Origin of the sequence: Candidatus Pantoea floridensis (assembly GCF_900215435.1) — a bacterium.
Lineage (GTDB): Bacteria > Pseudomonadota > Gammaproteobacteria > Enterobacterales > Enterobacteriaceae > Pantoea > Pantoea floridensis.
In genome coordinates this window covers 518,493-631,706 of record NZ_OCMY01000002.1, presented here as the reverse complement: position 1 = coordinate 631,706, position 113,214 = coordinate 518,493, and the positions used below count along the sequence as shown (strand labels likewise).

111 protein-coding genes and 2 pseudogenes (2 of these 113 running past the window's edge) are annotated in these 113,214 nt (G+C 53.6%); 55 read left to right on the top strand and 58 right to left on the bottom strand.

Features of this window, described 5'->3' with window-relative positions:
• Together CRO19_RS23555 and CRO19_RS23550 are read right to left on the bottom strand one after the other, a co-directional pair.
• On the bottom strand, window positions 1-600 hold the 5' end (the start) of the coding sequence (locus tag CRO19_RS23555; RefSeq protein ID WP_097098249.1) for a methyl-accepting chemotaxis protein. 1,236 nt of this gene lie to the left of the window's left edge; 600 of the gene's 1,836 nt are visible here — the first part of the coding sequence; the start codon lies at window positions 598-600; its stop codon lies off the left edge, out of view.
• A gap of 34 nt (window positions 601-634) precedes the next feature.
• Window positions 635-985 carry a type 2 periplasmic-binding domain-containing protein gene (locus CRO19_RS23550; RefSeq protein ID WP_176519225.1) on the bottom strand — a complete coding sequence of 117 codons (351 nt, stop codon included), beginning with the start codon at window positions 983-985 and terminating at the stop codon, window positions 635-637.
• On the opposite strand from CRO19_RS23550, the gene CRO19_RS23545 reads away from it, so the two are divergent.
• A complete protein-coding gene (locus CRO19_RS23545; RefSeq protein ID WP_320204531.1) occupies window positions 914-1,084 on the top strand; it encodes an ester cyclase in 171 nt (56 codons plus the stop codon). The two genes, CRO19_RS23550 and CRO19_RS23545, sit on opposite strands and share 72 nt — an antisense overlap.
• Window positions 1,085-1,291: 207 nt before the next feature.
• Here CRO19_RS23545 and CRO19_RS23540 read toward each other — a convergent pair whose 3' ends face one another.
• The gene (locus CRO19_RS23540; protein WP_097098247.1) at window positions 1,292-2,341 is read right to left on the bottom strand and encodes an NAD(P)-dependent alcohol dehydrogenase; all 1,050 of its coding nucleotides are present in this window, start codon (window positions 2,339-2,341) and stop codon (window positions 1,292-1,294) included.
• Window positions 2,342-2,452: 111 nt separating this feature from the next.
• On the opposite strand from CRO19_RS23540, the gene CRO19_RS23535 reads away from it, so the two are divergent.
• The gene (locus tag CRO19_RS23535; protein WP_097098246.1) at window positions 2,453-2,884 is read left to right on the top strand and encodes a winged helix-turn-helix transcriptional regulator; all 432 of its coding nucleotides are present in this window, start codon (window positions 2,453-2,455) and stop codon (window positions 2,882-2,884) included.
• Here the strand turns inward: CRO19_RS23535 and CRO19_RS23530 are convergent.
• Window positions 2,826-3,650: pseudogene (locus tag CRO19_RS23530) on the bottom strand (helix-turn-helix transcriptional regulator). The gene CRO19_RS23535 and the pseudogene CRO19_RS23530 sit on opposite strands and share 59 nt — an antisense overlap.
• Before the next feature lie 103 nt (window positions 3,651-3,753).
• On the opposite strand from CRO19_RS23530, the gene CRO19_RS23525 reads away from it, so the two are divergent.
• Entirely contained in the window at window positions 3,754-4,641 is an 888-nt protein-coding gene (locus CRO19_RS23525; RefSeq protein ID WP_097098245.1) for an SDR family oxidoreductase, read from the top strand.
• Between the two features lie 238 nt (window positions 4,642-4,879).
• Here the strand turns inward: CRO19_RS23525 and CRO19_RS23520 are convergent, their stop codons facing one another.
• A complete protein-coding gene (locus CRO19_RS23520; protein ID WP_097098244.1) occupies window positions 4,880-5,701 on the bottom strand; it encodes a Cof-type HAD-IIB family hydrolase in 822 nt (273 codons plus the stop codon).
• Between the two features lie 130 nt (window positions 5,702-5,831).
• Window positions 5,832-6,470 (bottom strand): TetR/AcrR family transcriptional regulator, encoded by a 639-nt coding sequence (locus tag CRO19_RS23515; RefSeq protein WP_097098243.1) that lies wholly within the window; start codon window positions 6,468-6,470, stop codon window positions 5,832-5,834.
• A gap of 91 nt (window positions 6,471-6,561) precedes the next feature.
• Here CRO19_RS23515 and CRO19_RS23510 point away from each other — a divergent pair, with 91 nt between their 5' ends.
• Window positions 6,562-7,230, top strand: a complete 669-nt coding sequence (locus CRO19_RS23510) for an O-methyltransferase (RefSeq protein ID WP_097098242.1) — start codon at window positions 6,562-6,564, stop codon at window positions 7,228-7,230.
• A gap of 33 nt (window positions 7,231-7,263) precedes the next feature.
• On the opposite strand, the gene zigA is transcribed toward CRO19_RS23510, so the two are convergent.
• From zigA to CRO19_RS23495, 3 genes are all read right to left on the bottom strand, one after another.
• Window positions 7,264-8,484, bottom strand: coding sequence for a zinc metallochaperone GTPase ZigA (gene zigA / locus CRO19_RS23505; protein WP_097098241.1), 1,221 nt, complete (start codon window positions 8,482-8,484; stop codon window positions 7,264-7,266).
• 349 nt (window positions 8,485-8,833) lie between these two features.
• Window positions 8,834-9,940, bottom strand: coding sequence for an ABC transporter substrate-binding protein (locus CRO19_RS23500; RefSeq protein ID WP_097098240.1), 1,107 nt, complete (start codon window positions 9,938-9,940; stop codon window positions 8,834-8,836).
• Window positions 9,941-10,054: 114 nt separating this feature from the next.
• Window positions 10,055-10,807, bottom strand: a complete 753-nt coding sequence (locus CRO19_RS23495) for an IclR family transcriptional regulator (protein ID WP_097098239.1) — start codon at window positions 10,805-10,807, stop codon at window positions 10,055-10,057.
• Between the two features lie 392 nt (window positions 10,808-11,199).
• On the opposite strand from CRO19_RS23495, the gene CRO19_RS23490 reads away from it, so the two are divergent.
• The 6 genes from CRO19_RS23490 (at window position 11,200) to CRO19_RS23465 (ending at window position 16,015) form a co-directional block, all read left to right on the top strand.
• On the top strand, window positions 11,200-11,592 hold the full coding sequence (locus CRO19_RS23490; protein WP_097098238.1) for a RidA family protein: 393 nt from the start codon (window positions 11,200-11,202) through the stop codon (window positions 11,590-11,592).
• Window positions 11,593-11,733: 141 nt separating this feature from the next.
• Complete coding sequence (locus tag CRO19_RS23485) at window positions 11,734-12,570, top strand: ABC transporter substrate-binding protein (RefSeq protein ID WP_097098237.1); 837 nt, start codon at window positions 11,734-11,736, stop codon at window positions 12,568-12,570.
• Between the two features lie 49 nt (window positions 12,571-12,619).
• Window positions 12,620-13,357 (top strand): amino acid ABC transporter permease, encoded by a 738-nt coding sequence (locus CRO19_RS23480; RefSeq protein ID WP_097098236.1) that lies wholly within the window; start codon window positions 12,620-12,622, stop codon window positions 13,355-13,357.
• The gene (locus tag CRO19_RS23475; protein WP_097098235.1) at window positions 13,354-13,998 is read left to right on the top strand and encodes an amino acid ABC transporter permease; all 645 of its coding nucleotides are present in this window, start codon (window positions 13,354-13,356) and stop codon (window positions 13,996-13,998) included. The genes CRO19_RS23480 and CRO19_RS23475 overlap by 4 nt, the downstream gene beginning before the upstream one ends.
• Window positions 13,995-14,732, top strand: a complete 738-nt coding sequence (locus tag CRO19_RS23470) for an amino acid ABC transporter ATP-binding protein (protein WP_097098234.1) — start codon at window positions 13,995-13,997, stop codon at window positions 14,730-14,732. The genes CRO19_RS23475 and CRO19_RS23470 overlap by 4 nt, the downstream gene beginning before the upstream one ends.
• An 11-nt stretch (window positions 14,733-14,743) precedes the next feature.
• Window positions 14,744-16,015: an alanine racemase gene (locus CRO19_RS23465; protein ID WP_097098233.1), complete on the top strand. Its 1,272-nt coding sequence runs from the start codon at window positions 14,744-14,746 to the stop codon at window positions 16,013-16,015.
• A gap of 241 nt (window positions 16,016-16,256) precedes the next feature.
• Here CRO19_RS23465 and CRO19_RS23460 read toward each other — a convergent pair whose 3' ends face one another.
• On the bottom strand, window positions 16,257-16,946 hold the full coding sequence (locus CRO19_RS23460) for an aspartate/glutamate racemase family protein (protein ID WP_097098232.1): 690 nt from the start codon (window positions 16,944-16,946) through the stop codon (window positions 16,257-16,259).
• Between the two features lie 15 nt (window positions 16,947-16,961).
• The gene (locus CRO19_RS23455) at window positions 16,962-19,019 is read right to left on the bottom strand and encodes an FUSC family protein (RefSeq protein ID WP_097098231.1); all 2,058 of its coding nucleotides are present in this window, start codon (window positions 19,017-19,019) and stop codon (window positions 16,962-16,964) included.
• Between the two features lie 265 nt (window positions 19,020-19,284).
• Here CRO19_RS23455 and CRO19_RS23450 point away from each other — a divergent pair, with 265 nt between their 5' ends.
• On the top strand, window positions 19,285-20,232 hold the full coding sequence (locus CRO19_RS23450) for a sulfonate ABC transporter substrate-binding protein (RefSeq protein ID WP_097098230.1): 948 nt from the start codon (window positions 19,285-19,287) through the stop codon (window positions 20,230-20,232).
• A gap of 237 nt (window positions 20,233-20,469) precedes the next feature.
• Here the strand turns inward: CRO19_RS23450 and CRO19_RS23445 are convergent, their stop codons facing one another.
• The 8 genes from CRO19_RS23445 to ssuD all read right to left on the bottom strand — a co-directional run bounded on the left by CRO19_RS23445 (window position 20,470) and on the right by ssuD (window position 29,943).
• Window positions 20,470-21,684 carry an acyl-CoA dehydrogenase family protein gene (locus CRO19_RS23445; RefSeq protein WP_097098229.1) on the bottom strand — a complete coding sequence of 405 codons (1,215 nt, stop codon included), beginning with the start codon at window positions 21,682-21,684 and terminating at the stop codon, window positions 20,470-20,472.
• Between the two features lie 3 nt (window positions 21,685-21,687).
• Window positions 21,688-23,121: an MFS transporter gene (locus CRO19_RS23440; RefSeq protein ID WP_097098228.1), complete on the bottom strand. Its 1,434-nt coding sequence runs from the start codon at window positions 23,119-23,121 to the stop codon at window positions 21,688-21,690.
• Window positions 23,122-23,297: 176 nt separating this feature from the next.
• Window positions 23,298-24,173 (bottom strand): MetQ/NlpA family ABC transporter substrate-binding protein, encoded by an 876-nt coding sequence (locus tag CRO19_RS23435; RefSeq protein WP_097098227.1) that lies wholly within the window; start codon window positions 24,171-24,173, stop codon window positions 23,298-23,300.
• The gene (locus CRO19_RS23430; RefSeq protein WP_097098226.1) at window positions 24,170-24,868 is read right to left on the bottom strand and encodes a methionine ABC transporter permease; all 699 of its coding nucleotides are present in this window, start codon (window positions 24,866-24,868) and stop codon (window positions 24,170-24,172) included. The genes CRO19_RS23435 and CRO19_RS23430 overlap by 4 nt, the downstream gene beginning before the upstream one ends.
• Window positions 24,865-25,884, bottom strand: coding sequence for a methionine ABC transporter ATP-binding protein (locus tag CRO19_RS23425; protein WP_097098225.1), 1,020 nt, complete (start codon window positions 25,882-25,884; stop codon window positions 24,865-24,867). The genes CRO19_RS23430 and CRO19_RS23425 overlap by 4 nt, the downstream gene beginning before the upstream one ends.
• Window positions 25,881-27,275, bottom strand: coding sequence for an LLM class flavin-dependent oxidoreductase (locus CRO19_RS23420; RefSeq protein WP_097098224.1), 1,395 nt, complete (start codon window positions 27,273-27,275; stop codon window positions 25,881-25,883). Before CRO19_RS23420 ends, CRO19_RS23425 begins: the two co-directional genes overlap by 4 nt.
• A gap of 74 nt (window positions 27,276-27,349) precedes the next feature.
• On the bottom strand, window positions 27,350-28,756 hold the full coding sequence (locus tag CRO19_RS23415) for an FAD/NAD(P)-binding protein (RefSeq protein WP_097098223.1): 1,407 nt from the start codon (window positions 28,754-28,756) through the stop codon (window positions 27,350-27,352).
• Window positions 28,757-28,770: 14 nt separating this feature from the next.
• Complete coding sequence (gene ssuD / locus CRO19_RS23410; protein ID WP_097098222.1) at window positions 28,771-29,943, bottom strand: FMNH2-dependent alkanesulfonate monooxygenase; 1,173 nt, start codon at window positions 29,941-29,943, stop codon at window positions 28,771-28,773.
• Between the two features lie 272 nt (window positions 29,944-30,215).
• On the opposite strand from ssuD, the gene CRO19_RS23405 reads away from it, so the two are divergent.
• On the top strand, window positions 30,216-32,147 hold the full coding sequence (locus CRO19_RS23405) for a sigma-54-dependent Fis family transcriptional regulator (RefSeq protein ID WP_097098221.1): 1,932 nt from the start codon (window positions 30,216-30,218) through the stop codon (window positions 32,145-32,147).
• A gap of 446 nt (window positions 32,148-32,593) precedes the next feature.
• On the opposite strand, the gene CRO19_RS23400 is transcribed toward CRO19_RS23405, so the two are convergent.
• The 3 genes from CRO19_RS23400 to CRO19_RS23390 form a co-directional block, all read right to left on the bottom strand.
• Window positions 32,594-33,565 carry a ParB family protein gene (locus CRO19_RS23400; protein WP_097098220.1) on the bottom strand — a complete coding sequence of 324 codons (972 nt, stop codon included), beginning with the start codon at window positions 33,563-33,565 and terminating at the stop codon, window positions 32,594-32,596.
• A 7-nt stretch (window positions 33,566-33,572) separates the two neighbouring features.
• A complete protein-coding gene (locus CRO19_RS23395; protein ID WP_097098219.1) occupies window positions 33,573-34,772 on the bottom strand; it encodes an AAA family ATPase in 1,200 nt (399 codons plus the stop codon).
• A 1,616-nt stretch (window positions 34,773-36,388) separates the two neighbouring features.
• Window positions 36,389-37,318 carry a RepB family plasmid replication initiator protein gene (locus tag CRO19_RS23390; protein WP_007886110.1) on the bottom strand — a complete coding sequence of 310 codons (930 nt, stop codon included), beginning with the start codon at window positions 37,316-37,318 and terminating at the stop codon, window positions 36,389-36,391.
• Between the two features lie 480 nt (window positions 37,319-37,798).
• Between CRO19_RS23390 and CRO19_RS23385 the strand changes: the two genes are divergently transcribed.
• The 4 genes from CRO19_RS23385 to CRO19_RS23370 all read left to right on the top strand — a co-directional run bounded on the left by CRO19_RS23385 (window position 37,799) and on the right by CRO19_RS23370 (window position 42,649).
• Window positions 37,799-39,175: an aldehyde dehydrogenase family protein gene (locus CRO19_RS23385; protein ID WP_097098218.1), complete on the top strand. Its 1,377-nt coding sequence runs from the start codon at window positions 37,799-37,801 to the stop codon at window positions 39,173-39,175.
• A gap of 192 nt (window positions 39,176-39,367) precedes the next feature.
• Window positions 39,368-40,642 (top strand): nucleoside permease, encoded by a 1,275-nt coding sequence (locus CRO19_RS23380; protein WP_097098217.1) that lies wholly within the window; start codon window positions 39,368-39,370, stop codon window positions 40,640-40,642.
• A gap of 23 nt (window positions 40,643-40,665) precedes the next feature.
• Complete coding sequence (locus CRO19_RS23375; protein WP_320204540.1) at window positions 40,666-41,682, top strand: ADP-ribosylglycohydrolase family protein; 1,017 nt, start codon at window positions 40,666-40,668, stop codon at window positions 41,680-41,682.
• Window positions 41,669-42,649 (top strand): PfkB family carbohydrate kinase, encoded by a 981-nt coding sequence (locus tag CRO19_RS23370; RefSeq protein ID WP_097098215.1) that lies wholly within the window; start codon window positions 41,669-41,671, stop codon window positions 42,647-42,649. The genes CRO19_RS23375 and CRO19_RS23370 overlap by 14 nt, the downstream gene beginning before the upstream one ends.
• On the opposite strand, the gene CRO19_RS23365 is transcribed toward CRO19_RS23370, so the two are convergent.
• The 4 genes from CRO19_RS23365 to CRO19_RS23350 all read right to left on the bottom strand — a co-directional run bounded on the left by CRO19_RS23365 (window position 42,636) and on the right by CRO19_RS23350 (window position 44,992).
• Window positions 42,636-43,376, bottom strand: a complete 741-nt coding sequence (locus CRO19_RS23365) for a GntR family transcriptional regulator (protein WP_097098214.1) — start codon at window positions 43,374-43,376, stop codon at window positions 42,636-42,638. The genes CRO19_RS23370 and CRO19_RS23365 overlap by 14 nt on opposite strands.
• 151 nt (window positions 43,377-43,527) lie before the next feature.
• Window positions 43,528-43,713: a tautomerase family protein gene (locus CRO19_RS23360; RefSeq protein WP_007886101.1), complete on the bottom strand. Its 186-nt coding sequence runs from the start codon at window positions 43,711-43,713 to the stop codon at window positions 43,528-43,530.
• 69 nt (window positions 43,714-43,782) lie between these two features.
• The gene (locus CRO19_RS23355) at window positions 43,783-44,304 is read right to left on the bottom strand and encodes a GNAT family N-acetyltransferase (protein ID WP_097098213.1); all 522 of its coding nucleotides are present in this window, start codon (window positions 44,302-44,304) and stop codon (window positions 43,783-43,785) included.
• 139 nt (window positions 44,305-44,443) lie between these two features.
• Window positions 44,444-44,992, bottom strand: coding sequence for a helix-turn-helix domain-containing protein (locus CRO19_RS23350; protein ID WP_097098212.1), 549 nt, complete (start codon window positions 44,990-44,992; stop codon window positions 44,444-44,446).
• Between the two features lie 102 nt (window positions 44,993-45,094).
• Here CRO19_RS23350 and CRO19_RS23345 point away from each other — a divergent pair, with 102 nt between their 5' ends.
• The 13 genes from CRO19_RS23345 to CRO19_RS26180 all read left to right on the top strand — a co-directional run bounded on the left by CRO19_RS23345 (window position 45,095) and on the right by CRO19_RS26180 (window position 56,218).
• Window positions 45,095-45,769 (top strand): AzlC family ABC transporter permease, encoded by a 675-nt coding sequence (locus tag CRO19_RS23345; RefSeq protein ID WP_097098211.1) that lies wholly within the window; start codon window positions 45,095-45,097, stop codon window positions 45,767-45,769.
• Window positions 45,759-46,079 carry an AzlD domain-containing protein gene (locus CRO19_RS23340; RefSeq protein ID WP_097098210.1) on the top strand — a complete coding sequence of 107 codons (321 nt, stop codon included), beginning with the start codon at window positions 45,759-45,761 and terminating at the stop codon, window positions 46,077-46,079. Before CRO19_RS23345 ends, CRO19_RS23340 begins: the two co-directional genes overlap by 11 nt.
• Before the next feature lie 50 nt (window positions 46,080-46,129).
• Window positions 46,130-46,600 (top strand): GNAT family N-acetyltransferase, encoded by a 471-nt coding sequence (locus tag CRO19_RS23335; protein WP_097098209.1) that lies wholly within the window; start codon window positions 46,130-46,132, stop codon window positions 46,598-46,600.
• Window positions 46,601-46,643: 43 nt separating this feature from the next.
• Entirely contained in the window at window positions 46,644-47,612 is a 969-nt protein-coding gene (gene corA, locus CRO19_RS23330; RefSeq protein WP_097098208.1) for a magnesium/cobalt transporter CorA, read from the top strand.
• Between the two features lie 328 nt (window positions 47,613-47,940).
• Window positions 47,941-49,365: an amidase gene (locus tag CRO19_RS23325; protein ID WP_097098207.1), complete on the top strand. Its 1,425-nt coding sequence runs from the start codon at window positions 47,941-47,943 to the stop codon at window positions 49,363-49,365.
• A 90-nt stretch (window positions 49,366-49,455) separates the two neighbouring features.
• Window positions 49,456-50,253 carry a DeoR/GlpR family DNA-binding transcription regulator gene (locus tag CRO19_RS23320; protein ID WP_097098206.1) on the top strand — a complete coding sequence of 266 codons (798 nt, stop codon included), beginning with the start codon at window positions 49,456-49,458 and terminating at the stop codon, window positions 50,251-50,253.
• A complete protein-coding gene (locus CRO19_RS23315) occupies window positions 50,192-51,463 on the top strand; it encodes a Zn-dependent hydrolase (RefSeq protein WP_097098205.1) in 1,272 nt (423 codons plus the stop codon). The genes CRO19_RS23320 and CRO19_RS23315 overlap by 62 nt, the downstream gene beginning before the upstream one ends.
• Window positions 51,460-52,392: a phosphotransferase gene (locus CRO19_RS23310; protein WP_097098204.1), complete on the top strand. Its 933-nt coding sequence runs from the start codon at window positions 51,460-51,462 to the stop codon at window positions 52,390-52,392. The genes CRO19_RS23315 and CRO19_RS23310 overlap by 4 nt, the downstream gene beginning before the upstream one ends.
• The gene (locus CRO19_RS23305) at window positions 52,389-53,330 is read left to right on the top strand and encodes a choline kinase family protein (RefSeq protein ID WP_320204530.1); all 942 of its coding nucleotides are present in this window, start codon (window positions 52,389-52,391) and stop codon (window positions 53,328-53,330) included. Before CRO19_RS23310 ends, CRO19_RS23305 begins: the two co-directional genes overlap by 4 nt.
• A 147-nt stretch (window positions 53,331-53,477) precedes the next feature.
• Window positions 53,478-53,747: a hypothetical protein gene (locus CRO19_RS23300; RefSeq protein ID WP_097098203.1), complete on the top strand. Its 270-nt coding sequence runs from the start codon at window positions 53,478-53,480 to the stop codon at window positions 53,745-53,747.
• Window positions 53,744-55,270 carry a sodium:solute symporter family protein gene (locus CRO19_RS23295; protein ID WP_097098202.1) on the top strand — a complete coding sequence of 509 codons (1,527 nt, stop codon included), beginning with the start codon at window positions 53,744-53,746 and terminating at the stop codon, window positions 55,268-55,270. The genes CRO19_RS23300 and CRO19_RS23295 overlap by 4 nt, the downstream gene beginning before the upstream one ends.
• A 62-nt stretch (window positions 55,271-55,332) precedes the next feature.
• A complete protein-coding gene (locus tag CRO19_RS23290) occupies window positions 55,333-56,028 on the top strand; it encodes a DJ-1/PfpI family protein (protein ID WP_097098201.1) in 696 nt (231 codons plus the stop codon).
• 40 nt (window positions 56,029-56,068) lie between these two features.
• Window positions 56,069-56,218 (top strand): hypothetical protein, encoded by a 150-nt coding sequence (locus CRO19_RS26180; protein ID WP_176519242.1) that lies wholly within the window; start codon window positions 56,069-56,071, stop codon window positions 56,216-56,218.
• Window positions 56,219-56,238: 20 nt separating this feature from the next.
• Here CRO19_RS26180 and CRO19_RS23285 read toward each other — a convergent pair whose 3' ends face one another.
• Entirely contained in the window at window positions 56,239-56,973 is a 735-nt protein-coding gene (locus tag CRO19_RS23285; protein WP_097098200.1) for an SDR family oxidoreductase, read from the bottom strand.
• A gap of 160 nt (window positions 56,974-57,133) precedes the next feature.
• Between CRO19_RS23285 and CRO19_RS23280 the strand changes: the two genes are divergently transcribed.
• A complete protein-coding gene (locus tag CRO19_RS23280) occupies window positions 57,134-58,066 on the top strand; it encodes an AraC family transcriptional regulator (RefSeq protein WP_097098199.1) in 933 nt (310 codons plus the stop codon).
• A gap of 1 nt (window position 58,067) precedes the next feature.
• On the opposite strand, the gene CRO19_RS26310 is transcribed toward CRO19_RS23280, so the two are convergent.
• Together CRO19_RS26310 and CRO19_RS23275 are read right to left on the bottom strand one after the other, a co-directional pair.
• Window positions 58,068-58,199 (bottom strand): hypothetical protein, encoded by a 132-nt coding sequence (locus tag CRO19_RS26310; RefSeq protein ID WP_320204529.1) that lies wholly within the window; start codon window positions 58,197-58,199, stop codon window positions 58,068-58,070.
• 190 nt (window positions 58,200-58,389) lie between these two features.
• Complete coding sequence (locus tag CRO19_RS23275) at window positions 58,390-59,094, bottom strand: SDR family oxidoreductase (protein ID WP_097098198.1); 705 nt, start codon at window positions 59,092-59,094, stop codon at window positions 58,390-58,392.
• Between the two features lie 105 nt (window positions 59,095-59,199).
• On the opposite strand from CRO19_RS23275, the gene CRO19_RS23270 reads away from it, so the two are divergent.
• The 9 genes from CRO19_RS23270 (at window position 59,200) to CRO19_RS23230 (ending at window position 67,201) form a co-directional block, all read left to right on the top strand.
• Window positions 59,200-60,090: a LysR substrate-binding domain-containing protein gene (locus CRO19_RS23270; RefSeq protein ID WP_097098197.1), complete on the top strand. Its 891-nt coding sequence runs from the start codon at window positions 59,200-59,202 to the stop codon at window positions 60,088-60,090.
• Between the two features lie 251 nt (window positions 60,091-60,341).
• Window positions 60,342-61,529 carry a M20 metallopeptidase family protein gene (locus CRO19_RS23265; protein WP_097098196.1) on the top strand — a complete coding sequence of 396 codons (1,188 nt, stop codon included), beginning with the start codon at window positions 60,342-60,344 and terminating at the stop codon, window positions 61,527-61,529.
• Between the two features lie 21 nt (window positions 61,530-61,550).
• Window positions 61,551-62,399, top strand: a complete 849-nt coding sequence (locus tag CRO19_RS23260) for a transporter substrate-binding domain-containing protein (protein WP_176519240.1) — start codon at window positions 61,551-61,553, stop codon at window positions 62,397-62,399.
• Window positions 62,400-62,411: 12 nt separating this feature from the next.
• Window positions 62,412-63,131: an ABC transporter permease gene (locus CRO19_RS23255; RefSeq protein ID WP_097098194.1), complete on the top strand. Its 720-nt coding sequence runs from the start codon at window positions 62,412-62,414 to the stop codon at window positions 63,129-63,131.
• A gap of 9 nt (window positions 63,132-63,140) precedes the next feature.
• Window positions 63,141-63,827, top strand: a complete 687-nt coding sequence (locus CRO19_RS23250) for an ABC transporter permease (protein ID WP_097098193.1) — start codon at window positions 63,141-63,143, stop codon at window positions 63,825-63,827.
• Entirely contained in the window at window positions 63,824-64,600 is a 777-nt protein-coding gene (locus CRO19_RS23245; protein ID WP_097098192.1) for an ABC transporter ATP-binding protein, read from the top strand. The genes CRO19_RS23250 and CRO19_RS23245 overlap by 4 nt, the downstream gene beginning before the upstream one ends.
• A 93-nt stretch (window positions 64,601-64,693) precedes the next feature.
• A complete protein-coding gene (locus CRO19_RS23240; protein WP_097098191.1) occupies window positions 64,694-66,025 on the top strand; it encodes a sensor histidine kinase in 1,332 nt (443 codons plus the stop codon).
• Between the two features lie 4 nt (window positions 66,026-66,029).
• Window positions 66,030-66,641 carry a response regulator transcription factor gene (locus CRO19_RS23235; RefSeq protein WP_097098190.1) on the top strand — a complete coding sequence of 204 codons (612 nt, stop codon included), beginning with the start codon at window positions 66,030-66,032 and terminating at the stop codon, window positions 66,639-66,641.
• 86 nt (window positions 66,642-66,727) lie between these two features.
• Window positions 66,728-67,201, top strand: a complete 474-nt coding sequence (locus tag CRO19_RS23230) for a GlcG/HbpS family heme-binding protein (protein WP_097098189.1) — start codon at window positions 66,728-66,730, stop codon at window positions 67,199-67,201.
• Between the two features lie 444 nt (window positions 67,202-67,645).
• On the opposite strand, the gene CRO19_RS23225 is transcribed toward CRO19_RS23230, so the two are convergent.
• From CRO19_RS23225 to CRO19_RS23215, 3 genes are all read right to left on the bottom strand, one after another.
• On the bottom strand, window positions 67,646-68,401 hold the full coding sequence (locus CRO19_RS23225; protein WP_097098188.1) for a molybdate ABC transporter permease subunit: 756 nt from the start codon (window positions 68,399-68,401) through the stop codon (window positions 67,646-67,648).
• Window positions 68,401-69,324, bottom strand: a complete 924-nt coding sequence (locus CRO19_RS23220) for an extracellular solute-binding protein (RefSeq protein ID WP_097098187.1) — start codon at window positions 69,322-69,324, stop codon at window positions 68,401-68,403. Before CRO19_RS23220 ends, CRO19_RS23225 begins: the two co-directional genes overlap by 1 nt.
• 115 nt (window positions 69,325-69,439) lie before the next feature.
• Window positions 69,440-70,000, bottom strand: a complete 561-nt coding sequence (locus tag CRO19_RS23215; protein ID WP_097098186.1) for a thioredoxin — start codon at window positions 69,998-70,000, stop codon at window positions 69,440-69,442.
• Window positions 70,001-70,278: 278 nt separating this feature from the next.
• Between CRO19_RS23215 and CRO19_RS23210 the strand changes: the two genes are divergently transcribed.
• On the top strand, window positions 70,279-70,548 hold the full coding sequence (locus tag CRO19_RS23210) for a hypothetical protein (RefSeq protein ID WP_097098185.1): 270 nt from the start codon (window positions 70,279-70,281) through the stop codon (window positions 70,546-70,548).
• A gap of 122 nt (window positions 70,549-70,670) precedes the next feature.
• A complete protein-coding gene (gene ahr, locus CRO19_RS23205) occupies window positions 70,671-71,687 on the top strand; it encodes an NADPH-dependent aldehyde reductase Ahr (RefSeq protein WP_097098184.1) in 1,017 nt (338 codons plus the stop codon).
• Window positions 71,688-71,767: 80 nt separating this feature from the next.
• Here ahr and CRO19_RS23200 read toward each other — a convergent pair whose 3' ends face one another.
• The 3 genes from CRO19_RS23200 to glsB all read right to left on the bottom strand — a co-directional run bounded on the left by CRO19_RS23200 (window position 71,768) and on the right by glsB (window position 75,164).
• A complete protein-coding gene (locus CRO19_RS23200; RefSeq protein WP_097098183.1) occupies window positions 71,768-73,513 on the bottom strand; it encodes a DUF2534 family protein in 1,746 nt (581 codons plus the stop codon).
• A 66-nt stretch (window positions 73,514-73,579) separates the two neighbouring features.
• The gene (locus tag CRO19_RS23195) at window positions 73,580-73,993 is read right to left on the bottom strand and encodes a DUF2946 domain-containing protein (RefSeq protein WP_097098182.1); all 414 of its coding nucleotides are present in this window, start codon (window positions 73,991-73,993) and stop codon (window positions 73,580-73,582) included.
• A gap of 247 nt (window positions 73,994-74,240) precedes the next feature.
• Window positions 74,241-75,164, bottom strand: a complete 924-nt coding sequence (glsB, locus tag CRO19_RS23190; RefSeq protein ID WP_097098181.1) for a glutaminase B — start codon at window positions 75,162-75,164, stop codon at window positions 74,241-74,243.
• Window positions 75,165-75,409: 245 nt separating this feature from the next.
• On the opposite strand from glsB, the gene CRO19_RS23185 reads away from it, so the two are divergent.
• Complete coding sequence (locus tag CRO19_RS23185; protein ID WP_097098180.1) at window positions 75,410-75,874, top strand: heme-degrading domain-containing protein; 465 nt, start codon at window positions 75,410-75,412, stop codon at window positions 75,872-75,874.
• Window positions 75,875-76,086: 212 nt separating this feature from the next.
• Here the strand turns inward: CRO19_RS23185 and CRO19_RS23180 are convergent, their stop codons facing one another.
• From CRO19_RS23180 to CRO19_RS23160, 5 genes are all read right to left on the bottom strand, one after another.
• Window positions 76,087-77,400: a c-type cytochrome gene (locus tag CRO19_RS23180; protein WP_097098179.1), complete on the bottom strand. Its 1,314-nt coding sequence runs from the start codon at window positions 77,398-77,400 to the stop codon at window positions 76,087-76,089.
• A gap of 2 nt (window positions 77,401-77,402) precedes the next feature.
• Window positions 77,403-79,172 carry a GMC family oxidoreductase gene (locus tag CRO19_RS23175; protein ID WP_097098178.1) on the bottom strand — a complete coding sequence of 590 codons (1,770 nt, stop codon included), beginning with the start codon at window positions 79,170-79,172 and terminating at the stop codon, window positions 77,403-77,405.
• Window positions 79,173-79,190: 18 nt separating this feature from the next.
• A complete protein-coding gene (locus CRO19_RS23170) occupies window positions 79,191-79,919 on the bottom strand; it encodes a gluconate 2-dehydrogenase subunit 3 family protein (protein ID WP_097098177.1) in 729 nt (242 codons plus the stop codon).
• Between the two features lie 234 nt (window positions 79,920-80,153).
• Complete coding sequence (locus CRO19_RS23165; protein ID WP_097098176.1) at window positions 80,154-80,978, bottom strand: sugar phosphate isomerase/epimerase family protein; 825 nt, start codon at window positions 80,976-80,978, stop codon at window positions 80,154-80,156.
• A 17-nt stretch (window positions 80,979-80,995) separates the two neighbouring features.
• Complete coding sequence (locus CRO19_RS23160) at window positions 80,996-82,009, bottom strand: LacI family DNA-binding transcriptional regulator (protein WP_097098175.1); 1,014 nt, start codon at window positions 82,007-82,009, stop codon at window positions 80,996-80,998.
• A 400-nt stretch (window positions 82,010-82,409) separates the two neighbouring features.
• Here CRO19_RS23160 and CRO19_RS23155 point away from each other — a divergent pair, with 400 nt between their 5' ends.
• From CRO19_RS23155 to CRO19_RS23145, 3 genes are all read left to right on the top strand, one after another.
• Complete coding sequence (locus tag CRO19_RS23155; RefSeq protein WP_097098174.1) at window positions 82,410-83,588, top strand: Gfo/Idh/MocA family protein; 1,179 nt, start codon at window positions 82,410-82,412, stop codon at window positions 83,586-83,588.
• An 8-nt stretch (window positions 83,589-83,596) separates the two neighbouring features.
• A complete protein-coding gene (locus tag CRO19_RS23150) occupies window positions 83,597-84,538 on the top strand; it encodes a sugar phosphate isomerase/epimerase family protein (protein WP_097098173.1) in 942 nt (313 codons plus the stop codon).
• A gap of 95 nt (window positions 84,539-84,633) precedes the next feature.
• Complete coding sequence (locus CRO19_RS23145) at window positions 84,634-84,978, top strand: ArsR/SmtB family transcription factor (RefSeq protein ID WP_097098172.1); 345 nt, start codon at window positions 84,634-84,636, stop codon at window positions 84,976-84,978.
• On the opposite strand, the gene CRO19_RS23140 is transcribed toward CRO19_RS23145, so the two are convergent.
• The 3 genes and pseudogenes from CRO19_RS23140 to CRO19_RS23130 all read right to left on the bottom strand — a co-directional run bounded on the left by CRO19_RS23140 (window position 84,971) and on the right by CRO19_RS23130 (window position 86,842).
• The gene (locus CRO19_RS23140) at window positions 84,971-86,161 is read right to left on the bottom strand and encodes an MFS transporter (protein ID WP_097098171.1); all 1,191 of its coding nucleotides are present in this window, start codon (window positions 86,159-86,161) and stop codon (window positions 84,971-84,973) included. The two genes, CRO19_RS23145 and CRO19_RS23140, sit on opposite strands and share 8 nt — an antisense overlap.
• Window positions 86,162-86,292: 131 nt before the next feature.
• A complete protein-coding gene (locus CRO19_RS23135; protein WP_097098170.1) occupies window positions 86,293-86,601 on the bottom strand; it encodes a CcdB family protein in 309 nt (102 codons plus the stop codon).
• Window positions 86,602-86,603: 2 nt separating this feature from the next.
• A pseudogene (locus tag CRO19_RS23130) lies at window positions 86,604-86,842 on the bottom strand (type II toxin-antitoxin system CcdA family antitoxin).
• Window positions 86,843-87,017: 175 nt separating this feature from the next.
• Between CRO19_RS23130 and CRO19_RS23125 the strand changes: the two are divergent.
• On the top strand, window positions 87,018-87,551 hold the full coding sequence (locus tag CRO19_RS23125; RefSeq protein ID WP_097098168.1) for a sterol desaturase family protein: 534 nt from the start codon (window positions 87,018-87,020) through the stop codon (window positions 87,549-87,551).
• A 557-nt stretch (window positions 87,552-88,108) separates the two neighbouring features.
• Here CRO19_RS23125 and crtB read toward each other — a convergent pair.
• The 5 genes from crtB to CRO19_RS23100 are packed head-to-tail and all read right to left on the bottom strand — an operon-like array spanning window position 88,109 to window position 93,879.
• Window positions 88,109-89,038 carry a 15-cis-phytoene synthase CrtB gene (crtB, locus tag CRO19_RS23120; RefSeq protein WP_097098167.1) on the bottom strand — a complete coding sequence of 310 codons (930 nt, stop codon included), beginning with the start codon at window positions 89,036-89,038 and terminating at the stop codon, window positions 88,109-88,111.
• Complete coding sequence (locus tag CRO19_RS23115) at window positions 89,035-90,516, bottom strand: phytoene desaturase (protein WP_097098166.1); 1,482 nt, start codon at window positions 90,514-90,516, stop codon at window positions 89,035-89,037. The genes crtB and CRO19_RS23115 overlap by 4 nt, the downstream gene beginning before the upstream one ends.
• Complete coding sequence (gene crtY, locus CRO19_RS23110; RefSeq protein WP_097098165.1) at window positions 90,516-91,682, bottom strand: lycopene beta-cyclase CrtY; 1,167 nt, start codon at window positions 91,680-91,682, stop codon at window positions 90,516-90,518. Before crtY ends, CRO19_RS23115 begins: the two co-directional genes overlap by 1 nt.
• On the bottom strand, window positions 91,682-92,959 hold the full coding sequence (locus tag CRO19_RS23105; RefSeq protein WP_097098164.1) for a glycosyltransferase: 1,278 nt from the start codon (window positions 92,957-92,959) through the stop codon (window positions 91,682-91,684). The genes crtY and CRO19_RS23105 overlap by 1 nt, the downstream gene beginning before the upstream one ends.
• A 14-nt stretch (window positions 92,960-92,973) precedes the next feature.
• A complete protein-coding gene (locus tag CRO19_RS23100; RefSeq protein WP_097098163.1) occupies window positions 92,974-93,879 on the bottom strand; it encodes a polyprenyl synthetase family protein in 906 nt (301 codons plus the stop codon).
• Window positions 93,880-94,111: 232 nt separating this feature from the next.
• On the opposite strand from CRO19_RS23100, the gene CRO19_RS23095 reads away from it, so the two are divergent.
• The 3 genes from CRO19_RS23095 (at window position 94,112) to CRO19_RS23085 (ending at window position 96,861) form a co-directional block, all read left to right on the top strand.
• Window positions 94,112-95,053, top strand: coding sequence for a 2-hydroxyacid dehydrogenase (locus CRO19_RS23095; protein ID WP_097098162.1), 942 nt, complete (start codon window positions 94,112-94,114; stop codon window positions 95,051-95,053).
• 160 nt (window positions 95,054-95,213) lie between these two features.
• Entirely contained in the window at window positions 95,214-96,239 is a 1,026-nt protein-coding gene (locus CRO19_RS23090) for a Gfo/Idh/MocA family oxidoreductase (protein WP_097098161.1), read from the top strand.
• 130 nt (window positions 96,240-96,369) lie between these two features.
• Window positions 96,370-96,861, top strand: coding sequence for a GNAT family N-acetyltransferase (locus CRO19_RS23085; RefSeq protein ID WP_097098160.1), 492 nt, complete (start codon window positions 96,370-96,372; stop codon window positions 96,859-96,861).
• A 39-nt stretch (window positions 96,862-96,900) separates the two neighbouring features.
• On the opposite strand, the gene CRO19_RS23080 is transcribed toward CRO19_RS23085, so the two are convergent.
• The gene (locus CRO19_RS23080) at window positions 96,901-97,608 is read right to left on the bottom strand and encodes a phage antirepressor KilAC domain-containing protein (protein ID WP_176519238.1); all 708 of its coding nucleotides are present in this window, start codon (window positions 97,606-97,608) and stop codon (window positions 96,901-96,903) included.
• A 339-nt stretch (window positions 97,609-97,947) separates the two neighbouring features.
• Here CRO19_RS23080 and CRO19_RS23075 point away from each other — a divergent pair, with 339 nt between their 5' ends.
• The gene (locus CRO19_RS23075; protein WP_097098159.1) at window positions 97,948-98,940 is read left to right on the top strand and encodes a glycosyltransferase family 32 protein; all 993 of its coding nucleotides are present in this window, start codon (window positions 97,948-97,950) and stop codon (window positions 98,938-98,940) included.
• A 4-nt stretch (window positions 98,941-98,944) separates the two neighbouring features.
• Here the strand turns inward: CRO19_RS23075 and CRO19_RS23070 are convergent, their stop codons facing one another.
• Window positions 98,945-99,799, bottom strand: a complete 855-nt coding sequence (locus tag CRO19_RS23070) for a helix-turn-helix transcriptional regulator (RefSeq protein WP_097098158.1) — start codon at window positions 99,797-99,799, stop codon at window positions 98,945-98,947.
• Between the two features lie 116 nt (window positions 99,800-99,915).
• Here CRO19_RS23070 and CRO19_RS23065 point away from each other — a divergent pair, with 116 nt between their 5' ends.
• A complete protein-coding gene (locus tag CRO19_RS23065) occupies window positions 99,916-101,325 on the top strand; it encodes an MFS transporter (RefSeq protein ID WP_097098157.1) in 1,410 nt (469 codons plus the stop codon).
• Window positions 101,326-101,539: 214 nt separating this feature from the next.
• Window positions 101,540-103,972, top strand: a complete 2,433-nt coding sequence (gene bamA / locus CRO19_RS23060) for an outer membrane protein assembly factor BamA (protein ID WP_097098156.1) — start codon at window positions 101,540-101,542, stop codon at window positions 103,970-103,972.
• Window positions 103,973-104,235: 263 nt separating this feature from the next.
• On the opposite strand, the gene CRO19_RS23055 is transcribed toward bamA, so the two are convergent.
• From CRO19_RS23055 to CRO19_RS23030, 6 genes are all read right to left on the bottom strand, one after another.
• Complete coding sequence (locus CRO19_RS23055; RefSeq protein ID WP_097098155.1) at window positions 104,236-105,318, bottom strand: ABC transporter ATP-binding protein; 1,083 nt, start codon at window positions 105,316-105,318, stop codon at window positions 104,236-104,238.
• Between the two features lie 3 nt (window positions 105,319-105,321).
• Entirely contained in the window at window positions 105,322-106,266 is a 945-nt protein-coding gene (locus CRO19_RS23050; RefSeq protein WP_097098351.1) for a carbohydrate kinase family protein, read from the bottom strand.
• Entirely contained in the window at window positions 106,266-107,105 is an 840-nt protein-coding gene (locus tag CRO19_RS23045) for a carbohydrate ABC transporter permease (protein WP_097098154.1), read from the bottom strand. The genes CRO19_RS23050 and CRO19_RS23045 overlap by 1 nt, the downstream gene beginning before the upstream one ends.
• Window positions 107,095-108,003 carry a carbohydrate ABC transporter permease gene (locus CRO19_RS23040; RefSeq protein ID WP_064739811.1) on the bottom strand — a complete coding sequence of 303 codons (909 nt, stop codon included), beginning with the start codon at window positions 108,001-108,003 and terminating at the stop codon, window positions 107,095-107,097. Before CRO19_RS23040 ends, CRO19_RS23045 begins: the two co-directional genes overlap by 11 nt.
• Before the next feature lie 9 nt (window positions 108,004-108,012).
• The gene (locus tag CRO19_RS23035; RefSeq protein WP_097098153.1) at window positions 108,013-109,260 is read right to left on the bottom strand and encodes an extracellular solute-binding protein; all 1,248 of its coding nucleotides are present in this window, start codon (window positions 109,258-109,260) and stop codon (window positions 108,013-108,015) included.
• 449 nt (window positions 109,261-109,709) lie between these two features.
• A complete protein-coding gene (locus CRO19_RS23030; protein WP_097098152.1) occupies window positions 109,710-110,621 on the bottom strand; it encodes a LysR family transcriptional regulator in 912 nt (303 codons plus the stop codon).
• A 128-nt stretch (window positions 110,622-110,749) separates the two neighbouring features.
• Between CRO19_RS23030 and CRO19_RS23025 the strand changes: the two genes are divergently transcribed.
• The gene (locus CRO19_RS23025) at window positions 110,750-111,013 is read left to right on the top strand and encodes a DUF2798 domain-containing protein (RefSeq protein ID WP_097098151.1); all 264 of its coding nucleotides are present in this window, start codon (window positions 110,750-110,752) and stop codon (window positions 111,011-111,013) included.
• A 191-nt stretch (window positions 111,014-111,204) separates the two neighbouring features.
• On the opposite strand, the gene CRO19_RS23020 is transcribed toward CRO19_RS23025, so the two are convergent.
• Window positions 111,205-111,741 carry a P-loop NTPase family protein gene (locus tag CRO19_RS23020; protein WP_097098150.1) on the bottom strand — a complete coding sequence of 179 codons (537 nt, stop codon included), beginning with the start codon at window positions 111,739-111,741 and terminating at the stop codon, window positions 111,205-111,207.
• A gap of 283 nt (window positions 111,742-112,024) precedes the next feature.
• Here CRO19_RS23020 and CRO19_RS23015 point away from each other — a divergent pair, with 283 nt between their 5' ends.
• Both CRO19_RS23015 and arsH read left to right on the top strand, forming a co-directional pair.
• Window positions 112,025-112,360: an ArsR/SmtB family transcription factor gene (locus CRO19_RS23015; protein WP_097098149.1), complete on the top strand. Its 336-nt coding sequence runs from the start codon at window positions 112,025-112,027 to the stop codon at window positions 112,358-112,360.
• On the top strand, window positions 112,357-113,079 hold the full coding sequence (arsH, locus tag CRO19_RS23010; protein WP_097098148.1) for an arsenical resistance protein ArsH: 723 nt from the start codon (window positions 112,357-112,359) through the stop codon (window positions 113,077-113,079). The genes CRO19_RS23015 and arsH overlap by 4 nt, the downstream gene beginning before the upstream one ends.
• Window positions 113,080-113,118: 39 nt before the next feature.
• On the opposite strand, the gene arsC is transcribed toward arsH, so the two are convergent.
• A protein-coding gene (gene arsC, locus CRO19_RS23005) for a glutaredoxin-dependent arsenate reductase (RefSeq protein WP_097098147.1) crosses the window boundary here: on the bottom strand, window positions 113,119-113,214 show its final stretch. 333 nt of this gene lie beyond the right edge of the window; only the last 96 of its 429 coding nucleotides appear in the window; its start codon lies beyond the right edge, outside the window; it ends in the stop codon at window positions 113,119-113,121.

The window sequence follows — 113,214 nt, the reverse complement described above, 5'->3', positions numbered from 1 at the left end:
CTGAACATGGTTCTCCAGCGTTTCACGTAGCGTCGCGCTCACGTTAAAACGTAATGCCCAGGCTTCTTCACGTACGTTGCTGATGGCAAACAGTTGCTCGTAGATCTGCTGCGTCAGTTCGGGATTGATGACGGGGGTGCGGATGAGCTGGGTGTAACGAGAGGTCATGTCCTGCTGGCTCAGCGCATCAAGCTGGGAACGCAGGCTATTGAGCTGCTGCGTGGCCTGCGTCATTGCGCCGATGCTGTTTTGAAAGCTGGCGAGATGCGTGGCGAGTTCATCAACCCGTTCCCGCGCCCCTTGCGTCCATGAAAGCTGTTTGGCTTCGCGGGTGAGCTGCTGCGCGTGGCTAACGTAGTTCGCCATCACCTGACCGGATTTGTCATCGCCATAAAGATATTTGAGGCGGTTAATTTTGGCCTGGAACACGTCGATGTTGATGTCATAAATCAGGTTCATTTTCTGATAGATGTCATGAATGGCGTTAAAGCGCTGCACGCTCAAGCCGGTCGCCAGCGCCACTAACAGTAGCACGATGCCAAATCCTGCCGACAATTTGCGGGTAATGCGCACGTTACGTAATCGGGATACCAGCCCCATGTTCCCTACTCCTGCGTATTTTTTTATAAAGTTCTTAAGCAGTTATCGGAGCACGCGAGGAAATGTTTATTGCGGATTGAGCAAAAAGTGATTGCAGAATGTGACGCGTTACGGCAAGTACGCCAGCATGTTTGTATCCTGGCAGCAGTGCGGGAACGGCAAACATATTCGGTAATGTCAGGCCAATGTCGCGCGCCAATCCTTGCTCGCGCAGCTGTGCATCCACCAAACCGTAATGATTGCCCTCGGGCGAGACCAGAATGTGCTTCATGCTGAGAAACTGCACTAAATCCATCCCCTCGCGAGCGGCCGGATGATCGAGCCCCACCAGGGTGAGTTCATGGGTATTGCGACTACTGGCCGTCGTATTAGCGTGCGACTGCATGAATTTCACCTGCTAGACGGTGAACGTGTGACCACTACGTGGCATATGGAAGACTGGATGACGATGTTCCAGCAGCTGGGCCACTTTCCGCCTGCCTAACCGAAAATAAGGTTATGCAGACAAGGCTTCGCGCCGAGACAACGATAACTACAGTATGTTGTAACTAGAAACGCTAATAAATCGTTTTGGCGAAAGTTATTGTTATTATTCTGTTGATATTCAATAGCATCAGTCGGTTGCAGCGCGTAATCGCGGGCGATTTCAGCCTGAAATCGCCCGCAGCATCTCGCCTAACGGCGAACGTTTTTACCAATGCGTGGCTTGCATGTCGATGACGAAACGGTATTTCACATCACCTTTCAACATTCTTGCAAATGCCGTTTCAATCTCTTCACCCGCAATCAATTCGATATCTGCGGTGATGTTATGTTCACCGCAGAAATCCAACATCTCCTGCGTTTCCTGAATACTGCCAATCGACGATCCGCTGATGCTCAGGCGGCGATTCACTAGCGGCGTTACGTTTGGTGACTGATGCGGCTGTTCTGGAATTCCCACCAGCACCAAACGGCCGTTGGTTTTCAGTGTGGCCAGATAGGGATCAAGATCGTGCGGCGCTGACACGCAGTCTACGATAAAGTCCAGCGAGGTCTGAGCAGAAGCCATTTGCTGCGCATCACGTGAAACGACCACGCGCTTCGCACCCAACCGCAGCGCATCTTCCCCTTTAGCCGGAGAGGTAGTGAACAGCGTGACTTCCGCGCCCATCGCACTCGCCAGTTTAACCGCCATATGTCCCAGGCCGCCCAAACCCACTACACCCACTTTATCACCGGCTTTCACACCAAAATGACGCAGCGGTGACCACACGGTTACTCCCGCGCACAGCAGCGGAGCGACACCCGCTAACGGTAATGCCTGCGGAACAGAGACGACAAAATGCTGATCGACCACAACATTTTGCGCATAGCCGCCCCAGGTACTGTCGCCGGTGTATTTATCGATGCCGTTATAAGTGGCAACAAAACCGGATTCGCAATACTGCTCCTCTTTTTGCTGGCAGAAATGGCATTGGCGACAGGAATCCACCATCACGCCCACGCCCACCACATCACCCGGTTTGAAATTCATGACGTCTGCGCCCGTTTCCACTACGCGACCCACGATTTCATGGCCGGGCACCAGCGGATAGCGGCTCACCGCCCACTCATTGCGTGCCATATGTAAATCTGAGTGGCATACGCCGCAATAAAGGATCTCAATTTTAACGTCCTGCTGCTGCAAAGGGCGCAGCGTAATCGCGCTGGAAGAGAGCGGTTTTGCCGCGTCGTGCGCAACTAATGCATTGATTTTCATCGTGCCTCCGAATTGGGCTGGCTTTGGCTAACTGAAGGCGGCAGACTATAGTGAACATGGTGCATAATTGATAGTAGTTACCGTTTGGTGACCTTAAGAGAGGCGCAAGCAATGCCCGCGATTGTTGACGGAAAACTGTTCTTTTACGCGGATTCCCCGCCGCGACGTTTAATGGATTTGTTTTCAGTGAAATGGAGCAGCATGGTGCTGCATGCGTTGTACCACTGGCCGAATCATCGCGCACGAACTGGCGAGTTGCAGCGCAGCCTGCAGGGCATTTCGAAAAAGATGCTTTTTCAAACGCTGAAAGAACTTGAGCAGCGCGGACTGATCGCCCGCCACGTTTATGATGTCATTCCGCCGAAAGTCGATTACCGGCTCACGCCACTGGGCAAGACCTTTGCCGCGCCGATTGAGCAGATGTATCAGTGGGGACTGGAAAATCAGGCAGCGCTGGATGAAATGGAAGCGAGTTATCGCACGGCTACGGACGCGCCATCAGACGTGCCACACAATCGCGATCGTGCTGCTGACGCGGATTGAACACCACCAGACTTAAACCCGGTTTACCTTCTACCGCGAAAGTACTGTATTCCAGCTCCAGCACCCCTTCATCGGGCAACCACAGCTGTTTTAGGCCTTCGCCATGCTGGCTGACCTCCTGCGACAGCCACAGCTGGCGGAAGGTTTCACTCATCTCACTGAGTTCCTCCACCAGCGCACGCACGTGCTCAGTCGCCCCTGTTCGTGCCACGTCCGCACGGAAGTTTGCCACCATGCCACGCGTCACCCGATGCCAATCCGGCAGGCGCTTTTTCATCTCTTCATTGCGGAACATCATCAGCAAAATATTGCGCTGTTCCGGCGGCAGTTCGGCGTAATCAACAAACACTTTGGTCGCGGCACGATTCCACGCAACGACTTGCCACTCGGCGGTTTTAATCAGCGCGGGCGTATTGTCCATGCTATCAAGCACACGCTGCAGCGACGGTGAAACGTCCACGCCCGCTTGCCATGTCACTCCCGGCAAGCGATTTTGCGCCAGCAAAAACAGATGGTCGCGCTCGGCGGCGCTCAACTCTAACGCTTTGGCTAAGCGTTCAAGCACCTCTTCCGATGGCGCACCGCCTCTGCCCTGCTCCAGCCATGTGTACCAGGTCGTGCTGACTCAGGCGCGCACGGCCACCTCTTCGCGACGCAAGCCCGGCGTGCGACGCCGTAGCAGCGGGTAACCCAGTTTGGCGGCATCCAGCCGCTGGCGGCGTTCGCGCAAATAGTTACCGAGCACGTTGTCATCTTGCATGGTCATGGCGTTATCCTGTTAGTCCTTATACCTGTATAAGCTCACGGCTGTTCGTCGTGGCGTAGGGTTTTATCATAGTGCTTCAACTTTGATGAAGTGGAGCACGATTATGCGAATTTTTGTGACCGGGGCGAGCGGATTTATTGGCTCGGCCATTGTGAAAAAACTGCAGACACGCGGTTATGAAGTGCTAGGTTTAGCACGCAGCGATGCTTCAGCTGAAAAACTACAGCAGCAGGGTGTTCAGGTGGTCCGCGGCGAACTGGAAGATGTGGCCAGTTTACGTAACGCCGTTGAGCAAAGCGATGGCGTGATTCATGCCGGTTATATTCACGACTTCAGCCGCATGGATCATGCCGCCGAGGTCGATCAGCGCGCCATTCTGGCAATGGGTGAGGTACTGGCCGGTTCTAATCGCCCGCTGATAGTCACCACCGGCACAGCGTTAGTCTCGCCAGGACAACTCGCCACGGAACACATTCGCCCCGTGGCCGGCGCACATCCTCGTTCAAATTCCAACGTTGCCGCCCTGGCCATGGCCGATCGCGGTGTGCGCGTGGCGCTGGTCCGTTTGCCACCGACGGTACATGGCGCTGGCGATCACGGTTTTATTCCGATGATCATCAATATGGCGAAAGAAAAAGGCGCGGCGGTGTATGTTGGCGAGGGCGAAAATCGCTGGCCGGCGGTGCATCGTAACGATGCCGCTGAGCTGTTTTGCCTTGCGGCCGAAAAGGCCGAAGCAGGTGCAATTCTGCATGCCGTACAGGAAGAAGGCATTCCATTCCGTCAGATTGCCGAAACTATCGGAGCAGGATTAGCGCTGCCGGTTAAAAGCCTGACGCTGGAGGAGGCAAAAGCCTGGCTCGGTTGGATGGCCTTTTTCGCTTCAACGGATAATCCTTCGTCAAGTGCATGGACGCGCCAAACGTTCGGCTGGCAACCCACCGAACCGGGATTATTACAGGATATGCGTGAGGCGGGTTATTTCAGCTAAAGGCAGATTGGTTGCCAAAAATGGCGTAATGTTCGTAAGTTAGGCGCCGTTTCAAATCACCGCACCTTCCGTAGCGGCGCGATTTATCGCGCAATAAATTGCGCCGCTACAAGGTGTGCGCTCGGTAATAAAGTTTTTTTCATCTCTTAATTGATAACCATTACATCATGAATGGCGACCCAACGTTTTTAGCGGGATTTTTGTAGGGTGCGCATTCATGCGCACCTGGCACTCTCATTTAACCAAATGGCTCTTCTCGCGCCAGCAGACGAGCAATAACGTTGAGTGCGCCTTCATCATTGTTACTTTCAGTTTTATAACGCGACACCGCACTCACCGGTGCTGCCGCATTCGCCATAGCGAAGCTATAGCAGGCCTGGCGCAGCATTTCGATGTCATTCGCGCTATCACCAATCGCGACCACTTCACAATCATCAATGCCCCATTTTTCCTGCAGCAGTGCGATGCCGTGCGCTTTATGGCAGCCGGGGATGATCAAATCGACAAAGCCAAAGCCGCTGGAGACCGGATGCATGATGTTTTCAATCGCGTTTAGTTCTGCGTGCAAGCGCTCCATCAACGCATCCACGCCTTCATGCGCCAGATTCAGCGAGAATTTGAAGATGGTGTCATCGATATCGTACAGATTGTCGCGCTTTTCCAGGCGATGGTAGTGATTCGCCAGCATAGCGATCACCTCGTCGGACATTGACGTATGCACATATGCGCCATTGCGGCCGCATACTACGGTGCTGATATCCGGCTCTTTTGCCAGAATATCGAGGATTTGATGCACGCGCTCCGGCGCCAATTCGCCGCAGAAGATCTCTTCATTACTATCAGAAACCCAGGCGCCATTTTCCGCTACAAAAGCAATTTCATCTTTAATCTCAGGGAAATAGCGCAGTAACTGATAATACTGATTGCCACTGGCGACCACGAAACGGATCCCCTTCTCTTTCAGCAATGCGTACTGGCGAGCAAAACGCTGCGCATTGTACTGCTTGTTGTCATCGAGAAAAGTCCCATCCATATCCACCGCAATCATTTTTACTGCCATTTTGCTCTCCCGTATTTGTTCGCTTGCTGCATCCAGCTAAAAGGTTTTCTTAAGCTTACTCGCGGTGTGGATTATTGAGAATGTGAATAATGAGTTTGTTAACCGCTTTCAGAGATTTCCAGTCCATCTTTTACTGTAAATCAGCGCCTTTTTCCCTGATCCAGGCACAAAACATCTGCGCCATTTCCTGCGCATACGCCTGGATCTCTGCAGGCGTACGCGGTGATTCGGAGAAGTGTTTGCCCACATTGCCCAGCGTGCTATTGATTAAATCCGCGGCGCGCGCACGATCGTCCTCATTGGATTGCGGCAGCAGTTCCAACAAAAAATCACTGATGACATTATCACCCGCCGCCCGCGCTTCCTGTACTTCAGGTGCATCACGATATAACGGTGCGGCGTCATTAAGCGCCGTGCGCATTGCTGCTTCTTCGCACTCCGATTGCAAAAATGCCAGCGTGAGATCGTGCAAACGCTGGCGCGGCGACACGGTGTTATTGCTCAAGATTGCAGCTAATAAATTGCCGGTGCGTTGCCACTCTTCGCTTTGCAATCTGAAAAGAATAGCCGCCTTATTGGGAAAATACTGGTAAAGCGATCCAATACTGACGCCGGCTCGCTCCGCCACGCGCGCGGTGGTGAAACGCGTGGCCCCTTCCTGCTCTAAAACCTGAGTAGCCGCTTGCAAAATGGCCGAAACCAGCTCGCTCGAACGCAACTGCTGCGGCCTTTTTCGCTCTGAAATCTTAGTGTTACGACGCTCAGCCATAGGCTCTCCTGAACACGAATAGTGAAATGCGATTAATTCATCGTATTCTGTTCGCACAGCATAATCCATTTTTTCATGTCCGGAGAAAACCATGAACACCTTAACATCAGCGCCGTTAGCACCGCTGTTGAACTACCTGTTTGAGCTGGCCGATAATATGGCGCATCCCACCAATGAAGCGTTCCGTAAGATGTCCGATGCCGAACAACATCGCCTGCTGCAAAGTAAAACTGATTACCTGGAGCTGTATGGTCATCTGAAAGATGTACCGCTGGCGATATCCCGTGAAACCGGCAAACTGCTGTATATGCTGGCGCGCAGCAGCAATGTGCAATCAGTGATTGAGTTTGGCACCTCATTCGGGATTTCCACCCTGCATCTGGCCGCAGCAGTGCGCGATAATGGCGGTGGCAACATCATCACCTGTGAATTTGAGCCAGGTAAAGTAGCGCTGGCGCGGAACCACTTTGCCGATGCGGGCGTCAGCGATCTGATTGAGATACGCGTGGGGGATGCCTTACACACGTTGAGCCGCGATTTACCTGCATCCATTGATATGTTGATACTGGATGGCGCAAAAGCGATCTATCCAGAGATTTTGACGCTGGTAGAGCCTTATTTACGTGCGGGCGCACTGATCGTTGCGGATGATGCCGATTTCAGCCCAGCCTATCTTGAACGCGTGCGCAGCAGTCGCGAATTCATGTCGCTGCCGTTCAACGATGGCGTGGAAGTCTCCATGTGGTTGGGGAAAATGTAGGGAGGCCTGCCCGCCTCCCGTAAATACGGTGGATCAGTTAAACCACGGCTGGAAAGGATCGGGGAGCGCGATCCAGTTATCTGCGCCAGACGCCATTTCCTCATCAGTGAGTAGCGCCTCCTCAAGCTTTTCACGCAGCGCGGCTTCGTCCATGTCAATGCCAATGAAGACCAGCTCCTGACGAGCGTCCCCCGTTCCGTCCACCCAGTTATCGAGGATGTACTGCAGGTTTTCTTCATCCTCAGGCCAGCGATCTTTCGGCACGCTGGCCCACCACATTCCTGCCAATCCCTGACGTGATACGCCGCCCGCCTGCGACCAGGAACCCGCATGACGCGGGCGACTGGCTAGCCAGAAGTAGCCTTTGGAACGCACTACGCCGTGCATCTCGTGTTCAATCACCTGAGCGAAACGCATGGGATGGAACGGGCGACGCGCACGGAACACAAAATTGCGAATGCCATACTCTTCGGTTTCTGGCGTATGTTCGCCGCGTAGCTCCTGCAGCCAGCCCGGCGCCTGCGCCGCAGCGTCAAAATCGAACAAGCCAGTATTGAGAACCTGCTCCAATGCGACCTTGCCGAATTCAGAGGTAATGATGTTGGCACGCGGATTAAGCGACGTCAGAATCGCCATCAGCCGCGCCTTTTCCACTTCATCAATCAGATCGGTTTTGTTGAGAATGAGCACATCGCAGAACTCGATTTGATCAACCAGCAAATCCACCACCGTGCGCTCATCTTCTGCGCCAAGGGATTCACCGCGCGACTGAATGCTTTCATTCGATTCATAGTCACGCAGGAAGTTGAAGCCATCGACCACTGTCACCATGGTGTCTAGCGCCGCCACAGCAGACAAACTTTGGCCCTCCTCATCGGCGAAGGTAAAGGTTTCCGCCACCGGCAGCGGCTCAGAAATGCCGGTCGATTCGATCACCAGGTTATCGAAGCGCCCATCCTTCGCCAGTCGATTAACTTCCAGCAGCAGATCTTCGCGCAGCGTGCAGCAGATGCAGCCATTGCTCATCTCCACCAGCTTTTCGTCGGTGCGCGACAGCTCTGCCCCGCCCTCGCGCACCAGCGCGGCATCAATATTCACTTCCGACATGTCATTGACGATCACCGCCACGCGACGGCCTTCGCGGTTATTTAGAATATGATTTAGCAGCGTAGTTTTACCGGCACCGAGAAAACCGGAAAGCACAGTGACCGGCAGCTTTTTAGACCCATGGGTAGATGGGGTTATTGCGGACATAACAACTCCTTCATATGACAGCGAGCACAAGGCGTAGTGACGCATGCGGTAGATTTGTTATGTTATAACATAACAAATTGAGAAGTCATCGAAGAATGTTGATTGGGGTAAAATAAATGGGTTGCCATGAATGGCGTAATGCTCGTCAGTTAAGCGTGAATCGGTCACCATGAATGGTGACCCTACGTGGATATCGCCGGGTTTTCGTAGGGTGCGCATTCATGCGCACCTGCATAAACAGGCAATTTTTTGCTTAACTGATCGGCATTACGCCATGAATGGTGACCCTACGTGGATATCGCTGGGTTTTCGTAGGGTGCGCATTCATGCGCACCAGGCATACGAAGGATTACTGATTATTGGGGTAACTCAAATCAATTGCTTGATCCGGCAGAGTAGTGAAGGTCTTAACGAGGGTGCGGAAATCGGCGGTCGGCTTCAGATCGGCAAACTGCTGCGGATAGAGATCCTTCGCCAGAATTTCCATGCCAATGATGTTGTACGGATGGTTATAGAAGTGGTGATAAACGCCGTACACGCGGCCCTGCTTCACTGGTTCGATCTGCGATAAGCCGGTGCGCTTCAGCAACGTATCGAAGGTCGCCTTAACTTCCTGCGGCTGAACGCCATAGCCAAACGGCAGCACATTAGTATTGGGCCGTTTAGATCCCGTCATAATGTAGACGTCAGGTTTCATGGCGATGATTTTTTCCAGCGCCACAAATCCGGCATTGCCCGGCAGCAGTTCAGAGCCAATGTTTTTCCCGCCAACCGCCTCCACCAATCCGCCCCAACCGTTATGGCTGTGAGTAAAGCAACAATTATCGCTGTTACCGGCGATCGGTTCGATAAATACCGTCGGTTTGTTCTTTATTTTCGCTACCGCCTGGGAAATGCGCTCAAACTTCTGCTGATAGAAATCGGTATAGGCTTTAGCCTGCGTTTCACGGTTCAGCACTTTACCCAACAGCGTCACGCTTGGTGCGGTGTTTTGCGCCGGATGCAGTTCGTAATCGACAAATACCACAGGAATATGCAGATTATTCAGGGTGTCAAGCACGCCTGACTGCTGCAAGGCGGGTTTGGCGCGCAGTTGGGCAATCATTAAATCCGGTTTCTGTGCCAGCACGCTTTCGAGGTTGACCTGGCCCTGATCGCTAAAGCCCATATCGACAATTTTCGTCGCTTCCGGCCAGCGGCCTTTTAGCGCGTCCCAGGTTTGCGTATCTTGTTTTTTCGGCAAGTTGTTCCACGCTACCACGCGCTTAAACGGATCGTCTCGGTCAAGCAGCGCCAGCGTCAGAATGTCGCGACCATCCTGCAAGATAATGTGCTGAGGCTCTTTATTGATGGTTTGCGTTTTACCGTCCATATCGGTGACGGTCAGCGGATAGGTCGTGGCGGCAGCCGCGGTTGAAGCCAGTAAACCCATTGCCAAAAGCAGGCGCGTTTTCATCCTAAAACTCCGTGGTAAAAAGAATAGTTATTATTATCAATTACCTTAACACAACCTTAAGTGGCGGAAATAAACACCACTTCAATCAGTTGTAACGGAGTTTTACGGCTGCGCTTAGGTGAAATCAGACAGTTTCTGCCCCGACGTGATCAGCTCCTGCAGCAACATCTGGCGACGCTCCTGCGGCGTATCACGGCTCACCATAAAGCAAATCGCGGCCACGGCCTGGCCACTGCGTGAACGAATCGGCGCGGCCATGCAGCAGGTGAAGCTTTCAGATAACCCTTCGGTCATGCAGTAACCCAGTTTTCCCGCATGGTGAATTTCATCAAGAAACGCCTGCTTATCGAGGATTTGACCGCTGGCGAGGCGATAATCCTCTTCCGGGATGAGATCCAGAATCGCGCTGTCAGACCAGTTGCTGAGCAGTAAGCGGCCGGTAGCCGTCCAGGTAATTGGCACGCGCACGCCGATATCTGAGGTGATCTTGAACGGATGGGCATTACTTTCCGAAAGCACCACGGTGTATTTATTGCCTTCCAGCATGCAGAGCTGCACGGTTTCCCCATGGCGCGCCACAATCTCCACCATCAGCTGATGCGCCCGGCGAATGAGGTCGTTGTGCGCCATGTAATCCGCACCGTAATAGTGCATTTCCCGGCTAAAAAAGACGGCGCCTTCGGCATCCAGCTCCAGCAAACCGGCTTCACTCAGCAGACTGACTAATTCATAAATGCTGGAACGCGGCGCTCCCGTCGCTTCAATCAACTCACGCATCGCCATCGGCTGGCGCGCACTGTGCAACTGCCGAAAAATATCAATAACCCGGTCAACGCCGCGCGCCCGTGAGGGTTTTTCATCCGGCATACACTCACTCTCCTGCTGCTCTACTACGAATAGTTAAGGGGATATAAGCAAAACATCATACACGTGGCTTATGCTTTTACCCATCTCAGATTAAATAAAAATTATTCATCAGAATTTTATTTAGGCGTTCTTTTTTGGGGCCTCATTTTGGCGCACTGCACCGCCCTCTCTTTTATAAAATCACGATAACGATCACATTCTCATTTAAAAATGAACGGTCGCTTAATTTTATTTTGCGATCCCGACTACATCACAAAAAATTAAATACCCATGCACATATTGCAAAAGAAAAAATCCTGTGCAAATCTTGCCCTATCCAGTATTGCAGATTGCAGTCTGGTATATCAGACAATAAGAAAACCACGCTTTCGTGCAAACAGGAGCAGGATGGGATGACGATTACACGTTATGGTGTAGAAGGTGGAACCGGGACGGGTGGGCAAAAACTGCCCTTCGCTCGTGCAGTTGAAGCCGACGGCTGGCTTTACATCTCCGGCCAAACGCCAATGCGCAATGGTGAAGTCGTTGAGGGTGGCATCATCGAACAGACGCAACTGGCGTTCGAAAACTGCCTCACTATCATGCGCGAAGCCGGCTATCGCGTCGAAGATGTGGTGCACGTCACCGCGGTATTAACTGATGCACGCTATTTCAGTTCATTCAATAAGGTGTTCAGTGAGATATTCAGCGGCAATCCACCCGCGCGTATTTGTAGCGTGCAGGATTTAGTGGTGGACTGCAAAGTGGAGGTCGATATGAAATGCTTCCGTGCCGATCGTAAATAATTATTAACCTCAAAACAGGCTGGCGAAATTCACTTTAAGCGCCTGCACCAGGACAGCCTGTTATTAATTAATGCCTTTCTATTTTGCTGTGAAATAACGGCGCGATGCCGTCTCGTCAAAATATCTAAAGAGAGCATATAAATGAATACAACATCGCTAAAAATAAGCGTCAAAGCGGTAGCCAGTGCGCTGGTTTTACTGACTCTGGCAGGCTGTACGCCCACGGAAGAGAAAAAAGACGCTGGTGCAGCACCACAATCTGCACTGCAAACCGTGTTGCAGCGCGGCACCTTACGCGTGGGCGATTGCCTGAGCTTCGCTCCCTTTGGGTTTTACGATAAAGACGGCAATCCCGACGGCTACGATGTTGATCTCGCCAAAGCATTGGCCAAAGAGATGGGCGTGAAGCTTGAGATGGTCAATACCACCAGCGCCAACCGCATTCCCAATCTGCAAACCAATAAAGTGGATGTGGTGTTCTGTAACTTCACCCGTAATCTGGAGCGCGCTAAAGAGATCGGCTTTACCAACCCGTATGTGGTCGCGAGTGAAGCGATGCTGGTGCGTAAAAATAGCGGCATCCAATCTGCCCACGACATGGGCGGCAAAACGATCGCCACGGTGAAAGGTTCCACCAACGGCGACGAAGTACGCAACCTCGGCATCGACGTGAAGATTCAGGAATATGATTCATCGCAGGCGGCAATTCTCGCGGTAAAACAGGGCCAGGCCGATGCGATGATCGAGGATAACAACTTCCTCGCCTATCAGGCCAAGCTCGACCCGACGCTTACCGTCACCAATGAAGCGCTGGTACCGCTGGAATACAACGCCTTCGGCGTGAAACAGGGTGACCAGGTGTGGACCAACTATCTAAACGAATTCCTGTTTGAAATTAACGCTTCCGGCGAAAACGCCCAGCTGTATCAGAAATGGTTCGGCAACAAGCCGCGCTACCCGCTGAATCCGCAATATTGATGGCACGCGGCGCGGCAGAACATGCTGCGCCGCCCCAAGGAGCAGAACCATGAGTTATCAATGGCTAACCCTGTGGCGCTATGCCGACACATTTCTCGAAGCCGCCTGGCTAACCCTGCAAGTGACATTGCTGGCGTTTGCGCTGGCGGTCGCGCTGGGATTGCTCTCCGCGCTGGCTAAATCATCGCCGCTGGCGCCGCTGCGCTGGATCAGCCACTGCTACGTTGAATTCATTCGTAATACGCCAGTGCTATTGCAAATTTTCATCATCTTCTTTGGTCTGCCGTCACTCGGTATCACCATGAGCGCCTTTACCGCAGGCGTGCTGGCGCTGGGGATCAACGTGGGGGCTTATCTCTCCGAAACCTTCCGCGCGGGAATTCAATCGGTACCCAAAGGCCAACTCGAAGCCGCGTGGGTGCTGGGGATTCCGCGGCGACAGATCTTCCTGAATGTGGTGCTGCCACAGGCAGCGCGTGCGGTGTGGCCGGCCATTATCAATAACCTGATTCAGCTATTGCTTGGCACCTCGTTGCTCTCAGCTATCGCGCTGCCAGAACTGACCGGCACCGCGACGGTGATCAATGCGCGTACGCTGCTGTATATCCAAACGTTCAGCGTGGTCGCGCTGGTGTATTTAGTGCTGAGCAACCTGTTCTCGTGGCTGGGAACGCTTGCAGGACGGCGCATGTTCCACCCGCCGCTGGTAACGCCAGTAAAAAAGTCCGCATGGTGGTGGGCAAGAAAATGGCTGACTAATCCATTGAAGCGGGAGCGCGCGCTATGAACGACTTAATCATCAGTTCATTACCGATTCTGTTGAAAGGGCTCGCTATCACGCTGCTATTGTCGGTAGCAGCGATTATTGGCAGCACGCTGCTGGGATTGCTGGCCGCGGTGCTGCGCACCAGCCGCCTGCCGGTCGCCAGGCAGATCGCTGTGATCTATACCGAACTGTTTCGCGGCACGCCAGTGCTGATCACACTGATGTTCATTTACTTCGGCGTGGCTTACTTCGGCTACGACATCAATTTGTTTGCCGCCGGCATTCTGGGGCTAAGCATTTATCAGGGCGCATACATCGCCGAGGTGTTCCGCGCCGGTATTGAAGCCGTGCCGAAAGGTCAGTGGGAAGTGTCATGGATTCTTGGCATGTCGAAGCGCCAGACCTTCATGAGTGTAGTCCTGCCGCAAACGCATGGCATCGTGCTGCCACCGCTAGCAGGGCAATATCTTTCACTGATTAAAGATACCTCGATCGTCAGCATGATCGGCATGTCCGAACTAATGCATCAGGGACAGGCGATTGTCGATCGCATCGGCCAGCCGGTGGTGGTTTACGGTCTGGTTGCCCTGCTCTACTTCGCTATCTGCTTCCCCATTTCCCGTTGGGTACAACATCATCAGACCAGGAGCCAAATTTCATGAGCAAATCCGCCATTACGCTGAGCCGGATCACCAAATCTTTTGGCTCTACCCAGGTTTTGAAAGAGATCAGTCTGGATGTTTCACCGGGTGAAGTGCTGGTGCTGATCGGTGCCTCTGGCTCGGGAAAAAGCACCGTGTTGCGCATTATGAGCGGACTGGAGATCGCCGACGGCGGTGAAGTCTGGGTGAATGAAGTGCCGCTGCATGAACGTAAGCGCACCAACGAAATCTGCGGTCACGTTGGCATGGTGTTCCAGCAGTTCAACCTGTTTCCTCACAAAACCGCACTTGGCAACGTCACGCTGGCGCTTGTTAAAGCACAAAAACTGTCTGAAGCGGAAGCCACAAAGCGCGGAATGGCGGCGCTGACGCGTGTAGGCCTCGCTGAGCGCGCACATCACTATCCGGCACAGCTTTCCGGCGGCCAGCAGCAGCGCGTTGCGATTGCCCGTGCGCTGGCGGTGGAACCAAAAATCATGTTCTTCGATGAAGCCACATCGGCACTGGATCCAGAGTTGGTGGGTGAAGTCATGGAAGTGATGCGCAGCCTGGCGCGTGAAGGTATGACGATGGTGGTGGTGACGCACGAAATGGGCTTTGCGCGGAAAACCGCCGATCGCGTGGTGTTTATGGACCAAGGCGTTATTGCTGAGCAGGGTTCACCCGAGCAGATTTTCGTTAATCCACAAAATCCGCGCACCCAGCAGTTTTTATCACGCGTGCTTGAGCACTAACAGGAGGAGATATGTCGATTCGCTTTCCGCTGCAGGCGGATGGTTTATTAGATGAAGAGTTGCTCGCGCCGCGTTTTAAATCCGTAGCGGGTGCCGGAGATGCGCCGTTGGCAAGCGGTACCTCGGTGCTCAGTAGCGATCGCGTGTTTTCACCCTTGATGGTCATGAAACAGTCGGCGCTGGAGAATAATCTGCGCCAGCTGGCGGCCTTCTGTAATGAAAAAGGCGTGATGTTAGCGGCGCACGGGAAAACCTCGATGTCGCCCGCCATTCTGCGTCGCGCTATTGCGGAGGGTGGCGCATGGGGTTTAGGTGCTGCCACACCCGCTCAGGTACGCGCGCTGCGGCAGTTCGGCATTCGCAATGTCTTTCTCGCTAACGAGTTGGTCGATCCGGCGGGCATTCGCTGGATTGCACAGTGGCAACAGCAGCATCCCGATCACGGCTTCCTTTGCTATGTAGATTCACTGCAAGGGGTAAAACTGCTGGAACAGCACCTCGGTGACAGCCAGATTTCGGTTCTGCTGGAGATGTCCGTTAGCGGCGGACGTACCGGTTGCCGTTCCCAGCAGGCAGCCGTGGCGATTGCTGAAGCAGTTGCAGCCTGCCCGTCGCTCAAGCTGGTGGGTATTGCGGGTTATGAAGGTGCACTTGGCGCCGGTCGCGATCAATCAGGTATTCAACGCGTCAAGGATTACTGCCAAATGATGATCGCAACGGCAGCAATACTGGCGGAGAAGCAGCTGTTTGGCAGCGACCACATTATTTTAAGCGCCGGTGGTGGTGCCTGGTTTGATGTGGTGACGGAGTGCTTTACCGCGGCAAAACTGCCCTTGCCGATGACGCCGTTGATCCGCTCTGGCGCTTATATGGCACACGATAGCGGTCTCTACGCTCGTATCGCGCCCTTTGCGCAACCTGGCGCATCACACCATTTTAAGGCCGCGCTCGAGATTTGGGGGCGAGTGTTATCACGTCCAGAGCCGGGATTAGCGTTCGTAGATTTTGGTCGGCGTGACGTGCCATTTGATCAGGATTTGCCCAACCCGCTGTGGATCCGCCGTGCCGATGGCAGCGCACCGCGCTCGGCAACGCATCTGCGCATCAGCGACGTTAACGATCAGCACGCCTATTTGCTGCTGCCTGAAGATGACCCTCTGCAGGTGGGCGATTGGGTGGGCTGCGGTATTTCGCATCCGTGTACCGCTTTTGATAAATGGCGCTATCTGCCGCTGGTCGATGATGATTATTGCGTCACAGATTCACTGGAAACAGCGTTCTGATGGTTTCATGAACCGTTTTAACCAGGTCGCCATGAATGGCGACCCTACAAAATGTGCAGGCTTTGTAGGGTGCGCATTCATGCGCACCAGGACACCATGAATGGCGACCCTACGAAAATGTGCAGGCTTTGTAGGGTGCGCATTCATGCGCACCAGGACACTATGAATGGCGACCCTACGAAAATGTGCAGGTTTTGTAGGGTGCGCATTCATGCGCACCAGGACACCATGAGTGGCGACCCTACGATAACGCCAGCTTTACCGCGTCTTCGGCATGAATCAACGTGGTATCGAACAGCGGTACGCTGGCATCCTCTGCGTTCACCAGCAAAGTGATTTCGGTACAGCCCAGGATAATCGCCTCAGCGCCCTGCTCCACCAGCTCAGCAATAATCTTGCGATAATGCGCACGTGATTCCTCACGAATGATGCCGAGGCAGAGTTCCTGATAAATGATGTCATGCACCACTTTTCGCCCTGCTGTATCGGGCACCAGCACCTCAATCTCCGCCTGATTAAGCCGTCCTTTATAAAATTCTTGCTCCATGGTGAACGCCGTTGCCAGCAAACCCACCTTCTTCACGCCCGCCTGACGAATGCGCTGTGCCGTGGCATCAGCTATATGCAGCAGCGGAATGCTGACCGCATCGGTAATCTGCTGCGCCACTTTGTGCATGGTATTGGTACAGAGTACGATGAAATCTGCCCCGCCCTGCTCAAGGCTGCGCGCGGCATCCGCCAGAATCTCACCCGCCTTTTGCCACTCGCCCGCGGCCTGTAGCTGTTCTATCTCATGAAAATCGACGCTATACATCAAGCTGCGTGCAGAGTGTAAACCGCCCAACTGCTGTTTCACCTGCTCATTGATAATGCGGTAATACAGCGCGGTAGATTCCCAGCTCATGCCGCCAATCAAACCAATCATTTTCATTTGCTTAACTCCATTTTAAATGCCCTGCTCAGCACTGTACGGGATTTCCGGCCAACGCGCTGAAGGAAACAACGATAAACGGATATTGAACAGGTGGAACATCGGCGCAAACAGCCTATTTTCCTGTATCGCTGCCGCTTCAAGACGTAACAGCAACGTATTGAGTTCTGCCAGCAGTTGCGGCTGCGGTGAGCTTTGTAACGACTTCAACCGACGCTTCAAAAACTGGCTGAGTTCATGGAACATCGCCGCGCTCTCAATATGATGTGCCAGCAAAAGTTCACGATGGCGCGTGTAGTAGTCGTAACAGTTCGCGCCCAGCCAGGCTTCGGCGATCAGATTACCGCCGGAGACTAAATCCGGAGCCGGATCGACACGTTTACGCGGCAGGATGATGTTGACCTTATCCAGCGTGCGCGACACAAACTGCTGACGCGCCGTCAGGGTCACACTGTTAAGACGCACCGTGGCGATAAAGTGCAGCAGCTCGCGGATCCCTTTGCGCACTGCACGTTTGGCAGTCCACGAAGGACGCTTGTTACGGATCAGCGCCGTGATCACCAACGCAAAGGCAATGCCTACCAGCGTTGACAGCATGGCATTCACTATAAGCTGCAGATCGGGTTTGAAATGGTGGCTCATACCGATTAGTCCGGGGATTTGCGTGGCGACAATCAGGCCAATCAGATTGGTAGCAGGATTGGCGATAACCAAACCTAACGCCAGCAAACCCGGCGCAAGGCAAATCACTAACGCCTCAAAGGTCACGGCCTGCGGAATGAACAGCGTGATATACATCAGGCTGATCGCCATCGATATTAATACACCTTTAAGAAACAGCTTCATGGGCGCGATAGGACTGTCCATGCCAGCAAAAAACGAGCACAGCACGGCTGCCATCATCGGCGCAGTCGCCCCATCGGACCAACCGCTGCCAATCCAGAACAGGCAGGTCGCGAAAGTGGCGATAAACGCGGTGAATGACGACAGCAGCAATAACCCTTTATCAACGTGCTTGTGCGCACGCGCCATTTTTCCCGCTTTAACTGCCGGTGTCCATTCACTCACCCGCTCGCTAACGCTTTGATAGGCATCGACGATGCGCACAAAATTGAGCAGCCGTTCCAGTAAACCAATCAGCAAAATAGTCTCTTCGCTATTAAACCTGCCCTCCTGCCATGCATGTTTCAGCTGCTCTTGCGCGGCAGCGAGCTTATCGCGCACCGGCAGTTGCTCCTCACCGTTAAGCCACAGTAAAAATTGCTGGAACACTTCAGCTACATACTCAGGAAAACGAATCTGCTGCTGCGCGAGCAGATTAAGACGCGATTCGATGGCTGTCAGCGTTGGAATGAAATATGACAGATGCTGATACTGCACGCTGACGAGGCGCACCAGCCGCCGCGCCGCATCGCCTTCATAGACGCAGTGGGTAATCAGCGTTTCAACGTTGAGCGGATAGTTAGCCATCTGCACCAAAATATCGTCGCGCTCCACCGACTTCTCGGCGGGCATGGCGGTAACCAGTTCGCTGCAGAGTTTGCGCGCGTTCTGAAACCACAGGTTGACGCTCTGCTCCAACAGATTGCGCATCGAAACGGGCCAGAGCAGCCGATGTACCAGGCTACTGCAAACGATCGCCACGGTAATCTCCTCAATACGCGAAATCACCGTGTAAGTAATGGCCGAAGGGGAAACCACGTCCGGAAAGCCCATGATCGCCGCACTGTAGCCTGCCAGCATAAATACATAGCTTTTCGGCGTGCGATCGTGCAGAGAAAGGTAGAGGCATACCGCCACCCACAGCGAAATACACAGGCTGAAAAGCAGCGGATCCTGCACCGTGGCGGGATAAACCAGCAGTGTGAACAAGCCCCCCAAAAGCGTACCGAAGAAGCGGAAAATGGATTTCGACACCGTCGATCCCGAGTAAAGCTGCGAGGCAACGTACACTGTAGTCAGTGACCAGGCCGGTTTATCGAGATTGAGTTCCAGAGCGATATAAAAAGCCAGAAAGGCAGCAAGACATGTTTTGGCAGAGAACAGCACTGCGCTTTTTGAAAACCACTTCATAGAACAGATAAAACCTTATGCCGGCAGCGGAATTGCTTATCCTGACAGAAGCTTTTCGCAATGGCATTTTGATTTGTTATACAAATTATTACCGTGCTAATTATATGGGCATCTATGGAAATCGTTGTCTCCACGACACGCTGAATGCTGACTACAGTGAATGATCCAGATCACATAAAAATCAGTTATAAGCGATCGAAATTAGTTATTTATTGGTTATATAAGCGCTTTGCTAAGGTGGCAAAAAAACCACGAGAGAAACATCATGAAAGTAAAACTTCCTGTCCTGAGCGCGTTGGCGCTCAGCGTTGGCCTGCTCTCCACACACGCCTTTGCCGCTAATCCAGAGACCGTTACCATCGGCTATCAAAAAGCCAATATCTTTGCGCTGCTGAAATACCGCGGCACGCTAGATGAAACCTTCAAAAAAGAAGGTATCACTATTCGTTGGGTAGAATTCCCGGCGGGCCCGCAAATGCTGGAAGGGTTAAACGTTGGCAGCATTGATTTGGCGGCGACGGGCGATGCACCACCCGCCTTCGCGCAGGCGGCAAAAGCAGACTTGATCTATCTCGGCCATTCGCCAGCAAATCCCAAAACCGAAGCGATTGTGGTGCCAAAGGATTCGCCAATTAAAAGTGTGGCTGATTTGAAAGGTAAACGCGTTGGCCTAAACAAAGGCTCTGATGTGAACTACCTGCTGGTGAAGGCGCTGGAAGACGCTGGGCTTAACTACAAAGATGTTAAGCCGGTGTATCTGCCACCCGCCGATGCCCGCGCCGCTTTCCAGAAAGGTGCGATTGATGCGTGGGTGATTTGGGATCCGTACCTTGCTGAAGTGGAAGCGAACGCCGATGCCCGTGAAATCCGCAATGCCGAAGGCTTAGTACCGCATTACACCTTCTATCTCGCCAGCCGTCCGTTTGCCGACGGCCATCCTGATACTGCTAAGCAGGTCGTAGATGAGCTGAGCAAGCTGAGCGACTGGGCGAATAAGAACCAGGATGAAGCCGCCGCGATTCTGTCAAAGTCCACCGGGCTGGATAAAACCATCTGGCAAACCACCTTAAAGCGTCTGCCATATGGCGCATCGCGCATGACACCGCAGGTGTTTGACGAACAGCAGGCGTTAGCGGATACCTTTACGCGAGTTGGCTTGCTGCCAGTGAAAGTGGATGTGCGCAGCGCAACCTGGTCACTGGATAAGAAGTAAGTCATTACTGACTGGTCGCCATGAATGGCGTAATGCCGACCAGTTAAGCACGGTATCAAATCAGCGCACCTTCCGTAGCGGCGCGATTTATCGCGCAATGAATTGCGCCGCTACGGAAGGTGCGCTTGTTAACAAGGTTTTTCATCTGTTAACTGAGCGGTATTACGCCATGAATGGTGACCCCGGGATTATTTAGCAAGGCTTTGGTACGGTGCGCATGACGCGCACCTGCATTTATCAGCCCTCTCCCGCGCCAATCTGCCAGATGCTGGTGGGTGCGGTGCCATTCACTTTCCAGTCACCGATATCACGCGCCTTATAGACCACCGGATTATGTGACGAGACAGTTCGTGCATTGCGCCAGTGGCGATCCAGCGCCTTGCTGACGCGCGTATCGGATGCCCCCAAAGCGTTAAACAACTCGGTCGCTGCGCGCGTGACCAGCTCGCTGGCTATCACCTGTGCCTGGCCCGCTTCGGCTTCAGCCAACACATTCGCCGCCACGATTTGCGCCTCATCGCTGCTCACATGCGCAACATATGCTGATTGCAGTGAATGGGTCGCGCGAATTACCGTGGCTTCGACTGCAAACGCCAGACTGGTGATTTCGCCGATCACCTGCAATAGCTGCGCATCTTGACGTGCCGCCCCCGCGTTGCCATGGCTGTAAACTCGCTTGCGCGCTGCCACCGATTGTGCGCCATCTCGCGCCACCGCGCGGCCGATTCCTGCAAGCGTCGCTAACAACACATGCTGATAAAAAGCAGTCTGATAGCGGAAACGCGTCGCGAAATCATAGACGTGCTCCTGCTCAACATGGGCATTGGCGAAACGCGTGGTGCCGCTGCCGGTTAAGCGCTGGCCAAATCCGTCCCAGTCATCTTCACGCGTGACGCCGGGTTGGTGAGTGTTCACCAGAGCGATAACATCGCCCTGGTTGTCGTTGCGGCGTGCATAGACGTCAATCCAGTCGGCGAACAACGTACCGGTGCTGTAAAACTTCTCGCCGTTCAGCGTCCAGCCCGCTTCACCAGGAGTGACCCGGGTAATCACATCACCCAGTTTTACCGCGCCAATTTCCGTCCAACCGCTGCCCACCAGCTCACCATCAATAAAGCGGCGGAACCAGCCATCACGCTCTGGGCTATCCGGCTGGTTGAGTCGATCTTCAACAAACGCAAAATGTGCGCGCAGCGCCTGTGGCAGATTAGAGTCAGCTTCCGCCAGCTCGATTAGCAGCTGGAACAGCTGCGGCAGCGATGCGCCCCACCCGCCCTTATCTTTCGGAACCCGCACCGTGCCGAACCCCGCCTCTTTCAACCAGGTGATGGGTTGATGGGGCAAAGTGCGCACATGCTCGCGTTCCACCGCACCTTGTGCGATGCGCGCAAACACCGGACGGAAATGCGCAGCCAGCGTGTCGTAATGGGTTTCTGTCACTAATAAGCTCATGGTTCACTCCTGATGTGAAAGATCATCGATGTCATGGCGCGTAGGCTCGTGGCGCACCGCCAGCAGGAAGAAGATCGGAATAATTGCTGCCAGTGAAACCACCCAGAACATATTGGTGCCAAGTGCCGCCTGCAGAAGCGGCAGAATAAATAGCGCCAGTGCGCTACCAATGCCTGAGAGCGCACGACTAAAGCCCACGCCGGTGGCGCGAATAGAAGTGGGATAGGAAAGCGCCGGATAAACCATCAGCTGCGCGCCGGGACCAAAACCTTCGGCAAACAGCCACAGGCCAAGCATCAGGATGGCGAAAACAATACCGGCAATCGCTTCAGGATGACCAATCAACGCCAGCGCAATCAGCGCAAAGAACTGCAGTGCAAATCCGGCAATTGCCACGTGGCGCGACGGATATTTCCACGCCAGACGCATACCGAGCAGACCGCCAGTAAAGGCAAACAACGCATTGAGGCCAAGCGACGCCGAAATAGTTTCAAACACCCCCGCTCCCAGGAACTGCGCGAGAATCGACGGCAGGAAGAAGGCAATTGCGGTGTATTCAAATGAGATGCAAATGTTCATCACGCCCGCGACGATGGTGCGTTCACGCCAGGGTTTTTGGAATAGCACGCGGAAGCTGACCTTCGGCGCGGCAGCAGCTGGTGGCGCTTCCGGTTCGGCTGCATGGGCATGAATACCATAGGAGTCGCGCAGGATACGCACAGCCGACTTGAGATCGCCCTGATTAGCGGCCCACAACGGCGACTCGTTCATAAACTTGCTGCGCACTGCGATGATCAACAGCGCGGGCACCGCACCGAACAGCAGCGACGCACGCCACAACCAATCAAGATGATCTTTCGGCAGTAGGAAATAGAGCGCAAAGATCAGCAGGAAGCAGAGCGTAGAAGCGGCATACCACATCGGGCACCAGGCAGCGAGTCGCGCTGCTTTGTTGCCTTTACCGGCAAATTTGGAAAATTCCGCCAGATAGGACATAGCCACTGGCAGATCGATACCTACGCCGACGCCCATCAGGAAACGCGCGCCAATCAACACCCACACGTTTGGCGCTAATCCTGCGGCAATTGCCGAGACGACAAAGAACAGCATATCGGCCATAAACACCGAATAGCGGCCATATTTGTCCGTCAGCCAGCCGCCGACCAGGTTGCCGACAATGGTGCCAACCATAATTGATGATGTAACCAAACCGGTCAGCAGCGGTGAGAGTTGAAACTCGCGCACCACATCGTCAATACCGTAAGACAGCGTGGTGAGATCGTAGGCGTCAAGAAATACGCCGCCGAGCGCGAGGAATACAATCATTCGCGCATAATTGTTGGTTTTACTGCGGGTGTTGATCAGTCTTGCCACATCACTGACCGAACGGACCGGTTCTGAAACCGGGATGGTGTTTTCTAAAGGAAGAGAACTCATAACGCCTCACGTTGTTGTTTTGTAGTGCAGGTGAGGGAGTTATAAACGCTTATTAAGCCGCGCCAAAACAACATTTATTGATATTAATTTACATAAATATCAATTAGTTAAATAAAAAACCAAACAAAAAAACCCGGACGCGCACGGCGAGTCCGGGGGATGGGTTAACCTGCAGATTAGTCAGCAGAAACCGGCACCAACACCCCTTTCACCAGCGGATCGTCGGTAGTCTTCAGCCATTGCTGTACGCGCGGATCGGAGAACGCTTTTTTTAGCTTCTCGATGTTTTCCTGGTCCAGATACGGCGTGCCGATTACCAGCTGCGAGGCAAAAGTGCGCGGCGCAGGTGGGAAGAGAATGCCTTTCTCGCGCGGCACCTTACCGGCATCAAACTGCGACACGTAGCCAATCGCCGCATCAACCGAATTCAGCGCACGCGGCATAGTCAACAGATCAAGCTCTTTAAAAACAAATCCATGTGGGTTGCCGACAATATTCTTTAGCTTCGCGGTGCGCGGCTCGACATTTGGATCCAGCGTGATTAAACCCTGACGCGCCAGTAACCAGAGTGCCTGCCCCTGATTGGCGCCGTCATCCGGTACGACAATCGTTGCGCCCTGCGGTAAATCCGCCACTGATTTGTAACGATCGGAGTAAATACCAAACGCCCACTGGAACAGCGGCAGTGCCGACGTGAGCGCGAAGCCGTTGGCATCTACTACTTGCTTCAACCACCACTGATGCTGATACACCGTGGCGGCATATTGCCCTTCCGCTACCGCGCGGTCCGCCTGCACCGGGTCCTGCACGCCCACGGCTTCGAGTTTCAAACCATAATCCGGCGCGATGTGCTCACCGACGTATTCAATCAGCTTCTGCTCGCCCGCCATCGCTGGCTCAAAATGTATTTTTAACGTGCTGCCAAATACCACGGCCTGCGGCTGCTGGCTGCGCCAGAACCACCCGCCTGCGGCGAGCACAACGACCACTATAATCAGTAGCAACCATGGCCAGCGCCGCGTCTTCCGCAGCTCAAAATCTTGTGTTGTCATAGCGATGTCCCCTGGGGATGACGTAATGCGGTGACCAAACGGTCGCCGAGAAATTGAATCGTTTGAATAAGCGCGATCAGCACCACGATGGTGGCGATCATGATGTGGTTGTCGAAGCGCTGGTAGCCGTACACTACCGCCAGATAACCAATGCCGCCCGCGCCGATGGTGCCGGCAATGGCGGAGTACTCAATCATGGAGATCAGGTTCAACGTGACGGCGGCGACAATCGCCGGCAGCGCTTCACTGAGCTGAGCCGAACGGATGATTTGCCAGCGCGAACCACCGCATACCAGGCCAACGGCCGTCACTTCGCCGGGCAGTTCGCGCAGTGCGTTATCCACCAGCCGACCAAAGAATGGAATACCTGCGGCAATCATCGGCACCACCGCCGCCGGAATACCGATGGTGGTGCCCGTCAGCCAGAAGGTAAACGGAATGATAGCCGCCATTAGCACCAGAAACGGCAGCGAACGGCCCATGTTGACGATCCAACTCAGCACCCGATGAATGCCACGATGCGGGAACAGACCGCGTGCCGAGGTGTTAAACAGTACTACGCCCACCACGCCGCCGAACGTGACCACAAAGAGCATCACGATAACCACCATCAATGCCGTTTCGCCAAGCGCGGGCAGCATTAATGCCGGAATCTCTGGCCACGGTGTATCCTGGCTCATTACCGATACGCTCATACTGCCTCCCTCAATGGCAATACGCTGCCGGAAACGCTGGCTATCAGGCCCAGCTGCTCAAACTGGGCCAGTAAACGTGCCAGCGGGAGACGCTCATGCTGGAAGTGAATGCCCACCTGCAGGCGTCCAGCTTGCAAACCGTTAACCTGCTCAACGTGCGCGCCGAGTAAATCAATGCGTAAACCGAACTGCTGACTAAGACGTGAGATCCAGTCGCTGGTGACCGGCACATCGGTGCGATAACTGAGCTGCAACACCAGCTCGGCATCACTCGCTTGTGCTGCCAGCGGGAGCAACCGCTGGCCCAGCGCAGAGTCAGGCTGCGCCAGCAACGCTTTCACCACGCCGTACTGCACAATCTGGCCGTCGCGGATTTCTGCCACCGCATCGGCAGCCTGACGTACCGCGTCCATTTCATGGGTGATTAGCACAATCGCCAACTTGTAGTCATCACGCAGCTTTTTCAGCAGATCGAGGATGGTTACCGTGGCTTCAGGATCGAGTCCGGAAGTCGCTTCATCCGCCAGCAGAACCGTCGGACGCAGCGCCAGCGCACGTGCGATGCCGATACGCTGACGCTGGCCGCCGGAAAGCTGGCTGGGATAGGCTTTGGCTTTGTGACTGAGGCCAACGCTCTCCAGCAGTTCACCGACGCGTGCGGTAATATCGCGATCCACCACGCCGAGATAGCGCAGAGGTAAAGCGATGTTTTCCCACGCCGTTTTGCGTTGTAGCAGCGCGGAAGACTGGAACACCGTGCCGATTGAGCGACGCGCCTGGCGCAGCGCTTCGCCATCCAGCCGGGAGAGATCGCTGCCGTTGACGCGAATACTGCCCGAGCTCGGTTGCTCCAGCAGGCTGATGCACTTCGCGAGCGTGGATTTTCCCGCACCGCTTGGCCCCACTACTGCCGTGATATTGGCCTGCGGTACTTGCAAATTGATGGATTGCAACACCTCGGTTAGGCGCCCATCGGGTGCGCGATAGTGCTTACTCAGCTGATCTATCTCGATCATGAGACCTCCTGCGGCGCGGAGGTTTTCACGCGGTAACCCGCGCCCGGATGCGGCGCTTGTAGCTGTGGACCGGCGGCGAATAGCTTTTCGCGCAGCGTGCCCTGCACGTACTCTTTTTTATAGACGCCGCGCTTTTGCAGTTCCGGAATCAGTAGCTCAACGACATCTTCAAAGGTTTCGTGCGTCAACGCGTAGGCAAAGTTGAAGCCATCTACGTCGGTATCCTCTACCCAGCCCTGCAACTCATCGGCGACGGTTTCCGCGCTACCCACAATCAATGGACCAAAGCCGCCAATACCAACCCAATCCGCCAGCGCTTTAACCGTCCACTGGCGATCGGGATCGGCGGTGGAGAAGGTTTCAACCGCCGACTGAATCGCATTGGTGTGGATATATTTCAATACCTGGTCCGGCTGATACTGGCCAAAGTCGATGCCGGTCCAGCCTGATACCAGCGCCAGCGCGCCTTCATAGCTGACCCAGTTGGTGTACTCTTTCCATTTCGCCTGCGCCGCCAGATCGGTTTCGCCAACAATCACGGTTTGCAGATTGAAGATTTTAATACTGTACGGATCGCGTCCCGCCTCTACGGCACGGCGACGGATATCCGCGACGGTTTTCTTCAGCAGCACTTTTGAAGGTGCCGCCACGAATACGCATTCGGCATGCTCAGCAGCAAACTGTTTGCCACGGCTTGAAGCACCGGCCTGATACAACACGGGTGTGCGCTGCGGGGAAGGCTCGCACAGGTGAATACCGGGTACGTTGAAGAAGGTACCCTGATGATTGATAGGATGGATTTTGCTCGGGTCGCTGAAAATACGGCGCTCTCGATCGCGCAGTACGGCATCCTGTTCCCAGCTGCCTTCCAGCAGCTTGTACACCACCTGCAGATATTCATCGGCGTAATCGTAACGGCTATCGTGATCGGTTTGCGCCTTGTGGCCGATATTGCGTGCGCCGCTTTCAAGATAAGAAGTCACGATATTCCACCCAACGCGCCCTTTGGTGAGGTGATCGAGCGTGGACAGGCGGCGTGCAAACGGATAAGGATGTTCAAACGATAACGACGCGGTAAGGCCAAATCCGAGGTGTTCCGTAACCAGCGCCATCGGCGTGATCAACGCCAGCGGATCGTTAACCGGTACCTGCGTAGCCTGGCGAATAGCTGCATCGCCGTTGCCGTTTAATACGTCATAGATGCCAAGCACATCGGCAATGAACAGACCATCGAATTTACCGCGCTCTAACAGGCGCGCTAAATCCACCCAATATTCCAAATCTTTATACTGCCAGGAGCGGTCACGCGGATGCGCCCACAGGCCCGGCGACTGGTGTCCGACACAGTTCATATCAAATGCATTCAAGCGTATTTCACGTTGCGATGGCATAGCAATCTCCATAGCGAGGCCGTGATCGTGTTACGACCCGGCGTTCGTCAGTTAATTTTTAGGATGTTGAGAGATTAAAGCGCTGAAGGGGGACATCGCTCGGCGTGAGCGATTTGCAACTCTTCTAAAATCTGAGTCGCCACGTCGGCGGCGTGATCGGCTACCTGCGGTAAGCCCATCAGTTCACCAAAGCGCGCTCGTGCAGCCGGGCCAACCACAAACAGGCGCGCGTTTGGCTGGCCTTCGCGGTTGAGCGTATGCGAATGGCCATCTACATCGATGCCAAAACCCAATTGGTCAGCGCGAATCACACCTTGCTGGCTCAACGATTGCAGCAGCGGCTGGCTGGCGGTTAAGGCGGCATGTCCGGGCCCGGTGGTGACAATTAAATGGTCGACATGGTGTGTCTCCACGGAGCCATTGCGTAAGCGCAACGCGATCGCTAACCGATCGCCCTTTGCGGCGATATTGTCAAGACGCGCAGCCAGCACCTTCAGGCTGCCCAGCTGCTGACGTTGACGGATGACGGTGGAAACCTGCGGCGCAATGCGGTAGCGATGAACATCCCACCACGAGCGTAAATGACGAGCAAACCGCTGCTGTTCGCGCAGCGGCAACGATTGCCAGATCTCCTGCCCCTGCACGCGCACCTGATCCAGCACGCGCTGCCACGGTAACTGCTGTTCGGCGGCACGCACCACTTCCGCCCGAATGTGATGAAGCCACGCGCGGGCAGTAGGGACGATCTGCGGAGCCAGCGTCCACTCCGGCCAGTCACCGCTCAGATTGTCACGAGAAAGCTGCCCACGGCGCGAGAAGGCGATGAGCGAGCCTTGATGCTGGCGGGTGCCTAACGACGCCACGACATCTGCCATACTGAGCCCGCTTCCGATGATCGCTACTGATGCGTCAGGTTTGATGGCATCGAGAACGCCATGCTGCCACGGATTGGCAATCAACCCGGGATGTGACGTGAAAGGCCGTAACGCACGCGGCAACGACGGTGGCGGATGACTTACCGCCAGCGCCAGCACGTCTCCCTGTAACGCCTCACCATTACTGAGTAACAGCTGCTCTCCTTCCCAGGCGACCGCACTGGCCTGAATGTGGCGCAGTGTAATCTGTGGATGCGCTTTTGCCGCCGCAGCAAACTGTTCTGCCAGATAACGTCCAAACATACCGCGCTGCGGATAAACAGCGCCGTCAGCGCAATGGGCTGCTGAATCCAGTGAACATTCTGGCTGATTGCGAAACCAGCGATCAAATGCGCCCTGCTCTTCCCCACTGAGTTGCATGCGCGCAGCGGGAACATTAATGCGATGCGCAGGTTCCGGTGTGGAATAGGCAACACCGCCGCCAAGAGTGGGACGCGGTTCGACCACTGTAATCTGTAACGCAGTTGACGACTGACGCGCGAGATGAATCGCCAGCGCCGTACCGCTGAAGCCGCCACCGACGATGATCACCCGTGCAGTTGCCATTGCCTTCTCCTGCATTAGCTGGCGCTCGCCTGTTTTGAAGGACGCTTATCGCCGCCAATCGTTTCGCCAAACGGGCCGGTATTAATGGTGCGCGCGCGCTGCTGCTGTCCGTTCGCCAGAGGGAGCAGCGGTAACAACAGTTCAGCCACGCGATGGGCTTCTTCCAGATGCGGATAACCTGACAGGATAAAGTTGGTTACGCCTAATGCCTGATATTCGCGTATCCGTTCAGCTACCTGTTCAGGGCTGCCGACTAACGCGGTTCCTGCTCCACCACGCACCAGCCCCACACCCGCCCACAAATTCGGCGAGATGTAGAGATTATCGCGCGAGCCATTGTGCAAGGCGCTCATACGCGCCTGACCGGCGGAATCCATACGCGCAAAGATCTTCTGCGCCTGGGCGATAGTCTCTTCATCAAGGTGGGCGATCAACTTCTCTGCCGCCGCTTTGGCTTCGTCTTCGGTCTCGCGCACAATAACGTGCAAGCGGATACCGTATTCAAGCTTACGCCCGCGCTGCGCCGCACGTGCACGCACCACTTCCAGCTTCTCAGCCACCTGCGCAGGCGGTTCGCCCCAGGTGAGATAGGTATCAATCTGCTCCGCCGCAACATCGATAGCGGCATCAGATGAACCACCAAAATAGAGCGGCGGACCGTTTTCCTGTACCGGCGGGAACAGAACTTCTGCCCCTTCAACGTGAATGTGCTTTCCTTCGTAATCCACTTTCTCGCCACGCATCAGCCGACTATAGACATCCAGAAACTCTTTGGTGACCTCATAGCGTTCACTGTGGTTAAGGAAAATGCCATCACCTTTGTTCTCAATCGGATCACCGCCTGTCACCACATTAATCAGTAAACGGCCTTCAGACAGACGATCCAGTGTGGTTGCCATACGTGCGGCGAGCGTAGGCGGCTGCAAACCGGGACGTACCGCAACCAGATAACGCAGACGACGCGTAATTGGCGCTAATGCCGATGCAACCAGCCAGGAGTCCTCGCAGCTTTTGCCCGTTGGAATTAACACGCCGTAAAAGCCGAGGTTGTCTGCGGCGAGTGCAACTTGCTGCAGATAGGCTAAATCGACTGGGCGACCGCCTTCAGCGGTGCCCAGGTACCGTCCATCGCCGTGTGTCGGTAAAAACCAGAAGACATTAATTTTATCGTTCTCGGAATCGGCCATTATGCTTTTCCTATATAACTTTATTAAAAAATGATCAATTTGAACTGCTTATTTAGTTATATAGCTATTAGCAGAATCCGTGCCAGGTTGGAAAATAATGATAACCGCTTAAATTCAACCAGTTACCTTTTATAAGTGCTGACTGCTCAGTTGCAATTGCAACTCAATCACAACAGCTATTGCTGCATATGCAACAGCTTATGCTTTTTACATGGTGTTAATAGTCTCTGTGAGCATTTAGCTTAGCGCTATGCTGTTTAAGGAGTGACTCCATGTTAACCACCTATGCCAACCATACCGATTCTCCACGCCTGGTCGACCCGGCTTCACTGGCGTTCCAATCTCTGCTGGATAAATTCGCTCCAACCGATGCAACCGTGCTGATAGTCGGTGAAACCGGTACGGGTAAAGAAGTGGTCGCGCGCTATTTGCATCATCATAGCCAACGGCGCCACGGCCCTTTCCTGGCGGTTAACTGTGGCGCATTAACCGAGAGCCTGGCTGAGGCGGAACTGTTCGGCCATGAGAAAGGGGCATTTACCGGTGCTACGCAGGCGCATCCCGGCTGGTTCGAATCGGCACAAGGGGGAACATTACTGCTCGATGAGATCGGTGAACTGAGTCCGTCATTGCAGGTTAAACTGCTGCGCGTTTTGCAGGAGCGTGAGATCACACGTGTAGGTTCACGCAAATCAGTAAAGGTAGATGTGCGCGTGATTGCGGCTACCCACGTTGATTTGGCGCAGGCGATCCGTGAACGGCGCTTCCGCGAAGATCTGTTTTATCGTCTCAATATTGCGGTGGTTCCTTTACCTCCGCTGCGCCAGCGTCGCGAAGACATTCCACTGCTGGCTCAACATTTCCTCGCACTCTATTCCCGCCGACTCGGACGTCCTGCAAGACACCTCTCGCCAGATGCTTTGGAAGCGCTGCTGGAATACAGCTGGCCCGGCAATATTCGTGAGCTGGAAAATACCTTACATAATGCCGTGCTGCTTAGCCGCGAAGAGACATTAACACCCGCTCAACTACGTATTGCTGGTTACAGTGAACGAGGCTTGCATGAGTTGTCAGATTCCACTCTCGACAGTTTTCTGCAACAACAGCTGATCAGCCAGCCGCAGCAACTCTTCGATCGCGTCATCAATAGCCTGATTAGTAACGCGCTTGAAATGACCGACCAGAATCAAACTCAGGCAGCGGCACTATTGGGCATTAGTCGGCACACCCTACGTACGCATTTGGCAAATCAGGGAATGATTAAAGGACGGCGCAAAGCGGCATTGTCACCACCGAATGCCTTTATTCAGGGTAAAGAAGAGCGAGAATTACGTATTGGTTATCAAAAATTTGGCAATCTGGGTGTATTGAAAGCACGTCAAAGCCTGGAACACGTCTTCGCTGAGCAGGGGATCAGTGTACTCTGGAGTGAATTTCCTGCTGGCCCACAATTGCTCTACGCACTGCAAAACAATGAGATCGACTTTGGAACCACCGGAGAGGTGCCTCCTATCTTCGCGCAAGCTAACGGCAGCGGTGTGACCTATATCGCCTGGGAACCGCCCGCACCGAGCAGCGTGGGTATTGTTGTGCCGCGCGGAAGTGATATTCGCACAGTCGAGGATCTACGCGGCAAACGCATATCGGTCAATAAAGGTTCTAACGTTCACTGGTTACTGCTGCAGTTGCTGGAAGAAGCGGGAATCGGCCTGGAGGAACTGAAAGTGGTCTACACTCCGCCAAAATATCCTTTGACGGCTAGCGATTATGTTTCGGTTGATGCATGGATGATGTGGGACCCGCTACTCAGCGCGGCAGAAAGTAATCCTGAGCTGCGCATTTTAGTTAATGGTGAAGGGCAGGTAAATAATCACCAGTTCTATCTTGCTCGTCGTGATTATGTTGAAAAGCACGATGATATTCTCAGACAGCTGGTGGAGAGCTTGCAGCAAACTGGCTCGTTCATAGATAGCCATCGTCACGAAGCATCTGCAATGTTAGCGCAAGAGCTAGGGCTGGAAATGGCAGCAGTGGAACGTGCACTGACGCGCCGCAGTCATAAAACCCGTGCAATGGCTTTTGAAGTCATAAAGGAACAGCAGATAATTGCCGACCGTTTTTATGCGTTGGGACTGATTAATAAACCGGTGCGAGTGCGTGATGCGATTTGGCAGTTTTCATCAGCGTTGGCACTCATTGAGTAGGCCAGGACAGTAAAGTTATCCACGCTTTCTGTGGATAAATCATTGCATATCATCTGGCTAATAAATTTTTATTGCATCATCGCGAAACAGTGCCAAAGCGTATACAGGGCGATTTCAGGCTGAAATTAATTACAAAAAAACCTTATAATCATTAAGTTATACATGAAATTAGTATGGCGAGCCTTTGAAATTTCATGCATGCTAATTGGAGGAACTTTGCATAGTGCTATTGAAGCTGATTAAGCATTCAGCTGGTTAAATAGGCCGCAGCAGGTTAAAGATTTCTGGTGAATTTAACCATGCTGACAAAGTAGATAGGCTTGAAATGTTGGCGATTTCAGGCTGAAATTTCTTCGCTGATAATCGATAATTCATACAGTTAGCGATGAAATAGTGCTGGCGAGAGTGGAAGAAGGTATAAAAACCGCCCGAAGGCGGCATTGTCATCACTGGTTAAGGTATTTATTGAGCGTCTCGTTAATCACTCTATCCAGCTCTTCCTGCAACTCTTTGGACTGGCGGTTAAACTCATAGCTAAACATGCGGCCGCGCGTTTTCTTGCGCGCAAAGCGATCTTTATCGGCAAAGCTCCAAAGCGGGGTGGCAACAACTTTATCTTTCGCTGGAGACTGCATTAGCGTTTGGCTGCCATTACGCACCAGGCGCAGAATTCCATTCTTGACTTCATCTTCCGCTAACCCATCACGTGCACATACAGTATCGACATCCATCCCGATGGTATCGATCAGCGCATCTACCGTTTGGCCCGTTTCCTGCAATTTCTCGTAAGCCTGCAATAATGCTTTGTAATCAGGATAGGTGAGTTCCGAGTGATTAGGGAACAACGTCACCAGCTCCAGCGGCACGCTAGCGGCCTGCAGGGCACGGGTAACCTTAGCCTGCGATAAGCCTTCACTCTGCGCAATTTCCTTTTGTGACAAGCCACTGTCCTTAAGGGAAAGTAAACGCATACCCACTTCACGCAGGTTATGTTCACGCGCAGTTTGAATATCCTGAGCCAACCGGCGCGCTTCATCAGCAGTAATAGCAACCTCTGTGACCAGTACATCCAGCCCAGTTTTGCAATGCAACGCGGCTGCACGACGACGGGAGCCGTCCAGAATTTCAATGCGATCATCGCGCTTCACACCTATTGCCGGGAAGAATTGCTGCAATTTGATGGTGCGGATAATGTCGCGCAGTGATTCAGGGGTTAGGCCAGACTGATCGCGGCCATTGGTTTCCATTTTAACGAAGGTTTTTTCTTCAATCTCTTTCGCGGTGATGTGCTCAAGCGTGAACAGCGCACGTTTACCCGTTGAAAGAATGAAAGTCTGAGAATGGCCATCGGCGCTTTTCTCAGTCTGCAAAGGAGTTTGGCTGAAGGTGCGGCCAATCGTGATTCTTTTTGCGCTCATAATAACCTCAGTTCAGGCGAATGAATTCAATACGGTCAAATACGGCTTTAGCGAAATCTTCCGCTGCTGAACGCGCATTCTTTAAAGCTTCGGTGCTGCCTACATAGGTTGATGGATTGGCTGAGATAACGGTGTCAAACGACTCACCACAGCGCTCAAATCCATCCAGACGCGGCAGTGCTGCATCAAGCATATCGCCGCCAAAAATTTCTTTCGCCAGGCTGTGACACAGCTTGTGGTCGGCTTTATTAGACAGTTTAGACATGAAGCCGATATTGCCTTGCAAGCGGCAGGCCGCGCCCGATTCTTCAATGATGCCTATCAGCTCAGGTAAGCGCGTCAGATACTTCAGCGTAGAGTGGAAATCCACTTGTGCGGGTGGAACCGGCGTCATCAACAAATCTGAAGCGGCAATGGCATTTTTGAGGAAGGCATCCAGATGCGGTCCGCTATCGATAAAGATAAAGTCGTAATCCTGCTTCAGCTTGGCGACTACATTGTCATAGAGCACAGCATGGACGTTATGATCCGGCAAATGCGCGGCGCACAGCTCTTCCCACCGTGAGGCGATGAAGGCGTCATCAATAGAAGCGGGCAGCACATCCACGCCTGGAATAATTGATGAAACGATGAACTCGTTAAGTAACTCTTCACGGCTCACGTTTTGCAGCATAGCCTGGGCGGCAGTTGCCTCAACTAATCCTACTGAACGCTCGTGGTTCAGGAACATCGTTGCAGAAGATTGTGGATCAAGATCGATAACTAAAATGCGCAAATCTTCGAATAACAAATGTGGATGCGCGCGGAGTGCGTGAGCAAGAGAGACCGTAGAAACGGTTTTCGATACTCCACCTTTCAGATTACCAACAAAAATGCTGAACGCTTCAGGGTGGCGGTCACGATATTTGGGTACGCCGCGATGATGATAGATATCGATAATATTTTGAATCGACATGGCATACTTGGTTGAGCTACCTGCAGCACGCTTATCGAACGGATAACCGTTCTCTTCCATTTCATTAACGGCGTAATCAACGCTCGCACGCGTTAGCTTTGGCAGTTTGGCTAACGCCGCTTTCGCGTAAACCTGATAAAAAGTGTTTTCCTGCAACTCTTCTTTCTGCGCTTGAATTTGCTCGGTCAAACTCATCAGCATTCTTTCTGAACGTTGTGCAACTTTCAGAACTTGCTTCTCATCGTTAGCCATACTTGCTCCACACATGTAGGATTTATGACTTTATACATAAATCCTGCACATGAGGCAAATATATCTCTTCTGCACAGGAACATTCAGTTCTGAGGAAATACCTTGGCTGAGAACGATTTAAGCCAAACATTCACTGTAATCAGTGCACACCTTTTAGTCTTCAGCCTTTTATTGTTCAAAATTAAACCGAGCATTACTTGCTCATTGAATCAAAGGTTCACTGTAATCAGTAGTCGCTTCTATTTGTCACTGCTTGCCGTAAGCATGAAATAGGGCAGTTGCGGCTGAAATCTGAGAACATTCACTGTAATCAGCAAATCTTGTCCAGGCTCCCTTAACGTTCACTGTATTCAGTAAAAGGTTCACTATAATCAGCAATCATCTGATAAACATTCACTGTAATCAGTGGCCATACTTCGAAGAAGAAGCATGAATCCTGAGTAGCATCTGTTAGAGCCTGGAGATTGTGTTCACTGTAATCAGTAACTCTTGATGATCATCTCTTCGCCTTTTCTACGTTCACTGTAATCAGTAGCATTGGCAATGGGGAGGTATCAGGGATTCACTATAGTCAGTAAAACCACACTCAAGGGCAGGTTAAACATTCACTGTAATCAGCAAAGCAAAGTTGGCTTGTACAAGCCCATTCACTGTAATCAGTAAAAGTGATGACATCGAGAACAACGTTCACTGTAATCAGCAATAAGTGGTTTTACAATTTCGGCAAAGATTCACTGTATTCAGTAGATCAGGTTTAAAGCCTTAACCGTTGGATGAACTCATCGCAAGGGAGAAGGCGATAAAGGAAAGCGTACATTCACTATAATCAGCACGCACTTCTTAGTGGTTCTATCCACCACTCCAGAGCATTGCTGCAAGTGTTCACTGTAATCAGTACATTCAACTCGTTCGGCATGTAGCCGAACGTTCACTGTATTCAGTAAAATTGGGCGAGTCTGTGAAACGGCAGGACGTGCACAAAAGGGGGAGGGCAGGCGCTATGACTATAACGTTCACTGTAATCAGTGACAGCGTGACGCACAGATTCAGGACGCCAGCATTCTTCCAAGACGAACAGTAATCTCTTTTCGCTATAGCGTTGAGATATCGCTAATGTTCACTGTAATCAGTGTTGTGACCAACCCTGTCACTTTTACTGTTTGTATTAACAGGGAAGGTACTGACTACAGTAAACCCGAATAAGAGGATTATATTTTTATTCTATAAATCATTATGTTAACCATTACAATTCACTGTAATCAGTAAATAATGTCATCGGTATCATTCACTGTAATCAGTAATTTTAGCTGGTGATCTGAACGTTCACTATGATCGGTAAACGTGAAGTGAAGGGTACTATGCGATAATATATCAGCGCCCTTGTAAGTACTCACTATCAATATAACCCAGTAATAATGGGAGTATGACCACTTCCACGACAGATAATGGGATTGAGATACAGCTGAATTACTGATTATAGTGAACACAACTGATTACAGTGAACAGCTAAATAACTGCTGATTACAGTGAACGTTATGAAAAGAGCAGGTGTCACTTTTGTATAAAAAAGTGACACTGCAGGAGGAGGGGTTACTGATTACAGTGAATGGGGGAGATCACTCTTCGAACTCGATATCTTCCAGCGAATCGATGCTTTCAAGATTACTGATCCCATCCAGCTTTGGCGTTCTGCTATGGATGATAAAGAACACCGAGCGACCACGTTTCACTTCCGAATAATCAAGATAGCCAATCTCTTTCAATTGCTCCATCGCACGGCGTACTACGTGATTCTGCGTTGTGGTCTTAGATCCCAAATTGAGACGCATACGTAGACGCGCAAGGGAAATTGGCGCCGGATTGGTCGGTAAACTTTCTAGATAGGTATACAACGCCTGCGCTGACTCTTTGCGCTTCAAACGCGAAATGGCGCGCAGCTGCAACAGTACTTTGTGGTCGAAATTATAGAGTTCAAATAGCTTTGGATCAGCCTGGATTCGTACCAGATCCTTTTCACGATCGTAATACGCCGATTGCACGAGGTGAGTGTGGTAGGCTTTACCGTTACCTTCAAAGGACAAGGTATTGGTCGCAATACGTCGTAAAGACGCGTCCAGACGCTTACGTAATGCGGCTGACGAGTTTGCTGATGGGATCCCACACATCTTAACAAAATCAATAAATGGCAGCGTCACGGTATCACCCTTAGAGGGATAACGAGAGAAAGACTGAATGATGCCGGCCCAGGTTTTGAAATCATTATCCATATCCAGCCGTGCGCCAGTGATGGTAATCTTTTCATAACCTTCTGATTTTACTAATGAAAGGTTCTTAAGCTCTTTCGTCGCATCGGTCGATGCCATCGCACCTGACTTACCGCGCGCGGTCGATTTCAACGTAGGAACAAACAGACCCAGGCGCATCAAAGCGACCGGTTGTACGGTGTTATTTTTATTTGGGTGGAGTTGAATAACTTCACCACTATTTTTTGTCACCGACAGAAAAGGCTCGAGTAACGCCTTGTTTTCACTCTCTTTATCTGCCATAGCCTGAGATCTTCATTCTGTGGATGAAAAGGGTCGTTTTCTGATTACAGTGAACATTAACACTGTTTATAGTGAACATTCTACTCTCTATAGTGAATAAACTACTGACTACAGTGGATGCTTTACTCATTATAGTGAACGCGATCACCTTCTGAGGCCTTGTCTGGTGCGGGCTGCGACGATTGGGGATCTCTTAGGATCTCTTTTAGATCTCTATATGATCTTTCTTTAAGATCTATTCACTGTATAACTGAATAAGTTCAAGTCTGCAGCGGCTTTGGCGCGGCAATAACGGTAAAACAGCGTCATCGCTATAACATCTCATCCGATCCCTTAAAAACATCAGTTGTGTGCGATAAAGATCCTGAAGCTTCTCATTAAATGAACAACTTCCTCATTATTATTCATTTTTAAGAAACCTGTGCCCGGCGTAAGGTGGACGGCATTGAACATCACTTCACTATGACGAGGACATCTTTCATGACTGACAACGTTATCTCACGCAATCCCACTAACGGCGAAATCCTCGCAACCTATACACTGCAAAGCCCTGCTGAACTTGAGGCTTCACTGCAACAAAGCGCAGATGCATTTGCTGAATGGCGTTATACCGCCATGCCGCAGCGTGTGAAAGTGTTGCGTCAGCTCGCTGAACAGATCCGCCAGCGCCAGGATGAGCTGGCGAAAATGGCCACGTTAGAGATGGGTAAACCCATTGCTCAGGCGCGGGCAGAAGTACTGAAATGTGCCAACCTTTGTGACTGGTACGCCGAACACGGCCCAGCGATCCTTGCAGATAAACCCACACTGGTAGAAAACCAGCAGGCATGGCAATCGTTTCGGCCTCTCGGCGCGATCCTCGCGGTTATGCCATGGAATTTCCCATACTGGCAGGTTCTGCGCGGTGCAGTCAGCATGCTGCTGGCAGGTAACACCTATGTATTGAAACATGCTCCAAGTGTGATGGGCTCTGCCAACTTAATGTCATCATTGTTTGATGCCACCGACCTGCCTAAAGGCGGTTTTACCGTGATTAACGTCGATAACGAAGGCGTATCCGCGGCCATTAAAGATCCACGTATCGCTGCCGTCGCGGTTACAGGCAGCGTGCGTGCTGGCGGAGCTATTGCGGCACAAGCCGGTGCGGTACTGAAGAAAACCGTATTAGAACTCGGTGGGGCAGATCCATTTATCGTGCTTGCGGATGCCGACCTGGACGCAGCAGTGGCCTCAGCGGTCACAGGACGCTACCAGAACACCGGACAGGTGTGCATGGCGGCCAAGCGCTTCATTATTGAAGAGAGCGTTGCAGAAGCGTTTGAGGCGCGTTTTAGCGCTGCGGTGCAGGCACTCAAGATCGGCGATCCTTTAGACGAAGAAACCTACATCGGCCCGATGGCGCGTTACGATCTGCGTGATGAATTGGATCATCAGGTTCAGCAAACCCTTCAGGAAGGTGCTCGTTTGGTCTTAGGCGGTCATAAAATTGAAGGCGCAGGTAACTATTATGCGCCGACGATCCTCGCGGATGTCACTCCTGCAATGACCGCGTTTCAGCAAGAAATTTTTGGACCGGTTGCAGCCATAACGGTGGCTCGCGATGCACAACACGCTCTGGAGCTCGCCAATAACAGCGAATTTGGTCTGAGCGCTACCGTGTGGAGTAGCAATGAAACCGTTGCTAATGAGCTGGCAGAAAAGCTGGAAACCGGGGCCGTATTCATCAACGGTAACGGCGCATCCGATCCACGAGTGGCTATTGGTGGAGTGAAGAAAAGTGGTTACGGCCGTGAACTCTCCAGTTTTGGCGTACACGAGTTCTGTAACATTCAGACAGTGTGGAAAAATCGCCGCTAAGCCTTCAAGGGCGCGGCTATCGCGCCCTGACTTTCTCATTTACCACCTTCTCCTCAACGCTTATTTCCTGCTCAACGCGGTTGCCCACTGGTTAAAAATCTTGTGGGCGAGTTCAAAAAATCCACCAATGGTATTATAAAGGTATTATTTGTGGTGCTAGATTGGCCTCACCTACACCGGGGAGTCCTATTTATGAAAACAACAATCCCAAAACTGTCGTTCATGATGTTCTTAGAGTGGTTTATCTGGGGCGCATGGTTTGTACCGCTCTGGGCATTTCTCAGTAAAAACGGCTTTTCGCCGATTGAGATTGCCTGGTGCTACGCCTGTACCTCAATAGCGGCCATATTGTCTCCGATCCTTGTGGGATCGCTGGCCGATCGTTTTTTCCAGGCACAAAAAGTGTTGTCGCTTCTCACCATCGTTGGCGCAATTTTGATGTTCTTTGCTGCCCAGCAAACGCATTTTAGCGGCTTCTTCCCGCTGCTATTGCTCTATTCACTGACTTATATGCCAACCATTGCGTTGACCAACAGCATCGCATTTTCACACGTTGCGGATGTGGAACGAGATTATCCACGCATTCGCGTAATGGGAACCCTTGGCTGGATCGCATCGGGTATTGTCTGCGGCTTTCTGCCGCCACTGCTGGGATATGGCGACATCTCGGCAAGTAACGTGCCGTTACTGATCACCGCTGCAAGCTCGCTGATATTGGGCATATTTGCATTAACATTGCCAGCAACTGAACCCAAAAGCACCGGCAAATTCAGTGTTCGCGTTGCGCTCGGTCTCGATGCACTGCATTTATTGAAAGATCGGAGTTTCCTCGTCTTCTTTGTCTGTTCGTTCCTGTTCAGTATGCCCTTAGCGTTCTATTACATCTTTGCTGAAGGTTATTTAACGGAGGTCGGTTTGCCACATGCCACCGGCTGGATGACGCTGGGTCAAATATCAGAAATTTTCTTCCTGCTGGCGTTGCCATTCTTCATCAAGCGCTTTGGTATCGGCAAAGTGCTGCTACTAGGTTTAACCACCGCTGCGTTGCGCTATGTGTTCTTCGTGTTCGGCGGCGATCAAAACATGCTGACTTACGGTCTGCTCTTTATGGGCATTCTGCTGCACGGTGTTAGCTACGATTTCTACTTCATCACCGCCTACATCTATGTGGATAAGAAAGCACCGGTTGCGATGCGTAATGCTGCGCAGGGTCTTATCACGCTTGCCTGTCAGGGCATCGGCAGCCTGTTGGGTTACCGTCTTGGCGGGTATCTGATGCAGGAAATGTTTGCCTATGACACACCGCACAACGGGCAAACCTTTAACTGGGCCGGCATGTGGATGTTCGGTAGCGTGATGATCGTAATCATCACCATCGCCTTTATTGTTCTGTTCCGCGACGGCAAAAAGCGCAGCGATGAACTTACCGCATTTGATAACTCAGCAACGGCTGAAAGCCATAAATAAGAGATTTCACCATGACGATGACACTGCAAGAAAAAAGGATTTTAGGCGCGTTTTACGGCCAGGCACTGGGGGACGCAATGGGCATGCCATCAGAGTTGTGGCCGCGATCCCGCGTAAAGCAACACTTCGGCTGGATCGACCGGTTTCTGCCCGGGCCGGCTGAAAATAATGCCGCCTGCTATTTTGGCCGTGCCTCTTTTACTGATGATACGTCGATGGCGCTGGCATTGGCCGATGCCATCGTAACTCACGAGGGCGAGATCAATGCGGAAACCATTGGAGCGAATATTTTGCAATGGGCGGAGGCGTTTGATGCGTTCAATAAGAACGTACTGGGGCCCACCTCCAAAATGGCGCTTAACGCGATGAAAGCTGGCACTCCAGTATCCCAGCTTGAAAACAACGGTATGACAAACGGTGCAGCGATGCGCGTTTCTCCGCTCGGCTGTCTGCTGCCTGCACATGATCTTTCAGCGTTTATTGATGCCGTCGCGCTGGCGTCGAGTCCAACGCATAAATCTGACGTAGCCATTTCCGGTGCGACAGTCATTGCCTGGGCGGTGTCCCGTGCCATTGACGGTGCGGGCTGGACATCCATTCGTGATGAGCTTCCCGCTATCGCACGTGCAGCGCAGGAAAAGCGGGTGACCACCTTTAGCGCTTCCATGGCGGCACGTTTGGAGCTGGCTTTGGATGTGGTGAAGCAGGGCAGGGGCGTGGAATCGACCATGCAGCAAATTTACGATCTGGTTGGCACTGGAACCAGCACCATTGAATCAGTGCCAGCAGCCATTGCCATGGTGGAACTGGCTGAGACCAATCCTAATCGTTGCGCGATCCTGTGTGCCAATCTCGGTGGTGATACCGACACCATCGGCGCGATGGCGGTCGCCATCTGTGGTGCGCTGAATGGCATCGATAGCATTGATAGCGAATTGAAAGCCGAGTTGGACGCCGCCAACGCACTGGATTTCACCCGCTATAGCGCCGCTTTCACCCGTTTCCGTCAGCAGCGGGAGGCCGCCTATGTTAACGCCTGACGATCTGGCGCGACTCGAAGGCCGTCTGCCGGTATGCGTGGTAGGTGCAGCGGTGGTTGATGTGATTGCAGATGCCTACTCATTGCCCCATCGAGGCAGCGATATTGAACTTCAGCAGCAGGGCGTCAATGTAGGCGGATGCGCGCTGAATGTGGCGATTACGCTGCATCGCCTGGGAATTCCATCAATCAACGCGCTGCCGCTGGGCACTGGCACCTGGGCCAGCATTATTCGTCAGAAACTAGCGGAATACGGTATTCACAGCGTGCTGGAAACGGCGAAAGGCGATAACGGTTGGTGCCTGGCGCTGGTTGAACCCGATGGTGAACGCACCTTTCTGTCGGTGAGCGGCGTGGAAAATCTGTGGGATGCAACGTTGCTCAGCACACTCCCGCAGCCGACCAATCGCTGGATCTATCTCTCCGGCTATCAACTGACCAGCAAAAGCAGTGATGTATTGATTGACTGGCTGCAGCAGCAAAGCCGACCTTATCAGCTGCTGGTGGATTTCGGCCCACGTCTGGCGGATATCGGCGATACACAGTTCGAGCAGATTATGGCATGCCATCCACTGATTACAGTGAACAGACAGGAGGCGGAACTGCTGTGGTATGAGCGCCTCGGCCAGCCTGAACCCTTTGATGCTCGGCAGTTGATGACGCGCTGGCAGCAACGTTTTGCTGGTGCAATGGTGGTGCGATTGGACAGCGAAGGTGCCGGTTTCGTTAACGCAGATACGCAAGGTTGGATCCCGGCGCTGGCTACCAACGTTGTGGATACCATCGGCGCAGGCGACAGCCACGCTGGTGGCTTATTGGCGGGACTGGCATCAGGCTGGTCACTGGCGGAAAGCGTTGCGCTGGGCAACGTGGTGGCCTCTTACGTGGTATCGCAGCGTGGCGGCGATTGTGCGCCCGATCGCGCCACGTTAAGCGCCTATTGGCAACAGCGTTTTACTCAGCAATAAACACGTACATATCGCTGCGGCAGTAGCTGATGCTGTACTCCAGCGGATTGCCCTGTGCGTCCATTGCCAGTTGCTTAATCACCAGAACAGGCACATTGGCGGGCAGGGCGATTTGCTGCTGGAGCGCCTCGTCCGGCATGCGAGCGCTTACTCGACTTTGCGATTTCACCGGCAGAATTTGCTGCTGGTGGAAGTAATCATAAAGCGAAATACCAATCGCATCCGCGTCGGCTATATAGCGCGCCGGTACCCAGGATTCTTCAACCGATACCGCTTGTTCGTCGACATAACGAATACGCTTGAGCAGATAGACATCGCTACCAATACTCAGCCCCAGCTTCTCAGCAATCTCAGCGCTACAGTGAATTTTGCTTTTGTTGATCCACACCGTATCAGGTTTTTTGCCGCGCAAAACCGCCTGCTGTGACAAACCCTTGGGTTCTTTCAGCGAATATTCGAATTGGCTGGAAATCTGCGTACCATAGCCGCGTGAGCGCAGCACCACGCCCTCTTTTTCCAGCGAATCCATGGCCTTACGCACGGTGATACGTGAGATGTTCAGCAGTTGGCTAAATTCGCGTTCGCTTGGCAGGATCTCCTCATGCACTAACATTCCCTCACGCACCGCATCTTTAATTGCGGTGGCGAAGCGTTTGTACAGCGGGGTACGGCTTTCATCGGCAAGGATTGAAGTCAGCCGCGAAAATAGTGCAGTTTGATTGGTCATAGCAAAATAGATCACTCATTCCAGTAAGCGGCAGAACGCTATGATACTGACTTTTCGGCGCGTGCGAAGCACTCGATTAGCATGGATATCACTAATAAATGCTTTAAAAACAATAAAAGCCCCAGCGGGGCTTTTCACACTTTAACTACTTTCACCGCTCGTCAAATGGCACGCCGCCTTTTGATTTATGGTGTTTTGGCGTTTCGATGATGGAAACCGTCACCGAATTGGCATCGATCTCAAACGAATCCGCCACCGCCGCGGTGACCGCTCGCAATAATTTCTTCTTCTGCTCAACCGTACGACCTTCCGCCGCATACACAACGATTTCGGGCATATCTGCATCTCCTTAATGGTGGATGTTCAGCATACCTCAGCGCAGGCCTGCCGTGCAGGGGCATTGCGATTAACGTTCAGGCGGTTGGCTGTCTCCGAGACCAAGTGAACGCTGCATCACCACGGTGTCGAGCCAGCGGCCATGTTTGAAACCGACCGACTTCATTATGCCAGTGTGCTCAAACCCGAGAGCGCGATGTAATCCCAGCGAGCCCTCATTGGCGCTATCGCCAATAATCGCGATGATCTGACGAAACCCCGCCGCTTCAGCCAGTGCGATGGCTTTTTGCAGCAGCGCACGTCCAATGCCTTTACCGGTTTGCTCCGTATCGAGATAAATCGAATCCTCCAGCGTAAATCGATAGGCATAGCGCGGGCGATACGGTGCCAGATAGCAGTAACCCAGCACGCGATCATTTTCCTGTGCCACCAGCCAAAACCCGCCGCGCTGCTGCACATCCAGCACGCGATTTTGCATTTCGCTTTCAGAGGGCGGCTCGGTTTCAAAGGTCGCAGTACCGTGTATTACGTGCCAGGCGTAGATTTTCTGAATGGCAGCAGCGTGATGAGGTCGAGCGGGAATGATGTCCATATGTTCCTGATTCTCAGCGTAGAAAATCACAGCATGCCATCAGGCCGCACGCTAATCACCGGGTTTAACAATAGGAAATTGTGATGGATTGATATTTTCGGGTGCGCATCAATGCGCACCTTACGATAGAGGGCCGCCCTTAATTCTGCTCCGACAACTGTACAGCCATTGTGTCCGCTTCTAATGCTTCGAATACATGCGGTTCGTCAGCGGGGTAGCAGATGTAGTCGCCGGGATGCAGTTCGACAGGTTCATCGCTGGGGCCCACCAGCGCCCGGCCGCGCGCAATAATGATATGTTCTACCGATCCCGGAGGATGAGGTTTTGAGGCGCGCGGTGCGCCAGGCTGGCTGGTAATCAGATAAAGATCGCGCCGTCCGCCGGGCGGACAGCTTGCCAGCAATGCAGCCTGATAATCCGCCATCTCTGCTGATACCACCATCCCTTCGCCCCGGCGAATCACCTGCAGGCGCTTAACTTCAGGCTCCATCAGCCGTGCAAAAGGTATGTTCAACGCCACGCAAAGTGCCCATAGCGTTTCGAGACTGGGATTCCCATTGCCCGCCTCAAGCTGTGAAAGCGTTGACTTAGCGATCCCCGCTCGGCGTGCTACTTCGGTTATCGATAGCCCCGCGCGCTGGCGTTCGCGCAATAATCCAACAGCAATAATGTCAATTGGCGTGGTCAAACCTGCTCCTGTTCTTTATATCGAACAATTTGTTCATCTTGTAAAACACTCGTGGTGCGTTCATTATAACGTCTTTCTTGTTCGATATGAGATGAAATTGTGATGCGTCTGGGTGCAGTGCCGCTTGATCGCGGTGTAATCAAAGCAATTATTCTGGTTTGTCTGGCCGATGGCATTGTCGGGCTCTCTTATGGTTCACTGGCGGCCGCTGAAGGTTTTCCGCTATGGGTACCCATTGCACTCTCAACCTTAGTGCTAGCGGGCGCGTCGGAATTTCTGTTTATCGGTATTGTCGCGGGCGGTGGTAGTCCACTGACGGCAGCCGCAGCGGGTTTACTGGTCAACGCCCGTCATCTGCCATTCGGTATCGCGGTAAAGGATTTAGTCGGCAAGGGCAGTCGCAGCCTGCTGGGCTGCCACATCATGAATGATGAAAGCGTCGTGTTTGGGATCTCCCAACCAAAGCTGGCTCAGCGTCGTGCGGCGTACTGGATTTGTGGATTAGGGATCTTCACTATCTGGCCGTTGACGGTCATCGGCGGTGCAGTGATCGGGCGCTTTATTCCTGATGTCTCGGCGATTGGTCTTGATGCGGTATTTCCAGCGATTTTGATCGCCCTGATTTTCCCGGCGTTGCGTCAGCGTCGCACGCTGATCCCAGCAACCCTTGGCACCGCATTATCCGTATTAGCAACGCCGTTTGTTCCTGCTGGCATGCCGGTGCTGTTTTCACTGCTGGGCTTACTCAGCTGGCGGGAGCGTAAAAATGCAAAATAATCTGATCGTTGCTGGCATAGCGCTGCTGGCGGTAGGAACGTATGCCATCCGCTTTGCCGGTTATCGCCTGGGAAGCCGCATGCAGATGTCCGATCGCGCGCGCAATATGCTTTCGGACGCGGCCACGGTTTTGCTGCTGGCGGTGGCGGTGACGACGGCGCTATTTGAAGGTACCCACTTCGCCGGCGTGGCGCGCATCTCAGGCGTATTGTTTGCGGTATTTCTCGCCTGGCGCCGCACACCATTGATTCTGGTGATCATTGGCGCGGCGTTGATGACCGCCTTGCTGCGTTATTTAGGCGTCCCCTGATAATTTTGCTACTGTGAAGCATCACAGATTAATAGCCATCAGGAGGAGCAATGAAACCGCGTTTAGCCCGCTGCGATGAAACCGCCGCGCTGTGGCGCATTCGTAATCTCGCCATTCGCCACGGTTGCCAATCGGTTTATCCGGCTGACGTTATCGCGGCATGGACGCCCGATACGTTACCCCTCGGCTATTTCGAGGCGGTGAAAAGCAATCCGTTTTACGTTATCGATGATCCGGAACACGGCGTGGCTGCGACCGGTTTTCTCGATCTCCACAGCGGCAGCGTTGAAGCCATATTTACGCTGCCCGCCTGCAACGGCAAAGGTTACGCTAGCGCTATCATGCAGGCGATTATCGATGAAGCGAAAAAGCGCGGTTTCTCCCAACTGACGCTGGCCGCCACCCCTAATGCCAGTAGTTTCTATCAGCGCCACGGTTTTAGCGTGGTGCGCGAAGCGCTTTATCCCTCAACGCTGGCCCAGGCCGATCTCGCCTGCGTTGAAATGGTTCGCGATCTTTAAGGCTATTATGATTCAAGGTGCAAACAACAAGGACCGGCCAAATATGGTAATCAACTGCGTCGCCTATCGTCACGGCAAGCGCGAAGAGCATGTCGATGTCGCCGACATTAGCGAAGTGCTCAAAGAGGAAAACTCCTTCGTCTGGATGGGGTTATATCAGCCCGACCCGGCCTTTATGCAGACGCTGCAACAGGAATTCAGCCTGCATGAACTGGCGATCGAAGATGCGCTGGTGGCACATCAGCGACCCAAGATTGAACAGTATGGCGATTCCGTGTTCATCGTGGTGAAAACTGCACATATGGACGATCTACAACGCATCAGCTTTGGCGAAACCCACTTCTTCTTAGGTAAAAACTTCCTGATCACCGTGCGTCATGGTTCATCAGAGGGCTATGCGGAAATTCGCAGCAAAGCAGAGAAAAATCACGCGATGTTGTGTGGCGGACCGGGCTATGCGCTCTACTGTATTCTTGATTTCATTGTCGATAATTACAGCAAAATCACCGAATCACTGAATGAGCGCATTGGTGGACTTGAAGAGGGGATGTTTACTACCCGCTTCGACAGCGATGCGCTACAAAATGTATATCATCTGCGGCGTGAACTGCTGGCGCTGCGCAACGCGGCGCTGCCAGTGACTGAAATCTGCCAGCAGCTGGTGCGCTTCCATGAAGATATCATTCCGAAAAATCTGCGCGCCTATCTACGTGATGTGCAGGATCATGCGCATCACGTAATGATCGATGCCGAAGACATGCGTGAGATGCTCACCAGCGCCATGCAGGTGAATCTGGCGCTGGTATCTGTGCAGCAAAGTGAAGTGAATAAAAAACTTGCCGGCTGGGGTGCAATTCTGATCGTACCGACAATTATCTTCAGCATGTATGGCATGAACTTCCCCGATATGCCCGAATTGCATACCCACTTTGGCTATCCGGCGGTGGTGGGCGTAACGGTAGTGATTTGTTGTGTGATGTGGTGGCGGCTGAAAAAAGCGAGTTGGCTGTAACGCATCAGACGCTTTTTTATTCAGACTTTTTTATTATCACAGCGGTCTGCAATGGACCGCTCAGGACGTGTTCCGCTGCTTGCCACGCAAAATAACGTCACCGCTGCACAAAGCGAAAAACTGAGGGCGGATACGGCTTTAAAAAATGACTCTTCATTTTTTCGTCACCTTGCTGTCATTTTTACCGGTTTTTAGCCATCGGCTTTTCCTATTACTGCACCCTGATAAAAACAACATATCCCACATTAGTCACACTGTGCGGGCTTGATTCGCACATCAACACTTGCCACTATCGTCTCATTATTGAGGCGAAAGGCAGGGCGTTAAAATGGCGGTTGAACCTAATTTATCGCAGAGCGTGCCCGATGTTCTTGGCGCATCGCAGCAAATGCACGCGGGTGAGCTCAGCAGTGAGGCATTGGTTGCGCGCTGCCTGGAAAACATAAAAACCCACAATCCCACATTGAATGCGTTTGGCGATGTTTACGCTGAGCAAGCGCTTGAAGACGCGCATCAATGTGACCTGGAGCGTCAGCAGGGCGTGCTGCGTGGACCTTTACATGGCATCCCTTTTGGCATCAAAGATCTGTTTTCAACAGCTGGCCTGCGCACGACCAAAGGCTCGCTGACCTCACTTGATAATGTTCCCGACAGTGACGCGCCAATCATTGCGCGTCTCAAGCAAGCGGGAGCCATCCTTATTGGCAAAACCGCGACCACCGAATTTGGCTGGACGGGGTCGAGCTATTCACGGGTTTTTGGCCACGGTCGTAATCCCTGGGATCCCCGGCTTACCAGCGGCGGCTCCAGCTCGGGTTCGGCAATTAGCGTGGCGGCACGCATGGTGCCTGCGGCACTCGGTTCGGATGGCGGGGGATCGGTCCGAATTCCCGGGGCCTTTTGCGGCATTTTTGCACTTAAAGCGTCGCTGGGGCGCATTCCCACCTGGCCATGGTCCGCCACTGAAATGCTCAGCCATGCCGGGCCGATGACGCGTACGGTACGCGATAGCGCACTGCTGTTTGATCTGCTCTCCGGTCCGGATGCACGCGACCATCAGGCGCTGCCCGCTAAAACCGAATCCTGGCTGGAGCGCTGTGATGCGCCGTTAGCCCCGCTGCGGGTGCGCTACAGCCCAACGCTGTTTAATACGCCGGTGGACGATCGTATTGCCGCCTGTGTTGAGCAGGCCGTTGAACATATTGCGCATGCCTTACCGGTCACGCTGACCGCCCGTTCGCTGGAGTGGTCAACGCCATTCGATACCTTTGATACGTTGTGGAGCGGCGGCCGGGGTGTTGCTTACGGTGCAGCCTTAAAACAGCAGCTAGACAAACTCGATCCCGGCTTTGCTGCATTAATAGAACGCGCGCAGCATCTCGATCTGGCTGATTATCTTGCGGCACAAAAACAGCGTGCGGCTTTCGCCAATCAGGTACATGCGCTGTTCGATGAGGTGGATTTGCTGATTACGCCTACGTTGCCGATTTTGCCTTTTGCTGCCGATCGCCACGTGCCGGAAACGCAACCTGCGGGTGAGAGCGGCGTGGAGTGGGCGCGCTGGACGCCCTTTACCTGGCCGTTCAATTTGAGTGGTAATCCCGCTGCCACCCTACCCTGCGGATTTACCCCTGAAGGTCTACCGGTGGGATTGCAGGTTGTTGGCCGGCGTTACGCCGAAGCGGATGTCCTGCAGTTCTGCGCGGCGCTGGAAGCGTTGATGCCGTGGGACCAGCATTGCCCTGCGCTCTAACCGTCGCGAGCGGATTAATCGCGTGTTGGCAAAGCGGAGATCAACTTACAGGTATACTTGGTTTTTTCTCCGCAAAACATAAGGGTAAGCATGATCAATCAGCCGCGACTCGATGAAATTAAACGGATTTTGAGCCACGAAAAACGGGTGCGCGTGACCGAGCTGGCGCAAAAGTTTGTGGTCTCGGAAGAGACTATTCGACGTGATTTGAAGTTTCTTGAAGAGCAGGGCGTATTACGGCGAGTGCACGGTGGGGCCATTTTGCCGGTCTCCAGCGAGGAGCAGCCGCTGCAAATTCGCAGCCGTATCAAACCGCGGGCGAAAGTGCGAATTGGACAGTTAGCCAGCGATCTGGTGGAGGAGGGGATGGCACTATTTCTTGATACGGGCACCTCAACCCTGGCGCTGGCACAGCAGTTAACGCGCTTTTCGCGTCTGAAAATTATTACTAATTCGATGGATATCGCCGCGTTGCTAACGCAACAAAGCGAGAACGCTGTGACGCTAACACCAGGGCGCGTTCGGCGAAATGATAACGCACTGATTGGCCCCCATACGCTGGAGTTTGCCCGGCAGTTTCACTACGACATCGCTTTCATGGGCATTGGCGCAGTGGATCGGGAAAACGGCTTTATGGACTACGAAGAGCCTGAGGCGTTGTTACGGCGCGTGCTGAGCACGCACTGCCGTCAGAGTGTGATTCTGGCGGATGAAGGCAAATTTGGACTGCGAACCTTTGTGAATACGCTGCCGTTTAGCGCGGTCGACACCTTAGTGACCAATGCGCCTCCTGCGGCAGCTTTTGTAGCGAGTCTGGAGAATGCACATGTCAACATCCTCCATCCCGGCACGGCCGCGGATGACATCACAAGACTATCAGGCGTTTGACGCGCTTTTCGCGCTGAGCAGCAGCATTGGTTCCACTGACGCGGGTGGTCTGCATCGTCTTACTGCTTCGGCTGCGGATAAACAGATGCGCGATGCCTTTTGCCTCTGGCTGAAGCAGCAGGGATTTTCGGTTCATGTCGACGAAATTGGCAATATTTTTGGCTTAATGACGCTGGTTGAAGGAGCGCCGTGGATCCTGTGCGGCTCACATCTTGACAGTCAACCGCAGGGCGGACGATTCGATGGCGCATACGGCGTAACCGGCGCAGCAGCCACTATCGCGGCGCTGGTGCGTCAGTTAAGCGAAAAACCAGCGCGTAATCTGGCGGTAGTAAACTGGACCAACGAAGAGGGCGCGCGATTTCAACCCAGCTTAACCGGGAGTTCTGTCTTTACTGGCGCACTGTCGCTTAAACACGCGCTGGCCTGTGAAGATGCTGAAGGTGTGACATTGCAAGCCGCACTGCGCAGCATTGGCTATGACGGTAACGCATTGCCCCCGCTGCCGTTAGCGGCTTACCTCGAGTTGCATGTTGAACAAGGTCCACATCTTGAGCAACAGCAAAAACAGATTGGGGTAGTAACGGAAACCTGGGCAGCACTGAAGTGGCAGGTGACCTTTCGCGGCGAACAAAATCACACCGGTCCGGCATTGATGTCGCGCCGACGCGATGCGCTGTTAGCTGCGGCACTGACCATTGTAGCGGTGCGCGCTGAAGCCGATCGCCACGGCGAGGTACTACATACTTCGGTTGGCCGTCTGGAAACGGCGCCCAATTCACCTAACGTGGTGACCCGTGAAGCAACGCTGTTTATCGAATTTCGTTCTGTTGATGAAGCACTGCTGCAGCAACTACGTGACAGCTTCAGTCAGCAGATGCAATCCATTGCCCAGCAAACCGCGACGGATGTCAGCCTCGACCGCGCACAATTTCGTCCGCGTCAGCAGTTGGATAACAGCCTCAGTCAGCTGGCGCTGGCGCAGGCGGAAAAACTGGGATTCAGCGCCATGCCAATGCGCAGTGTCGCGGGGCATGATGCCATCAGCCTGAGCTATCACTGCCCCAGCGCGTTGCTGTTTGTCCCGAGCGTGAATGGGCTTTCGCATAACGAACGGGAATTTACCGCCGAGCAAGATCTGCATCGCGGATTAGATGTGCTGATGGCGATGCTCAGTGAACTCAGCTTAGCGCCGGAGGCCGCAGAATGATGGGACGTTTAGAGCAGGCGCTGGCGCGCTGGCAGCCTTCACAACGCGTGGTGATAGCGCCGGGTACCGCAGGTGTGGCTTCGCCGCATCGCTTAGCAACGGAGTGGGCGGGATTTTATGTTACAGCGTCGGAGACACGCTATTACGCCAAAGTCCTGTTTGATGATCAAAAATCGCTGATCGACCTGCAGCGCACCACGGAAATTAGCCGCCAGGCGGGAGAACTGGGCATTGCGCCAGCACTCTGTCACGTTGACGCCGATTTAGGTGTGCTGATTTTTGCGGCGCTGGATGCCGATTATCGCTGGGCGAAGCTGGAGACCTTCCGCGATCCGCGTCACTTTAGCGCGCTCACTCGTACCCTGGATAAACTGCATCACGCCGGTTTACCGCTGCCAAGCCAGCAGCGTCAGCAGGATATGTTGCAGCTGCGTCAGCACATTGCCCGGCAAAATGTGGTGTTACCGGACGACCTCCTTTGGCTCGGCGAGTGTGTTGATTTGGCCTGGCAGGCACTGAATGCTGTGCCGTATCAGCCCGTGCTGATTCACGGCGACAATATTGCCAGCAACTGGATGATCAACAGCAAAGGCGACTGGCAAATGCTGGATTTTGATTATGCTGCGCAGGGCGATGCCTGGTACGATATTGCTACTTTGATCCACGAACAGTTGCCCACTGACGATCGCTGGCGCGATGCAATTCGTGCCTGGCGTGGCGCCTGTAGCGAAGCGGATGTCGCGCGCTGCCGCCTGTACGCGCTGGTTGATGATTATCACTGGACGCTGTGGGGCATGTTGAACGGCAGCATCAGTTCTCGTGGTCTTGAGTTTGCCAAGCTAGGGCAATGGATGCTGCTGCGCTGTCGACAAAGCGCCAGCGATCCTCGTTTTGAACGATGGTTAACCCTAACGGCGGAGGCAGCATGATGAGCAAACGTCCCGGAGAAGCTCAAAACTGGCAGGAACAGCGCGTAGAGCAGGCAATTGCAGCCATGCCAGAATGGCAGGGCAGAGCGGTACATTATCGTCCGGTCAGCGGCGGAATTTCCAACGCAAACTGGCATGTCTCAGTCGACGGTGCGCCGTGCGCCTACTTTGTCAAAATTCCCGGCGAAGGCACCGAACGCTTTATTAACCGCGAAACCGCACATGAAGCGAGCCTGAAAGCCGCACAAACCGGTTACGGCGTGCCGGTGGTGGCCTTTCTACGCGAGTTAGGTGTTGAAGTCTTCGAATTTATTGATGGCTGGCGCGCCTCGTCTAATCTCGATTTTCAGCAGCCGGCCATTCGTCATCGCGCGCTGCATGGGCTGAAAAGCTTTAACGATCAGCCTTTGCTCAAGCAGAACAAAACGGTGTTCGACATGCTCAACGAACACATTGAACAAGTCAAAGCGCTCAATGTGGTCTTTACAGCAGAGGCGATATGGCTGCACAAACAAGCCGAGCGAGCACAACAGGCGTTAGAGGCCGCCGGTTTGGATTTAGTACCCTGCATGAACGATACGCTTGCCGGCAATTTCATGCTCAATGCGCAGCAGGATATTCGGCTGGTGGATTTCGAATATGCGTCAAATAACGATCGTTGCTATGAATTAGCATTGTGGTTTGGCGAAATGTTTTTCACACCGCAAATTGAACACGAATTACTGGAAGATTATTTTGGCAAAGTGGATAGCGCTTTATTTGCGCGCGTGCAGATCCATAAATATCTTGCCGATATGAAGTGGTCTACCTGGGCTATTATTCAGCATCATGTGGCAGATATTGATTTTGATTTTTCAAAATATGGTGCCTGGAAGAATTTACGCGCTCGCAGTGTATTACATCATCCCGACTGGGAGAATTGGCTGCGAGCGGTATAAACCGCCGGTCGCCACACTGGGTGTACATTCATAGGCACCTGCTATTCAATCTGTTTTAGCTTGAAGTGTTTTAAGTTCACCAGGAAGATGCTGTTTTCAGCAGGTAAGGGAGTGCGCAAACCGTCAATAAACGTTGAGGAGATCGCTATGAGTTCGATGGTCATCGGGCAACAACTGCGCGCCCGCATAAGTATTAAAAATAAAGTCTTTTCCATCTATCTGCTTGCATTATTACTGTTAGCGCTTTGCCCACCACTTTATTTAAGTGTAAGTGGCAGCAGCGCTCTGTTTCTTGGGATTCCGCTACCGATTATTTACTGGCTGGCGATAGCCGTATTTTTAGGTATTGGTTTATGGGTAATGTATCTCGCGGAATGCGCATTTGGTGAAATTCCGGCCGATGAGGAAGTATCATGAAAATCAGTGCGGCAGAACCCCACTACGTCATTACTTTCGGCATGATTGGCCTATTTCTGGCCATCATGATCGCGGTGCTTTATGCCACCAATCGTAAAAGCACGTCATTTTCCGATTATGCCGTCGGCGGGCGCTCGTACGGGCCGTGGTATATCGCCATGAGCTATACCAACTCATGGTGGCCGGGCGCAACCTTTACCGCGTTCTTCGCCCTGTCGGTCAGTGGCGTGATCGGTTTTTACGGTGCGGTTTACTCCACGTTAGGCGTAACGGCGATGTATTTGATGGCGCGTCGCGCGTGGAAATGGGGGCAACACTTTAACCTGACCACGCAACCCGATCTGCTGGGCATGCGCTTCAACAGTCCGGCAGTGAAACGCGTGGCGTCAATCATCGGCATTATCTGCGTATTCCCGTGGGTGGTCATGGGGATTCAGGCTCTCGCGCTACTGGTTGAATTCGCCAGTTTTGGCCGCTGGGGCGTCACCACTTGCCTAATCGCAGGCGTATTGTTGATTCTGGTGCGGCAGTACTGGACGGTGAGCATGGGCATGCGTGGGCTGATCATGACCGATATGTATCAGGGCATTATCGCTTACGGGCTGGGCGCGTTGGTGTGTGTCATCCTGCTATTTAGCGGCGATCACGGTTTTGGTCAACTCGCCTCGCTGCCACCGGCAATGCTGCAAATTCCAGGTGCGGAAGGCTCGCATTACGGTCCGTGGTACATGTTCAGCCTGATCTTCACCGGCGTTATCGGATCGATGTGCTGGCCGATGAGCTTCCAGCGCATCTATACCGCCAGCGGTATTCGCGCAGTGAAGAAAGGTACGCTGCTGACTATTCTGCTGGTGGGCGGTTTCTACGCCATCCTGATGCTGTTTGCGACCGCGGTGAGCCAGGATGCAAACGTGCAGGCCAATCCACAAAACGGCTTCTTTACCGCGTTGTTCGATCAAGGCGGCCCGTGGCTGCTGGCAATCGCCCTAGTGATTGTGCTGGCGGCAAGCATTGGTCACGTGGATGGGTGTGTGCAGGTATGTGGCACGCAGTTCGCCAATGATCTCGCCACCTGGAATAAACCGCGAAGCGATCGTCAGTTAACGGTGCTGGCGAAATCAGGCATGGTGGTGTTTATTGTCGCCGCCGCGTTGCTGGCTTATTTCACCTTTAACTATTCGCGGTTGCAGCTGCTGGCGCAGATCTCGTATCAGGGCATTATTCAGCTGGCGGTACCGCTGTTCTTCGGCATCTTTAGTCGTTTTGGCAACAAGCAAGGCGCGCTGCTCGGCATGATGAGCGGCATCATTATCGCCATTGTGCTGACGGTATTCTATCCGGATGACATACCGGCTCTGGGTTCACTGACCAGCGGCATTGTCGGTCTGGCGGGTAACGTCGCGGTGTTTGTGATCTGCGGCCTGCTGATCCCGGTTGATGCTAAAGAGAAAGAGCGGGTGGCAGCACTGTTTGCACTGGCAGACGGTGTGAAACAGCCGCAGGCCAAACCCCTGCTGAATTAATCCATTGCGTTCCTTTGAAAAGCAAGGCCATGATAACGCTCTGATTGCTCATGGAGATTATCATGGCCGCTTCTTCGTCTATGACTATTGGTTTGCTGCTGTATCCCAACGTAACGCAACTCGATCTGACCGGTCCGTGGGAAGTCTTCGCCCGCATGCCGAACGTCACTAATTATCTGATTTGGAAAGATCGGCAGCCGGTGATGTCCGATCGTGGCCTGGCCATCGTGCCCACCGCCACGTTTGCTGACTGCCCCAAACTCGATCTGATCTGCATCCCCGGCGGTCCCGGGCAGATTGCGCTGATGGACGATGACGACACGCTGGAGTTCGTGCGCCGCATGGCGGAAAACGCACAGTGGGTAACGTCGGTGTGTACCGGTTCGCTGATTTTGGGTGCTGCAGGATTATTGCAGGGATATCGCGCGACCTCGCATTGGGGTTCGCTCGATCAGCTTAGCCTGCTGGGCGCCACGCCGGTGTCAGAGCGCGTGGTACGTGACCGCAACCGTATCACTGGCGCAGGCGTTACATCGGGCATCGATTTCGCCTTAACGGTAGCGGAAGAGCTGTTTGGACGTGAGATTGCGGAAAATATCCAACTGCAAATGGAGTACGATCCGGCACCGCCATTCCATTCTGGTTCTCCACGCAGTGCCTCACCGGCGCGCCTGGCAGAGGCGAAAGCGCAGATAGCAGAATTTATTGCCCGCCGTTGCGTGGCAACCGAGCAGGCCGCAGCGCGTCTTAAGCGCTGACTAACTGTCCCCATTCCAGCTTCAGGCAGCGGTCGGCAAGATGGAAGTAGCGGTCGTCATGTGTGATAACCAAGACGGTTTTGCCGCGGCCATTAATTCCGGTGTAATGACCATGTGGCTTATTGATGACGACATGTTTCGCCGTTTGATGGGGGAAACGCCGCAGCGATTTTTACGGATTTCAGCCTGAAATCGCCACGGCTTTGCAGGTTAATGGGCGCTGGCTGTGGGGCGTACGGTGATTTCACTGGTATCAACGTCGCCAGGTTGATCGATGGCCCAGCTCACCGCTTTGGCAATCGCTTCGGGTTTGAGTGCAATCTGGCGATAACGCTTCATGGCTTCCTGCGCCACACTATCGGTGATGGTGTCAGCCAGTTCAGACTCCACCACGCCGGGATTAATCACCGTAACGCGCAGCTGTGGTGATTCCTGGCGTAAGCCATCGGAAATGGCGCGCACCGCGAACTTGGTGGCGCAGTAGACTGCAGCGGTCGGCGAAACGGTTAGCGCACCGACGGAAGCGATATTAATAATGTGGCCATACTGCTGCGCCTGTAGGGTGGGCAGCACCGCCGCGATACCATAAAGTACGCCGCGAATATTGACGTCCAGCATCAAGTCCCACTCCTCAACCTTCATTGAACTCATCGGCGACAGCGGCATCACGCCCGCGTTGTTGATCATCACATCAATGCGGCCATATTTCGCCAGGGCAAAATCGGCCAGCTGTTGTGTATCAGCGCGCTGCCTGACATCGGTGGCTAAATAATCCACGCTGGCGCCAGAAGAACGGAGCTCTTCGCACAGCGTTGAGAGACGGTCGGTGCGGCGCGCGCCGAGCACGAGCTGATGACCAAGCTGTGCCAGATGGCGCGCAATGCCTTCGCCAATACCGCTGCTGGCGCCGGTTAAAATAATGACTTTTGGATTGCGTTGGGTCATGACGTATTCCTCGTTGAGTTGACGAGGTTATTGTCGATGCATCACGCCAGGCAAAACAGACCGGATTGTGGCGTATGTTTGCCTGATTATCTCGCCGCCGTTGCGCATCGCTGATTTTAAACGCTATTCTTTGCCTGAATCTCTCACAGGAATAGTGATCATGTCGCGTACCGTTCAACAGCAAACCTGCGCATTACTTAGTCAGCTGGCACGTCAGGAAGGCTATACCGAATCACTGCTGGACAGCGTGCGCTTTATGCGTGCCGATCGGCAATGGGCGCGCACGCCGGTGCTGTATGAACCGAGTATCATCATCATTTGCCAGGGATCGAAACGCGCCTTTCTCGCCGATAAAATGTATCGCTACGATGCGCAACACTATCTGGTGCTGTCGGTACCTCTGCCATTTTCTGCGGAGACGGAAGCCACTTCCGAAGAACCACTGCTGGGCATTGCTATTCGTTTGGATGTTGCGATGGTGGCGCGGTTGGTGGCGCAACTGGCTCACGGGCAAACAGCCATTGCTGCTACACCAGCGAGCATCATTTCTACGCCTATCGATCGGGCGTTAGCCCAAAGCACGCTGCGCTTGCTCGAAGCATTAAGCGATCCGCTTGAGGCCAAGGTGTTAGGACCCGCACGGGTGGAAGAGATCTGTTTTCGCATGTTGATGGGCGAACAGGGCGGCGCGGTGCGCGCGGCATTAACCTATCAGGGCCATTTTGGCCGGGTTGCCCGTGCTTTGCAGCGGATTCATGCCGACTGGCGTCAGCCGCTGGATGTGCCTTCTCTGGCGAAGGAAGCTGGCATGAGCGTGCCGCGTTTCCATCTGCATTTCAAAACTGTGACACAAACTTCGCCGATTCAATATGTTAAATCGCTGCGCTTGCATCAGGCGCGTCTGATGATGATTCGCGACAATCTGACGGCCGCTGGCGCTGCGGCGCGGGTAGGATATGAAAGTGATTCGCAGTTTAATCGGGAGTTTAAACGGATGTTTGGACGTAGTCCGGCGGAGGAGGCGCGGGAAATGAAGCGGGCTTTTGAGCTGTTACCGCCGGAGCATTTGTCCGGCAGGCTACAGGCACACTGACTTAACGAATGCTCATCACCGCAACCACCACGACAATCCAAAACAGGCCACAACCCGTCAGCATCCATTGCCACACCCGGTGGCGCTCAGCGGCAAAAAGTCTGGATAATTGTGAACGTAAAATAGGATGCATAGTGGCCTCACTTCAGAATATCAATAGAGAGATTGGCGGGCGAAATCAGGGTAATAGCGTCCGCGAACGTGAACATTCTGACCGTTTGTAAGGCGTAAGAGCGACGAGACCCGTCTTGCTTTTTGAGGGTAAAACGGCAAAGCCGCCATAAGGTGAGGATCTCTGGCGGCTTTACGAGACATGCTGCTGATCAGACGTTGCGCGTCACGCCGCCATCAACGCGAATATTTTGCGCCGTAATGTAGGCGGCACCCGGCGAAGCGAGGAAGGCGATGGTCGCAGCCACCTCTTCAGAAGTGCCATAGCGTTGTAAAGGTACGCTGTTACGGCGCTCATCGGTTTTCGGCAGGCTATCAATCCATCCCGGAAGCACATTGTTGATGCGAATATTATCTGCCGCGTAGGTATCTGCGAAAATTTTAGTGAACGAGGCTAAACCCGCGCGGAAAACGGCCGACGTGGGGAACATATCGGTAGGCTCAAACGTCCACGCCGAAGAGATATTGATGATGCTGCCGCCGCCTTGTTTCTGCATGATTGGCGTCACCAGCCGCGCGGCCCGAACCACATTGAGGAAATAGGTCTCCATGCCGCGCTGCCAATCCTCATCGCTTAATTGCAGAATCGGCGCACGAGGACCATGACCCGCACTGTTCACCAGCACATCGATACGGCCCCAGCGCGCCAGCGTTTGATCCACCAGCTTTTGCAAATCATCTACCGACTGGTTAGAACCCGTCACGCCCAAACCACCTAATTGCTTTGCTAGCGCTTCACCTTTTCCGGAAGAGGAGAGGATCGCCACTTTGTAGCCTTCGCTCGCCAGCTTCTCAGCCGCTGCTGCGCCCATGCCGCTGCCGCCAGCAACGATAACTGCAACTTTTTCTACTGTCATAGTATCTCTTCCTTATAAGTCAACATCGCTTAAACCCAGTATAAGTGCTAATTTCGACCGCAGAGAGCCACTCTTTTTGCCAGTTGACGATAGGAAAACTACAGGATGAACCAGGGATTTAGCGCGCTACCTCCGCTGAATGCGTTGAAGGTCTTTGAAGCGGTAACGCGCCATCTCAATTTTCGTTTGGCGGCGGAAGAATTAGGCGTGACGCAAGGCGCGGTGGCACAACAAATTCGCGGGTTGGAAGCCAGCCTCGAATTGAAACTGTTTGATCGATTACCACGCACGCTGGCCTTGACCAGCGCGGGGGCGGGTTATGCCGTGAGTATCCGCCAGGCATTTGAATTAATTGATGAAGCTACGCGCACGCTGCGCCCTGAACCGAACCGTTTAACTCTCAGCGTAACGCCAACCTTTGCCAGCCGCTGGATGCTGCCGCGCTTACCGGATTTTACCGCTGCCTGGCCGGATATCGATCTACGCGTGCTGGCTTCCGAACGTTTGGTACAGTTTCATCATGAAGGTGTCGATTTAGCAGTGCGCTATGGCCGGCCACCGTTCGGCGCCGGTCTCGATGCCCGTATGCTGTTCAGCCAAACGGTGCTGGCGGTCGTAAGCCCCACGCTGCTTGCCGAGTTGGGTGATCCTGCCGAGATCAATCATTGCCTGCGCTATGCACTATTGCACGATGGTCATCACCTTTGGCCCGCATTTCTCTCATTCATCTTCCCCCATGAGTCGCTGCATCATCAGCATCATCTGCGCTTCAATCAAACGGCACTGGCGCTCGAAGCGGCGATCGGCGGGCAAGGTATCGCGCTCACCAGCCCACATTTTGTGCAGAACGATGTAGCGAGCGGGCGATTGGTCGTAGCGTTTGGCACACAAATGACGATAGATGCGGGTTGGTATTTGGTGTGGCCAAAACGCCCACGTGAGCCTGCGACGGTGCAAGCGGTGCGTGACTGGCTTTTAACGCAGGTTCACGGTTGATTTTTGTTCAATAACGAAATCAGTAAAACTGATGATCCGCGCTGGATCATGAATGTTATAACTGCTTAATGATGCAGAAGTGAGTTTTTATCCTGCCAGAGCAGTGGATTAGAAAAATAGTACGCAAATTCAGTAAGTAACAATAAGCATTGTGCGTTGCATTCTGCCGGGTGCTGTGAATAAATAAGGAATCAATTTTAATAAAAATGCCATAAAGGCCAGGTTTACGCCTGAGAAAGATCTCCGCAAACATGACCGATCATAAAGATGTTTTAGCCAGGGACATCAGCGCCAAAAGCGAAAGCATGCAGGCGCATCTCATCGCCATTCGTCGTGATATCCATGCGCATCCGGAGCTGGGTTTTGATACCCAGCGTACCGCCACGCTCGTTGAGCAGGAACTGCTGCGCCTTGGACTGGTGCCAAAGACGGGCGTCGGCAGAACCGGTGTCATGGTGGATATCGTGGGCGCGCATCCCGGTAAAACCGTGCTGTTACGCGCTGATATGGATGCCTTGCCGATCCACGAACAAACCGGCCTGTCGTTCAGCAGCCAGTATCCGGGCAAAATGCACGCCTGCGGGCATGATATTCATACCGCGACCCTGCTGGGTGTGGCGGCGATTGTGCCGTACTACCGTGCACAACTGCATGGCACCCTGCGGTTAATTTTCCAGCCAGCGGAAGAGACGCCAGAAAGCGGTGCCGAAGCGATGATCGCCGATGGCGCGGCGGACGGCGTCGATCTCGCCATCACCCTGCACAACAAACCGGAGCTGGCCGCGGGCGAAATTGGCCTGACGCGTGGTGCCAGCACCGCATCCAGCGACGAATTTGATGTGGTGGTGCACGGTAAATCGACTCATGCCGCCCGTCCGCATATGGGCACCGATCCGATCATTGCGGCGGTGAACCTGGTCAGCCAGTTGCAAACCATCATTTCGCGCGAACTCGATCCGGCCAATTCGGCGGTGCTGACCATTGGCCACATTCATGGCGGCACCACCCACAATATTATTTCTGATAGCTGCCTACTGCAGGGCACGGTACGCGCCAAATCGCCAGCCGCGCGGACGCATATCGAAGAAGCGTTTAAGCGCATCTGCGCCGGTGTGGCGCTGTCGTTGAATGTGCGCGTTGAGGTCAATTATCAGCGCGGCGTACCGCCGTTAATGAACGACGATGGGTTAATCGACGCGTTGGAACCGATTTTGTCGCATCAGTTTGGTAAAGCGATCGTTGCTAAACCGAGCGCCAGCTTTGGTGCCGAAGATTTTTCACTGTTTACCGAGCGCGTGCCCGGCTGTCAGATCCACATTGGCTCCGGCGCGCCAGGGCGCGACGATCATCTGCACAATTCGGATTATCAACCCGACGAGCGCAGCATCCATGCCGGCACGCAGGCGCTAGCCCGTTTAGCCATTGATTTACTCTCTTAAAATAACGAACTCTGAGGTTTTATGATGATGCGTAAAGGACTGTTTACCGCCTCTGTGGGCATGTTGCTGCTTGCCTCTTCCGCGCTGGTGCAAGCCAAAGATTTTGGCACGGTGAAATTTGCTACCGAAGCCGCTTATCCGCCGTTTAACCAATCTACGCCAGGCGGCAAAATCGTTGGTTATGAACCGGATATGGTGGCGGAAATCGCTAAGCGCGCCGGTTTTAAATACGAAATCGTGGCGCAGAAATGGTCCGGTATGATTCCAGGTTTGGTCGACGGTAAATATGACGCGGTAATTGATGCCGTGACCGTCACGCCAAAGCGTGAAGAAGTGGTGGATTTCTCCCGCCAATACACCGTGAGTATTTCGGGTTTCGTTACCCTGAAGGGCAGTGCGGTTGATACGCTGCCGGGCAATGGCGAAGTGGTATTGGCGAATGACGAAGCGGGCATGACCAAATCCATTGACGCGCTGAAAGCGAAATTCAAAGGCAAAACCATCGCGGTGCAGGTTGCCACCATCCAGGCTGACTTCCTTAACAAATATCTGGCCGATGTGGCGACGATTCGTACCTATCAGGCCGGCCCGGAAACCTTCGCCGATCTGCTTAACGGCCGCGTTGATGCGGTGATGGCGTCACGCACCAACCTGAATGCCTATGTGAAAAAACATGCGGATACCGTGAACAGCACCGGTTATGGCTTCTCAGGTGGCGTGTTGGGCCAGGGGTCGGCGATTGCGATTCAGAAAAACAATCCTGAGCTAAAAGCTGCGCTGGATAGCGCGCTAAATTCAATGATCAAAGATGGCACGCTGAAGCAGCTGTCTGAAAAATGGTTCGGCGAAAACGTCGCACCAGCGGAGTAATTTCAGGCGCTTATGGCTATTGATTGGCAACTCTTAGGGTTTGGTGACGAAGGTTGGGGCGGCGTGTTGCTTAACGCCGCCACGGTGACCGTCACCGTTTCATTGTGTGCATGGGTTCTGGGGGCGATCCTTGGCAGCCTGCTGTGCTGGATGCAGATTGGTGGCGCGCGTTGGCAACAGCGCCTCGCTAGTGGCTACATCACGCTGTTTCGCGGCGTACCGGAACTGCTGGTGATCTACCTGTTTTACTTTGGTGGACGTCAGGTGGTGTCATTCGTGGGGGAAAGCCTCGGGCTGCAAGGTCCGTTCGATGTGAACGGTTTTGTCGCCGGCGCCATCGCCATCGGTCTGATTTCCGGCGCTTATCAAAGTAGCGTATTCCGCGGGGCATTTTATGCCATACCGAAAGGTACGCTGGAAGCCGCTACGGTGACGGGGATGGGCCGCCTGATGCTGTTCCGCCGCATGATTGTGCCGCAGGCGCTGAAAACCGCGCTGCCGGGCATGGGCAATCAGTGGCAGTCGGTGATCAAAGAGTCGGCGCTGGTGTCGGTGACCGGTCTGGTGGAAACCATGAATCAGATTTCCACCGCGTCGAACTCCACCCAGATGCCGTTTTTCTTCTACAGCGTGGGAGCGGTGATCTACCTGATTATCACCACCTGTTCTGACTTTGTTTTCCGCTATGTGGAAAAAGTGGCCATGCGCGGCCAGCAACGCGCGCGGTTGTAAGGAGCCACAATGGACATTACTTTTCTGCAAAACACGCTAGCGGCATTGCTGCGTGGCCTGCCGCTGACGCTCAACCTGGCGCTGCTATCCCTGCTCGGCGGCGGCATACTGGCGCTGCTGCTTAACCTGCTGCGACAAAATCGGCTTGGCAGCTACGTGACGCGTTTCTACGTCTGGGTATTTCGCGGTACGCCGCTGCTGATTCAGATTTTCATGATTTATTATGGCCTTGGCAGTTTGCCAGCGGTGCGTGAAAGCGTACTGTGGCCGCTGCTGCGCGATCCTTACTGGTGCGGCTTGATTGCGCTGGTGCTTAATGATGCAGCCTACACCTCAGAGATTCTGCGCGGTGGCCTGAATGCGGTAAGCGTGCAGTCGCTGGAAGCCGCAAAGGTGAGCGGCATGTCGCGCTTTACCACACTGCGCCGTATCACGCTGCCGCTGGCGGTGCGTCAGGCACTCCCGGCTTACAGCAACGAAATTATCTCGATGATCAAATCCACGTCGCTGGTGAGTACCATTAGCCTGATGGAGATGACCGGCATTGCCGATTCGATCGTCTCTGAGACGTTTCGCGCGCTGGAGGTCTTTATCAGCGCGGCAATTATCTATCTGCTGCTGACCGTGCTGGTGAGTAAAGCCGTGGCGCTGCTGGAGCGCCGTTTGTCCCCTTATCACGTTGGAGCACGTCCATGAGCAAACCCACTATCGCCCTGAGCCATCTCAGAAAAAGTTATAGCGGGCATGAAGTGCTGCATGACATCAGCCTGACGGCGCAGGATGGCGATGTGATATCACTGATTGGAGCCAGTGGTTCGGGCAAAAGTACCTTGCTGCGTTGCATCCCGTTTCTGGAAGTGCCGCAGGGCGGAGAAATAGCGGTGGGTGACGAAGTGGTCACCATCGACAACGCCGATGAGAAACTGAGTCGCGAGCAGCAACGCCGCATTAAACTGATGCGCATGCAGCTGGGTTTTGTCTTCCAGAGCTTTAACCTGTGGCCGCATAAAACGGTGTTGCAGAACATCATCGAAGCGCCCGTGCATGTGCAAAAGCGCAGCAGCAAAGAGGCGATAGAAGAGGCTGAAGCGCTGCTGCACAAAGTGGGTCTGTATGAAAAACGCAACGCCTGGCCGTCGCAGCTTTCTGGCGGTCAGCAACAGCGTGTAGCCATTGCGCGTGCGCTGGCGCAGCAGCCGAAAGCGATTCTGTTTGATGAGCCAACGTCGGCGCTGGATCCGGAGCTGGTGGGCGAAGTGCTGCGCGTCATTCGCAGCCTGGCGGAGGAGGGGCGCACCATGATTATCGTGACCCATGAAATGGGTTTCGCGCGCGATGTGTCGAATAAAGCGGTGTTCCTGCATCAGGGCAAGATTGAGGAAGCCGGTTCGCCGCAGCAGGTGTTTAGCGATCCCCTGTCTGCACGCTGTCGCGCCTTTGTCACGAGTCACTTGCAGCGCAACAGCTAACCAGAATAGTGCTAATGGTTTTCCCAAGCAAAGTGTGGAAAAATCGCCCTCCTCTCAACGGAGGGTTTTTTCATTGTCGAGCGACGGAAAATTATGCCTCACACTTACCGCCCATGGATGAAAAGGTATTGGCTGGCCTGGCTCCTGCTTGTGCTGATCACCTTGATAGCGCTGTTTGCCGATCAAATTTTGCAGCAGCAGCGAGCGGCGGAAGCGCATTTTCATCAGCAGTTTAATCGCCTGGCTGCCTATCAAACGCAGAACGAAACGCTGTTGCCGCTGCTCACTGGCGATGAAAAGCTTGCCGATCTGCAAACAAAATTCCCGCAGATTGTTCTGCTGGAGCATACCGTTAATCGTCCGCTTACCGCGCCGCGCTTTGAAGAGGTGAGCGGCGGACGCTACTGGCTTTACAATCCTTATCGGCAGATCCGCATGCTGGTGGATTTGCATTTTGCCTTGCAAACGCCGGATGTCGCGCTCGCGCTTGCGTTCCATATCCATGCGCAGCCCGCCATTCAGGCGGCGGCCTATTCTGAGACTGCCCGCTGGCAGTGGCAGCGGCCGTTTATCAATCACTATCAACCTTTCTTACTGAAAGGGAGTGCGAATCCTGACTGGCGAGCTTTGCACCTGCTGCCTTTTGTGCTGGCGCTGCTGGTGTGGCTGGCGATCGGTGCACTGGGCGGATGGCTGCTGCGACACTGGCGCCAGCATGTGGCGATGCGCCTGCGCGCTGAATATTTTCAACGTTCACGTCGCGAAGCGCTGGGAGAATTTACCGCGGGAATTATTCATGAAATCAACCAGCCGCTGACCGCGATTAACACCTGGCTGCACAGCAGTCAGCTGCTGTTAAAGCAGGGCAAATACGAGAATCTTCCGCAAGCGCTTAACGCCATGAGCCTGCAAACCGAGCGTCTCGCCGGCTTGCTACAGCGCTTTCGCGATATTGTCAGTGAACGTCCGGTGACGATGAGTGCCGTCAACCCGGAAGCGGTATGGCGCCGGGTGACGCTATTGCTGCAACAAGAACTGGAAGAGGGCAATGTCGCGCTGCATCAGCAATTCCAGCACCATCAGGTGCAGGTAATGAGCGATCCTCAATGGCTGGAACAGGTATTCCACAATGTGCTTCAGAACGCGATACATATGCAGCAAGGCCGCGCTGATGCAGGGGTAAAAATTGTTTCGGAGCATGCTCCGCACGGCATCAAGATCACCATCAGCGATAACGGCCCAGGTTTTTCTGCGGAAGGATTGGCGCAGGCCTGCATGCCGTTTTACAGCTCACGCGCCAATAGCATGGGATTAGGCATGACGCTGGTAGAGAGCCTGATGTTACGCATGAATGGTCAGCTCAGGCTGGCGAATCGCGCTGAGGGCGGCGCGGAAATAACCTTAATTTTCCAACTGGCGGAGTAACGGAATGAGCGCGAAGGTTTGGTTAGTGGATGATGATTTATCCGTGCGTGAATCGCTCGGTTTTCTGCTGAAAGCGCTGGATTATGAGGTGGAAGATTTTGCCGACCTAGCCGCGTTTGAAGCAGCCACACAATCGCGTGAGCCGCTGCGCGGTTGTTTGCTGTTGGACGTGCGGATGCCGGGGATTAGCGGACTGAGTTGGCTGGCGGAGCAGGGCGATCGCCACCCGCTGTTGCCTGTGATTATTATGACAGGCCACGGGACAATCGATGCCTGTCGCCGCGCGTTTCGCCAGGGAGCGTTTGAGTTTTATACCAAACCGCTGGACATCGAACCGTTACTGGAAACGCTTCATCAGGCGATGAATGAAAGCCAGCAGCGTGCCGATCGCTGGCAGTCGCAGCAGGGGCTGCAGGCGCGCTTTGCCTTGCTTTCCGCACGTGAAAGTGAAGTCATGCAGCTGATGATTGCCGGTCACACCAGCAAAGCGATCGCGCGCGATTTATCGCTGTCGCCGCGTACCGTTGAGGCGCACCGTGCCGCAGTGTTTGCTAAGCTGGAGCTCAATAATCTCGCGCAACTGATTCACGCCTGGCAGCAGTTGAACCAGGTATAACTACCTGGCCGAACGCGTAATCGCCCGAATATTTCTTTTCCTGCCTGCGGATTACAGTGTCACTCACTATTAAACAGGAGTGACACATGAACATGCGCCTTTCTCTCATCGCCGCTGTGGCGGCCGTTGTTTCTTTCGGCAGTCACGCTGCATTAACCGAATCCAACCTTTCACTGGCGGATGCGCAGAAGATCGCTAGCGCAGCAATTCAGTCGTGTGCGGCGAAAAACTATAACGTTACCGTCACCGTGGTGGATCGCGCCGGGCTGGTTAAAGCCGTACAGCGCATGGATAACGCCGGTCCGCACACCATCGAAGCCAGCCAGATGAAAGCGTATACCGCGCTGAGCACCAAAAACCTCAGCGGGAAAGTGATGGAAACCGCGCAGAGCAATGCGGGCGCGCAGAATATGCGTGACGTTCCTGGCTTCCTGCTATTGGCAGGCGGCGTGCCGGTGAAAAGCGGTGAACAGGTGATTGGTGCAATTGGCATCGGCGGCGCGCCGGGCGGAAATCTGGATGAAGCCTGTGCGATGGATGCGTTGAAAGCGATTCAGTAATCGGCACCAGGTCGCCATCAATGGCGACCCTACAATCTACACACTGGAATACAGTAGGGTGCGCATTAATGCGCACCGAGCAGAAGCACAAACCGTGGCTTAACCGATCGGCGTTACGCCATCAATGGCGGCCCTACAATCTACGCATTGGAATTCAGTAGGGCGCGCATTAATGCGCACCGAGCAGAAGCACAAACCGTGGCTTAACCGATCGGCGTTACGCCATCAATGGCGACCCTACAATCTACGCACTGGAATACAGTAGGGTGCGCATTAATGCGCACCGAGCAGAAGCACAAACCGTGGCTTAACCGATCGGCATTACGCCATCAATGGCGACCCTACAATCTACGCATTGGAATTCAGTAGGGTGCGCATTAATGCGCACCGAGCTGAAGCACAACCGTGGCTTAACCGATCGGCATTACGCCATCAGTGGCGACCTTATACGCGGCGTGACAGCGCAAAGCTGATTAGCGGCACTGGCAAGGTAAACAGCAGCAACAGCCACAGCAGCACATACACCGCATCAATCCCGTTGTTTTGCAGATTATTATAGAGCTGCACCGGCATCCCCTGAGGGAAATAGGCAAAGATCATCACAATGCCAAACTCACCCATGGCGCGTGCCCACGCCAGCGCGCTGGCTGAGGCCAATCCCGGCGCGGCGAGCGGTATCGACAAGCGCCAGAAACGTTGCCACGGTGAAGCACCTAGCGTGCGGCCCGCCTCCAGAATATCCATCGGCACGCCGGCAAATGCCGAGCGAGCGCTGGTAATGAAATAGGGGAGTGCGCCATACCACTGCGCGAGAACAAAGGCGGCAGGATTGTTGACCAGCGTCCAGCCAAACTTGCTCAGCAACTCGCCTGGCACGCTGTAAGGCCCGTAGGCGCTGACCAATAAAATCCCCATCGCCAGCGGCGGCGTCAGAAGCGGAATCATCACCAGCAGTTCAACCATCAACCGTGCCAGTCCCCGGGCCTGCGACAGCCACCATGCCACCGGCAAGCCACTGATAAAAATCAGCAGCAGCGCGATGGCTCCTAAACCTAGCGAGGTCACAATCGCACTGCCATCACCCCACGCGAGTTGCAGGTGCTGCCAGTGGGTGACGCCAATCAGCGTGAGAAACGGCACCGCCAGCAACAGCAGTGCCGGCAGAGACAGCCACAGCGCGGTAGCGTGACGGATTTTCATTACGGGTAAATTGAACCGCCTTTTGGTACGGCGTACCCATTCTGTTTAAATAACGCCTGGCCTGACGGGCTAAGCATGAAATCAACAAAGGCTTTGCCGGCCGCACTGCCGTGTGGGGCATTTTTCAACACGGCCGCATAGTAGACCAGCGGCTGCGTATGCAACGCTTTGTCTTTGCCCTCGCTGTCTTTCACGCTAAAGCTCACCGTGTCATACCACTGTTTCGCCATCGCGGGATTACTCAGATTTATCTCGTCGGGCAGCGCCACATAAGGCAGATGCGCGGAGATCACTTCGCTCTCATAACCGGCTGCGGCATCAACCTGACCGCTTTCCAGACGCGTCAACAGGCCGCCTTCGAGATGGGTTTGCGCCGGGTTTTGATAGCCGCCCATAATTTTATCGGCGATGCCTGGCTGCTGGTAATACTTCTCCGCCAGCAGCAGGGTGAAGATGATGTTCTGACCTTTAGGATCGTTGATCGGATCGGTGCGACCAAACTTGATACCCGGTGTTGCCAGCACTTTCAGCCAGCTGGCATCGCTACCTTTTGCCTGAGCAAACTGCTGCGCATATTGACCTTTCGGACTGTACGCCACCACCATACTGGTGCTCGCAACGGGAACCGCATCGTCAATTAAGCCGGCATCTTTCAGGATCTGCATTGGGCCGGGCGTGATGGATACGAATACATCGGCGGTAATTTTTTTGCTCGCCAGCAAGCGCGCCATACCATATGCGCCCTGTCCCTGGCCTTCGTACTTGCCACCGCTCTCTTTAGCAAAGGCTGGACCTAAAGCTTGATCCATGACTTTGCCCATGGAGCCGGCATAAGTGACGCGAATATCGGTATTGGCTTGAGCATGCAAACTCAAGCCCGCGCCAGCGGTGAGCAGCAGCGCGGTGAGGTGTGTGAATCGCATTCCCTTTCTCGCTATATAATTAGGTAGATAGCGATTATCGGAAATCGCCTTCGCAGTGCAAGGGAAAATCTATTGCGAAATCATACTAAAGGCCTGCCGTCGCAGGCCACAGGAGTCAGGCGAGGATACGTTTGGCCCAGGATTCGATGTCATCGCCGCTGCCGATATCCAACTGAACTAAACCGTTGGTGATAAAGGTAGGCGATACGTGAATGCCGTTCTGACGCGAATATTTACTGTGCCATTTGATCTCGTTTTGCAGCTCGGCACGCAGGAAAGGTTCGCGTGCATTCACACCGCTGTACTGCTCCAGGCGATCGAGAATCTGGTTTGGCGTGGCGTCCATATTTGGGCCATGGCTGTGATCGGTAAACTCAAACTCTTCACGATGATCGGCGACTGCCTGCAGCACTTTTTTTGCAGCTGCTTTACCTTCCGGTAAGGTCGAGGCAGCCAGGATATAACGCACTATTACACCGGAATACATATGCCACGGCTGCGACTGCAAACGGATCTTTAACGTCATTTTATCTTCACCCACCAGCCGCAGCAGCGCATCAAACTTATTAAACGCGCGCACGGAAAACGGGCAGGTGGGTTCCAGAAACGCTTCAAACACCTTTGGACCGTGGCCCCAAACCAACGGATCGGCATGTAATGCAGTGGATTGGCTCATCGTAATTCCCTGTTATGTGACTAGACGTGGCCTTACTTTGGCAAAGCACTGCGCGGACAGCCAGCGCCAGCTTGTGCTTTTTTGTTACAAGGCCATTCGAACGAAGCAAAAAAAATCGTTTTATAGATCCGCAAGCTACAAGAAAGTAGAGGCTCCAGCGGGGTTGCTCAGAAAATAAGCGGCTATAGTTAATCCTGTTTCACGCTTATAAGCCTGCCGCATCCGCGGCATTTTTGATTCATTTGCCTGGAGCCGAACGTTAAGCATCGAGGTTCAATGTGTTTGCCAATATCTCCTGGAAAATTATTCATCAGGTACTTATCGAAACCATTACTGAAATGATGGATGAGCAGCAAACGATAGACGTGCCCACCCTGCGCAGTCGCCTCATGGAGATGGCGGAAAGCGAATCAGATGAAGCCATGGTGCTGTGTTACTGGCAAGCCAGCAAAGTGTTGATGCGATTGCCGCCCACGGTCACCGCTAGCCAGTTAATTGAAGAGGCGCGCGTTGCGTACCGCACGCCGCTTAATCACGATCGGCTTTAACCCTGAATGCTTTTCATCTCGGACATCGCGGTAAAGCGGTTAAGTGGCGGAATTATGGCCATAGCGGTGAATAGCGCTCTGCTAGACTTGCTCTGTCAAAAACGCTGATACAGAGGACAGTAATGAAAATCAAAAGTTATGCCGCCTTAAACGCCGGCGAGGCGCTGGTGCCTTACGAGTATGAGGCCGGTCCACTGGCTGCGGAAGAAGTGCAGGTTGAGGTCGATTACTGTGGCGTTTGCCACTCAGATCTTTCGATGATCGATAATGAATGGGGTATTTCTTCGTTTCCTGTGATTGCAGGCCATGAAGTGATTGGTCGCATTAGCGCCTTAGGCGACGCGGCACAAAACAAAGGTTTGAAAGTGGGCCAGCGTGTGGGGATTGGCTGGACGGCAAAAAGCTGTCAGCACTGTAATGCCTGCATTAATGGCGAGCACGTTAACTGCGAAAACGGTTCTGTGCCAACCATCATGAATAAAGGCGGTTTCGCCAGCCATCTGCGTGCTGACTGGCAATGGGTGATCCCGCTGCCGGAAGCGTTGGATTTCACCTCTGCGGGCCCGCTGCTCTGCGGCGGCATCACGGTGTTTAAACCTCTGCTGATGCATCACGTTACTGCTACCAGCCGCGTGGGTGTCATTGGTATCGGTGGTTTAGGCCACATGGCGATTAAGCTGCTGCGTGCAATGGGCGCCGAAGTGACGGCCTTTAGCTCCAACGCCAGCAAAACCGAGTCGATTAAGGCGATGGGCGCCGACCGCGTGGTAAACAGCCGCGATCCCCAGGCGCTGAACGCGCTAGCTGGACAGTTTGATCTGATTATCAGCACCGTAGCGGTAGATCTTGATTGGCAGCCATACTTCCAGGCGCTGGCACCACACGGCAAATTCCATACCGTGGGAGCGGTGATGAAACCGTTTGAAGTACCCGCTTTCAGCCTGATTATGGGCGATCGCGCGGTGACAGGTTCCTCCACCGGTTCACCTGGGCAGCTTCGCTCGCTGATGAAACTGGCATCACGTGCGGATATCGCCCCGCATGTTGAAGAGTTCCCAATGTCGAAAATCAACGACGCGCTGGAGCACGTACGCGCCGGTAAAGCCAATTACCGCGTAGTGTTGAAAGCTGATTTCTAAACTCGGATGACCAGGTCGGCAGCAATGCCGACCCTGTGATATTAGGTGCGCATGTATGCGCACCGTTTCATAGACTGCAGTTATCCCCGCGAATCATCCTTTTCGCCGAGGAAGAAGTACCATAGCGGAATGGAGGTTAATGCGGTAAACACCGTGGTATACAACGCGATCATAAAGCCCTGCGTGATATACATGGTTAGCGACCAGTGGCTGAATGGGATGCCGTATTGATCGATCACGCCACCGATAATCGCGTTACTCATTACCGTGCCGACAATCAGCGCGAGGATAAACAAACCGCGCAGGAAGTAACGCATCTCTTTCCGTTTCACCGCAAAACGCGCGCGAATAATGCCGAGTGGCGATTGCTGCGACGCCAGTAGCGCCGCCTCATCCAATGGCGCTCGCTGTTGCTTACGCCAGCGCAGGATATCCACCCCTAAAAATGCCAGCAAACTCGCGCCCATCAGCGGCAGAGCATAGCCCAGAGCCAATGCCAGCATCAGCCACGCTCCTTTGGCGTAGTGCGGTAATGCCACCCAGGTTTCGGTCAGTGTTTGTGCCGGACTGGCATCGACATCCCTGGGGCGACGGATCCACCACATGCGATAACCGAAACCAATCATGCTGCATAAACCAAGGCCAAAGAAGGCCAGCAGTAGCTGATTCGGCAAACCGAACAATACGCCCATGTGCGCATCCACGCCCCAGCGCGTTAACTTTGCTACCAGCGGGAAACGGTCAAAATAGACGTGATCCACCACGCTGAAATCCTGTGGATTGACTGAAACAGCATCCACCCGCGTTGGCCAGCTGCGATCTATTTCCGTCACCGCCCAGGCTTTATCCACGCTTTTCGGCTGGCGCAGTTCGAGTTTCGATGCGCTCAGCCCATCCTGCCGTGCTGCATTCAGCACGCGATCCCAATCGCTGTCGGCGGCATTATTCGGCATCGGTTTTGCTGCTGCGGCCGCAGGTTTGGTCATCGCTGACATCGGCATACTCATGTCCGACATATCCATATCCGGCATGTGGTCGGCATGGGGATCGGCGGGAGCTGCTGGTGCCTCACTGTTGAGTGAGGTGTTCACCTGCGGTGTTAACCAGTTCAGTTCGGTACGCATGCGGTCGATATTACCGCCCGCCCATTGCGACCACGTCAGGCCGGTGACCGAGAAAAACACCAAACCCACCACCAACGTCAAACCGAGCGTGACGTGCCAGTGGCGACTGAACGCGAAGCCCTTGCGCGGCTGCTTCAGCTTACGTTTCGGACGTGTTCCCAGCCATAGCACCACGCCACCAAGTGCGGCTACCCATAACCAGGACGCCGCCAGTTCGCTGTAGTTGCGACCAAAATCGCCAAGCAGCAGGCTGCTGTGCAGCAGGTCAAGCGTAGTGCGCAGCGGTAATACGCCGCTGGTGCCGTATACCGGCATATCGCCCTTTACCTTGAGGCTGTAGGGATCGATAAAAATTGCGCGAGATTGTGAGGCACCGAGCGCGGGATCGCTGAATTGCACGCGGGTGGTATCCGTGGCATCCGGAGCCGGGCGCACCGCATAAATATGCTGGTTTTCACCCGCATAGGCGCGTGCCGCGCTGATTTGTGCTGACAGCGGCTGTGCATTGCCCTGAGGTTCAGCGGTAAGCGCATCGGCATAAATCAGGTTTTCCAGCTGAGGCGTGAGTACATAAAGTGTCCCGCTGAGTGCCGCCACAAAGATAAATGGGGCGACAAACAGGCCGATATAAAAATGTAAGCGACGTAGCAAATTTAGCACCGCGCCGCGCGGTGCTGCAGAGTGAGCAGCAGACAAAGCCATCTTCCTTCCAAAAAGAAATGGTGTTAGCGCAACGCACAAACAGAGCGTGCACCGTAGTGAATAAGATCAGCAGGGAAGAAGTGCGGGAGGTGCGCGCGGGCGATGAATAGTGCTGAAGCGACGCACGATCGGCGCAACCACGTGAGGCAGCGGCGGCGCGCGCGAAATCACCAGAATTAACCAGATAAACGGAATGAATACCCACATCAGCAGCGGCACGTGCACCAGCAGGTCACAATAGCCACAGGCAAACTCGCCGTCATCCATCATGTGATGGCTCATGCCCGGCATCGGCATGTCCGCCATCATCTCGTGGTGGCTCATTGAGCTATCCATCATGCTGTGCTGCGGCATCGCCATCATCTGACTGTGACGTTCCATCAGGGTTTTCGACACAATCGGCGCGACGAACAGCAGCAGCACCGCCACAATGGCGACGCAGGCAGTCAAACGTTGGCGGAAGTGATGTGAAAACGTCATGGTAGCGAGTGGATAATTCCGTAAATGAGGCGGAAGTGTAACGCGATTGCCGTTGATGGGTTAAAAAAACTCAGCCTATTTTAGAAAAAATTCGCACCTTTTGAAAAAAGTCACTTAATGAAGCGGAGCTTTTAACTTTAGTGCAACCTGATAAGAACAACGCGGAAACATTATGGGCGGGGCCATAAAAATAGCATTGCAGGTAAACCAGTTGCGCTCATTCTTTGGGTCGCATTAATCAGAACAATTAAAAAATCGATCTTCCCAGCCGCTCGGTGAGTTTCTCCAGCAGTGCGGTACCGGCTAATGAATTGCCCGAGTGATCCAGCGCGGGCGACCAGACGGCGATACTCATATCGCCGGGAATCACGGCCACAATGCCGCCACCGACGCCAGATTTGGCCGGCATTCCGACGCGCCAGGCAAATTCTCCGGCGCCATCATACATGCCGCTGGTCATCATCAATGCATTCACCTGCCGCGCCTGACGCGGCGAAATCACCGCCGATTCTCCATCCTGGGTGCGGCCATGGTTGGCAAGATAGAGGAAGGTGCGCGCTAACTCTTCGCAGTTCATCGCCAGCGAGCAGTAGTGGAAGTAGGTTTCCATCACTTTGCTGACATCGTTATGAAAATTGCCGAACGATTTCATCAGCCAGGCAATCGCCGCGTTGCGCGCTGAGTGTTCGTATTCAGAACGCGCTACAGCGCGATCGTAATTGATGTCATTTTGCTGCGCCAGACGGCGCACAATTTCCAGCATGCGCTGACGCGGTGCGGTAAGGCGGCTTTCCAGCAGGTCGCACATCACCAGCGCACCGGCATTAATAAACGGATTGCGCGGTTTACCCTGTTCCAGCTCCAGCTGCACCAGTGAATTAAACGCCTGGCCGGAGGGTTCTTTTCCCACGCGTTGCCAGATCTCGCCATCTTCATACAAGGTGAGCGCCACGCTGAGTGAGAGCACTTTAGAGATCGACTGAATTGAAAAGCGTGTCGTTGCATCACCCGCCTGGAAACAGCGTCCATCGGGCGTGCAAATGGCAATGCCGAGGTGGTCAGCATCGACCTCTGCCAATGCCGGAATATAATCCGCCACTTTACCCTGCTGCGTTAATGGACGAACTTCGCTCACAATCTCTTCAAGCAATGCATTACTGAGTTCCGACACCTTGACGCTCCGTGCAGTAAATCGTGGCCAGGATAATGGTGATTTGTGCGCAGCGCGTCAATCAGCGGCGCAAAATTCTGTGAGGCTTCTGGGTAATGGTTGAACAGCCAATGCCCTCTCTCGGGGTTGAGAGAGGGCAGCGCTTCCCGTAAACGGCGAATGAACTGAGAACTTCACCATGTGCGAAAGATATTTTCCATGGTATAAAATATGGAATTTTTATTTCAGATTGAGAGGAATCTATCATGTCATCGCTCCCGTCTCTGGAAATCCTATTACAGCAGGAAGCTGAGCACCGTTTACCGCAGTTTGATTTTGATTTGGCGTGGCAAATTGGGCAAAGCATTCAGCAGCGCGCTCGTGAGGATAACGTGCCTGTTGCTATCGAAGTCTACGCCTTTGGTCAGGTGCTGTTTCTGGCTGCGCTGCCGGGATCAACGCCGGAAAACCTTGAATGGATGCGGCGCAAGCGTAACACCGTGCTGTTGACCGGCCACTCGTCGATGTATGTGGGGCTTGTGAATGAGCTGAAGGGCGAACGTATGGCAGAGCAGCGTCATATCCTTCAGCAAGATTATACCGATCACGGCGGTTCTTTCCCGCTGCTGACGTCGCAGGGCGCGATCATCGGCGCCGTCACTATTAGTGGGTTACCGTCAGAAGAGGATCATGCGTTAGCGCTGTGGGGAATCACCCAGCTGCTGCGCTAATGATCCAGTGTGAAGCGGCACCATGAATGGCGTAATGCCGATCGGTTAAGCACCGTATCAAATTGCTGCACTTTCCGTAGCGGCGCGATTTATCGCGCAATGAATTGCGCCGCTACAATAGTGCTCTCGGTAATGAGGGTTTTTCATGACTTAACTGGCGAGCATTATGCGATAAATCGCGCCGCTTAAGCATGTGATGAAAATAATGACATTTATTTCATCGCCGGCACCTTCAACTTATTGCCCGCGCCGGTGACTTTACGCACTTCCGCAACCTGGCTGGCTTTCACTTCTGCGCCCTGATTGCCCCACGAATTCCTTACGTAGTTGAGCACGTCGGCCATCTCCTGATCGTTAAGCTTCCAGGAGAATGACGGCATGCCTGCGGACGTTGGGCGGCCTTCGGTGTGCGGCGCCCGCGCGCCATCCAGCAGTGCATGAATCATGTTGGTGGGATCGTTTTGCATTGCACCATTGCCAGCAAAGGCAGGTACCATGCCGGTGATACCCTCACCGGCCAAACCGTGGCAGGCAGAGCAATCCACTTCATAACGCCGAGCGGCTTGATCGTAACGGCTTTTATCCATGACAAATCCAGCGGCTTGCAGCGTGGAAGACGCCGGTAAACTGCGCAGATAGGTGGCGATGGATTGCAGATCGCGATCGTTAAAATACTGCGTTGAGTGCTCAACTGCTTCCGCCATTGGGCCTGCCGCCACGCTCTCGCCGTTAGAGCCGGTTTTCAGGTAGTTGGCGATTTGCGCATCGCTCCATTTGCCAATGCCTGCATGTGGATTTGGCGTGATATCCGGTGCGTACCAGCTGCCCAGATTGCCGCCTTGTAGATATTGGCTCGCAATCTCGCCGCCCAGCGCGTTACGCGCGGTGTGGCATACGCTGCAGTGCGCGGGACCATCCACAATGTATTTGCCGCGATTCCATTCGTCGTTCTGCGTGGTTTGCGGTTTAAACGCGTTGTTATCAAAAAACAACAGGTTCCAGCCTGCCATCGCCAGGCGAATGTTATACGGGAAGTTCATGCCCGCATTTTCATCTACGGCGTTGTTCACCGGTTTTTGCACCGAAAAATAGGCCCAAAGATCGTGCATATCGCCATCGCTCATCTGGGTGTAAGCGGTGTATGGCATCGCCGGATAGAGGAAGCCATGTTCGCCGCGCCCCTGACGCACCGCGTTGAAGAAGTCGCGCTCGGTCATTTTGCCGATTCCTGTGGCGCGATCTGGCGAAATGTTCGAGGTTTTCAGCGCGCCAAACGGCGTGTCAATCTTGTAGCCGCCTGAGAAGTCGGCATTGTGGCAGGCGGCGCAGTCGGCAAGACGCATCACATATTCGCCGCGTTTGATGGCAGCAGAATCATTGCTGTGAAAATCGGTCAACTGCACCTTATCGTCGGCCACATTGGAGCGGGCACTGTCCAACACCACCCATAATCTGCCTGTTGCCGCAATACCAGCCAGCACCGCCAGCGCGGCGAGCGTGTAGGTTATCTTCTTTGCTTTCGCCATGATTACGCCCCCACCAGCGGTGCCGGGTTATTGATGTACTTCTGGTGAATTGCCTGCGCGGCGCGTACGGCCAGCGCACCCACGGTGATAGTTGGGTTGTAACCACCGTTGTTAGGGAAGGCTGACGCGCCCACCACAAACAGGTTGTGTGCATCCCAGCTTTGTAGATAGGGATTAAGGGCCGAGGTGCGAGGATCGGCGCCCATCACCGCGCCACCGATGGTGTGTGAGCTTTGCTGTTGGTAGGGGTTCCAGCGCTTCTCTGCCTGGTTATCGACCACCCAATGCTGCCCGCCCATCTCTTTCATGATGTTGATGGCGCGGTCGGTAACATATCTCGCCATGCGCACATCGTTCTGGTTCCAGTCGAAGGTGGTGCGGATCAGCGGTTGGCCGTGACGATCTTTATAGTTCGGATCAAGATCGAGATAGGCTTCGCGCATCGGCATTGAGGTGCCCTGACAGAAGATGGTGCCAGCACTTTGGTAATCGCGCTTATAGCCCGCTTTCCACTCGCTGCCCCAACGTTTGGTACCGGGACGCAAGCTATTCATGTTTTGAATCGGACGGCCGTTGGTGGAGAAGCCCATGATGCCCGCGCCGCCGATGAAATCGAGTTCGCTGTGATCGAAGTTATCGCCGTTATAGTCATCAATCTGCACTGCTAACGCACCGCCACCGATGAACGGGTTCATATATTCGTTATCGAAGTATCCGGTGACAGTGGAGCAGGTTTGGTAATTGTAGTTTCGGCCAATGGTGCCGCGGCCAGTGAGCGGATCGTATTGCTCGCCCACGCCGGAGAGCAGCATCAGACGAACGTTATCCATCTGATAGGCGGTGATGCAGACGATATCGGCAGGCTGGAAACCTTCTACGCCATCCTGCGTGATGAATTTAACGCCTTTCACCGTTTTGCCATCGTCATGCTTCACGGCGTGCAGTACTTCAGTTTCGGTCAGCAGCGTGAAGTTTGGACGACGCATCAGCACCGGCAAAATGCACGCTTGCGGTGAGGATTTGGAGAAGTTGCCGCAGCCGTGGAAGTCGCAGAAGCCGCAGTACGTGCACGGGCCCATGCTGACGCCGAGTGGATTCACGTAAGCCTGAGAGAGATTACCGGCAGGGATCGTGAAGGGGTGATAACCCATGCTTTCGGTAGTTTTGCGATATTTGCTCATCCAGTGCGTATCTTTCAGCGGAGGCGTGGGATAGTCGCGCGAGCGCGGCCCTTCAAACACGTTGCCGCCTTTCTGCAGCTGACCGTTGAGATTGCCGGCGATACCGGATGTTCCGGCAATACGCTCAAAGCGATCGTAAAACGGCGCCATGTCGTCGTAGGTTACGCCCCAGTCCTGTAGCTGCAAACCCTGCATCTTTTTTGCGCCATAGCGTTCGCGGGTTTGCTTTGCCACTTCAAAATCCCACGGCGAGAAACGCCATGACATCCCCGCCCAGTGCGTGCCCGCGCCGCCGACGTTCCAGCCAAACTGAAACGCTGACCAGTTACGCACCGGGGCGGCCACCTGATCGCTACGGTTGCGGAAGGTGGTGGTTTCCACGCTCATGGGCTGCAGGATTTTACGGCGCGTATGAAAACGCAGTTCGTCGGCATCAATGGCGACCGGGAAATCGGTAGAAGTATCGCGCCAGGCACCGCGTTCGATGGCAACCACGTTCAGTCCCGCGCGGGTGAGCTCTTCCGCCATCACCGAACCGGCCCAACCCAGGCCGACGATCACGACGTCAGCTTTATTTCGTACTAATGACATTGACTCAGCTCCGGCTATTTAATCGTTAGGAATCAGACTGACGGGAATAAGTGCCAGATTTTCGTTACGGCGTTCGATATAAGGGCGATAGTCATAGCGTGCGCCGGGAAAACCGATCATCTTCCAGCCCGCCATATTTTTATTTCCGCCATAAATCGGATCGGCCAAATAACTTTCGCGCGCGTTTTGCAGCATTAATTCAAACAGCGCCTGGCTATTTACGTCTTTTCCTAAATCGATCTTGCCGTCTTCCATCTTCGTCAGGAAGTCATCGATCTGCTGAACTGATAAGGCGTGGAAAGAGGTTTGATGATGTTGCTGTGCCCACTTTTCCAATGCAGCTAAGCCGGTTAAATAACGCTCTTTCGGTGGCGTGAGGAATTGCGGACTGCCCATCAAGGCTTCTTCATTTTCCGGGTGTAGCGGCGCCTGCAAATAGAGCGCTGCGCCGGAGCCATAATCACCCGCTAATTGGTTATCGAGGAATTCAATCCCACCCGCTTCACTGGCCGATGGGCCGAGATCATCGGCGGGGATGAGGCGATCAAAAATGGCGGCCAAATTCTGCCGATCCAGCGGGTTAGTGAGCACCCGATAACCATTTTGCCATGCCGGTTGCGGCAGGTGATCGGAGCTGAGTTGGGTTTCCAGTGGAACATTGTGTAGCTCTTTAGCGCGCAGCTGCGGCGCAACGGCGAGTGATGCCACAATGCCACTGAGCGAAAAGAGCGCTTCTCTTCGGTTCATACTTCTTATCCCTTAATCATTCCATCTAAGATGGACACCACTGATTATTATTTACAGAGCACGACGTTCTGAACTGTCAAACACGGTGATGCACTATGCAAATAGCGCACAGGCATCAACGACGAATCCACGTTCGTTATTATTTTTGGCAGAAAGTATTTAAATAAGGCACGTCATTTATCAGGCCGCCAGGGCCATTATTATTCACGGAAAATCCGTTAATTGAATTTACCTTTATTGAATATATTTGTTCATATCTTCATAGCAGTGACGGGAAATATCCCAGAGATCCTGTTCCCAGTTGCGCGGGCTTAATAATTCCGGCGACCATACACCATCGTAACCGGTGGCTTTTACCGCTTCGACCCAGGCGGAAATATCAATCTCTCCTTCGCCCGGTGCGTAATTACGCTGTACCCACTCGTCCCAGGCTTCGCCCGGTTTAGCCGCGCGGCCATCGCAGAAATGCACGCCGTAAATCAAATCTTTATCCATGCGCGCCACTTCCGCTGGCGTGGTAGCGCCGCCCGCATGCAGATGCCAGAAATCCACTACCACACCCAGGTTATCTTTGCCGCTCTGTTTAATCAGATCGAGCGCGTGCTGCAGTGAGTTGAACGCGGTGAACGCCACTACTTCAATCTGGAATTTGATGCCGAGCGGCGCACCGATATCGGCAATCGCGGAGATGTTGTCCAGCAGGATGGCATCGCGCTCGGAGTCGGGCAAGTGATCAAGTTCGGTCAGCGCCATGATTTGCACCACTGGACAACGCAGTTCAACCGCGGCCTGACAGATTTTTTCCGCTTCGCGCAACAATTCAGCACGCGCTTCAGGTTGATGGCGACCAATGCGTTTCAGTGCATTGATGCAGGTAATCTCGATGCTGTATTTCGCCATCAAATCGCGGTAGGCGGCATAGCTGCCACCGTTATCCAGATAGCGATACAGATGTTCTGGCAGGATTTCTAATCCGCTAAAGCCCGTTTCATGGGCGATGCGTAACTGAGTGACGGCATTGCTGTACCAAACAGACACGCCATGCAACGACAACTTCATCTCTCCTCCTTGTTACCTCACGGCTTCAGGTGAGAGCGACGAATACGCAATTCTCCCTGAGACCAAACGCCACCTGGAGTGGCACGTCCATCAATCAGCCGGTTTAAGGCTTCTGTGATGATCAAATCAATGCGCTGGCTGAACGAAGTGAGCTGCCAGCTGGGCAAGCTGGCTTCGTCAATATCATCGAAACCCACCACCGCCATAAATTTATTGCCTGCACCTTCGCGTAAAGCCGCCAGTGCGCCAAGCGCCAGCACATCATTCTCGCAAAACAACGCTTCAACACGCTTGTCGGGGGCCTGCGCGTTCAGGTAGTCGGTTAACGCTGCGTAGCTGCACTCACGGGCATATGCGCCAGCCGTGAGCAGCACATCAAGCGGTAATCCCGCCTCATTTAACGCCTGCTGCAGGCCTTCCAGGCGGAGCGTGTGATGGCTTCTGGTGGCGGGCCCCATCATGTAACCGATACGCGTATAACCTTGTGCCAGCAGCAGTTCACCCAACTGTTTGCCTGCCCGCAAGCCATCGACGCTCACCACCTCAATACCCGGTTCGTCATTATTACGACACACCTGAACCAGCGGAATGTGGTGCATTTCGCGCGCAACGGCGATGAGCTCATCGCTCAGCACCGTGCCGAGAAACAGCATGCCATCGACCTGCAGCTGGTCGGCCAGCGAAAGTACCGCGCGATAATTTTCGCCGCTGCCGATATTCAGCAGCAGCGCCATGTAACCGCGCTGCTGAAGCTGGCGGGTAACGGTATCAAGCATCAGCATGGTGTGCGGATTTTTCAGCTCGTCGATCACCACGCCGATAATGTGCGTCTTCTTTTGCGACAGGCTGCGCGCCAGCAGGTTAGGGCGATATCCCAGCTCGCTGGCGATGGCCATCACGCGTTCACGCGCTTTCTCTGAGATCGACGCGCCTGGCGTAAAGGCACGCGATACCGTCCATTTTGAGACGCCTGCCAGTCGTGCCACGTCGCTGGCTGTGGCTTTGTGTGGTTTGTCGGTTGGTTTACTCATAGCACCTGCGTAGGGGTATTAGCGGAAGACCCCCAGCATTGAACGTGAAACCCAACCGAAAATAAACACCTAAGCGCGGCATTTGGCGGAAAGCGCGACAAATAACCCTGTTTTTATGATGTTGCGATTATGTTTGATCAGTGCACCCGATTGCAACATTTTTTGCAATCGGGTGCATTACATTAACTTTATGTGATCCATTTCGCTCATTTTCACTTTGCCGGATTGACTGTCAGGCCGATATCGCTGACATTTTGCACAGTAGAAAGCGCGAAATAGCCATTTTTACGCGTGAGTGCAGGCTTTTTTGCACCCGGTATCAAATCTGGCATTGGCGAGAATAGATATCCTTCCATCTTACTTTATTTCAAATTGCACCCGGGTGCAAAAAGGAGTTGCTATGCTCAACGGTGAAAAGAGTATCCCACGTCCACTACGCTGGGCCATGATCGGCGGCGGTCGTTTGAGCCAGGTTGGCTATAAACACCGTTCCGGTGCGCTGCGAGATAATACCGCTTATCAAATGGTGGCCAGCGCGTTTGATATTGATGCCGAGCGCGGACGCGATTTCGGCATCAATCTCGGCCTGGCGGCAGAACGCTACTATGACACTTATCAGCAGCTGCTGGTCGAAGAGGCGAAGCGGGAGGATGGCGTGGAAGTAGTGTCCGTTGCCACGCCAAACGGCACCCATTTTGAGATCGCTAAAGCGGCACTGAATGCCGGTATCCACGTGATTTGCGAGAAGCCGCTGTTTTTCACCCGTGCCGAAGCGCAGGAAATCAAAGCGCTGGCGGCGGCGAAAGGGTTGATCGTCGGTGTCACCTACGGTTTTTCCGGACATCCGCTGCTGATGCAGATGCGCGCAATGATCGCCAATGGCGAAATCGGCGATGTACGCATGGTTGAGCTGCAATACACCCACGGTTTTAGCGCTAATGATAGCGCCGACAAGTTCAGCGAAGCGCAAAAGTGGCGCGTCGATCCCAAAATCGCCGGGCCTTCATTCGTGCTCGGCGACATCTCTACACACACCTTCTACATTTCGCAGCTGGTGCTGCCGCAGCTGAAAGTGAAATCGCTGTTGTGCGATCGCCAAAGCTTTATTCCTTCCCGAGCACCGCTGGAAGATAACGCCATGGTGTTGATGCACTACGACAACGGCGCAGTCGGGCGCATGTGGGCGTCATCCATTAATGCCGGTTCGATGGATAGCCAAAGCATTCGCGTGATCGGATCACGCGCTAGCCTGGAGTGGAGCGATTACAACCCAGGCGAGCTGAAGTATGAAGTGCAGGGCCAGCCGAATCAGATCATGCATCACGGCATGCCATATCTGCATGAAAGCGCCCTGGCAGATGAACGTCTCGGGGCGCTGCACACCGAAGGGCTGGCGGAATCCTGGGCCAACATCTATCTCAAATTTGCTATCGCCATCAGCGCCACGCAGCGCGGTGATCAGCAGACACTCAACAACCTGATCTACCCGGATATTAACGCCGGGATCGAAGGGGTGCGCTGGATCGAAAACTGCGTACGGTCTGCGGATAACGGCGCGAGCTGGGTTAATTACGAATAAGGAATGCCATGAAACTCTCTTTCTGTACCGATAGCCTGGGTCATCTGCCGTTTGAACAAATGCTGGATAAACTGTTGGAGCTTGGCGTTTATGGCGTTGAGATGACCACCGGCGGCTGGTCATCGGCACCGCATCTGCGCACTGAAACGCTACTGGGCAGCGCCACGCAACGTCAACAGCTACTCAGGGCGCTGGAGAGTCGCGGCATGTCGATTGCGGCGCTGAATGTGTCGGGAAATCCGCTCGACCCGGGCGAACTGGGCAATAAGCACAAGCGCGATACGGAAAACGCGTTGGCCTTGGCCGGTGAACTGGGCGTGAAAAAAATCGTCATGATGAGTGGTCTCCCGCCAGCCAGCCCCCATGACACCATTCCCAACTGGATCACTTACACCGTGAGTTGGCCGCCCACGCTGAAAAACTGCCTCGATTATCAGTGGAATGAAGTGGCGATTCCCTATTGGCAAGGGCTGGTGGCGCGCGCTAAAGAGAGCGGCGTGGAGAAGTTTGCGCTGGAAAACTTCAGCTCGATGCTGGTGTGGAATCCGGAAACGTTGTTCCGTCTGCGTAATGCGGTGGGCGATATGGTTGGGCTGAATCTCGATCCCAGCCATCTCTTGTGGATGGGCGCAGATCCGATTGCTGCGGCGCGTGCGCTCGGCCCGGCGATTCATCACTGCCACGGCAAGGACGTGCGGCTGGAACGTGGGTTGGTGAACATTAACGGCTTACTGGAAACCAAACCGGTGGAAGACGTTGCCAACCGCGCCTGGAACTATGTTGCGGTGGGTTGCGGCCAGGATTTGCAGTGGTGGAAGGAGTTCTTCTCGGTGGTGCGCATGGTGGGCTACAACGATTGGGTATCGCTGGAGATGGAAGATCTTACCATGTCGGTGGATGCGGGAATTACGTCATCGATTGCAGCACTCAAGCAAACCCTTAGCCAGTAAGGTGCAGTTCGCGGCGGGTAACCGCTCGCCGTGTTCTGTACATCGCGAGGCGATGCCCTGATAATTCGTGTTTACACGAATGAATGGGGCAGGTAATGCGAGAGAATCATCCATCACGCGAGGAGATTCGGCTGGAAAATGTGCTGGCGGCATTGGGCAATCCAATGCGCATGACCGTGGTCAGCATTCTGGCGGATGGCGGTGAACATACCTGCGGATCGCTGCTGAAAGGCGTATCGAAATCCACCTTAACTCACCACTGGCGCGTACTGCGCGAGGGCGGCATTATCTGGCAGAAACCCTCTGGCCGTGAAAATTTATTATCACTGCGACGCGACGATCTGGATGCGCGTTTTCCCGGATTGCTGGATTCGTTGTTGAGTGCGACTGAGCAAGATGCGCTCACCACCGCCACGCTAAATGCGTTCCACCCTAAATAACCCGCGCGCGGCCCGCCAGCGTGGCCACCACTATCTGCACAGCCGCAATCACTAATAGCATCGTCAGTGGCCACTGCCAGCTGCCGCTGATGTCATGCAACAGACCAAAGCACAACGGTCCGAGTGCCGCCACTCCATAGCCAACGCACTGCGCCATGCCCGATAACTTCGCGGCCTGCAGATGATCCGCGGTGCGCAGATTAAACAGCGACAGGCAAATCACCATTGATGCTCCCGCGCCTAGCCCGGCCAGAATCAGCCACAGCAGCGCGTAATTTGGCGCAGCCAGCAATCCTGCCACGGCCAGCAAGATGGCAAGTGACGCGAGGAAACTCATCGCGCGCTGATCGCGCATTTTCTTCAGGGCGCTCATACAGGCGAGATTCGAAACGATCGCCACTACCTGATAAACGAATAGCATGCCGCCAGCTTCCAGTTGGCTAATGCCGCTGTCCTGTGCGAAAGGGGTGAACCAACCAATTAAGGTGTAAAACACCAGCGACTGACAAGCCATAAACAGGGAAACCTGCCAACCTAATGCGGCGCGCCACGGCGATCGCGTGGGTACGGCATTGGCTGTGCCTTTTTTCTGAGTAGCGGATTTTTTCAGATACGGCAGCCAGGCGAGCAGCGCAATTACGGCCGGCATCAGCCATACCGCCAGCGATAGACGCCAACCTGCGCTACTGAGTTCTGCCAGCGGCACCACCACGCCAGAAGCGATGCTGGCAGTAATCGCCATCGTCATCGCATACAGTCCAATATAACGCGCGGTGTGCTCGGTGAAATCACGCTTGATCAGCGGCGGCAGAAGCACATTGGCGGCAGCGATACCGGAACTGAGAATCACGGTGCCAGCCCATAAGGCATTTTCACTGCCGCTAATGCGCAGCACCGATCCCAGCGTAATCAGCAGCAGTGCGCCCCACAAACTGCGCTCCAGACCAAAGCGATTGCCGAACCACGCAGCCGGTGGCGCTAAGGTGGCAAACATCAGCAGCGGTAAGAAGTTAATCACGCCTGCCGCGCTGGCGCTCAGTCCAAACGTCAGACGAATGTTTTCCAGCACCGGACCCACCGCCGTAATCGGCGTGCGCAAATTGGCCGCCGTCAGCAGCAGCAAGAACAGGAAAAAACCAGAACGACGCAGGGCAGGATTCGCAGATAAAACGGTATGGGTCATCTTTTCGCACCATAGCAATGAGGCAGACCAAGTCTGCATATGGTGCGTTGGTTGACGTTAACGCTTACGCAACGGCGCAGGCCGCTGAAAGGAGGGCAATACTAACGAGGGGATGTACTGATGTAAAGTTCTCAGAACCCATCGAAGATAAAATCAATCGAATCTTTAATGCGCTGTCGATCAACATGCGCATCCATAACTTGATCGCCGGGAAGTGATTCGCGTACGCTAGCCATTTCGTGGGTCATGACTAAGTATTCCTCACCTTCAACATTAATCACCGGATTGAGTCGCTTCACTTGGTTTTTTTTGAATAGATTAACGGGATAAAGTGGAATAACGATTCGCGAGGCCAGCTCGCCGATAATCTCGCTTTGGGCATCTATCAAAAAAGGGTATTCGCTATTCTTGTTGGTGTTGCGATAAATGAAATATTGCATTGCTAAAACGTCCTGTATTCATCCGACAATAATCCATGCTCTTCGATGATGCGGTTCAACTCTTGTAAATCTTCGCTATTTTCACGCTTCCATCTTTCTGCTTCTGTTGCTCGGATCTCATGTTGCAAAGCTCGGGAGAGGATTGCTGATAGATTAAGGCCAGCTTCTCTCGCTTGTTCAAGCAATGTGGGTTCAAGTGTCACACTGACTGTTTTTTTTGTCTTACAGATGTAGATGGCATAATTTCCCCGTGTACGGTACACGTGTATAAACATGCGTGATGAGTATGTGTGATGTTTACTGATAATTCAGTGCGCGCCTCCTATAAACCTGAAAAACTCAATCATCTTACCTTGCGCCATCCGCTATCCGCGTCCACCTTTAGTATTTCCCCTTTTCCCACAAATGGACGAACAATGCTCTGGTTATGGAACGTGCTTATCTTGCTGGCAACCGTGGTGGTGATGGAAATCGTCGCGGCGCTTTCGCATAAATACATCATGCATGGTTGGGGATGGGGCTGGCATTTGTCGCATCATGAACCGCACAGCGGCAAGTTTGAACTTAACGATCTGTATGCGGTGGTGTTTGCCGGGCTGGCGATTGTACTGATTTATGTCGGCGTGCAGGGCTTGTGGCCGCTGCAGTGGATTGGCGCGGGCATGACGGCCTACGGCGCGCTTTATTTTATGGTGCACGATGGACTCGTGCATCAACGCTGGCCTTTCCGCTACATTCCGCGCAAAGGCTATCTCAAGCGCTTATACATGGCGCATCGTATGCATCATGCGGTACGTGGACGTGAAGGCTGTGTTTCCTTCGGCTTCCTTTACGCACCGCCACTCAGCAAGCTGCAAGCCGCGTTGCGCGAACGCCATGGACGCAAAATCAACGAGGACGCTGCCACAGACCAGCCGGACGCGGCGCGTAAAAATTCACGCGTAAAGTGATTGGCCGGTGCTCGACTTTTTCAGCAGCAAATACTCGTCATCTTCACTTTAGGTTCCGATCTTTTACCTTCTTCACAAAGAAAATCTAACATTGCTTTCGTTCATTCAAGGCAAAGTTAGATTTTCATTTCCAGTATTTTTTCACAATAATAAAGTCAATTATGAAAATAACGACTGCACATACGGCAGTGATATTCCATGCATGGTCAGGCCAGCGATCATAGGAAAGAGAGCCAACGGTTATAATCAGAATGAGAGGTATGCTGGAGGAAAGGAATAGCCAAATGGAAAATCTGAAAAAACATTGTAGCATCCTGCTCATTTTATTAGATCCCTATCTATGGTTTATTAAAAATTGAAACCTTGCAAAAAAATATCTTTATACGAGTGAAAAAATTCATCAGTGCGTTGGCTTAATTATACGGCAAGGCTATCGCTTATTTAAAGAATACAAATTTCTGAATTTCGTTTAAGGAATTTGTCATCTTCGCAAAGCAAAAAGCCTTAACCGAATGAATTCGGTAATGAGCATAGCCGCCAGCGCCATGGACGCAAACTCAACGAGGACGCTGCCACAGACCAGCCGGACGCGGCTCAGGATGCGCCACGCGCGAAGTGAGCGCCATACCTGCGCCTTTCAACAGCAGAGCCAGCTTCTCTCCTTTGCTGGTGCGTTGGCGTGTATCCCAGGCATGCGCGCCAGCGTGCTGGACTTTCACCCCAATTTCGCGATAAACGCCGCGCGCGGTAGCGATGGCCCACGCCGAACGCAGCGGCAATCCAGGTAAGCCAGATCGCGCAGATTGATAATAAGGTTCCGCTTCCGCCACTAAACGCGCAGCCAGCGTTGCCAGGGCTGTTCGGTGCTGTGGAGCGCTCAACGTAGCGCCATTTAATCCTGCTTCATCAAGCCAGGATTGCGGCAGATAACAGCGACCATTTTCAGCATCCTCGACAATATCGCGCGCAATATTCGTTAGCTGAAAGGCCAAACCTAAATCGCAGGCATGATCCAGCACCGCTTCATCGCGAACGCCCATCACGCGCGCCATCATTAAGCCGACGACACCCGCAACGTGATAGCAGTAACGCAGCGTGTCCGCGAAGGTTGCGTAGTGTTCATCGCGCGCATCCATGGCGAAGCCTTCCAGATGATCAAAGGCCAGCTGCTGAGGTAACTGGTGAATGATCGCCACTTCCTGAAACGCCTTAAACGCCGGTTCATCCATGTGCGCACCGCTGTAGGCGCGGCGCGTTTCGATCTGCAGATGAAGCATGCGCGCCTGCGCATCCTCTACCGCGTGTTGCGTGCCCGCTTCGCCAAGCGTTTGCCCATCAATCACATCGTCGCAGTGGCGACACCAGGCGTAGAGCATCAGCGTACTGCGGCGCGTTGGCGCATCAAATAACTTTGCGGCGGTAGCAAAACTCTTCGATCCCACGGCCATGGTTTGCGTGACTTGCTCAAGCAGCGGCTGTCGATTCATTTAGCGCTATCCTCCAGCATCAGCTGGGCGGTGGCTTTGGCGGATCCGATGACTCCCGGCACGCCCGCACCGGGATGGGTGCCCGCGCCGACTAAATAGAGATTGCTGATATCAGCATCACGATTATGCGGACGGAACCAGGCACTTTGCGTCAAAATCGGCTCCAGCGAAAACGCCGAGCCATGATGAGCATGCAGCGTGTCGCGAAAATCAAACGGCGTAAACATCCTGTGTGTCACCAATTGCTGACGTAGTCCCGGCATATAGTGCTGCTCCAGATAAGCAAAAATTCGATCGCGCAAGCGCGGTCCTTCCTGTTGCCAGTCGATATCAGCGGTACCGAGATGCGGCACCGGCGCTAACACATAAAAACTGCCGCAGCCCGGCGGTGCAAGCGAGGGATCGCTGCTGCAAGGTGCGTGAAGATAAAGCGAAAAGTCATCTGCCAGCTCACGGCTGTTGAAAATTTCATCTATTAACTCGCGATAGCGCGGACCAAAACAGACTGTATGATGCGCGAGCTGTTCATGAGGATGATTCAGGCCAAAATAGAGAACAAACAAAGAGTTACTCATACGCTTACGTTTTAGCGATGCGGCGCGCTTGCGGGCCTGCGGATGATGATGCAATAGCCTGTCGTAGGTGTGAACCACATCTGCATTCGAGGCCACCGCCGCCGCAGCAAAACGTCGTCCGTCCTTCAGTTGAATACCGCTAATGCGATCGTCGTGGGTTTCCAGCTGACTCACTTCGGCATTCAGCAGCAACTCGCCGCCCAGATCTTCAAACAGCCGCGCCATACCGCTAACCAGCGCGCCGGTGCCGCCACGCGGAAACCACACGCCCCATTCGCGCTCCAGCGCATGAATCAAGGTATAAATCGATGATGTTGCAAAAGGATTACCGCCCACCAGTAATGAGTGAAAGGAGAATGCCTGCCGCAGGTGATCGTCCTGAATAAATTTTGCCACCATGCTGTAAACGCTGCGCCATGCCTGTAAACGTCCCAGCTGCGGCGCGACGCGCAGCATATCGCGGAAGTGCAGAAACGGCACCGTGCCAAGTTTCAGATAGCCCTCTTGAAACACCTCGCGAGAATAGGCGAGAAACTGGCGATAGCCAGCGACATCCTGCGGGTTGAACGTGGCGATCTGCTGCTCGAGCAGCGGCTGGTTGTTATCATAATCAAGCTGTTTACCGTCTTCCCAACACAGGCGGTAAAAGGGCGTTACGGGCATCAGCTCGACGTAATCGCTGAGTGATTTTCCCGCCAGCGTGAACAACTCTTCAATGGCGCTGGGATCGGTGATTACCGTCGGCCCCGCATCGAAGATAAAACCTTTATCCTCAAAGACATAGGCGCGTCCGCCTGGTTTATCGCGCTGCTCCAGTAGGGTGGTTGGGATGCCGGCTGCTTGCAGGCGAATCGCCAACGCCAACCCACCAAAACCTGCGCCAATCACATAAGTACGTTCCATTATTTCTTCCCTGGCGTTGCTGAGGTCATCATTAGCGCGCGCAGCGCTTCACCGAGTGGCACCGGCGGCTTGCCGCACAAAATTCGGGCTTTATCGCTCAGGCGCAGTTGCCCGGCGTAAAAGCGACTAATTAATCCGGCATCGAGCCGATAAAAGCGCTGCATCACACGCCAGCGCTGTTCAGGAGGTCCGGCGAGAAACAGCATGCGATTGAGCAGGCGAAAGAAGCGCTGCTCGCGCCACTGATTACGAGCGAAGCGTTCAATGTGCTGATTGAGAGTGCCGGCCGCGGTGGGCAACAAGGTTGCGATTAACTCCGCCAGCGCTACGGCGGAGGGCAACGAATAACCGGTGGTGGCGTGAAACAGTCCGGCGCGCAGGCCGCTGCTGGGCTGGCCGCACTGCTGCTGCCAGAATCGATCGACATCGCCGCTTAATGTGATGGGTAATACGCCATGCTCTTCACGCAGCAGCCTGCTGAGCATCCAGCCTTGCTGCTGCGCATAGTCGCCGATATGTTGGCGTGTCGCGTTTTCAGCCAGCGTAGGTTGATTGACGTAGTAGGTGTCTTCAATGAGCAGGCGATCGGCGCTGAGCGGCAGCGTGTAAACAAAACGATAGCCTTCGTGCTGATCGACGGTCGCATCCATCAGTATCGGTTGTCGTAAACCGTGCGGCTGCGCCAGCTGCCACTCCTGGCCAAGAAAGACCTGATAACCGAGCTGTAAGTGCGGTGTAGGCTGCAATCCCCGGCCATCGATAACAACTTGCACATGAAGTTCGCGGCCATCTTCCAGCGTCACCTGCGTAGGGCTCATCTGGCTGACGGGCGCGTTACACCATAGATCGTCGCCCATTACACTAGCGAGCTTGTGGGCAAAATCGTCTGAGAAGATCGAACCATAAGCCCCATTCAATGTGCGACGCAGCGCAGGGAAGCGCACTTGATAACCCGACCAACGTACCGAAATCAGCGGTTCGAGCCAACTCAACTGTTCAGCGGTGAGATCGCTGTGATGAAAGGACCAGGTATGATTCCCCGCCGGATGTGCGTGACTCTCCAGCAGCAAGCATTTTAGTTCGGGTTGCAGCTGACGCAGGCGGAGCGCGATCAGGCCGTTCGCCAATCCGGCCCCCACCAAAATCACATCGTATTGCGTCTGCATCAGGTTGCCTCCGCGAGCACAACGTGCTGCTGGCACAGCGCTTGTTCAACGATCTCTGCTGCACGCTGGCAGCCGCCTGCGCGCTGCAACTGCGCCTGAATCGCTGACATACGTAACGTATAACTGTCGTCTGCCAGCACTTTTTGCAGATGCCGTTCCAGTCGATGTACTCCGCTGAAACGCGATGCGCGGCACCCAACGCCGTGCCACTCAATCCGCGCCGCTACGCCGGGCTGATCAAAAGCAATCGGCAGTGCCAGCATCGGAGTGCCGCACGCCAGCGCTTCCAGCGCGCTGTTTAATCCAGCATGAGTAATAAACAGCTGCGCGTGCTGCAACGCTGCGCGTTGATCGACAAAATCCGTCACCCAGGCAGCACCGGCCAGTTCAAGTTGATGCGTTTGCTGCATGTTTAAACCACCGCAATGTGCGATGACTAATGACAATCGCAGATTTCGGCACGCCTGCGCCAGATGCAAAAACAGGCGAAAGCGATGACCTTGTAGCGTTCCGAGCGAGGCGTATACCACCGGCTGACGCAGCGCTGGCCAGGGCGCGTTGAGCGGTGCAACTGACACCGGCTCGCGTAAGGGCCCAACGGCGTGATAGCAGTCCGGCAACTGCTGACGTGGAAAATCAAAGGCAGGCACCATCTGGCTGATTTGCGCCAGCGGCGAAAGACATTGATGCAAACCGCGCCGTTCCGTTAAGCCAAACGCTCGGGCATGTTTGAGAATGACCTCGCCATGGCGATGCATGATGCGATCGTAGATATCGCTGCTAGCCTGAAAACGCTTTAAGGCTTTCTCATTCTGCGCAAAACGGAAAGGCATCACCGCGAGGGGAATGCCCGCTTCGCGATTAACCGGTAAGGCGCAGGCCACAGAGACAAAAGGCAGATGCAGCGCTTCCGCAACCAGCCCGCCCGCAGCTTCCATCTCATCGGCGATCACGCCGTCAACTTTCAGTGCCTTTAGCAGCTCTGGTAATTCGCGACATAGCATATCGGTACAGTCTGCCAAATCCTTTATTACCCGAAACACCGACAAGCCACCCGGCGAGGCCAGTCGATGTAATACCGGCGCCAGAGAGCCGGCCGGATGCGTTTGCTGCCCGACGGTAACAAATTCGATGCGTTCATCGCTCAGTAAAGTGCGCGCATCGGCTTGTTGAATAAACGTGATGCGATGCCCGCGTGCCAGCAGCGTTTGTGCCAGCGCCTGCAACGCATGAAAGTGGCTATAAAGCGGAGGCGCAATCACCGCAAAGTGGCCCATCAGCGGATCCGCGCTCAGTTGAACATCGCCAGCTGTTGGTTAAACAGGGCGTGCATATATTGGCGGGTAGCGATGCCACGATCGCAGGCACAGGCAAGATGCGCATCGGCGCTGCGGAGGTGATCGCGCAGACGCCGTTCAGCGCCATCAGCACCCAGCATCTGCACCAGCGTTGATTTACCTTCGTCTTGATGCATATCTTTGCCGGTGAGTTTGCAGCCATCGGCGAGATCGTCGAGCAGCTGAAATGCTTGACCTAAATCCTGAGCGAAAAAGTTAAGTCGCTGACGTATCTGTGGTGATGCGTCCGCAGCAATCGCTGCCATTTGCAGCGTGGCGCGAAACAGCACGCTGGTTTTCAGTTCATTGGTGAGGGCAATGGCTTCCGGACTTCGGCTTTGCGCACCATTGTGCAAATCCTGGAATTGTCCTTGTACCAGGCCCTGCAAGCCAACGGCGGAAGAGAGTTCGGCAATCGCCTCAGATTTATGCAGCGCGGGTAAACCCGGTGCAATCGCAATCACTTCAAAGGCGCGACTGAGCAGCGCGATAGCCGCCAGGATCGCCACGTTCTCACCAAACTCGCGATGCACCGTCGGGCGGCCACGTCGCATCTGCGCGTTATCCATGGAGGGAATATCATCAAGTATCAAAGACGCCGCGTGTACCATCTCCACCGCACAGGCGAGATCGAGAATGCCATGTTGAGTGAGCTCGCAACCCATGTCGCGCGCCGCCAGCATGAGTAATAAAGGACGAATGCGCTTACCTTGTGCCAGCGTACCGGCACGCATAGCGGCTCGCACGCGATCGGCTTGCTGTCCAGCAGGCAACAAATGTTCAAGGTGCGCCTGTAAAATCTGTTGCAGCTGAAGAAGTTCGCTATCCTGGTGTGCTGTGGTGTCGACATGGGCGGTCATAGTGGCTATCCATGGTTGGTGAAATTTTTATACTTTTTTGATTAACCGTAGACTGCGTAAGGGGAGTTCGCCAGCGCGTGCCGCGCATTAGGGCTGAAATTAACCGCAATGAATATGAGAATTTAATGCCATTTACTGCGTGATCTTATTAGCGAAAAAAGTAACAACTGCGTCGTAACATAAATAACTCCGTTAGGCTGGTGATAAATAAATGCACCTGATGGAAAATATAATGACGAATTCGCAACCTGCCATCCTGATTATTCAGCCGCTAATGCCGCAGCTGGATGAAAAACTCACTCAGCACTTTCACTGTCATCGCTTATATGAGCAGCAAGATCCCGTAGGATTTATTCAACAGCATGGCATCGCGATTAAGGCTATTGTTACGCGCGGTGATATTGGTGTAGAAACCGCAATTCTGGAACAACTGCCCGCCTGTAAAGCGATTGCGGTATTTGGCGTTGGCACCGATCGTATTGACCTTGACTACACCGCAAAACACGGCATTCAGGTGAGTATCACCCGCGATATTCTCACTGAAGATGTGGCGGATTTAGCGCTGACGCTGATGCTGGCATTTTCTCGTAATCTAGTAGCCTATCATCAGTTTGCGAAAGCTGGCGCATGGGAAAATAGCAGCGTTGAACTATCCACCCGCGCCAGTGGAAAGCGCATCGGAATAGCTGGGCTGGGCGCGATTGGCTTAGCCATCGCGCGCCGTGCCGAAGCTTTTGGCATGCAGGTTGCGTACACCGCGCGCACGGCTAAAGACGTAAGCTACAAGCGCTGCGACAACATTGAGCAGCTCGCCGCCTTTAGTGATTTTCTGGTGCTGGCATTGCCAGGCAGCGCGGAAAATCTGCAATTAGTTGATGCAAAAGTGCTGACAGCGCTTGGTAAAGAAGGTGTGCTGATTAACATTGCGCGCGGGACAGTCATCCATGAAGCCGATCTCATCACCGCATTGCAACAGGGAACCATAAAAGGTGCGGCACTTGATGTTTATCCACATGAACCGATGATTAACCCCGCTCTGCGTGAATTGGATAATGTCCTTTTAACACCGCACATTGCCAGCGCTACGCATGAAACCCGCGCGCAAATGACGAGTAATGTACTGGAAAATTTACGCAATTATTTTTCCGAGGGGAAAATGATTACCGCACTCTAAATTTTACCTTTGATTGCCGAGCAAACCGGCGGCACAGTAAAGCCATTTTTTATAAAAATGATATTTTTATGCCAATTTTGCGTGGATGAACGCGTTAACTTGTTACTAATATGTTATTGGTAAGGCGGTTAACGATTCTTTTATCTCATACGGAGGCAGCATGAAAATAGGCATTGTGGGTTACGGTACCGGCGGTAAACATTTCCACGCCCCCTTTATTGTTGCAGCACAGGGATTGGAGCTGGCAGGAATAGTCGCTCGTGCGCCTGCGACTATTGCAAAAGTGAAAGCGGATTTCCCCGATGTGCCCATTTTCGCTAGCCTGACAGAGATGCTGGCAGCGGGTGTGGATATCGTCACCATCACTACACCACCGCAGACGCGTCGTGAGCTGGTATTGGAAGCGATCGATGCGGGAGTTGCGGTGATCGCCGATAAACCCTTCGCGCCGGATGCCAAAACCGGTCGCGAGCTGGCGGCTGCAGCGCGTGCGAAAGGCGTGGTGCTGAGCGTTTATCATAACCGCCGTTATGATGCTGACATCCTGACGCTGAAAAAAGTGATTGAAGAACAGCGCGTTGGCAAACTTTGGCGCTTGCATAATCGCATGGATTTCGATGATGCCCTGACGCTGGAAGGCGGTGAAACCGGAGGCCTGCTGCGCGATTTGGGCAGCCACATTGTTGATCAAGCCATCTGGCTGATGGGGCCGGTGAAATCGGTCTATGCACAATTGGATATTGTTGAATTACCAGAAGGACCAACGGATGCCAGTTTCGTGCTGACGCTGACCCACCATAACGGCACGCATTCCTATGTTTCCGCCACCAAACTCAACCGCATGGTATGCCGCGAACTGCGGCTGTACGGCGAGAAGGGCAGTTATTTGTCGCAGGGCAGTGATGTGCAGGCGCAGGCGATTTTTGCGGGTAAACGTCCCGCTGATGATTTGGCGGGATGGGGTTACGAGCAGCGCGACCGTTGGGGCGTTTTGCAACGTGCCGAAGGCAACGAAGCGGTGCCATCTGAACAGGGCGCCTATCACGCTTATTATGAAGCCTTTGCTGATGCAGTGCGTAACGGCACCGAACCGCCGGTGACGACCGATCAAGCGATTGAAGTGTTGGCGGTGCTGGATGCGGCGTTTATCAGCGCGCGAGAGAATCGCGTGGTGACGATCGCATAACGCATCTCGATGATTTGTATCGGTCGCCAGGCACGGCGACCCTAGGTAGTAAGGTGCGCATTTACGCGCACCACGCATTTCAGCCTGCTAGAATGGCCGTCATTTAGTGGTGAAAGCAGTGAGGTAAGTTGTGTCGGCGTTAGTATTTAGAGAAGCGAATCTTACGGATGTGGATCGGTGTTATGCCATTGAAACAGAAGCTTACGAAGGAGACGAAGCGGCAACCCGCGAGAAAATAGCGACTCGCATTGCGCAGTATCCGCAAGGTTTCCTGTGCCTGGAAGCAGAGGGCAAGGTCATCGGTTTTATCAATGGCGGCTGCGCGTGGGATGTAGTGATGTCGGATGAGGAATTCAAAGCGCTAATCGGCCACGATCCGGCTGCGCCTAACGCGGTGATCATGTCGGTGGTGCTCGATCCAGCATATCAAGGCAAAGGTTACGCTACGCTGCTGATGCGCCATTTTGTCCAGCTGATGAAGCAAATGGACAAGCAAACCATTCACTTAATGTGCAAAACCCATCATGTCGAACTGTATAAGAAAATGGGTTATCAGTACGTTAAACCGTCCGCGTCCGATCATGGCGGCATGGCGTGGCATGAGATGTTGATGACACTATAATGTGTCAGGTCGCCGAATTATGGCGACCCAAATCTTATCTCACGCAGCAACGCCTTTCGGTAGCGACGACAGATGTCCCGCCCATAAACTGGCGACCCATTTCACCCCTTTAGCGGTAAAACGCGCTTGAGAAAACGCGTGCTGATTCTCAGCATGTCCAGAACGCAGCGTAAAGTAACCCGCCTGGAGGTGATGCTGCTGCGGTGCCAGTGAACCTTTCTCGCGGTACATGATATTGCGCTCCAGCAAGAACTCACGAAATTCCGTTTCCTTGACTTTCAACATCTTGCACAACTGGCGAAAGCCGAGCGAATCTTCGATTTCAACAAAGCGGTCAAAAAACTCGGCTTTGGGCGCAGACAGTGCGAGTTGCTGCTCAGCCGCTCGTCGCTGCTCAAATTGTTCGGCCCACGCACGGGCTGCTTCAGCTGGATTAGTGAAATCAGGCAAATGCGTAAACTGTTCCCGTTTTTGCCAAAGATCGAGTAACTCTGCGGTGAACCCTGGAGAGAGCCGCGCAACGGCTAATAATGAATCGCGCTTGTTGAGATGAAACTCCTGACGCATTTCACCCTGATGCTCATAAAGATTTACCGTGATGGGCTGAGAAAGACGCTGGGCAGTTTCCAGGCTTTTGATCAGACGCTTCACTTCACCGTGAGTAATACCCGTAACGCTGGCTATTTCGCGGCTGCTCATCATCATTGATGAATTCAGAGCAGACAGACTTTCCGTTGAGATCATCATTATTCGCACCTCTTGCAGACTTACTCAGCCGTGTGGCTGTCGAATAAGTATACCGAATACTGGTTTTATATCCAGTATTTATTTTAACCGTTTTCGTAAGATGTTCTGTTTTGCGTGGCGTTGCACAAATCAATGCCAGTTCACGTTATTCCACTCTGCGTATTCTCTTAAAGTGGCGCGTTTCAGGTTTATTAAATTGTCGTTATGGATGCCGTTTGCTAATTTTGAGCCAATTTTCCGGGTTTTTATTGGCTTTCTGCGACCGTTTGGCGCAGCGCCGATGTAGACCTTTTTAACAGCAATGATCACATCACTGGCAGCAACCCTGCTGGAGAAGAAATGAAAAAAAATAAAGTAAAAACACACCTGGTTTCGCTCGGGCTACTGGCGGAAAAAAAGCTAACCAAACGCAAAACGTTACCCGACTACAACCCGGCCGCAGAGCAGGATATCAATTTGCAGCCGCGTCAGACGGCACCTGCTGCCATTCCGCGTCAAATCTGGATGTACTGGGAAAGTGAACAACTGCCAGCAGAAGTGCAGATTTTTGTTGATAAAATCGTCCGTGAGAATCCAGGTTATTTGGTCACGGTTATCAATAACCTGAATATTAAAAATTACCTGCCAGACCTGCATTTTGTGCATCAGGATATGCGTGCGTCACACAAAAGTGATGTCATCAGGCTGGAACTGTTGCACCGATATGGCGGTATCTGGATGGATGCCACCATTATTCTCAATCGTACGATGGATGAGCTGCTGGCGGTAAATATTGATGACAGTTATGACCTCATCGCTTTTTATCGCGATGGATCGACGCTAGATAAAGCCTATCCGGTGGTTGAATCCTGGTTTTTAGCCGCGCCAAAAAATAACCCTTTTATCGCACGCTGGCTGCACTATTTCCGGCCAATAGTTGAGATCGGCGCTGATGAATTTTTCCGCCGCCTGCAGGCGTTGCCTGACTACGCAACCCTGGTGCAGGGCATAACGCCACCGGATTATCTGGTGGTGTACATCGCGCAGCAGCAGGCGTTACGTGAAAATAATCAGTACAATTTTTATCTGCGCAAATGCGAAGCCAGCGCGTTGCTCTATCAGAGTTTAGTGAAGTGGCGCCCGGTAAAACTGAGCCGCATGCTGATGGTGGATCGCCTTCCTGCCGTCTTACCGCCGCTGACTAAGCTGACGGGATTTGACCGCAAATATCTCGACACTAATCTGAAATATGGTGTGGTGAACCAAGATAGCTTACTGGGTCAGATTCTCTTAACCAGCCAGAAGGGCGCCCGCCCGCAAACCCCGCTCCCGGCGCTGACGGGCAAGGCGTAACCGATCACGGCTTGATCAACTGCTGCAGTGCCGAGGCGCTAATTTCATCGTCCGGCACATACACCAACAGGCGGTCACCGTTGCGCGAAGCGGACCACCAGTTATTTTGCCGCAGCGTGAGTTCACCCACTTGCGCATGGTAAAAACGTTTCACGCGGTTCTCCACCTGGCCCAACTCATAGCGCTGCCAGGTGTGCGCAAACTCATCTGAACTGTGCAACAGGCGCGCAAGAAAGCTTTCCCAATGCGGATCGCCAAGATGTTCACCCATCTGACCCCGAAACATCGCCACCATTTGCGGCATCACTTCATCCCAGTCATTGATGGCCTGGCGCCAGGCGGGATGATTGAACGCCAACCAGATGCAGTTGCGATCTTCTGGCGCAATCTCTGCTAAATCGACGCCCATTAATGCACACCACGCGGCGTTGTAGCCAAGGATATCGAAGCGCGGCGTCTCAATAATGGCCGGTAACTGGATGGCATCGAGCATTTGCTGATTGTGTGCGGCAATTTTACAGCACGCTGCCACCACGCGCACCGACGGTAATGTATGTCCGGCCAGGGAAAACAGATGCTGAGTTTCCACATCGTTGCACTGCAGCGCGGCGGCGATGGCGGTGAGGGTTTTCGGCGAGGCTTTAATATCACGCCCCTGTTCCAGCCACGTATACCAGGTCACGCCAACATCCGCCAACTGCGCAACTTCTTCCCGACGTAAACCCGGCGTGCGGCGATGGCGCATGCGCGGTAAACCCAGGCGATTGGGATCGAGGTTTTCGCGGCGCGTGCGTAGAAACGTACCGAGTAGCTTACGATTGTTTTGTTCAGTGCTAACAGGCGCGGATGCCAGGCTCATACACAGATCCTTCAGCAAGACGGGTAGTGTTTATACCATGATAATTAAGAACTGGTACCCGTTTAATGGTTAGGTGATGCTATGCCGTACTGAAACGAAAAACAAGGGTAAAACCGATGCAGACATCGCAACTTCAACGCACAGGATTGATGGTCCTGCTTGCCGGGCAACTGCTGCCCATGATCGATTTTTCTATCGTTAACGTGGCCTTAGACGCGATGGCTCACACGCTGCAGGCCACGGCGATTGAGCTGGCGCTGATTGTCGCGGTATATGGCATCGCCTTCGCCATCTGCCTGGCGATGGGCGGACGGCTGGGCGATAACTATGGACGCCGTCGCGTGTTCCTTGCGGGAGTATGGATCTTTGGTATTGCATCTTTATTATGCGGCATTGCCAACAGCGTTGGTTTGCTGATGTTTGCTCGCGCACTGCAGGGCGTTGGCGCGGCCTTTATCGTGCCGCAGATCCTGGCAACATTGCACATCACCTTGAAAGGTCGAGCGCACGCACGCGCCATCGGCTTGTACGGCGGCATTGGTGGGCTGGCATTTATCATCGGCCAGGTGCTGGGCGGTTTTCTCATCAAAGCCGATATCGGCGGTTACGGCTGGCGCAGCGTGTTCCTGATTAACCTGCCGATCTGTCTGTTTGTGCTGATCACCGCGCGCCGCTTCGTGCCAGAAACGCAAAACACGCAGCGCGTACCGGTCGATGTTAGCGGCACGTTGCTGCTGGCAGGTGCGATCGGTTGCCTGATGCTGGCGTTGGCGCTTGGGCCGCTGCTGCACTGGTCGTGGCCATGCATCTTGCTGCTGGTGCTGTTCCCGCTATTTTTACACCGTTTACGCCAGAGTTCGCTGCGGCTGGAAGCGGCAAACGGCGCACCACTGCTGCCACCCTCGCTGCTGCGTCTTCCCAGCGTGCGCTTTGGCCTGACGCTGGCGGTGCTGTTTTTCTCGTGCTGGAGCGGGTTTATGTTCTCAGTCGCGCTGACGCTGCAAGCCGGCTTAGGCATGACGGCGTTCCAGTCGGGTAATGCTTTTATTGCGCTCGGCGCCGCTTATTTTATTGGTGCGATGCAATCCACCCGCATCGTCGAGCGTTTAGGAAAACGCGGCGCTCTGCTGATGGGCTGCGGTATTCAAATGGTTGGCCTGGTAACGTTAATCGCTACGCTGCAACTCGCCTGGCCACAGGTAGGCATTTTCACGCTAATTCCCGCCACGGTGCTGATTGGTTTTGGTCAGTCGTTTATTGTCAGCACCTTCTACCGCATCGGTATGAGTAGCGTGCCGCATCATCAGGCGGGGGCGGGCAGTGCAGTGTTATCAACCGTTCAGCAATCGGCGCTGGGTTTAGGCCCGATGCTGCTTGGCGGCGTATTTACGCAGATCTATGCACACGGAAATCATCTAACGGCGATTACCGGTACGCTTGGCGTTGAGCTGGGGATGATGGCGCTGCTGGTGATTTTCACCAGCCTTAATCGCCGTACGTTTCAGTCAGTAGCGGCAGAAGGGTAATTCTTGTGAGGGTATTTCGACAGGAGCGTTTCACCATAGTGTAAAACAACCGAAAATCCGTGAGTTACGCTGAATTTACCTTTGGCTGAGCGGTCTTTTTTCCGGAACATATCGCCGCAGTTAACGGGCTGGACCACGTGTTCAGCCCGTTTTTATGGGGTGTGGAAGCAAGGCGCTTGAATCAGGCACAGGAAAAACGGCAGGCTCATAGCAGATGAAGAAGATGTTAACCGGGTTACTTTTCATGGTAACCACCACTGCCTTTGGTGCAGATGATTTCACCCTCAAGGATATTCACTTTGATGGTCTCCAGCGCGTTGCGCCCGGCGCGGCGCTGCTGCATATGCCGTTGCGCGTTGGCGACCGCATCAACGATGATGATATTCGCAATACCATTCGCTCGCTGTTCGCCACCGGCAACTTTGAAGATGTGCAGGTGTTGCGTGACGGCGATATGTTACTGATCAAAGTCAAAGAGCGCCCGGCCATTGCCAGTATTTCGTTCTCCGGCAACAAAGCGATTAAAGAGGATCAACTCAAGCAGAACCTCGATGCTTCGGGTGTACGCGTAGGTGAAGCGCTAGACCGCACCACGCTTGCGGATATCGAAAAAGGGCTGGAAGATTTCTACTATAGCGCTGGGAAATACACGGCTAGCGTTAAAGCGGTCGTTACGCCGTTGCCGCGCAACCGCGTTGATCTGAAATTCATTTTCACCGAAGGCGTGTCGGCGAAAATTCAGCAAATCAATATCGTAGGCAATCATGCTTTCACATCTGACGAGCTGATCTCGCATTTCCAATTGCGCGATGATGTGCCGTGGTGGAATGTAGTCGCTGACCAGAAATATCAGAAACAGAAACTCTCAGGCGATTTAGAGACGCTACGCAGTTATTATCTTGACCGCGGTTACGCGCGATTTAATCTCGATTCTACCCAAGTCAGTTTAACGCCGGATAAAAAGCATATTTACCTCACAATAAATATTCATGAAGGCGATGTTTATCGTGTTAGCGGCGTGACCTTGACGGGCAATATGGCCGGATACTCTGCGGAAATTGAAAAGCTGGTGCGCTTCCCTGCGGGCACATTATACAGCGGAGCAAAAATCACCCAAAATGAGGAAGCGATTAAAAAAGTATTAGGCCGTTACGGCTATGCGTTTCCGCAGGTGACGACGCACTCGGAGATTAACGATAACGATAAAACCGTGCAGCTGCACATCAATGTGGATGCGGGGCGACGTTTCTCGGTGCGTCAGGTGCGCTTCTCCGGTAACGACACCTCGAAAGATGCTGTGTTACGTCGTGAAATGCGCCAGATGGAGGGTGCCTGGCTGGCAAGTAACCAAGTGGAACAGGGTAAAGCGCGACTCAATCGTACCGGTTACTTTGAAAGCGTTGATGTAGAGACGCAACGTGTGCCGGGCAGACCGGATCAGGTAGACGTGGTGTACAAAGTGAAGGAGCGCAATACCGGCACCTTCAACGTCGGACTGGGTTACGGCACCGACAGCGGCATCAGCTATCAGCTTGGCGTCAGTCAGGATAACTGGATGGGCACCGGTAATACCGTAAGCTTTAGCGGTACGAAAAACAGCTATCAAACCTATGTTGAAATCGCCGCTACCGATCCCTATTTCACCGTTGATGGCGTGAGTCTGGGCGGCAAGCTGTTTTATAACGATTACAGCGCGGAAGATAACGATCTCTCTGAGTACACGTTGAAGAGCTTCGGCGCGGGCAGCACCTTAAGCTTCCCTATCAGCGAAAACAGCACGGTGAGCAGCGGGCTAGATTACGTTTATAACCGCGTGAGCAATATGGCGCCGCAGGTTGCAATGTGGCGCTACTTGGGTTCTCAGGGCATTCACCCGAAAGTGATTACCAGTGACGACGACGACGATGATGCCACGGTTGCGGATAAATTCACTGCCAATGATTTCTTCTGGAATATTGGCTGGAGCTACAACTCTCTGGATCGCGGCTTCTTCCCCACATCGGGCGTGAGTGCCGGTTTTAACACTAAAGTGACTATCCCCGGTTCCACCAACAGTTATTACAAGAGCACGCTGACCGCCAACGGTTACCTGCCGCTGAGCCGCGATCATCGCTGGGTACTGATGGGACGTAGCAAGGCCGGTTATGCCGATGGCTTAGGTGGCAATGAAGTGCCGTTTTATGACAACTTCTACGCGGGCGGTTCGAGTTCAGTACGCGGTTTTTCCTCCAACACCATCGGTCCGAAAGCGGCTTATTACCGCTGTAGCGGCAGCGAAAGCAGCTACGGTGGCTGTCCGGTGGAAAAGTCGGATGATGCGGTAGGGGGCAATGCGATGGCGGTTGTCAGTGCAGAGTTGATTGTCCCCACGCCATTTATTAGCGAACGCTATGCCGATTCTCTGCGCACCTCACTCTTTGTCGATGCGGGTACAGTATGGGACACCGACTGGCAGAATACGGCAGCGACCAAAGCGGCAGGCATTCCGGATTATGGCGATCCAAGCCAGATTCGCGTGTCGAGTGGCGTGGCATTGCAATGGCAATCCCCGCTGGGTCCGCTGGTGTTTTCCTATGCGTTGCCGATTAAAAAGTATGAGGGCGATAAGTCGGAGCAGTTCCAGTTTAATATCGGAAAAACCTGGTAGATGTATTTAATTCGTTAAAAGACGACATCAGTTTTACAGGATCTTTAAACGACTAAGACAGAATAAAACAGCCGGTAGCGTAAAATATCCAATGTGCAATGCTTAAGGAACGAGCGTTCGCGAATATCGTTGTTATGCATCAGATGAATATTATTTCGCCACCCAGTATCGGGTGGCTTTTTTTATTGGGTAAAGCGGTCGCCATAAATGGCGACCCTACAACACTCTGGTGCGCATAAATGTGCGCCAGAGAAAGATAAAAATTAAGATTCACCTAACCTAAGTCCGGTTTCCGCATCAAACAGATGAATCTTCTCGGCGTTAAAGCCCAACATAATGCTGACGCCGCTCACCGCCGGGTGACGACCGGCAACCTGCATATGCAACGCATGGCCGTGCCAGTCGAGGTGCAGCAGGGTTGATTCGCCGGTGATCTCTACCACGTTCACCTGCGCTGCTGCGTTGCTGCTGGCCTCCAGCAAATCATGCGGACGTACGCCAAGCGTTACGGCGGAACCCTCACGCTCACGCGCTGCCGCTTGCCAGCGTGCGGGCAGCGGCTGCCAAAGATCCTGACACTGCACGCCGGGCACGCCATCACGCGTGCTGAGCTGCGCCGGTAGCAGATTCATTGGCGGTGAGCCGATAAAGCGCGCCACAAACGTATCCGCCGGACGATCGTAAATCGCCAGCGGCGCGCCCTGTTGCACAATACGGCCATCTTTCATTACCACAATCTGATCGGCGAGCGTCATGGCTTCCACCTGATCGTGCGTTACGTAAACCATGGTGGTTTTGAAGCGCTGATGCAGCGATTTAATCTCAGCGCGCAGCTCCATGCGCAGCTGGGCATCCAGATTCGACAGCGGTTCATCAAACAGGAACACTTTGGGATTACGCACCATCGCGCGCCCCATCGCCACGCGCTGACGCTGGCCGCCTGAAAGCGCGCGCGGGTAGCGCTGCAGCAGCTTGTCGATGCCGAGGATCCCGGCGATACGCGCAATTTTACTCTGCTGCTCTTCGCGCTTAACCCTCTTCACCTGCATATGGAACGCCAGATTCTCCGCCACCGTTAAGTGCGGATAAAGCGCGTAGCTCTGAAATACCATGGCAATATCGCGGTCTGCCGGATCGCGATCGTTGATCTGCACGTTATCCATCAAGATTGCGCCATCCGACAGGCTTTCCAGACCGGCCAGCAGGCGTAGCAACGTGGATTTGCCGCAGCCGGAGGGGCCAACCAGCACGGTAAAGCTGCCATCAGGAATGGTGAGATCGAGCGGATGCAGCACCGACTGTTTTGCGTAGCGTTTGGCCACTTTTACGAGTTCAACACTGGCCATAAATTAACACTCCTGAGAAAGTTGCAGTTGATGCCAGTCGGGATAGCGACGCGGCAGGGTGCTGATGGCCAGCGACGCCACCGCGATCCCCCATTGCAAAGCCGTGGCGAGATCTTGCTGATGCACTAGCGCGGTAAGGAAGCCGGCATTAAAGCTGTCGCCCGCACCAATGGTATCCACCACCGTCACCGGACGTGCAGGCTGGCTAATCGAGCGTTCGGCCTGCCAGCAGTGTGCGCCCTGCGGGCCGCATTTCACCACGCAGCCACCGCGTCCGCTGAGCTGCTGAACCAGGGTTTGTGCGCTGGCGGGCAGATTGTTTGCGGCGCCCAGACCCAGCGTTTCCACTTCATTAAGCAGCAGCCAGTCGCAGAGCGGTAGCCATTGCATCACCTGCTGGCGCACCTCGTCACTCCATCCCTGCGGCGGCCAGCCGGTATCAACGGCGGTGATAAAGCCGCGCTGCCGCAGCTCGCTAAGCAGCGCGGGATATTCGTCATACAAGCGCAGGCATAAGAAAGTGCCGCACAGCAAAACGATATCGCCGTCAGCCGCTTCAGCGGGTAGCTGCGCCAGCACATCCTGCGCGCTGAGTTTCACGATATGTCCAAGATTGCTCAGGAACGAGCGTTCGTGATCTGAATGCGTGACGCCAACGGTGAGTGAGGTTTCGCAGCTGTAGCGCGTCCAGTGCGCGGCGCTGTGCGGAAAATGGCTCGCCAGCCAGGCGCTCAGGCCATCATCACCCTGATTTGCCACGGCGCGATGGCGCACCTGCATCGCTTCCAGCGCCAGCGCACAGTTGCCAGCCGATCCGCCAGGACGTAGTTCGCTGTGATTGAGCATCACTTCGGTACCGCGCTGCGGCCAGCTGTCCAGCGTGCCCATAATTAAATCGACATTAATATTGCCCACCACGTACAGCGTGGCGGTGAGTTTATGTTCCATCATCCTTTACTCCCGCCACTGGCAAGGCCGCTGACCAGCGTCTTTTGCAGCCAGATGGCAATAAATAGCGGTGGCACCGATGCCAGAATGCCAACGGCGGCGATCAAGCCATCATCGGTTGCCCGACCGGCCGTGAACCCGGCAATGGTGACCGGCAGGGTTTGTGCCGCGATATTGCTGGTGAACAACAGCGCATAGAAGAACTCATCCCACGCCAGCAGCCAGCCAAACAGCGCCGCAGCGCCTAGAACGGGTTTTGCCAGCGGCAGCGTAATGCGCAGCAGAACCTGCCAGACGCGTAAACCATCGAGCCGCGCTGCCTGTTCAATATCCTGCGGCAACGTATCGAACTGGTTTTTCAACATCCAGGTGAGGAACGGCAGAATCAGCGAGCAGTAAACGATGGTAAGCCCAGGCCGCGTGTTGAGCAGATCGAACTGCTGTAGCAGGAAGTAGAGTGGCAACACAAACGCCACCGGTGGCACCATATAGATAGCCAGCGAAGCGAACAGCCAGCCATCGCGACCGCGATAGCGTGAGAAGCTGAACGCTGCCGGAATCGCCAGCAACAAACAAATTATCGTTGCGCCGGTTGCCACCAAAAGGCTGTTGCCGAGCGCATGCAGGAACAGCACGCCCGGCTGGCCGGGCTCCAGCGACAGCAGTTTGCCATAGCGGGTGAAATCCCACTGGCGCGGCAGCCACTCCAGCGGCACGCGGGTCAGATCGCTGGTGGCGCTGACACTCATCAAAAACAGCCAGCCCATCGGTGCCAGCACGGAAATCGCCACCAGCAGCGCGGCGGCGTATTTGCCAACATGACGTAACTTAGCCTTCATGCGCGCTTCCTTTGCGGCGTTGCCGCCACAATAACAACATGTAAAGCGTGATCAGCACTGCGCACAGCAACGTCATCAGCATCGCATAGGCCGCGCCGCTGCCAGCACGCAGATAGCTAAACGATTCCTGATAGACGTAAAAACTGAGTGTTTTGGTACTGTCGACCGGGCCGCCGCGCGTCATCACGTAGATGATGTCGAAGATTTTGAAGGCGTCGATGGTACGCAGCACCAGCGCCACGCTAAGCGGACCGACAATCGCCGGGAAGGTGATGGCGCGAAAACGGCGCCATGCTGACGCACCGTCGAGTCGCGCCGCTTCAAACAGATCGTCAGGAATGGATTGCAACGCCGCCAGCACCAGCAGAGTGACCAGCGGATAGTTTTTCCAGATATCGGCGAACATCACCGCATTAAGCGCCGAATCGGGCGAGCCCAGCCAACTGCGATAGCCATCGATGATGCCTAGCTGTGTCAGCAGGGCGTTGATGCTGCCATAATCGGGGTTAAAGTTCAGGCGCCACATCATGGCATTAACGATAGTTGGCAGCGCCCACGGCAAAATCACCAGCACACGCAGCACGTTACGGCCAGCGAATTTCTGATTCAGCAACAGCGCTACCAGCACGCCGATCACGCCCTCAATCGCTACCGAGACGACGGTGAAGTAGAGCGTGCGCCACAGTGAACTGCGAAAATCGGCATCGGTGATGGCGAACAGGTAGTTTTCAAAACCAATCCAACCCGGCGCTTCACCGCTGCCTATTAAGGCGGCATCAGTGAAGCTCAGCCAGATAGTGCGTAACAGCGGCCATGCGGTGAGCAACAGCATCACCAACAGCATGGGTGCCAGCAGCACCCATGCCTGCCGTTGTTCGCGTTGACGCAAACTCAGCATTGTTGCCCCTTAGCGCAGACGCGCCGCACTCTTGTCTACCGCTTGCAGCGCGGCATCAGGCGTGGCGCTACCCACCAGCACCTGCTGCAACTGCTGCTGCAAGGTATTGGAGAGGCGCGAATAATCCGCGGTTTCCGGGCGCGAAAGCATTACGTTGAGCGATTTATCCGCCGCAGCGATCAGGCTTTCCTGATTTTTCAGCACTGCTGGATCCTGATATGAGCTTTTCCAGATCGGCAGACTCAGCGTGGCGTAGTTGTTCTGCACCGGCTGAGAGGTCATGTAGCTGATGTATTGCCATGCCTGATCCGCATGAGCACTGCCTTTGGTGATGCCAAGGCCCATCGAACCGTTAACCGCACCAAATTTGCCCGGCGCGTCGCCCGGTGCCGGAACAATACCGACCTGCCCGGCGACTTTACTCTGCTTCGGATCGTTGGCCATGTTGTACATGTAGGTCCAATTAAGCGCGAAGGCGGCATCGCCATTGGAGAAGGCTTTACGTACGTCCTCTTCCAGATACTCGCGTGAGGCCGGATTGCTTAAGCCTTCATCCAGCGAGCTTTTCATCAGCTTGACGGCTTGCAGCGAGGCAGGGGAGGAGAAATCAAGTTTGTCGTTGTTATAGAATTTGCCGCCGAAGCCGGATACCAGCGTGGTGTAATCGCACACCAGCGCTTCAGCCTGCGACCAACTCCAGACCAGCGGATATTTGACGATATTTTTCTGCTTGATAATGCGCGCATCATCCATCACCTGCTGCCAGGTTTGTGGCGGTGTGCTGATGCCGGCTTTTTCCAGCATCGCTTTGTTGTAATAGAGATATTTGGTATCAAGGATCCACGGCATGCCGAGGGTTTTGCCTTTGAATACCACGGTGTTCATCGCGCCGGGGAAAATCTGCGCTTTTTCATCGGCGCTGATGCGGCTGCTCACGTCCTGCAACAGATCAAATTTGGTAAATTCAGCGGGCCAGATGGCATCAAACAGCACTACATCGTAGCCATTGCCGCCCGCGCCACGCGCAGCGACAATTTTGTCATGCAGCGCTTCGTAAGGTACAAACTCAAGATTAACCTGCACGTCCGGGTGCGTTTTTTGAAACTCCTGCGTCATGGCGCGAATATCATTTTCGCTGTACGCCGCCTGCGTCATAAACAGCGCATTTAACGTGGTTGCCGCCGCCGCGCTGCCAACGCTGGCTAACAGAATCGCTGCAAAACAACCTTTTATGACTGGATTGAATCGGATTTTCATGGTGTTTTCGCCTTGATGCAAAAAGAGGGTGTTTAATTAAATCAATTTGATTGATTTAATAACGCGCACAGGTTGTCAGATTGCTGCGGCTGACATCGGTTAGCTAAAGCAATTGACGTGCCAGGGCATAAATCTCGAATGCCGCTGCACACTTTTTGGCACAGAATTTTGTGGCTGTCAGGTAAACAGGTTGTAAATTGTGTGGCCGATCATAGATATTCAGGCGGGTATAAATGAGGGCAAGCCTAAGAGCTGATTACAACTCTTTTCAGGATGCATGGTTCTGGTGCAAATGCGTTGTGAGTTGCTACATAAACGCGCATTCCACAATGGCAAATTAACGTCATGAGTATCCGTTGCTGACAGCAGATGATGTACCGACGCTATTGTTCCTCCATCAACACGTATTCATCTCAGGCCAAAGACCATTCACTTTTTCACGATTGGGATCACGCTGACTGCATCGCCTGTTCCAAAAAAGCAATAAAGGCTCTGGCCTTTGAGTTGAGCGCTGAACGATCGTTGACGCACGCGTAAATGTTCATAGGGGAAGATGCGATATGGGTTTCATCGCTTTGGCTGGATTGAAATAACGCGATGAGTTGTCCATTGTCGATAAGCGGTTGTGCAATAAAACTCGCAAGGCGAGCAATACCACCACCATTGATTGCGATATTAGCAATGATATCAATATCGTCACTGATAAATTCGGGATTGAGTTTCGCCGCCACCTTTTGACCGTCAACCATAAATGTCCAGGGCAAAAAGCGTCCATCAGTTGGATAGCGAAATACCAGGCAGGCATGCTGACTCAATTCTTCGGGACTTTCTGGTATGCCCGCACGCTCCAGATATGCCGGGGCTGCGCAGAAGATAAAAGGTAATGATGAAATTTTCAGGGCAATCAGCTGTTCGTTCAGTTGTGCCTCGATGCGGATGCTGACGTCGACTCCCTCTAGTCGATGATCAACGTTACGATCGGTACTGATCAGCTCAATATCAATATCGGGATAAACTGATTTGAATTCTGGCATCAGTGGTGCAAGAACGTACCGGCCAAACGCCGCAGTCGTAGCGATGCAAAGTTGCCCCTGCGGTTTTGTTTCGAAGGCAGCAGCCTGCGACGCGAGATCAACATCATACGGAATGTGGCGAACTTTATCGAAATAGCGTTTACCACTTTCGGTAAGGGTCATACTTCGGGTTGTGCGTGATAGCAGGCGTACCCCCAGATACGATTCCAGACGAGAAAGGCTCTGACTGACTGCTGCAGGGCTCATTCCTTTAGCGCGTGCAGCCGCTGCGATACTGCCGTTCTCCACTACACGGATATAGGTACTGATTAACCCCAACAAGTCCATAAGACCTCAATGCAAAATTCGTTACTTTTACTTAATGGTGATTAAAGCTGAACCGTTCTACTAACACGTTGACTTACTTGGTAGCTTTGCGACTGTTTCGCTAACTCTCGGTTAAACAGGGTAACACTATGACGGATGCAACAACGAAAAAGATCGCCAGAATACGCTTTCCAAAACACACTTCACCTTACATCTTTGCGCTTTATATGGCGACCATCATGGCCTTTCTGATGAGTTTAGTTATTACCTTTTCGGAATTCGGTTTCGGGCCTCATTATATGTTAAATGTTATCAATGCTTACAAGGTCGCCATGCCCGCCGCCTTTGTCTGCATACTATTTGTACGCCCGATCGTGGTCAGGATGGTGGGGCTAACAGTTCATGGGCATTAAAAAACTTTGCCTAATCCCTTCTTGGCGTTCAAGTGTCGTAGGCAAAGCCAAAAGGGCAGCAGTGAGCAAACAGCAGACAGGTTTGAGGACCTTCCCAGCACATTGGACGTGCCCGGTAATTAAATTATGCGAGGTATAGCCTTCGATGAATGATTGACTATTTTCGGAAGCATATTAATCATCTTAAACCATTATGAAATATCCCAGCTTTGATAGCAGGTCTTAATATCACGAGGTAATGTCAACATCACTTTTGGAATGGTTACCTGCTCGAAAATCTTCTTGTGAAGATGGTGGTTTTTAGGCGCAATATGCACAATGTATTTAAGCATTTCCCACGTCACATGCTCTCTTCGGATATTGAGACCACCGATCCTGGGCTTTGACGAGTAACATCGGCGTATATAGCGCTGCAGCGCTATCGCCATTGGCACATCAAGCAATATCAGCCCTGTAGCACGTTCAAGTCGGGAATAAATACACTTGGTGTAATTGCCCTCTATTACCCATTTTTCTCCACGAACAGCTTCTTCATGTAACCGATAAAAATCTTCTGGTTCACGGGGAACCCATTTTGTATCAGGTAAATGATGCAATTGATCAAGATGAATTAGAGGTAATGACGTCTTAGAAGCGATTGCTTTTGCCAGTGTGGATTTACCACTATTTGATGGCCCCATGATACATATGCGTGGGCCAAGGTCATCTAATGATAAAGTAGTGTTCACCCATCTCACCTAAAAGCTCTATAAATTCATGCGATAACAAAAGATACATTAACATCTGATTTTACTACAATGCGACCTGGTTAAATTGTGATCCGCTATTCTGTAATAAATACTACGCGGAATTGGCAACGTTCGCTCCTGGTACTCAGATGTCGGAGGCCAGCAATGAGCTGTGAGTTCAACCGATGGATGCTTTCCAGAATGATTGTTTAACAACAGAAGTGGGTAGATTGACTTAATTTATATTTCGATTATTCTGGAAATATGGATTTAAGGAGGTTTTATGGATCTGAATACAGCGGCCAGCGCGTTAAAAGAGCTCGGCCATCCGACAAGGCTGGCCGTTTACAAAACGCTGGTTAAGGCCGGGCACGGTGGGCTGCCGGTTGGCGATTTACAGAAGCAGCTGGATATACCCGCATCCACGCTAAGCCATCACCTTTCCGCGCTGATGTCTGTCGGGCTCATCCGTCAGGATCGTCAGGGGCGCACGCTGTTTTGCCTGCCACAGTATGAACGTCTGGAGCAGCTGCTGGCCTTTCTCGTCGAGGAGTGCTGCAGCGGAGAAGGTGGATGTGGACTGAGCCTGCCAACACAGTTAACAGAGAGAACAGAATGAATCTAACGGATATGTCGCTACCCAATATCGATACTGGCCTGGTTGATGCACCGATTACCACAGCAAAACTGGCAGCTGACGAGCCTGCACATGCACCGCGCATACTGATGCTGTACGGTTCAGTACGTGAGCGCTCTTTCAGCCGGTTCGCCACGGAAGAGGCGGCCCGCCTGCTGACTGCGATGGGCGCAGAAGTCAGAATTTTTAATCCATCCGGGCTGCCACTTCCCGATGACGCCCCCGAAACACACACTAAAGTAGCTGAACTGCGTGAACTGGTGTTGTGGTCTGAAGGCATGGTGTGGTGTTCGCCAGAGCGCCACGGTGCAATGACCGGCGTGATGAAAGCGCAGATTGACTGGATCCCGCTCTCAACCGGCGCGGTGCGGCCGTCACAGGGCAAAACGCTGGCGGTGATGCAGGTCAGCGGCGGCTCCCAGTCGTTTAACGCAGTTAACCAGATGCGCATTCTGGGACGTTGGATGCGCATGATCACCATTCCTAATCAGTCATCGGTGGCAAAAGCCTGGGCGGAGTTCGATGAAGCGGGGCGGATGAAGCCATCGGCATATTACGAGCGCATCGTGGACGTGATGGAGGAACTGATGAAGTTCACCGTGCTGACCCGTGGACGCAGCAAATATCTGACCGACCGCTACAGCGAGAGAAAGGAGAGCGCGGAGCAGCTCTCTGCCAGAGTTAACCAGCGCAGCATCTGAAAAAACCGGCGAAACGCCGGTTTTTTTCATCCTGCCTGATTACTGGCTGACGCGTTTACCGTCCGCGCCAATCACCACTTCGCCATCTTCCTTGGTGAACGAACCTTTTTGCTGATCAGGCAGAATGTCCAGCAC

What these genes read in the sequence shown, in the direction of transcription:
- CRO19_RS23545 (WP_320204531.1), top strand. Translation starts at nt 914, where the DNA reads ATGATCGAGCCCCACCAGGGTGAGTTCATGGGTATTGCGACTACTGGC.
- CRO19_RS23550 (WP_176519225.1), bottom strand. Translation starts at nt 985, where the DNA reads ATGCAGTCGCACGCTAATACGACGGCCAGTAGTCGCAATACCCATGAA.
- CRO19_RS23540 (WP_097098247.1), bottom strand. Translation starts at nt 2,341, where the DNA reads ATGAAAATCAATGCATTAGTTGCGCACGACGCGGCAAAACCGCTCTCT.
- CRO19_RS23535 (WP_097098246.1), top strand. Translation starts at nt 2,453, where the DNA reads ATGCCCGCGATTGTTGACGGAAAACTGTTCTTTTACGCGGATTCCCCG.
- CRO19_RS23525 (WP_097098245.1), top strand. Translation starts at nt 3,754, where the DNA reads ATGCGAATTTTTGTGACCGGGGCGAGCGGATTTATTGGCTCGGCCATT.
- CRO19_RS23520 (WP_097098244.1), bottom strand. Translation starts at nt 5,701, where the DNA reads ATGGCAGTAAAAATGATTGCGGTGGATATGGATGGGACTTTTCTCGAT.
- CRO19_RS23515 (WP_097098243.1), bottom strand. Translation starts at nt 6,470, where the DNA reads ATGGCTGAGCGTCGTAACACTAAGATTTCAGAGCGAAAAAGGCCGCAG.
- CRO19_RS23510 (WP_097098242.1), top strand. Translation starts at nt 6,562, where the DNA reads ATGAACACCTTAACATCAGCGCCGTTAGCACCGCTGTTGAACTACCTG.
- zigA (WP_097098241.1), bottom strand. Translation starts at nt 8,484, where the DNA reads ATGTCCGCAATAACCCCATCTACCCATGGGTCTAAAAAGCTGCCGGTC.
- CRO19_RS23500 (WP_097098240.1), bottom strand. Translation starts at nt 9,940, where the DNA reads ATGAAAACGCGCCTGCTTTTGGCAATGGGTTTACTGGCTTCAACCGCG.
- CRO19_RS23495 (WP_097098239.1), bottom strand. Translation starts at nt 10,807, where the DNA reads ATGCCGGATGAAAAACCCTCACGGGCGCGCGGCGTTGACCGGGTTATT.
- CRO19_RS23490 (WP_097098238.1), top strand. Translation starts at nt 11,200, where the DNA reads ATGACGATTACACGTTATGGTGTAGAAGGTGGAACCGGGACGGGTGGG.
- CRO19_RS23485 (WP_097098237.1), top strand. Translation starts at nt 11,734, where the DNA reads ATGAATACAACATCGCTAAAAATAAGCGTCAAAGCGGTAGCCAGTGCG.
- CRO19_RS23480 (WP_097098236.1), top strand. Translation starts at nt 12,620, where the DNA reads ATGAGTTATCAATGGCTAACCCTGTGGCGCTATGCCGACACATTTCTC.
- CRO19_RS23475 (WP_097098235.1), top strand. Translation starts at nt 13,354, where the DNA reads ATGAACGACTTAATCATCAGTTCATTACCGATTCTGTTGAAAGGGCTC.
- CRO19_RS23470 (WP_097098234.1), top strand. Translation starts at nt 13,995, where the DNA reads ATGAGCAAATCCGCCATTACGCTGAGCCGGATCACCAAATCTTTTGGC.
- CRO19_RS23465 (WP_097098233.1), top strand. Translation starts at nt 14,744, where the DNA reads ATGTCGATTCGCTTTCCGCTGCAGGCGGATGGTTTATTAGATGAAGAG.
- CRO19_RS23460 (WP_097098232.1), bottom strand. Translation starts at nt 16,946, where the DNA reads ATGAAAATGATTGGTTTGATTGGCGGCATGAGCTGGGAATCTACCGCG.
- CRO19_RS23455 (WP_097098231.1), bottom strand. Translation starts at nt 19,019, where the DNA reads ATGAAGTGGTTTTCAAAAAGCGCAGTGCTGTTCTCTGCCAAAACATGT.
- CRO19_RS23450 (WP_097098230.1), top strand. Translation starts at nt 19,285, where the DNA reads ATGAAAGTAAAACTTCCTGTCCTGAGCGCGTTGGCGCTCAGCGTTGGC.
- CRO19_RS23445 (WP_097098229.1), bottom strand. Translation starts at nt 21,684, where the DNA reads ATGAGCTTATTAGTGACAGAAACCCATTACGACACGCTGGCTGCGCAT.
- CRO19_RS23440 (WP_097098228.1), bottom strand. Translation starts at nt 23,121, where the DNA reads ATGAGTTCTCTTCCTTTAGAAAACACCATCCCGGTTTCAGAACCGGTC.
- CRO19_RS23435 (WP_097098227.1), bottom strand. Translation starts at nt 24,173, where the DNA reads ATGACAACACAAGATTTTGAGCTGCGGAAGACGCGGCGCTGGCCATGG.
- CRO19_RS23430 (WP_097098226.1), bottom strand. Translation starts at nt 24,868, where the DNA reads ATGAGCGTATCGGTAATGAGCCAGGATACACCGTGGCCAGAGATTCCG.
- CRO19_RS23425 (WP_097098225.1), bottom strand. Translation starts at nt 25,884, where the DNA reads ATGATCGAGATAGATCAGCTGAGTAAGCACTATCGCGCACCCGATGGG.
- CRO19_RS23420 (WP_097098224.1), bottom strand. Translation starts at nt 27,275, where the DNA reads ATGCCATCGCAACGTGAAATACGCTTGAATGCATTTGATATGAACTGT.
- CRO19_RS23415 (WP_097098223.1), bottom strand. Translation starts at nt 28,756, where the DNA reads ATGGCAACTGCACGGGTGATCATCGTCGGTGGCGGCTTCAGCGGTACG.
- ssuD (WP_097098222.1), bottom strand. Translation starts at nt 29,943, where the DNA reads ATGGCCGATTCCGAGAACGATAAAATTAATGTCTTCTGGTTTTTACCG.
- CRO19_RS23405 (WP_097098221.1), top strand. Translation starts at nt 30,216, where the DNA reads ATGTTAACCACCTATGCCAACCATACCGATTCTCCACGCCTGGTCGAC.
- CRO19_RS23400 (WP_097098220.1), bottom strand. Translation starts at nt 33,565, where the DNA reads ATGAGCGCAAAAAGAATCACGATTGGCCGCACCTTCAGCCAAACTCCT.
- CRO19_RS23395 (WP_097098219.1), bottom strand. Translation starts at nt 34,772, where the DNA reads ATGGCTAACGATGAGAAGCAAGTTCTGAAAGTTGCACAACGTTCAGAA.
- CRO19_RS23390 (WP_007886110.1), bottom strand. Translation starts at nt 37,318, where the DNA reads ATGGCAGATAAAGAGAGTGAAAACAAGGCGTTACTCGAGCCTTTTCTG.
- CRO19_RS23385 (WP_097098218.1), top strand. Translation starts at nt 37,799, where the DNA reads ATGACTGACAACGTTATCTCACGCAATCCCACTAACGGCGAAATCCTC.
- CRO19_RS23380 (WP_097098217.1), top strand. Translation starts at nt 39,368, where the DNA reads ATGAAAACAACAATCCCAAAACTGTCGTTCATGATGTTCTTAGAGTGG.
- CRO19_RS23370 (WP_097098215.1), top strand. Translation starts at nt 41,669, where the DNA reads ATGTTAACGCCTGACGATCTGGCGCGACTCGAAGGCCGTCTGCCGGTA.
- CRO19_RS23365 (WP_097098214.1), bottom strand. Translation starts at nt 43,376, where the DNA reads ATGACCAATCAAACTGCACTATTTTCGCGGCTGACTTCAATCCTTGCC.
- CRO19_RS23360 (WP_007886101.1), bottom strand. Translation starts at nt 43,713, where the DNA reads ATGCCCGAAATCGTTGTGTATGCGGCGGAAGGTCGTACGGTTGAGCAG.
- CRO19_RS23355 (WP_097098213.1), bottom strand. Translation starts at nt 44,304, where the DNA reads ATGGACATCATTCCCGCTCGACCTCATCACGCTGCTGCCATTCAGAAA.
- CRO19_RS23345 (WP_097098211.1), top strand. Translation starts at nt 45,095, where the DNA reads ATGCGTCTGGGTGCAGTGCCGCTTGATCGCGGTGTAATCAAAGCAATT.
- CRO19_RS23340 (WP_097098210.1), top strand. Translation starts at nt 45,759, where the DNA reads ATGCAAAATAATCTGATCGTTGCTGGCATAGCGCTGCTGGCGGTAGGA.
- CRO19_RS23335 (WP_097098209.1), top strand. Translation starts at nt 46,130, where the DNA reads ATGAAACCGCGTTTAGCCCGCTGCGATGAAACCGCCGCGCTGTGGCGC.
- corA (WP_097098208.1), top strand. Translation starts at nt 46,644, where the DNA reads ATGGTAATCAACTGCGTCGCCTATCGTCACGGCAAGCGCGAAGAGCAT.
- CRO19_RS23325 (WP_097098207.1), top strand. Translation starts at nt 47,941, where the DNA reads ATGGCGGTTGAACCTAATTTATCGCAGAGCGTGCCCGATGTTCTTGGC.
- CRO19_RS23320 (WP_097098206.1), top strand. Translation starts at nt 49,456, where the DNA reads ATGATCAATCAGCCGCGACTCGATGAAATTAAACGGATTTTGAGCCAC.
- CRO19_RS23315 (WP_097098205.1), top strand. Translation starts at nt 50,192, where the DNA reads ATGTCAACATCCTCCATCCCGGCACGGCCGCGGATGACATCACAAGAC.
- CRO19_RS23310 (WP_097098204.1), top strand. Translation starts at nt 51,460, where the DNA reads ATGATGGGACGTTTAGAGCAGGCGCTGGCGCGCTGGCAGCCTTCACAA.
- CRO19_RS23305 (WP_320204530.1), top strand. Translation starts at nt 52,389, where the DNA reads ATGATGAGCAAACGTCCCGGAGAAGCTCAAAACTGGCAGGAACAGCGC.
- CRO19_RS23300 (WP_097098203.1), top strand. Translation starts at nt 53,478, where the DNA reads ATGAGTTCGATGGTCATCGGGCAACAACTGCGCGCCCGCATAAGTATT.
- CRO19_RS23295 (WP_097098202.1), top strand. Translation starts at nt 53,744, where the DNA reads ATGAAAATCAGTGCGGCAGAACCCCACTACGTCATTACTTTCGGCATG.
- CRO19_RS23290 (WP_097098201.1), top strand. Translation starts at nt 55,333, where the DNA reads ATGGCCGCTTCTTCGTCTATGACTATTGGTTTGCTGCTGTATCCCAAC.
- CRO19_RS26180 (WP_176519242.1), top strand. Translation starts at nt 56,069, where the DNA reads ATGGAAGTAGCGGTCGTCATGTGTGATAACCAAGACGGTTTTGCCGCG.
- CRO19_RS23285 (WP_097098200.1), bottom strand. Translation starts at nt 56,973, where the DNA reads ATGACCCAACGCAATCCAAAAGTCATTATTTTAACCGGCGCCAGCAGC.
- CRO19_RS23280 (WP_097098199.1), top strand. Translation starts at nt 57,134, where the DNA reads ATGTCGCGTACCGTTCAACAGCAAACCTGCGCATTACTTAGTCAGCTG.
- CRO19_RS26310 (WP_320204529.1), bottom strand. Translation starts at nt 58,199, where the DNA reads ATGCATCCTATTTTACGTTCACAATTATCCAGACTTTTTGCCGCTGAG.
- CRO19_RS23275 (WP_097098198.1), bottom strand. Translation starts at nt 59,094, where the DNA reads ATGACAGTAGAAAAAGTTGCAGTTATCGTTGCTGGCGGCAGCGGCATG.
- CRO19_RS23270 (WP_097098197.1), top strand. Translation starts at nt 59,200, where the DNA reads ATGAACCAGGGATTTAGCGCGCTACCTCCGCTGAATGCGTTGAAGGTC.
- CRO19_RS23265 (WP_097098196.1), top strand. Translation starts at nt 60,342, where the DNA reads ATGACCGATCATAAAGATGTTTTAGCCAGGGACATCAGCGCCAAAAGC.
- CRO19_RS23260 (WP_176519240.1), top strand. Translation starts at nt 61,551, where the DNA reads ATGATGATGCGTAAAGGACTGTTTACCGCCTCTGTGGGCATGTTGCTG.
- CRO19_RS23255 (WP_097098194.1), top strand. Translation starts at nt 62,412, where the DNA reads ATGGCTATTGATTGGCAACTCTTAGGGTTTGGTGACGAAGGTTGGGGC.
- CRO19_RS23250 (WP_097098193.1), top strand. Translation starts at nt 63,141, where the DNA reads ATGGACATTACTTTTCTGCAAAACACGCTAGCGGCATTGCTGCGTGGC.
- CRO19_RS23245 (WP_097098192.1), top strand. Translation starts at nt 63,824, where the DNA reads ATGAGCAAACCCACTATCGCCCTGAGCCATCTCAGAAAAAGTTATAGC.
- CRO19_RS23240 (WP_097098191.1), top strand. Translation starts at nt 64,694, where the DNA reads ATGCCTCACACTTACCGCCCATGGATGAAAAGGTATTGGCTGGCCTGG.
- CRO19_RS23235 (WP_097098190.1), top strand. Translation starts at nt 66,030, where the DNA reads ATGAGCGCGAAGGTTTGGTTAGTGGATGATGATTTATCCGTGCGTGAA.
- CRO19_RS23230 (WP_097098189.1), top strand. Translation starts at nt 66,728, where the DNA reads ATGAACATGCGCCTTTCTCTCATCGCCGCTGTGGCGGCCGTTGTTTCT.
- CRO19_RS23225 (WP_097098188.1), bottom strand. Translation starts at nt 68,401, where the DNA reads ATGAAAATCCGTCACGCTACCGCGCTGTGGCTGTCTCTGCCGGCACTG.
- CRO19_RS23220 (WP_097098187.1), bottom strand. Translation starts at nt 69,324, where the DNA reads ATGCGATTCACACACCTCACCGCGCTGCTGCTCACCGCTGGCGCGGGC.
- CRO19_RS23215 (WP_097098186.1), bottom strand. Translation starts at nt 70,000, where the DNA reads ATGAGCCAATCCACTGCATTACATGCCGATCCGTTGGTTTGGGGCCAC.
- ahr (WP_097098184.1), top strand. Translation starts at nt 70,671, where the DNA reads ATGAAAATCAAAAGTTATGCCGCCTTAAACGCCGGCGAGGCGCTGGTG.
- CRO19_RS23200 (WP_097098183.1), bottom strand. Translation starts at nt 73,513, where the DNA reads ATGGCTTTGTCTGCTGCTCACTCTGCAGCACCGCGCGGCGCGGTGCTA.
- CRO19_RS23195 (WP_097098182.1), bottom strand. Translation starts at nt 73,993, where the DNA reads ATGACGTTTTCACATCACTTCCGCCAACGTTTGACTGCCTGCGTCGCC.
- CRO19_RS23185 (WP_097098180.1), top strand. Translation starts at nt 75,410, where the DNA reads ATGTCATCGCTCCCGTCTCTGGAAATCCTATTACAGCAGGAAGCTGAG.
- CRO19_RS23180 (WP_097098179.1), bottom strand. Translation starts at nt 77,400, where the DNA reads ATGGCGAAAGCAAAGAAGATAACCTACACGCTCGCCGCGCTGGCGGTG.
- CRO19_RS23175 (WP_097098178.1), bottom strand. Translation starts at nt 79,172, where the DNA reads ATGTCATTAGTACGAAATAAAGCTGACGTCGTGATCGTCGGCCTGGGT.
- CRO19_RS23170 (WP_097098177.1), bottom strand. Translation starts at nt 79,919, where the DNA reads ATGAACCGAAGAGAAGCGCTCTTTTCGCTCAGTGGCATTGTGGCATCA.
- CRO19_RS23165 (WP_097098176.1), bottom strand. Translation starts at nt 80,978, where the DNA reads ATGAAGTTGTCGTTGCATGGCGTGTCTGTTTGGTACAGCAATGCCGTC.
- CRO19_RS23160 (WP_097098175.1), bottom strand. Translation starts at nt 82,009, where the DNA reads ATGAGTAAACCAACCGACAAACCACACAAAGCCACAGCCAGCGACGTG.
- CRO19_RS23155 (WP_097098174.1), top strand. Translation starts at nt 82,410, where the DNA reads ATGCTCAACGGTGAAAAGAGTATCCCACGTCCACTACGCTGGGCCATG.
- CRO19_RS23150 (WP_097098173.1), top strand. Translation starts at nt 83,597, where the DNA reads ATGAAACTCTCTTTCTGTACCGATAGCCTGGGTCATCTGCCGTTTGAA.
- CRO19_RS23145 (WP_097098172.1), top strand. Translation starts at nt 84,634, where the DNA reads ATGCGAGAGAATCATCCATCACGCGAGGAGATTCGGCTGGAAAATGTG.
- CRO19_RS23140 (WP_097098171.1), bottom strand. Translation starts at nt 86,161, where the DNA reads ATGACCCATACCGTTTTATCTGCGAATCCTGCCCTGCGTCGTTCTGGT.
- CRO19_RS23135 (WP_097098170.1), bottom strand. Translation starts at nt 86,601, where the DNA reads ATGCAATATTTCATTTATCGCAACACCAACAAGAATAGCGAATACCCT.
- CRO19_RS23125 (WP_097098168.1), top strand. Translation starts at nt 87,018, where the DNA reads ATGCTCTGGTTATGGAACGTGCTTATCTTGCTGGCAACCGTGGTGGTG.
- crtB (WP_097098167.1), bottom strand. Translation starts at nt 89,038, where the DNA reads ATGAATCGACAGCCGCTGCTTGAGCAAGTCACGCAAACCATGGCCGTG.
- CRO19_RS23115 (WP_097098166.1), bottom strand. Translation starts at nt 90,516, where the DNA reads ATGGAACGTACTTATGTGATTGGCGCAGGTTTTGGTGGGTTGGCGTTG.
- crtY (WP_097098165.1), bottom strand. Translation starts at nt 91,682, where the DNA reads ATGCAGACGCAATACGATGTGATTTTGGTGGGGGCCGGATTGGCGAAC.
- CRO19_RS23105 (WP_097098164.1), bottom strand. Translation starts at nt 92,959, where the DNA reads ATGGGCCACTTTGCGGTGATTGCGCCTCCGCTTTATAGCCACTTTCAT.
- CRO19_RS23100 (WP_097098163.1), bottom strand. Translation starts at nt 93,879, where the DNA reads ATGACCGCCCATGTCGACACCACAGCACACCAGGATAGCGAACTTCTT.
- CRO19_RS23095 (WP_097098162.1), top strand. Translation starts at nt 94,112, where the DNA reads ATGACGAATTCGCAACCTGCCATCCTGATTATTCAGCCGCTAATGCCG.
- CRO19_RS23090 (WP_097098161.1), top strand. Translation starts at nt 95,214, where the DNA reads ATGAAAATAGGCATTGTGGGTTACGGTACCGGCGGTAAACATTTCCAC.
- CRO19_RS23080 (WP_176519238.1), bottom strand. Translation starts at nt 97,608, where the DNA reads ATGATGATCTCAACGGAAAGTCTGTCTGCTCTGAATTCATCAATGATG.
- CRO19_RS23075 (WP_097098159.1), top strand. Translation starts at nt 97,948, where the DNA reads ATGAAAAAAAATAAAGTAAAAACACACCTGGTTTCGCTCGGGCTACTG.
- CRO19_RS23070 (WP_097098158.1), bottom strand. Translation starts at nt 99,799, where the DNA reads ATGAGCCTGGCATCCGCGCCTGTTAGCACTGAACAAAACAATCGTAAG.
- CRO19_RS23065 (WP_097098157.1), top strand. Translation starts at nt 99,916, where the DNA reads ATGCAGACATCGCAACTTCAACGCACAGGATTGATGGTCCTGCTTGCC.
- bamA (WP_097098156.1), top strand. Translation starts at nt 101,540, where the DNA reads ATGAAGAAGATGTTAACCGGGTTACTTTTCATGGTAACCACCACTGCC.
- CRO19_RS23055 (WP_097098155.1), bottom strand. Translation starts at nt 105,318, where the DNA reads ATGGCCAGTGTTGAACTCGTAAAAGTGGCCAAACGCTACGCAAAACAG.
- CRO19_RS23050 (WP_097098351.1), bottom strand. Translation starts at nt 106,266, where the DNA reads ATGGAACATAAACTCACCGCCACGCTGTACGTGGTGGGCAATATTAAT.
- CRO19_RS23045 (WP_097098154.1), bottom strand. Translation starts at nt 107,105, where the DNA reads ATGAAGGCTAAGTTACGTCATGTTGGCAAATACGCCGCCGCGCTGCTG.
- CRO19_RS23040 (WP_064739811.1), bottom strand. Translation starts at nt 108,003, where the DNA reads ATGCTGAGTTTGCGTCAACGCGAACAACGGCAGGCATGGGTGCTGCTG.
- CRO19_RS23035 (WP_097098153.1), bottom strand. Translation starts at nt 109,260, where the DNA reads ATGAAAATCCGATTCAATCCAGTCATAAAAGGTTGTTTTGCAGCGATT.
- CRO19_RS23030 (WP_097098152.1), bottom strand. Translation starts at nt 110,621, where the DNA reads ATGGACTTGTTGGGGTTAATCAGTACCTATATCCGTGTAGTGGAGAAC.
- CRO19_RS23025 (WP_097098151.1), top strand. Translation starts at nt 110,750, where the DNA reads ATGACGGATGCAACAACGAAAAAGATCGCCAGAATACGCTTTCCAAAA.
- CRO19_RS23015 (WP_097098149.1), top strand. Translation starts at nt 112,025, where the DNA reads ATGGATCTGAATACAGCGGCCAGCGCGTTAAAAGAGCTCGGCCATCCG.
- arsH (WP_097098148.1), top strand. Translation starts at nt 112,357, where the DNA reads ATGAATCTAACGGATATGTCGCTACCCAATATCGATACTGGCCTGGTT.